Genomic DNA, 115343 nt, shown 5'->3' on the forward strand with positions numbered 1-115343 from the left:
TCCGACTGGGATCGGTACTTATGCAGCGAATGCCGCTGCTGGAGGTGTTCAGAAAACCACCGGATTTGCCGGATGATACAGGGCAGCTGGGTCTGGGATTTGGTTAACCGGACAGTAGTGACTTAGTATCGTTCACAACAGGAAGCAAAGGTGGATATTGGCCATTATCTGATGGGTTCTTACAACCAGCAGCGGCAACATACCGCGAATGGAGGGATTAGCCCTCACGCAGCGAAAGAAAAACTTAAAACCGTATCCGAAATGGGTTGACCACTACAAGCGTGGACGCGACTCAGCATTTTACATACTACGAACTCCTTTTTAAAGTCCAGCTTCATATCAATTGCAGTCTCAGATTATTGTAATAATTCATGCCGATATATTAAAAATAAACCAAGGTTTATTGGGAATACAGTGATTCTGGATCAAAGTTGCATGTCATGACATTATGGGTGTGGCTTGCTAAAGGGGACATCTATTTAATCCGGTGCTTACTCTGGGCTACTGGATGGTTTCGAATCACGAAGCCGACTTGCAGGCCTGACGGATCAAGTCAAACGTCGGCGACACAGAGTCGAGATCATCCGGCAGCCCCCGCAGGGCGCGGGTTGCCGCCGTCCAGTGCGGTGTTGACGAATGTGAAAAGGACGCGTCATTTTCACATTCGCCGCCTTGCCCTGAACAAGGGCAACACTCGCGCAGAGCCGTGCAGGATTAAATAGATGTTCCCTAAAGGAGACTGTTCTGAATATTGTTGATAATTACGCTCGTCTGGTGCTGGATAATATGTTCCATTTCGCCGGATTGCTGGATCTGGAAGGCAAGATTATTTATATCAATTTGCCTGCGTTAGAGGCTGTTGGTTGTCGTCTTGAAGATGTTCGGGGACAGTATTTCTGGGATTCTCCCTGGTTTCAGGTTAATGAGCTCAGTGGGCATCAGCAGCGTGAATTCGTACAGTCGGCATTGGCCGGGCAGTTTGTTCGTGAAGATTTGGAAGTTTTTGGTAAAAACCAGGGACGTGAAAAAATAATCACAGATTACAGCCTGAAACCAATGTTCGATGGTGAAGGTGACGTGGCGTTTATACTGGCCGAAGGGCGCGATATTACGGATAAAAAAAATCTTGAGAGAGAGGTCGATCAGAAAAACCAGCGGCTAATAAATTTGCTTGAAGAGTATGAGGAATTGTCGCGCAACCAGAAGAATTTTTTCTCTAACCTTAGCCACGAACTGAAAACGCCGCTTTCCCTAATTCTAGGTAATACCGATATCCTGATGTCTAGGCTCGGTGAAAATGATGACCCGATGGAATTGTCGTCAATCCGTACTAATGCCCTCAGTATGTTGTATCTGGTTGATGAAATGTTAGAACTCGCAAAAATCGATGCTGGTAAAGCCATGATGAATTTCGAACTCTGCGATCTTCGTGAGATTGTGCAGACGGTGCTATCCAATTTTTACAGTTATGCCAAATCGCGCTCTATTCAGATTACTCTGCATGCCGCTCCGACAGTCAGAGTCACTGTTGATGTATCCAAGGTGCGGCAGATCGTATTCAACCTTGTGGGTAATGCTATCCGGGTGGTTCCTGCCAATGGCCTGATCGAATGCGACGTTAGTCGCTCTCAGGATGTCGTTGTTGTCGCTATCTCTGATAATGGTCCCGGCATTCCAATACACCTCAAAAACACCCTGTTTGATCGTTTTCAGACCGGTAACCACCAGCGGTCTGGTTATCATGCTGGAAGCGGTCTGGGATTGGCTATCGTCAAAGAATATTGTGAGTTGCATGGTGGTTCCATCCGAGTTGAAGACGTCCAGCCGAGCGGCACTCGGTTTGAGATTCATCTGCCAGTTGGAGAGGATATCATTCACGGTGATGACCTGGTGTATACGGTTGAATCAATCATTCAGGGAGACCAGGTGATATTACCTCCGGATATTGCTGATCCGATAAAGGACAATAAGGTACTGGCTCCGCAACAGCTGACGACAGATGGGTCATATGTACTGCTTGCAGAAGACAACGATGGTGTTGCTGAAATGTTATTGCGGGTACTGTCTTCTTCTTATCAGGTTGTAGTTGTTAGTAATGGCCAAGCTGCTCTTACAACGCTTCGGCAGGCGCGCCCATTGCTTTTGATTACCGATTTAATGATGCCTGGCATGGACGGTTATGAGTTGATTCGAGAAATCAAGAAATCTTCTGAACTACAAGATGTTCCTATTCTGGCGCTGTCGGCCAATAAGAATGAACAAGCACGGATCGATTTGTTGTCGGGCTACGTGGATGATTATGTTACCAAACCATTTTTTATTCCTGAGCTTTTGTCGCGAGTGCGCAATATCATCGAATTACACAAGGCCAAGCTATCAATCCGGGAGGAACTCTCCACACACAACAACGATTTGATCAGCCTGATTCGAGAACTGATTGAAGCGCGTAGCAATCTGCAGAATGTGCTGGACGAGCAAAAGGAAATTCAGTACCGGATGAACGCGATTTTCAACAATTCTTGCGTTGGAATCGCTGTGATCGATAGCAATCTGGATGTGGTAGATGCCAATCCATTCTTCAGTCAGGTACTTGGTTACCAGGACGATGAGATGACGGGAATGTCTGTGTTCGATTTGTCCGCTACTGAAGATGTATCATCGCATTTGTTCCGGTTTGGTGAATTGTTGGAATTCGACAGTTCCAGTAATCACTATGAAATGCGCTTTATTTCCAAATCTGGTACGGAAGTATGGGTCAATTCGAGTATTTCTGTTGTGCCAGCGTCGGTGTCCGCTCCAGTGTTACTAGTGGGCATTTTCGAAGATATCACCGAGAAAAAGCACATCAGGGAAAGCCTGATGTTATCACGCAAGGAAATCGAACGTTTTTCCAGAATATCTATTGTCAATGAGCTCGCCAGCTCTATTGTTCACGAAATCAATCAGCCGCTGTCGGCGATTGTGTCGAATGTTCATGCTTGTGACCTTTGGCTAAATGGCGAACGAGCCAATCCTGAGCACGTGAATCGTTCGCTGGGGCTTATTCGGCGCGACGCAGATCGTGCAGTGGAATTGATTTCCTCTATTCGTAATTTTGTTAAAAGCTCCTCCCTGGAACTGCACTTTACTTTGGCCTCCGAGCTGCTAAAAGATGTTGCAAGGATCGTTTCCTATGAGGCTCAGGCTGCGGGTATCGAACTTGAGTTCGACATTGTGAAGGATCACCAAATTTACGCAGACCCCGTGTCTCTAAAACAGGTATTCGTAAATCTGATTCTGAACGCCATTCAGGCACTGGAAGGATGTTATGAATGCACTGCAGGAAAGATTCTGGTGCGATGTGATGCCAGTGATGGCTTTGTCAATATGTCGGTGGAAGACAATGGTCCTGGTCTGGCATTCCCTCTGATCGACAATTTATTCGAACCTTTCTATTCCAACAAAAAGGATGGGCTGGGATTTGGTTTATCCATTTGTCGCGGAATTCTTGAAAGTCACCGCAGTTCTCTTGACTACGAACCGCTAATGCCCAGAGGTGCAAGGTTCTTCTTTCGAGTGGTAGGTAAAATCACATGAAAATAAGAAAAAATATTCTGTTGGTTGACGATGACGCTTCGGTGCGCGAAAGCCTGGCCAATTTACTGCAAGCCCATGATATTAACCATCAAGAATTTTGTAGCGGCCGTGAGTTTCTGAATGCATTAGATACCCTTGCACTGAATGACGGAGGTTATTGCATTCTGATGGATGTACGAATGCCAAGAATGACTGGCCTGGAAGTGCAAGAACACCTGAAGCGTCGATCTTGCTTTGTCCCTATGGTGTTTATTACAGCGCATGGAGATATTCGAATGGCGGTAAATGCCATCAAAATGGGGGCTTTTGATTTCGTTACTAAGCCGTTCGATACCTGTTCGCTGCTGGGTGTTATTGAAGGTGCCATTGCTCAGGATCTCAAGGCTCGCAGAGAGCAAAGCCGAGAGCAGACGATTGTTAACGGCTATCAGTGTCTGACGCCAAGAGAGAAAGTGCTGCTAGAACTGGTTCTGGATGGCAAGCTTAACAAACAGATCAGTGCCGAACTGAATATATCTGAGGTGACTGTTAAGGTGCATCGCCACAATCTTATGAAGAAACTTGGTGAGCGTTCGTGGGCCAAAATTGCGGTCGCCATCAATGGGCTAAAAAAGGGGCTGCCGAGACAGTAGATAAATGCGCTGCTCTTGTTAGTTTTTTGGTGCCGTATCCTATTCACGCATTGTGCGCTGTAATCTGGCATCATTGCTGAAAAAAATATCACAATGACTTAAGGATCCTCTATTAGTCCCGATAGCTCTAAATTCACCAACCGCTCTGTTTGGCAGCGACCCGCGCCCTGAGGGTCTACTGAATGACAGCGACTTGTTTTAAATTGACACGTTGATCTGCAAACCGGCTTTTTGATATGAAACTACCGCAGGCACAAAATTTAATAGATGGGCACTCAATTCTTAGATAGTATTTGAACTATAAAAATTAAAAAATAGGAGCAGAATAACCTGCTCCCGAAAAGGCTTGCGGGTGAAAGGGAATCGAAAAGGAATGCAGTTACGAGTGGATCTTGTTGGAAATCAAATTGGAACCCATCATCAGTAAAGCAACGACTGCCAGTATACCAAACAGGTATGCTGGTGCCAGTGCTATGACGCTGTAAATGTCCCCTGGGCCATATATGTTGTTACCAAAGCTCAGCGCGCGATTTCCGGAGAAATTGGAGAAAAGATAGAAAATTATATTAGACCAACCATCCAGAATAACAAACCAGGCCAGCAGTCTGATTTTTGTTTCCGTAAATCTCAGGTAGGGTAGAGCAATGGCACAGGCAATGACCATCATTCCATTTAACGCAGGTCCTGTGTGTGCTCGAGCCCATCCCTCAGGCGTGCCCGGAATGTTAAATTCCAAAATGTAGCCTGGGTACAGTTCGAAACCTCCGACCAGATTAACCCAAAGACCAATACCGAATATCAGCGTTGAAAGGATCATCAATATGCCATGCCCTAGCATTTTTATTTTAAATTGATCTATTGTCATGTCGTCAGCCTCTCACATTGGTGTTGCAGGAAGGAAATGATAGCTGCTAGAAAAAAATATTAGAGGTGCCAGCTCAGTCTCCGCTTTTTTACAGAGACTAACTTTCCCAAGAATTAGTGTGTGATCATCTTGAATAATCTTTTTATCAACGGTGCATTCAAACCAGGCTAGACAATCTTTCAGTGTTGGAACATCATTACGAATCAGAAAATTCTGATCGTATTTTTCATCCTTTTCTTTGCGAGCGAAGTTAGATGAAATATTTTGTTGGTTGGCGCTCAAGATGCTGACACCAAATACACCGGTATCATCAATGAGATCGAGCATAGTGCCACTTTTAAGGGAAATCAGTAGGGTGGCGGGATCCAGACTGATGGATGTCAGACTGTTAATCGTCATGCCATATGGTTTGCCATTGGGCAGCATATTACTTACCAAGGCAATGCCAGTGGTAAATTTTGAAATTGCCTGGCGAAAATCCAGGCTGTCTACGACGGGTGCTACTTCAGTCATGATTGTTACCTTGAATATCTAAAATAGGCAGGCGCATAACGCCCGCTGTTAGTGTTTTAATAGTATCTTTGAGTCCCAAGCTAATGCCGATCAGCTGTATTTTGCGCACCATTTCTGGATGCGATCTGGATTGGAAAAATAATCCATCTGCTTTTCTGGGTAGTTGAAATTATCGGTAAACTCATTGGCCATCTCCCGGCTCTGGCTCATGGTCTGAATAAACTCCATGAAAGGGGTTGGCATTTTACGCAGTGCGTCCAAGCAAAAATTGGTCCATCGGGTAGCGCATTGAACGCGATCAGCACGGCGTGCTTCAATATGTTCGATAAAGCGGTCATCCAATACACTATTACGAACAATTTCTTCGCCGATAATCTGGGCAGAAAAAGTTGCCATATTGGCACCTTGTCCCAGTACCGGATCAACGGTGGCATGAATATCGCCTAAGGCAATCACCCTTTTTCCGTTAGGCAATGTTGCCGTGCCCTGTCGAAGGGTTGGTGTTACGGCGCCCTGAAGAATATCCCGAGAGCTACTGGCGAGACCGAAATTTTTGCGGTCGATACGCTCATAAACAAACGGGTGATGTTTCTTCAATTTTTCCAATAGTAGATCCAGGAAGGCCTGCGGATTGTCGTCATATTTAGTCTTCATTAGCACTTCCATGTCGCCACCGAAGTGATTTTCCATAACCAGTGCAGTACACATGCCATTGAAAGAAAGGGTTGGGATCTCTATCAACTCGCCTTCGCCTGGTGCGAATGACATAGTTACCGCACGGGTTTTATCTTCCCGAATGCCTTTGAACAGGCCAACGCAAAGAGCTCGCTGCGGTTTGATAAAGGGCGAGTAGGCCTCATTTGTCTCGAATAATCCCGCAAAAGCAAATTTACCGACACATACGGTGACCAGATCGAAGCGTTCGGACATGGGCTCCAGATCTTCCTTGGTCAGTTCTTCATAGCTGAACTCGCCGCCCAGTTCTTCGAAATCCTGCATTAGGGTCGGCAAATAAATACGGTAATCCACTGCGCGACTGGGGCGTTTAAGATCGCCGTAGAACTTGATAGGATGTTCTCCGCCTATGTTGTAGTAATGACCGTAATAGCCAGCGTTTGGCCAGTGGTTAATGCCCATGGAATTTTCCCGATCAATCGTGACCGAATGGTGTGCAACGGTGTTGAGCAGTTTTGACGATGCATATTCTTCAGGCTTTCTATCAGTAAAAATAGTGACGTCTATATCATTTTTTCGTAAGTAGATACCCAGGTGAAGACCCGCTGCTCCGGCACCTATAATTGCAATTTTCTTAGTCATCTTAAAGATCCTTTGTTATATTTTTATAGTCGTACTTCTACAGTAGTGTTTATTTTTAGAATACGCAATAAACCAAGGTTTAATAATTTATTATTTAAACTTTAGTTTATCCTCTATGATAAATAGAATTTTATTGTGATTAATTTTTTTATTTTTCAAGCTATTGAAGTAAAAGATTCGGTATGTTTTATTTTGATGGGGTTGGTATAAAAGCTGTGGCTCGCCCGCTGTGTGGTGATGTTGGATAATATTGAGAGCATTGGTTAAGGTTGTAAAATCATATGGTATCTCCTGCTCTTGTTAAATCCTGCACAACTCTAACCTCTGGCTTCTGCATCCATGCATTCGTGCGCGAGTGTTGCTGGATGTCAGAGCAAGGCGGCGAATGGAGCAAAATGACGAGTCCTTTTCAAATTCGCCAACACCGTTCTGGCTTGCAGTAACACTCGCCCAAAACTGGCACCAGATTAAGATGTCCTTTTAGCTGAAGACTACCTGGATATTGGTGTTGGCTAGCAAGCCTTCCTTGCCGAACTCTACACCTATGCCAGAGCTCTTTATACCGCCAAACGGAGCGTTCGGCTGGATCGCGCCGTGTTTGTTGATCCAGACTGAACCGCACTCCATTCGGAAAGCAATGTTTTTGGCGGCATTAATATCAGTACTCCAGACTGATCCACCCAAACCTGTCGGATTATCATTGGCAGCGGCAATAGCATCATTAATATCACTGTAAGGAATGATAGGTAAGGCTGGTCCAAATTGTTCTTCACGTACCAGCGGGTCATTCGGGTTGCTGGTGGCAATCAGGGTGACCGGGAAAAACAGCGTATTGTTATCACTCACCGGACCGCCGGTCAGCAGCTTTCCACCCTGATTGACGGAATCCTTTACCAGTTGATTCACCTTATTGAACTGCATCCGATTCTGGATGGGGCCAAGCTCGCTGTCCTGGTGGAAGCCGTCACCTACGGTAACGGTGCTGGCAAACTCTGCCAATGCCGTGCACACCTTGCTATAAATGGACTCGTGGACGTACAGACGTTTCAGTGCGGCACAGGTTTGGCCATTATTGAGAAAGGCCCCCCAGAACAGCCCTGGCGCAATCTCTGTAGGGTCGGAATCAGGCAACACGATACCTGCATCGTTACCTCCCAGTTCCAAGGTCAGTCGCTTCAGGGTTTCAGCTGACGATGACATGACTTTTTTGCCAGTTTCAATACTGCCAGTAAATACAATTTTACCTATCTGTTCATGAGCGGACATTGCGGCACCTAACTCATCACCGCCGGTAATACTATTTACGACACCGGCTGGCAGAACTTCGTTCATCAGCTCGATCATCCTTAGAGTCGATAAAGGTGTGAGTGGTGATGGCTTGCAAACTACGGTGTTACCTGAGCGAATGGCTGGAATAATGTGCCAGACGGCAATCATCAATGGCCAATTCCATGGGGTGATCGAACCGATAACGCCGATGGGTTTACGGTGCATTTCAACCTTGCCAGTTTCATCATCCTGCAGCACTTCTACAGGCATCTCCAACGATGCAGTGTACTGTGTCCAAGCGATGGCACCGCCCACTTCAAACATGGAGCCAGTGCCCTGCATTGGTTTGCCTTGTTCGGACGTTAGAATAGTTGCCAGCTCTTGATGGTGCTCTTCAAGCTTGGTTGCAATAGCTTGGCAATACTGTTGGCGTTGCTGGTCTTCAATAGCTGACCAGACAGGAAAGGCCGCATGAGCAGCGGCAACTGCTTGCTCTAGGATGGTTGTATCTGCCTTTGGGGCATGGCCCGCTATTTCTGTCGTGGATGGGTTAAAAACCTGGAAGCTTGCGCTGATGTCGGCAGGAATGCCGTTAATGTAGTTATCGAAACGATACATAAGCTTTCTCTTTTTATTGGGTTGTATATGTTCGATCGTTCGCTGTGGTTGTAAGCGACAGTGTCACCCTGTTTATAGCAAGAATACTGTGTGGCTAATACTAGTTTGGCAGTGGTGCGAAACCAACTGGCGAAAACAACCAATCAATTGCCGCCAAAGTATTAGTCGGGGCGGTAGCGCTTACGGTAGGCTGCTGGCGTCAGACCAAAACGGTGCTTGAATCGAGTGCAGAAATGGCTGCTATCTACAAAACCAAAGCTGTAACCAACGGCAGCGATTTTTTCAACATGAATGGCTGTTCTCAACTCTCGAGCACAAAAATCCAGTCGACGATTTCGAATATAAGTCTTTACACCTCCATGTTCTGTAAACAGCCGATACAGGGATCGCTGGGAGAGGCCTGCCTCGGTGGCGATACATGCCGGAGTCAGGGTCGCATCAGTAAGATGTGCGTCAATCAGACGCTGAAGTTTGTCAAATTGACGCGCCTGAACGTAATTGCCAGGGAATTTTTCTCTTTGTAGTGGGGTCAGCAAAGAACTGATTGCATCTAGAAAAGCGTCGCTTTCCAGCATGTTCAAAGAGGGGTTTTGTCCCAGCTCCTGCATTAGGCTATTGGCCAGCCGGGTCATGGGAAGCTGCGCATGCAGCCGTTTTGCTGTAGGCAGGGGGTGATTGTGTTGATTCTGATTGCTGATGTTGCGAGGCAAAATGAGCGAAATTTGCTGAGACTGATTCGTGAATACCAGTTCAAATGGCAGGCGACTGTCTAGCAGATAGATATCACCGCAAGCGAGTTCACTACGGTTGTCGGCCTGTTGTATCTGGGCGCAACCGTTCAGCTGGAACACCATAAAATAATGGTCGTTTAAGTCTTCCTGAATATCGGCGTCCGTTCGGAATAGGCGGCAGTGCTGGGTTTGCACATGACTGAATTTGAGGCTGCCACTGTAATACCCCTTGATGGTACCGCTGAATGGTTCGCCCGCAGGTTCGGCCTGAAAGCGACCGCAGATGTTGTTAATATCATTCAACCAATGGTCAAACTGTTCGGACGTGTGGGCTTGGGTGGTCATATTCATTTGCACACTCCTAAGTGGTGATTGTGCTGGGGCGTTGCAGGGGTTAATAAATCCCTCAAGCTGCGGAAATTGAATTTTCCGATACCTTAGGGGTGGATGTATTAACACCTTCAACTCCTAGTTCGTTCTTTGCGATTGATGAGCTAAAGGGGGCATCTATTTAATCCTGCACGGCTCTGCGCGAGTGTTGCCGTTGTTCAGGGCAAGGCGGCGAATGCAGCGAAAGGACACGTCCTTTTCACATTCGTCAACACCGCACTGGACGGCGGCAACCTGCGCCCTGCGGGGGCTGCCGGATGATCTCGACTCTGTGTCGCCGACGTTTGACTTGACCCGTCAGGCCTGCAAGTCGGCTTCGTGATTCGGAACCATCCGGTAGCCCAGAGTGAGCACCGGATTAAATAGATGTCCCCTAAAGATACTGGAGGTAGAGTTTTATTTTTTATCACATGGTTAAAATAGTTTTTTTCATTTCAAGTATCAAGGCTTGAAGGGACGAAAATCTCTTCAGGGCTGCTCTCGGTAATCCCTCATCTCTGATAGACGTTATTTTTGCATTTTAAATGGCCAGAATAAATGCCCTTTCGCCTGGTTTCGGTGTTTTTCATTAAGTGCTCGGTTGGTCTCTGTCTGTAGGTCATTAAAAATAGATACTAAAGTTTATTGTTTTTATGGTGTTTTGCGTTCTATTCTGTTGCAGCGAAGAAGCTAGGTGCAATTGCTAGCTGGATCGGATAATAATAACAGCAGCAGCGAGAGCAGAAAAATTATGTAGATACTTTCTGTACCAATGAAACGATGGTAGTGCATTTTCTCATCAAAGAAACATTGATGGTTGGATTTTACAGTTCAGTGGCGAAAAAGTTGATTTATAAATATGGAATTACGGTCGGTGCTGTAAATTGTCGAGAATGAATCATAGGGATCACTTAGAGGACGGATTTTTTTGATATTACGCCGGTCTATCTGGTTGTAACAATTCTAGGGTTTATGATTAATTCTTAAATCATATTTTTCAGTGGAGGTGGGTGATTAAGGTTGGCCTAATGAATAGGAGTTATGATGGTGCAATTTCAAATTATGAATACTATCGAGAGCGCCACATGTTACTGGTGAGATCATTAATGGGAAAAACACTGCTTAGACAAGAGATAGGTGTTGGAATTAGTGGATGCCCATCTGGTGATTTGGCACCTTGCCTTGTTATTGGTTGTATTTACTTTTTATCAATCGAAGATTTTCAGAAGGTTTTTTCTGGTTGTGGTGATAAAATATTTAATGATATTTCGAATTATACCAATATGAAGCCACTGATTCAGGTAAGTGATTTTGATCGTTTTCTGTGAGCGGTTGAGATTTTTGGTAATTTATAAGTAAAAATTTATTGAGTTTTCTGGAGGTGGTTGCGGCAATTGATCAATGTTATTCCTTTTTTATTTGGTGGGCTTGAGTTATGGAAATAATGCCTGGTGTGTCTTGATTTATCCAAATAATAATTAAATATTTACTAGAAATTACGATCAATTTAAAGACTGGTTGTCAACCGGCGGCCAATAAACTCTTGAATAAAAAAACCGGAGAACTGATATGAACAACACAAAACCTCTAGCAGGGCTCGTGATTATAGCTATCCTAGGTATATCCATGACTGCTAGGGCAGAGAATTCACGCTGGGGAGGCTATTTGGGTGCTGCCTACGTAAGTTTTGATACTGACGTCACTGCTTATGCCGGTGGAATAGAAGTGTCGGGGGGGAATGCTGACACAACCAATAACATCGGTTTGGCGTTTGGTGTCACTTACGACATATCGCCGCAATGGGTTGCCAAGCTGGCATTAGGCCTTCCTATGACGACCAAGTTGACCGGGGTGGGAGCGCTGGAATCTGCCGGCGAATTGGGCAAAGTCAGCTATGGTCCGGCCATTCTATCGGTAAGTCACTATTTTAATACTAATAGTATGGTAAAACCTTACCTTGGTGTTGGTTATAATTATACCCTGATTACAGATACTGAAGACGGTTTTATATCTGAGTTTGAGGTGAATGATGCGACTGGAGCAGTTTTAGTCGCTGGTTTGAAAGCGATGATTAGCAATAGGCTTGAGCTGATTATAGATATTAACAAGGTGTTTCTTAAAACCACTGCAACAGGTACTTTGCCTGCCATGGGGGGAGCAAGAGCCGATGCTGATATTCGTTTGAATCCGACAATTACGACTGTCGGGCTGAGAACTCATTTCTGAAATCTGGCTTCATTCCCTGAGGACGTCTCGGAGTGTAGGACTCATGCTCTTCCATTCAAGTGCGCTTCTCAGTCCCTTAATAATAAGCGGATGAAGGGGAACTGTTCTGATGACTTAATGATTCCGGACACTCTTCAGGGGCAAGCCTGCTACCTTGGGAGTGTCTTTTGATTGAATATACTCAAGTCATAAACTCTACTCCTTTGCCAATCCGACGACAGAATCTTTTCCTTGAGTTTGCAGCATGGCGGCAATAAACAGCGTTGCCGACCGTGCCAGGGCGTTGAGGTCGTAGCCACCTTCCAGAATGGCGAGCCATGGGATGTTGCGGCTCTGGCACTGGTTGCAGATCCATTGGCTGATCCAGGCGTAGTCTTGCTCTTCGAAATTGAGTTCGGCCATAGGGTCGTCCTTGTGGGCATCAAAGCCAGCCGATACCAGGATAAGCTCTGGCGCAAAGCGCTTCAGTGCCGGTGCCCAGTGCTCTTCGACGCCTTGGCGGAAGTCTGTGCCGGTGGCACCTTGAGCCAGGTGGACATTAATCAGGTTGGTATATTTGTTTTGCTCATAGTGGGTGTAAGGGTAGAAGGGGTGTTGAAAGCTGGATAGCAGTAAAAAACGCTGGTCATTCTGCAATATATCGATGGTGCCATTACCTTGGTGGGCATCAAAATCCAAGATTGCGATGCGTTGCAGGTGATGAACGTCGGCGGCTCTGAGTGCGGCGATGGCGGTGTTGTTAAAAAAACAGAAGCCCATGGACTTGCCCCGTTCGGCATGATGTCCGGGTGGGCGGATCGCGGCAAACGCATTGCGATGTACGTTTTTTATGACGTCATCGAGAGCCTGCGTGGTGGTGCCCACAGAATAAAGCGCGGCTTCCAGGCTGCCTGAAGACATCAGGGTGTCTTCATCGATCATGATATGACCCTGTTCCGGCTGGATCAGATGCAATTCATTAACATAGGCTTTGTTGTGTGCCCGAAGAATATCAGGCAGGTGTGCGGATCGACCTTCGTGAATGGTCAGTTGATCCCACAAGCCTGTTTTGTGAAGAATTTGCTCCAGTGCCAGAATTCGGCTGGCATGTTCAGGGTGGTCTTCGCCTGTGTCATGGCCAAAGTGCTGGTGAAACGCGTAGTATCCTGTGCTCATAAAGACATATTTCTGCTGTTTTTATCAGTGTATCTAGCCGTTACACTCAGGCCAACTCAACTAAAGGATCACAATACATGGGTACTCGTTCCCTCGAGTTGTTCTTTCGGCCCAAAGTGATTGCTGTGATTGGTGCTTCCGAGCGTCCCGGCAGTGTCGGAGGAGCGATTGTTCGTAACCTGCTTAATGGTGAGTTTCCTGGCACCATTATTCCGATCAATACCCGTGGTTATACTCAGGTTTACGGGGTGCCTGCCCTGAGTCGGATCAGTCAATTGCAGGAAACCCCGGATCTGGCGATTATTTGCACGCCCGCAGAAACAGTGCCCAAGGTGCTGAAGCAGCTGCATGGCAAGGGGGTGGGAGCGGCGTTGTTACTGACCGGCGGCATCGCCAGAACCCGATCCTGGCAGTATCGTCCGGCATCGGATCGTCTTGAGCAAGTCATTCAGCAAACCCGCATTCGTGTATTGGGGCCAGATTGTCTTGGATTGGTGGTGCCGTGGCGAAAACTTAATGCCAGTATGCTGCATGTTCCGGTGCGTGCCGGGAATATCGCCTATGTAGGTCAATCGGGAACCCTGGCCTCTGGCGTAATGGATTGGGCCTTTAGTCGTAACGTTGGATTCTCCCACGTCATGACCTTGGGGCGTAATCAGGATGTCAGTTTTTCGGATCTGATTGATTTTGTGGTGCAAGAACCTCACGTTAAAACGATTCTGGTACAGCTGGATGAAATCGGTTCTGGCAAGGCGCTGGTGCGCTCGCTACGTGCCGCATCACGTCACAAGCTGGTGTTGGCGGTAAAGAGTAACCGCTTTCAGGAAAATCCACTGAACCGGATCGGTACTCCCAAGGGATTACGTAGCCGGGATGCTCTGATCGATGAAACCTTGGCACGAGCCGGTGTGCTGCGGGTAAACGATACCGATGAAATGTTCCACTGCGTGGATGCGCTCCGGCGGCAGCGGGAATCTTTTGGGCCAAGGCTGGCGGTAGTTGCCAATGGTCGTGGCCCGGCCATTCTGGCGCTGGATCGGCTGTTGCAAGACGGTGGGACACTGGCCAGCCTGTCTGACGAAACCCGTACTCACCTGCGTGGTTTGTTGCCGGAGTACGTCAAAACCGATAACCCGCTGTTGCTGAATCCGGAGCTGCAACCGCAGCAGCTGGCGGCGGTTGCCAATACCCTGCTGGCAGACAAGCAGGTGGATGCCTTGCTGGTCATCTATATTCCCGGCCTCGGAACCGATGCGCTGGCCAATGCGCAAGCGTTGGTAAAAGTGGCCAAAAATTTCAACAAGAGTGTTATCACCAGCTGGATTGGTGAATTTTCGGTTGAAACATCACGGGATTTTTTTGACGAGCAAGGCTTGCCAACGTTCGATACCCCGGATAATGCCATTACGGCGTATATGTACATGGTGCGCCATCAGCTGACTCAGGAATTACTGAAAGAAACACCCGAAAGTCTGGAGATACCGATATCCAATGCTTATATGGATGTCGACAAGGAGATTCTCGATAATCATCGGCCTGGTGACTATTTATGGCCGAATTATGCCTGGAAGCTGCTCAAGGCTTACGGCTTTGCGTTTGCGGAAAACCGCTATCGAACGTCATTGTCGGAGCTGCTGGAGGCGGCACCGGATATACCTGATCCGTGGGTGTTGCGGGTACATCACCGTGATTACCTTTATCCCTTTGCTTATGGACGTAATCCGCGAGAGCGGATGCGCAGTGTGGTACGGAATATCCAGTCGCTGGATGAGTTGATGGAAGGTGCGGAAAAGCTGGAGACTGAAATCGCCGAGCGTTTTCCAAAAAGCCCGGTACTGGGGTATACCGTTCAGACCATGCACCGAGCCCTCGATAATCTGCAGTTTTCATTTGGTATTGGTCGTGATGTCGAAATCGGACCTTATCTGTTTTTTGGCGGCGGCGGTACAACGGTTGATACCCTGGTTGACCGGCAGGTGGCGCTGCCGCCGTTAAATGCCAATCTGGCGGAAAAACTGATCAAACGCAGTCATTTCTACGCCGTGTTACAAGAACGCTCCGATAATATTGAGCGGGAGCTGGTGACGCTGGAGCGCTGGCTAGTGGCGCTATCGCATATTGCGCTGAATCATCCATGGCTGGCCGCGTTGGAGGTGAATGCCATTCGGCAACGGGTCGGGCATTACATTGCCATTGGTATTGCGGGTGAAGTCGGCCATCCGGTCAAAAGTGCCATCATGCCTTATCCTAAAGAACTTGAGTCATCGTATCAGGGGCGCAGTGGTACGCATTATCAGGTGCGACCCATTCGGGCAGAGGATGAGCCGTTGCTGGAACGTTTTTATGGTGGTTTAAGCGCGGAATCATTACGACTGAGGTTTTTTGGCGCCCGTCGCCAGTTTGATCACAGCGAGTTGGCGCGTTTTACCCAAATTGACTACGACCGGGAAATGGCCTTCGTAGCCTGTATTGATGGCCGGTTAATGGGCGTGGTACGGGCCTGGATTGATCCGGATGATGTGGCGGGAGAGTATTCGGTTATTGTCGACGATCAATGCCGGGGCGAAGGTTTGGGTAAGCAACTTATGCAGATTATGATAAATTACCTGACTAATCGCGGTGTTCTGCAGATGTTCGGTACAGTGCTTCCACACAATCAGGGAATGTTGAATTTGAATCGACGTCTTGGCTTCACTCTTCGTCACAACCACGAAGAGGGCGTTGTCGAAGTGACCAAAAATCTGAATCCGCTAAAGTATGCCTGGCAACGAAATCGTATGTATCCGGCGTGAACAACTTGGTACTATTCGGCAAAAATGAATCATCATAAGTGTAGTTTGTTGCTTGTGAGTTAATAAATAGCGAGGTTAACCTTTGATTTCTGTGTTGGTAGTCGATGATCATGAGCTGGTGCGCTCAGGGATCTCAGCATTGCTGGCTGACGCAAAGGGAATTGAAGTCGCAGGACAGGCTGAAAGTGGTGAACAGGCAATCCAGTTTGCCAAAGACCATGAGCCGGACGTTATTCTGATGGATGTTCAGATGCCAGGTATCGGGGGGCTGGAAGCAACCCGAAAGATTACTCGCAGCTTTAAGGATATTCGTGTGATTGCGGTGACTGCCTGTGATGATAATCCTTTTGCCCAGCGTCTGTTACAGGCAGGGGCATCGGGCTATATTACCAAGGGTGCTGATGCTGACGAGATGATCAACGCCATTATGAAAGTGCATCGCGGGCAGAAATACATCAGTACCGAAATTGCCCAGCGTATGGCGTTGAAGCCATTTCAGGAGAGTTTTCATAATCCGTTTGATGATCTGTCCGAACGGGAAATGCAAATTGCCTTGATGATTGTTAACTGCCAGAAGCCGGCAGCGATTGGAGAAAAGTTGTTCCTCAGCCCCAAAACCGTGAACAGTTATCGTTACCGGGTGTTTGAGAAGCTAGGCATCGACGGCGATGTTGAACTGACCCGTCTGGCGATTCGTCACGGGGTGATTGACGCCAACAGCGGTAGCTGAATGTCCGGGTTTGATATTTCAGCGTTTCTTAAGACGCTGACCCAACGAGCGGGTGTTTATCGGATGTACAGTGCTGATCAACAGTTGCTGTACGTCGGCAAAGCCAAAAACCTCAAGAATCGGGTTTCCAGCTACTTTCGTTCGCGGGGACTGAATACCAAGACGGTAGCTTTGGTGTCCGGTATTGATTATATCGAAGTCACGGTCACCGCCAGTGAGGCCGAAGCGCTGCTACTGGAACAAACACTGATCAAGCAGCATCGTCCGCCGTATAACATCCTGCTGAAAGACGACAAATCCTATCCCTACCTGCACTTGTCAGATCATGCCTTTCCCTTGCTGGCTTATCGTCGCGGCAAGCGATCCAGTCGTGGTGGTCAATACTTTGGGCCTTATCCCAATTCGGCAGCCGTGCGTGAAGCGCTGAACTATTTGCAGCGTTTGTTTCTGTTGCGCTCGTGTGAAGACAGCTACTTCAATCATCGCAGTCGCCCCTGCTTGCAGTACGAAATAAAACGCTGTTCGGCACCCTGCGTCGGCCTTGTTTCTGAGGAGGATTATCGCCGGGATATTTATCACGCCTCGCTATTCCTTAACGGTCAAAACCAGCAGTTGATGCAAAATCTGCAACAGCAGATGCTCGATGCCTCAGGGGGGCTGAATTTTGAGCGCGCGGCGGAAATTCGTGATCGTATTGAATTGTTGCGCCAGGTGCAGGAGAAGCAGCGCGTCGATAGCGGCAACAAGGACGCCGATGTGTGGGCGCTGCTGGAATATGAAAATGTGATATGTATCCACCGTCTGGCTTTTCGTCAAGGACGCCTGGTGAGCAGTAAAAATTATTATCCCGATAATCCGGCCGGGGAAGAACATGCGGACTTGCTGCTTGGCTATATTGGCCAGTTCTATCTGTCCGACTTCGCTGCCGAAGGGATGCCTGCGGAATTGATTGTGGATGCCGCAGCCGATGAGATTGCTGTTGTGCAAGAAGCACTTCGGCTGCGGTTCGAACGTATTGTACGTCACAGTCGGGGAGTGCGTGGCGAACCGCGACAGTGGCGTGCGATGGCAGAAGATAATGCCCGCTCTGGAGCACAGGCTAAAATATCAGGCCATCAGGTGGCCCGGAAAAAACTGGCTCAGGTGGCTGAGTTGCTCCGACTGGTTCGCCCCCCTGCGCGAATAGAGTGTTTTGATATAAGTCATTCCAAAGGCGAGGCAACCTATGCATCGTGTGTGGTATACGATCATGAGGGGCTGGCGAAAAAACGGTATCGGCGTTTCAGTATTCGGGGGGTAACACCGGGTGATGACTATGCGGCGCTGGAGCAGGCCGTTACCCGTCATCTTACCCGTCTGAAGGAGCAGAACGATCTGCCGGATTTGTTAATGGTCGATGGTGGTAAGGGGCAGGTGGCACGTATACAACAGGTGTTACTTGAACTTGAAATATCGACCGTCGCGTTGTGGGGTATCTCTAAGGGAGAAACTCGCAAGTCCGGTTGGGAATTTCTGTGGGAAGCCGGGGCGCGACAACCTATAATCCCCGACGCTCACGATGACGGGTTTCGGTTGTTACAATTGGTGCGTGATGAGTCGCATCGCTTTGCCATTACCGGTCATCGCAAGCAGCGGGCAAAATCCCGTGGTCGATCTGAGCTGGAGGACTTGCAAGGTGTAGGTCCAAAACGCCGACGAGCTTTGCTGTTGCACTTTGGTAGCCTGAAAAACATGCGTGGTGCGCCACGAGAAGAAATCGCCAGGGTGCCGGGCGTTAGTCAGAAGCTTGCAGATCAGATTTTTGTACAGTTGCACGGTGAGTAGTGGCCTGATGGAGCAAACAGGTCGTTGGAGACGCAAGGTGGCGTATCAAGTTGAAACAGGTATGGTGTTATGAATGTGCCCAACATGTTAACTGTTGGCAGGATTGCGATGATTCCTCTGATGGTGGTCAGTTATTACTGGCTGGGCTGGGGAGGAAAAAGCTGGGCTGCCGTGTTATTTGCATTGGCGGCTATTACTGACTGGTTTGATGGCTATCTGGCTCGCAGGTTAAACCAGGCAACGCCTCTGGGTGCCTTTCTTGATCCGGTGGCGGATAAGCTGATTGTTGCTGCAGCACTGATGGTGCTGGTTGAGGATTACGCCGTTTCATGGATGACGATCCCGGCGATGATTATTGTTGGCCGGGAAATAGTGATCTCGGCCCTGCGTGAATGGATGGCAGAGCTGGGCAAGCGTGCCAATGTGGCAGTATCCATGTTGGGTAAAATCAAAACGGCGTTGCAGATGATCTCCATTATTTTACTGTTGGCATCTCGTGAGCATCCAGTGCTCGAGTGGGTGGGTGTTGTGTTGCTGTATGGTGCGGCGGCGCTGACATTATGGTCGATGTTGATCTATCTGAAAGCGGCATGGCCGCAACTACGAGGTGCGTGAAGCGGTGAGGATTTGGGTCTAAGTGGTTAAAATCTAAGAAAAAGATTGACAGTATTTTTGTTTGATATAAAATGCGCCCCATCTTTTGCGGGAATAGCTCAGTTGGTAGAGCACGACCTTGCCAAGGTCGGGGTCGCGAGTTCGAATCTCGTTTCCCGCTCCATTTTCTCTTCATGAGAATGTGGTCAAAAGAAAGGATCTCAACATCAGTCACCCAGGCACTGGATCTGAAGTTTGTTTTTCTTCGGTTTTCTTCGCTCTTGATGAGAACTCCCGGCGCGATAGCAAAGCGGTTATGCACTGGATTGCAAATCCACGTAGGCCGGTTCGACTCCGGCTCGCGCCTCCAAGTTTCTAACAGGCATCTGACATAAAAGCAGATACCTGTAATCGCCTGTTAGCCCGGGTGGTGAAATCGGTAGACACAGGAGACTTAAAATCTCCCGACCTTACGGTCGTGCCGGTTCGATTCCGGCTCCGGGCACCAATATTCATGCGCCTTTCAGCGAAAGTACCCACTAATATTGCTCAAAGATAAAAAAAGATAAAATATTTTTTTCACAAACGTAAAATATACAGTATGTGAATCCATACAGTATCGCCATCAACAGTTACAAAAATCCTTCACTCATGCGTCCCAACGACAGGCACTTTCCTGTCATAAATAGTCACCTGACTTTGTGTCTTGTGACCACTGAATTTCTGCTTGTCACCCTCCCAGTCAGAATTTCTTGCCAGTTGGCATTCGTCAATTGATCGAGCTTCCATCTCCAGTTGTAATGGTTCTTCTTTTCAACATTCAAACAGGTGATTTAAATGTCCTTGCAGGATTTGTCTGTGCTGGCCGGCATGGTTCCGAACGACTCCAGGCCACCCGTTGAACTATGGCATCCAGAACATTGCGGCGACATCGATATACGCATAGACAGACGTGGCGATTGGTACCATGACGGTGGGCTGATTGGACGCCCTGCGTTGGTCAGGTTGTTCGCCAGTATTCTGCGCAAGGATGGCGAGGACTATGTTTTGGTAACCCCTGCAGAAAAAATGCGCATCCAGGTCGAGGATTTGCCATTTCAGATTGTTTTGCTGGAGCGTGATGGTGACGCCATTCATGCGATTACCAATGTGGGGGATACGCTCACGCTGGGATTGAAGCACCCCTTACAGTTGTCCGAGGTCGACGGGCAGCCGCTGCCCTGTGTTGAGATCAGGGCGGGGTTAATGGCGCGCTTTGGTCGTAATGCCTATTATCAGCTGGTCGACTGGGCAGAAGAGCGAGCTGGACGCTATTGGGTGACGAGTGCAGGGCAGTCATTTGAAATTGGCTGAAACTGGCCCGACGGGTTTTATTGTTTGGCTCTTGGCGCGGTAAGCGTCACTGGTGAGCGTCTGGTTGGGCGTGAATTTTGTCGCTCTCGCGAGGGCAGTGGCTTTCAGCCGCTGATCGATCCAGAACAAGCCTCCGGTCACAGGATCGAACGGGTTGAACAGATCATTACTGTAGCGTGTTCCCAGCCAGGCAGGCAGCCTGGCCCATTGCCAGGCCAGATATTGGCTGACACCTTGCTGATTTTTATCCTGTTTCAATTCAATGTTACTTGCCCCTGTTGATTTCTCTGTTAGCCAGGCTATGTACTCCGCAACCGTCGTGTCATTCAGTCCATCCAGTGTGACCCAGGCGAGATCAAAGGTTCTGGTTTTCAGCTGTTCCAGCAATTCCCCCTGGCTCAGCGGCAGATCGTTGATCTGATATCCCTGGGTTTTGAATACATCCAGCTGTTGCTGTAAAAATGGGCTGCTGAGCGAGCCTGTATGGATCAGCGTCAGGATGGTTTTTTTAACGATGAGCTGCAGGTGTTGTTTATTGATCAGTAATGCAGACGTCGGCTGTGCACCCTGGAAATAGTGCTGATACCGGGTGATGGGGCGTTGGCTAAGCAATTGCGTGACCACTGGGCTATCCCAGTTCTGTTGGCTGTTGAGCGCCAGCGCATCCAGATCTCCGCGTTGCAGTAACTGGTAGCTGTCTTGCAGGCTTTTGGTGAAGCGAAGCTGGATTTGAGAGGCATTAAAACGGTTGGCGAATTGTGGCAGTTGGTCTCCCCACCATGGGGTGGTGCGGTTAATAATTAATCTCTCTGAGGGTATTACTTCGGTGATGCGATAAGGGCCAGAGGTTGGCTCAGGACGCCAGTCGTATTGCCTTGGCCATTGCAGGTTGGGTTGGTAGAAATGTTGGGCCGTGGCGCGCAAATCAGATATCTGAAGTAATGTCTGCTTGGTAACAGGCGCAGTAGTGATCAGACTGAATCGTTGCTGATCATGAATTTCAATGCCGCGAATACATGCTCGTAGCGAGTGCGCCTGCCAGGGGGTTTTGTTGGCGGGGTCAGAGAGGAATTGCAGCGTGAAGGCGATGTCACCGCTGGTAATCGGGGTGCCGTCAGACCAGAGTGCAGCGGGTGTCAGTTGGTAGGTGATTCGATGATCTGCTACTGCCCACTGGCTGGCCAGCATGGGAGTGGGCATGCCGGTTTGCGGATGGCGGGCCAGTAGCGGTAATTGCAGATCGGCAAGTAGTTGGCTCAATTCGCTTGGCGTTTCTGGGCCAAATCGGCGCAGAGTCGATGGTTTTCCCTGAATCGACAAGCGGAAAATGCCACCGGACGCTGCGGTCGGGTCACCCCAAGGGGTGGGCGTCGGTGTTTGCCACTCAAGCGTCTGCGGGGCTGGTGCGTACGTTACCGTAATAACCCCATCGGCGTCGGCAATTTGCGTTGCGTTTGTGGTCAGTGGGCCACACAGCAACCCGATACAACACAGGCTGACAAGGGTGTGCCAGATGATGAGGCCGCCAGTCCGCTGGGGGTTCTGGCTCTGGTGGGAAGTGTAGAAGCTGCCTGGCATATTCCCTCCCTGTTTGCTGAATGGATCCTTCAGCGCACCACGTTAACATGGAGTAATAATTTCTGCCCTGGGTACAGGTATTTATTCCGGGTGTCGTTTGGATTCCATTTGCGAATGTCGGCAATGGAAACCCGGAAACGCCCCGCGATACTCGCCAGTGAGTCGCCGCTGCGGACGCTGTAGGTTACCTTGCGGATTTCTTCGCGAGCTGAACGCGCAGCGGTATTTTTACCTTGAGGCACCCAAACGGTCAGTTTTTGACCCACACTGAGCGGGTCGCCAGGTGCCATGCCATTCCAATGGGCTATGTCGCGTGCGGTTACACCGTACTTGCGGCCTATTTCCCAGAAAGTGTCACCCGGGTGTACGGAGTAGGAAACCTTGCTGGTGTTGCCCGGCTGGCGTTGCGCCCTGGTTCGATCGAGGCGCTGTGAAAGGCTCTGGGAGTATGCCTCCTGGTTCTTGAGAGCGGCGGGAATCAACAAGATCTGCCCGACCCGAATGGTGCTGTTATGCAAGTTGTTGGCTTCTTTGATGACATCGGGTGTGGTGCGATAGGTACGACTGATCAGTTGCAGGTTATCACCGGACTTGACGGTGTAGCGATGCCATTGCAGGCGTTTGGATGGCGGTAAATCAGCCAGTGCCAGTTGCAGTTCCTGGCGTTTGTCGACGGGTACCAATACCTGGTGTGGGCCGTCGGGACGGGTTGCCCAACGATTAAAACCCGGATTCAAACGATAGATTGCTTCCAGATCGGTATCTGACATTTCGGCCACCTGGGCAAGATCAATCTGGCCACCAGTATCAACCACTGAAAAGAAGGGGGTGTTACTGACCGGGCTGAACGGGATATTGTACTTTTCCGGGTATTTGAGCAGCTGGGCCAGAGCTAATAATTTGGGCACATAAGCTTGTGTTTCTTGTGGCAGATCCAGTGACCAGAAGTCCGTAGGTTTGCCTGCTTGCTGGTTGCGACGAATGGCACGACGAACCGTGCCCGCTCCCGAGTTGTAGGATGCCAACGCCAGCTGCCAGTCGCCATCGAACTGGTTGGCCAGGTTGCTGAGGTAATCCAGAGCAGCATTCGTGGCCGCCCTGATGTCGCGCCGACCGTCGTACCACCAATCTTGCTGCAAACCGAAATACTTGCCGGTTGAGGGGATAAATTGCCATACCCCGGAAGCTCGGCCATGGCTATAGGCAAAGGGATCGAATGCGCTTTCAACGATTGGAAGCAATGCTACCTCGCCAGGCATCTGTCGTGCTTCGATTTGCTCGGCAATGTAATAAATGTAGGGCTCGGCGCGTTGAGTCACTCGCTCCATATAGGTTGGATGTTTGACAAACCAGTCGCGTTGTTCCTTGAGACGTGGGTTATCTAGCTCCAGCTGTAAACCGAAATTGTCCAGCAGGCGAGGCCAGACATCATCAAAGTCTGCAGTGGCGGGTTGCTCCTGCCAGTGCTCTGCAATAGGGATGGCCGTGGCGGTGGTTTGATAGCTCGTGTCTTCCGGGATAACAGGCTGGCTGACACAAGCACTGAGAAAAAAGGAAGCAAGCAGAACAGGTAGTGCAGGTAGAGAGAGAGGGCGCATGTGCATACAATGTCGATAGAGTCGCGGCACAGTCTAGAGATTGCCGCATACGCTGGCAACCCGATCGCAGACGTTGCCGGCAGTGATTTGTTTGCGCGGATTATTCCGGCGGGAGTGTTATGGGTATCCGGATCAAATCCGAGGTGTATCAACAGTGGGTCAATTCAGACTCTGCACGGCGGCTACTGGCGCTTGAAGCCGGCTGGCTGAGAGAGGTTGTCGCAGACTTTCATGGTCAGCATCTGCTGTATACCGGGGTGGACAATACGCCACGGTTTTTGAAGCGGGCACGACTGCGGCATTACTTCCGGATGGCACCGGTTTGGGCCAAGGGCATTGATTGTGACGCCCGCATGCAGGACGACGCCTGGCCTTTGGCTAACGAATCAGTGGATGTTGTAGTGTTGCAGCATGGCCTGGATCTGTCTGCCCGTCCGCATCAAATGATTCGGGAGGCGGCCAGAGTGCTGGTGCCGAGCGGTTATGTGGTCGTGGTCGGATTTTCACCGCTCAGTGTTTTTGGAGTGCTGCGGCGCTGTTTTACCCTGTCTACTCGCCTGCCGTGGGTGGTTAATAGCGTTGGTGCTTCACGCTTGAGTGATTGGCTGACGCTACTGGATTTCAAGGTGGAGTCGGTCACGCCGGTGGCGCACTTGTGGCCATTGCGGCTGCTGTCGGAAGGATCCAGTCGCCGCTTCGATCGGGTATTGGCTGGCAATCCCTGGTTGCCAGCCAATGCCTATATCATGGTGGCACGCAAGACGGTGGCCGGGATGACACCCATTCGGCCACGGCGCTGGCAATTGAACACGGACTTTGGCATGGCTGTCCCGGCAGTTCGGGTGGCAGGTGGTACACTGCCGCCAGCGAAGAGCAGTCAGTTATCATCAGATTAAATTGGAATACATGATATGAAAGTTGAAATCTTCACTGACGGCGCCTGCAAAGGTAATCCAGGTGCCGGGGGTTGGGGAGCGTTACTGCGTTTTGGTGAGGTAGAAAAGGAGTTGTTTGGTGGTGAGGCCAATACGACCAACAACCGGATGGAGTTGATGGCAGCGATTCGCAGCCTTGAAGCGTTAACTCGCCCTTGCGAGGTGGTGTTAACCACCGATTCACAGTACGTGAAACAGGGTATCAACCAATGGTTGGCCGGATGGAAAAAAAACGGCTGGAAGACAGCTGCCCGACAGCCGGTTAAAAATCAGGATTTGTGGCAGGCGCTCGACTCGGCTTGTCAGCAGCATCATATCGAGTGGCAGTGGGTCAAGGGACACGCGGGACACGAAGGTAATGAAAGGGCCGATCAGCTGGCTAATCGCGGTGTAGAGCAGGTGACGTCATGAGGCAGGTGGTACTTGATACGGAAACCACGGGTATCGGTGAGGGTCACCGTATTTTGGAGATTGGCTGCGTAGAGGTGATTGAACGGAAGCTGACGGGGCGTCATTTTCACCAATACATTAACCCCCAGCGAGACATTGACCCTGAGGCACAAGCCGTTCACGGCATTAGCATGGAGTGGCTAGTCGAACAAGGCTGTCCCGTGTTTGCTAATGTGGTGGATGAATTTCGTGAATTCATCGCGGGTGCTGAGCTGGTCATCCACAATGCTGCGTTTGATATCGGCATGATGGATCACGAATTCCGCTTGCTGGGTATGCCCCGTACGCTGGAATTTTGTACCTCACTCGATACTCTCAAACTGGCTCGCGAGATGTTTCCGGGCGCACGGGCATCCCTGGACGCCTTGTGCAAACGTTTTGATATCGACAATAGTCACCGGGAGTTACACGGTGCCTTGCTGGATGCGGAGATTCTCGCTGACGTCTATCTGATGATGACGGGGGGGCAGACGGATCTGATGTTGTCGGTAGACGATGACAATTCGGCTGATGGTGAAATGCTTGATCTCAGTCTGTTGCAGGCCCTGGCGGCAGAAGCTGAGCTGCCGGTGATCCTGGCCACCGCTGACGAAGTTGCGGTACATGGCAGGATGCTGGATATGATAGACAAAAAAAGTGAAGGATCCGTCTGGCGTCGTGGGGGACCTGGCTGACCAATGACATTGGTCAGCCAGGTCTGGGAAAATCCATCAGAGCCAGTAGGTGACCGCAATAAAGCCAACACCTGTCATCACAATGGTGTAAGGCAACGCCATGAGAACCATCTTGCCATAAGACAGGCGGATAAGTGGTGCCAGGGCAGAGGTTAGCAGGAACAAAAATGCCGCCTGGCCATTGGGTGTTGCCACGCTTGGGAGGTTGGTTCCGGTGTTGATGGCCGTTGCCAGCAGGTCAAACTGTTCGCGGCTGATATGGCCAGCGTCCAGTGCTGCCTTGACTTCGGAAATATAGACCGTAGCGACAAAGACATTGTCGCTGATCATCGACAAAACCCCATTGGCCAGAAAGAAAACGCCTGGCTGAGCTGATGGCGAGACGTTGTTGGTATCCAGAATCCAGCTAATGATGGGTGTAAACAGATGCTGGGTATGAATGACACCAACAATACTGAAAAACACCACCAGCAAAGCTGTGAATGGCAGGGCCTCTTCAAACGCTTTGCCAATCTGATGCTCTTCGATAATGCCATTAAACGTGGTCAGCAAGATAATAACAGCGAGACCAATCAGGCCGACTTCGGCCAGGTGGAATGCCAGTCCAAGCACAAGCAGCAGGGCGACGATCGCCTGGACGATCAGTTGTGCCGCATGTTTTGGCGTCATCTGGGCATTTTGTTCGTTATCAAAGTCTTGCAAAATGCCACGAACGTCATCGGGCAGCAGCGTGCCGTAACCGAATATCGCTGTTCTTTCCAATAATATGCAGGTGAGTAGACCGGCGACCAGTACGGGCATGGTCACCGGCGCCATGATAGTGAAAAAGTCAAAAAACTCCCATCCAGCCACTTTGGCAATCAGGAGATTCTGAGGCTCACCCACGAGGGTGCAGACACCGCCCAGTGCAGTACCAACCGCACCGTGCATGAGCAGACTGCGCAAAAAAGCACGAAACCTATCGAGATCCTGGCGGTGGTGTTCTTTCAGGTCTGAGTCCGAACCATGGTCGTGAGCTGTATTGGACAGTTTGCCGCTGGCGACCCGGTGGTAAACACTGTAGAAGCCGACGGCAACACTGATCAGAACGGCCGTTACCGTCAGCGCATCCAGAAATGCCGACAAGATTGCGGAGACTATACAGAACAGAAAAGACAGCGCTGTTTTTGATTTCACACCAAGCAGAATCTTGGTGAAGGCATACAGCAGCAGGTCTTTCATGAAATAAATACCTGCCACCATAAACATCAGCAACAGGATAACCGGGAAGTTATGAAGGGCTTCCTCGTAGACAACGTCAGCAGGGGCCATATTAAGCAAAATGGCTTCTATGGCCAGCAATCCACCGGGCTGGAGCGGGTAGCATTTTAATGCCATCGCCAGAGTAAAAATGAACTCCACGATCAGGAGCCAGCCGGTAATGTACGTGCCCAGCGTATAAACGCTGACAATATTAAATGCCAGAAAGGCAATAATCGTCTTCTTGTACCACTGGGGTGCGTTCCCCAGAAAGTTATTTATGAATGCAGAGGGTAGGTTCGCGGTCATGCTTCATTCCTTGGTCGTCTCCCTTTTGGGGGTCGAGGCAATGTAATGGGTTTTCAATTATTTGCAACTTGTGTCCAATACTTAGGGGACTATCCGTGTACTATCCGCAGTTGTAGGGGACATCTATTTAATCCTGCACGACTCTGCGCGAGTGTTGCCGGTGATCAGGGCAAGGCGGCGAATGCCGCGAAATGACGAGTCCTTTTCACATTCGTCAACACCGCACTGGACGGCGGCAACCCGCGCCCTTCGGGGGCTGCCGGATGATCTCGACTCGGTGTCGCCGACTTTTGACTTGACCCGTCAGGCCTGCAAGTCGGCTTCGTGATTCGACACCATCCGGTAGCCCAGAGTGAGCACCGGATTAAATAGATGTCCCCTGTAGCACAGTTGTGGGTATAAAGACCCTGTGCATGGCTCTGTCCTGCAAGCGGGCTGCTATTTCACTTCAATGTCGTAAAACTTTCGCGATTAATATATGAAGTGGATAGAATGGCGGTAACAAATGTTCACAGAATACGACAAACACTCATGGCAGAACTAATGATCGGAAGTGAAGAGTCAACGTTTGCAGTGTCGTTGAACCTGGTAAAAGCCGAGGTAGCCAACGCACTGGATCAGGCAGCAGCACAGCTGGATGTGTATTCAGAAACCGGTAGTCCGGATCAGTTGCGCGCATTTTTTGCCGAGGTTCAGCAGGTGCGTGGTACCTTTAAAATGCTGGATTTTCGTGCTGGCGAACGTATGTGTGAAGAGTTTGCAGAAACCGGCCGGTCAGCTCGTGGAGAGCGGCTGTCGGATCAGACCTTGACGATATTTACCCAGGCAATCGTATTCCTGAAACGATTTGTCGATTTATTGGGGGCGGGCTATCCGCTGTCCCCCAGTTTGCTGGTGCCATCAATTAACCAGATTCGGCGGGAGCGTAACGATGCGCCTCTACCGGAAGCCTATTTTTTTCTGGTGAATTTACGGCCGCGGGTGGTCATGCCGAAGCCGGAATCCGGCATGATGCGCTTCCCGTATCGTCGTGCTCGTCAGATGTACCAGCTCGGGTTGCTCGGCCTGATGCGTGGTCAGGGGCGACGCGGCCCGGTGTTGGTGATGTCACGCGCCATCCGTCGCTTTGAAAAAGCAAGCCGGGGCGGCGCATCCTGGCTGTTTTGGCATACCGTTATGGGCGCGCTGGATGCCTTGTCTCAGCCGTCATTTGAGATGACGCCAGCGCGGCTGATTCTGCTGGGGCAGCTTGATAAACAGGTGCGCCATATTCAAGACACCGAAGGCAAGGCGTTTGCCGAAAAACAGCCAGATTGGCTGCTAAAAGAATTTATTCATATCGTTTCTCTGGCCCAGCCAGATTCTGATTTGATTCGCGCTATTCAGGAAGAATTTCAACTTGGCCGTGGCGTCAGGGAATCCCAGTTGGTGGAGTTTCGCAGTCAATTGCGTGGCCCAGACAGTGCTGCGATGGAATCCCTGGCGACGGCACTTCAGGAAGAGCTGCAGATCATTAAGGATCAGATTGATCTGGTGGAACGAATTGATATTACGGAAGAAGATTTTGATGACCTGTTGTCATCATTGTCACGGATTGGTGACACACTGATGATCACCAATCAGACACCACCCGCCAGCCGCACTCTGGCTCTGGTGGAGCAGTTGCGGGCAGCAGGTTCCGATGGGCTGAAAGATAACGTGGCCAGTGTGGCAGACAGTATTATTCGTCTGGAGCAGGATTTACGTGCCATATCGCACAGTGGTCTGGATACCAAAGCACTGGTTGATCCGATCAGCCTGAGAGAGGCCCGAATTGCGGTGGTGTCAGAATCCATGACGGCACTGGCGATGATCAAACGGGCGATTGGCAGTTATCTGGAGTCGGATGGTGATCACCTCCACGTTAAAAATGTCGGTAAAAGCCTGCTCGACGTGGCCGGGGCCTTGTTGTTTCTGGATAAGCGGCCAGCACATGATGTCCTGTTGGCACTTAATACGTTTATTACCCAACAGGTACTGACTGCTCGGGAACCGATTGCAGAACATAAAATGGAAGCATTTGCCGATGCGATAACGGCAATTGAATATTTCCTCGATACTCTTAATGGTCAGTCTGCGGGTGCCGATGAGGCGATTCGACTGGCGCAAGAGAGTCTTGTGCATCTGCAGAGCTGATTAATATGTTGCACGATACCCTGATCAGTTCTCTCGGTTTGGTTATTTTTCTGATCCTCGTCATTGTGGCGTTTATGTGGTTGGGGAAATCCTGGTTTATTCAGTGGCTCAAAGGTACAGCCGGAATGCTGATGTTGTTCGGTGGCTTCTTGCTGGTTTATGTCATTCTGGATTTATGGAGTTACGATCAGGCGCATCCGGATGTTCCGGCGCTGACGGTCAGTGTTTATCAAACCGGCGAGCAGGTTTACGACATCAGCCTGGTTGATGAAGAAGGTCTAGAAGAACGTTATGTCCTGCATGGTGACCAGTGGCAGCTGGATGTGCGACTGCTGGCCTGGTATGGCCCGTTTGATGCTTTGAGTGCGGCGCCGATGTATCGGCTTGATCGCTTGTCTGGGCGGTTCTTATCACTTGAGCAGGAGCGAACGGCTGAACGAACGGTGTTTGAGTTGTCGACGCCGGGGGTTCTTGATGCGTGGAGCATGGTCAAAAAATTTGGGTTCTGGTTACAGGCAGAGATGGGGAGTGCCGTCTTTATGCCCCTGGCGAACGGAGCGGTGTATGCAGTTTATATTAACGATACTGGTGTTGCTGCCAAACCTTTGAATGATGTTGCAGAAAAAGCGCTAGGTGGCGACTGGTAAAGGCGGATAGAGTAACGGGTCAGGAAACGGGCGTTAGCCCGTTTTTTTGTTATGGTCGATCAGGCTGGAAACAGTTCGCCAATTTTGGTGGCCAGCATCATGTCGCCTTCAACACGTAATTGACCGGACATAAAGGCTTGCATGCCATCTGTTTCACCGCTGGCGATACCGGCAAAGGTTTCGGTGTTCATTACCAGGGTGACATCAGCATCATCATTCTCACCTTCGCCAACGGTGCAGGTTCCGTCTTTGATGGTGATGTAATAATCATCGCCATCTTCAATACTGAACTGGAAAGTGGCATTCAGATCGTCAGCGGCATCTGAATCAAAGCGGTTGTTCAGTGTGTTGATAATATCTGCGACGGAAGTCATTGGCTTGTTCCTTTATTGTTAGTGTCATGCACTGACTTTGGGGTATCTAAAACGAGTGGACAGTGGTTTGTTTAACCATGGCAACACTCTATGTGGCACTTGAACAAGTGTCAACTTGAATTCAAACGACCGTATGAATTCGGGCGATTATTCCCGGCTGGCAACTTGTTGCTTAACCGGGTTCAGGTAGACTAACTGTTTTGCATTTAAGGAATCGTGCGTGGAATTTCTTGCCGACTACGGGTTGTTTTTGTTGAAGACTGTGACCATTGCTGGAGCGATTATTTTGTTGCTCGGGGCGGTAGCCAGTATGGGTATGCGTCATAAGTCGCGTACCGAAGGGGAGTTGGTCGTCAAGCGGCTGAATGATGATATCGAAGAGTACAAGGAGGTGATTGAAGATGCGGTGCTGGAGAAAGATGAACTAAAAGCTTTGCACAAGCAGCGCGACAAGGAAGACAAGGCGGAGGAAAAAGCTGAGCGCAAGCGGGTCAAGGATGGGCTGGAGTCCAAGTCTATCAAAAAGAGAGTGTATGTTATTGATTTTAATGGTGATGTTCGAGCCAGTGAAGTCGATCTGTTGCGGCATGAAATTACCGCCATTCTAACCTCTATTCGACCTGATGATGAGGTAGTACTGCGCCTCGAAAGTGCCGGTGGTATGGTGCATACCTATGGTCTGGCTGCGTCCCAGCTGAAACGGATTCGCGACAAGGGGGTCACGCTGACCATTTGCGTGGATGAAGTTGCCGCAAGTGGCGGATATATGATGGCGTGTCTGGCCAATCGTATCGTGGCAGCGCCGTTTGCACTGGTCGGCTCCATTGGCGTAATGGCGCAATTGCCCAATTTCAATAAATTGCTGAAAAAACATGATGTCGACTTCGAGTTGTTTACCGCCGGAGAATACAAACGTACGGTGACCATGTTTGGCCAGAATACAGCCAAGGCTCGGGACAAATTCCAATCTGATCTTGAGGAGACGCACACTCTGTTCAAACAGCATATTCAACGTTATCGTCCAAGGCTGGATATGACCGCCGTTGCTAATGGCGATGTCTGGTACGGCCAGCAGGCGGTTGAGTTGAAACTCATTGATGAGCTGGGAACCAGTGATGACTATATCTTTGATGCCTGTGCGAATTCGGATGTGTTCAGTGTTCGTTATGAATACCGAAAGACACTGCAGGAACGGATCGGTTTTGCTGTTCAGGGGGGAATTGGCAAAGCAGTGACCACAGTGCTGAATCGGGTGCAGCAGCAGGCGGTCAGCAAAAGCTGATGATGGTGAGGGACGGGGTGTTAGCCCCGTCTGGCAGACTGTTGATGTTCTACCTGCGTTGCCACTGCGGTGTTAAAAACAGGCTCAAATCGGTCATTTATCAACCATAAGCTCCCTTTTCTCCTGTTTTTGCCTTGCATTGACTGCTTCGAAAACAAAAATCAACGCCCCCTAGTCCCTTCTCAGTTTGTCGCTGACAGCAATCGGATTGGGGTAGTTAAACACCACGATATAACTCGATACCACGAAGGTGATAATGGCCGTTGCTTGTATAAGTAGTGAGCCACGTTCGGTGAGCAAGCCACTTTCGACAGCTACAAACCCTATCAGTAAAGAGAACTCGCTGATTTGTCCGAGACGAAAGCCCACGTCCCAGGCCAGGCTGGTGCGTTCGCTGAAACGTCGGAGCAGTATTCTGAAGGCGACGGGTTTCAGTGTCAGCACGACGATGGCCAGGGCGATGGCGCTGAAGGCGACAGAAGACAACATGCCAAGGTTGAGGCCGGCTCCGAGGGCAAAGAAAAACATCACCAGGAAAAAATCGCGCAACGGCTTGAGGCTGATGGCAATAAACTGGGCAATGGGACTTGTGGCGAGTGTGATTCCAGCAATAAAAGCACCGATTTCATAAGTCAGCCCAACCAGTTGTGCGCCCTCCGCGAGTGCCAGACACCAACCAATCGCCAGAATAAACAAATACTCCTGATAACGATCAAAGCGGGTGATCAAGGGTAGCAAGATGCCTTTGACCGTCAGGTAGGCGACGCCGATCAGTAGCGGCAAGGCAAGAAATGGCTGCCAGACCGGCATGTCGCTCTCACCTTTCATGACGCCCAGAAGAATCAGGGTGAATATGGCAAGCATATCTTGCAACAGCAGTAATCCGACCATTAATTCGCCCATGTGCTTGTGGTGCAGAACGGTGGTTGGTAATAATTTCAGGCCGATAATAGTGCTGGAGAACATCAGTGCCAAGCCGATGATGATGCTGTCCATCTGGCTGTAGCCAAAAACCCAGGTAACGGCAAATCCGGCGATAAAGAAAAGCAGCGAGCTGACCAGCCCGACTGTGGAGGCCTGCCGCAAAACGGAAATGAGCGAACTGGGCTGCATGTCGAGTCCAAGCAAAAACAGCAGGAAAATAATGCCAATATGAGACATGTTTTCCAGTTGTTCCGGGTGTTCAATCCAACCCATGCCAAAGGGGCCAACCAATGCGCCAAGAGCAATGTAGGCAATTAACACTGGCTGGCGTGTGTACAAGGCGAAGGTAGCCAGTACAGAGGCACCTGCAAAAATCAAAAAAGTTGAAAAAACAATATCTTGCTGCATTTTTTGCCTCCTCTGCCAGATTACCAAGGTTACGTCAGCGGATCGGCAGCCGCCAGCCTGTTATGGCCCGATTTGTTGCCTATAGCGAGTTGTTGAGTATTCGCCGATAAGGGCGGCGGTAATGATCGGAGGTGAAAACAGCGCAGGCTCTCGAAGGAGCCTGCCGGCAGGGTGACTCAATCAGCGAATCAAATCAGCGAGTGATACGTGCAAACAAGGGTCGTTGTTCATCCATGGCGCCCTGATAAGGTTGGCTGAATGTCGAAAAAGCCGCCAGAGCGTACTTTTCTTTTTGGTCGTCGCGCAGAGCATAAGAGCTGAAGCCGACTCGCTTCATAAAAAACAGCTGATCAATCAGCACGTCACCGACAGCACGCAAGTCGCCGGCGTAGTGGTATTGATCGCGCAGCAGGCGGGCAATGGAATAGCCCCGACCATCGGTAAACTTGGGGAAGTCGACGGCAATGACGGCAAAGTTACGACACTGTTCTGCCACCATGTCAGCAGTCTGATCGCTGTTCAGAAACAAACCCAGCTTGCCGCGTGACGCCAGCGGTTGTAGCTCGGCTTGTTGGTGCGTCCAGCGTTCCAATGAAATCAGGCTGTATTCTTCCGCCATGGCGTTGTCTTCTATACGAGTCCAGGCATCGTTGGCTACAAACGCACCATCTTTAATCAGCTTTGCCATATACCGCCTCCTTGAATGTGTCATGACCAATACGTTTGTAGGCTTCCAGAAAGCTTTCGCCGGTGTGACGAGTCGCTACATACACGTCGAGCACTTTGGCGATAACGTCGGTCAGCTGTTCGCGTGAGAACGATGGGCCAAGAATCTTGCCCAGTGATGTCGGGCCACGATCACCGGAGTTGCCGCCCAGTGATACCTGGTAAAACTCCTGGCCTTTTTTATCCACCCCGAGGACACCAATGTTGCCAATGTGGTGGTGGCCACAGGCGTTCATGCAGCCAGAAATGTTCAGGTCGATCTCACCCAGGTCATGCTGGTAGTCCAGGTCTTCAAAGCGCACCTGCAAGTCTTCGGCGATCGGAATGGATTTGGCGTTGGCCAGGGCGCAGAAATCACCGCCTGGACAGCAAATCATATCCGTCAGCAGGCCCAGGGTGGGCGTCGCCAGTCCCAGCGTTTTGGCTTTTTGCCACAGGGTAAACAGTTGACGCTGTTCGACATTGGCCAGTACCAGATTTTGTTGGTGGGTAGAGCGTAGCTCACCGAAACTGAATACGTCAGCCAGGTCGGCAATCTGATCCATCTGTTCGGCCGTCACATCGCCGGGAGGGGTGCCTTTCTGCTTCAGGGTCAAGGTTACGACGGCGTAGCCTGACTGCTTGTGCTCGCGCACGTTACGGCCCAACCAGCGAACGAAAGCAGGATTTTCTGCTTTGGCAGTGACCAGTTCGGGCGGGTTGTTTTCCAGTGCAGCATAGGCTGGGTCTACAAAGTGTTTCTTGACGCGCTCCAGCTCGGCGGCTGTCAGTCGGGTGGCGGAATCCTTGATACGCTGCCACTCGGCCTCTACCAATTCGGACATGCGCTGAACGCCCAGTGCCTTGGTAAGGATCTTGATGCGTGCCTTGTACTTGTTGTCACGACGACCAAACTGGTTGTAAATCCGAATCACGGCTTCCAGATACGTCAGCAAATCTTGCTCTGGCAGAAATTCCCGTACCACTTCGCCAATGATTGGCGTACGGCCCAGGCCGCCACCGACCAGCACTCGATAGCCCAGCTCGCCCGCATCGTTACGAATGATATGTACACCAATGTCGTGAACTTCAGTGGCCGCACGGTCTTCGCCTGGGACGGCGTTGACGGCAATTTTGAATTTGCGTGGCAGAAAGGCAAATTCCGGGTGAAAGGTCGACCATTGACGGATGATTTCGCAGTATGGGCGCGGGTCGACAATTTCTTCGGCAACGACCCCAGCGTATTCGTCGGTGGTGGTGTTACGAATACAGTTACCGCTGGTTTGCACTGCGTGCATCTGTACTGCAGCCAAGTCGGCCAGGATTTGTGGGCAGTCTTCCAGTTTTGGCCAGTTAAACTGCAGATTCTGGCGGGTGCTGAAGTGGGCATAACCCTTATCATAGTCTCGGGCTACCTTGGCCAAGACACGCATCTGTTGGGTATTAAATGCACCATAAGGGATGGCAACCCGCAGCATGGGTGCATAGCGTTGCACGTAAATGCCATTTTGCAGGCGCAGCGGCAAGAACTCATCTTCAGCGATTTCCCCGGCCAGATAACGTTCAGTCTGACTTTTGAATTGGGCAACACGCTCGTTCAGGATCTGCTGATCGTACTCGTCGTATTGGTACATAGTATCTCGGTTGCTTTTTTACACTGGCGCACGGTCAGTGATGTTTATTAGTTGGGCGAACATTACCAAAGCCGCTTTATTCTTAAAACGACTATTTATCTATATCGTAATTACTTTTATGCCTTATATCGTTCGGCTAAACCGAACAAGTCAGCCTGGGGTGATGTGGGCCGATGTGATGGCTAAATCAGGGATGTCGCTGAAGATGGCGTTTACGCCCATTGCGATCAAGGCGTCTGCTGCTGCTGTATGGTTGACGGTGTAAGCGCGCACGCTGAAGCCGCTGTTGTTTAAGGCCAAGATTGCAGCTTGATCCACCAGTTCGGCGCAAAAATGTAATCCCTCGCAGTCAAGTTGTTGCAGCCGCAAAACGGCATCGGCAGGGATGGCTTCGGTCAGCAGTGCGCGTGGGATGGTGGGCAGAGCAGCCCGAACGTGGGCCAGGGCGAGTGGGTTGAAGGAGCTAAGCAGGAGCTGGCTGGCGATATGGTTGTGACGTGCCTGGGCTGCCTGTAGTGCAATCACCAGGGCATCGACAGTTTCCGCTTCACGACCAATAACCGGTTTGATTTCCAGATTCAGATTTATCGACTGTTCGGCGGCCCAGAGCAGCAAGGCTTCGAGCGTAGGAATCTGCTCATTATGAAACTCAGCGGCAAACCAGCTGCCAGCATCCAGTCGCTGCAGTTCGGCCAGTGTGTGATTGAGCAGCCAGCCATGACCATTACTGCAACGGTTCAGTTGTTCATCATGAAAGATCACGGCCTGACCATCGGCAGTCAAGGCCACATCCACTTCTATCCATGAAGCGCCGGCGTCGCGGGCCTTACGAAACGCCGCCAAGGTGTTTTCCGGTGCCAGGCGGCTGGCACCTCGATGTGCAATCACCTTGCTGGTTATCATACAGTGGTACTCCGAATCATCTTAGACGGATAAATGGGTCCATTGGCGTCGCTGCCAAATCATACTGTAAATCAGTGATAAGCCTGCACGCTGCAAGCCTTGCAGTGCCCATACCCCGATCAGCCCAAAGCCGAAGACTGGCCCGACCAGATACGCCAGTGGCAAAAATACACACCACTGCATGGTAAGATTGATTTTCATCACCTGACGGCTGGCACCCGCCCCCAATAATGCCTGGGTCAGCACCATGGCAGTGACTTCAAAGGCGATAAAAATACCGGTGATTTGCAATGGCACAATCCCCGCCTGAACCAGACCCGTCTCGTTGGTGAAAATTCTCAGTATCCATTCCGGAAATACCCATAACGGTAAACCAAGCAAGGCCAGCGTAAAACTGGCCACTCTGACGACTTCCCATCCCCAACGATGGGCGTCCTTGTGGTTGCCAGCACCGAGCGCATGACTGACCAGACTGGTCGCAGCGATGCCCATACCAACCGCAGGCAGAATCAGCACCAGCTGCAGGCTGATCAGTATGTGGCCAATGGCCTGTTCCTGTGTGCCGATCTGGCCGATGATCCAGAACAAGATACTGATACCAAGGGCAAACAAGGCTTGTTGGGCCGAGTTTGGCCAGGCCAGTCTGATCAGCTGCAGCAGTGTTTGCCGGGTGGGGAATTTGATCTGACCCAGACGCTGGCGCTGATTGGTAAAGGTCAGCCAGGAATACATGGCGCTGCCAAATACCAGCGCCATGGCAGTGCCAATACCGGAGCCTACAGCACCCATGCCTTGCCAGTTGCCGACCCCGAAAACCAGTACGTAGCTGAGCGAAATATTGACGGCGTGCATGATCAGCAGGATTTGCAGGTAACGGCGGGTTTCACTAATGCCGCTCCAGTAGCCCCGATAAACAAAGTTCATCGCTACTGCAATCAAGGCCGCAGTGCGCCACTGAAAATAAGGTGTGGCGATGGCGGCGACGTCGCTATTGGTGGTCAGTGCTGGCATCAATGTGGGAGCGAGGAAGATAAACAGCAATGACAGTGGTGCTGCCAGCAAGACGGCTGACAATAAACCGGCCATCAGCGGTTCGTGTAGTTTATCGGTTGCGCCAGCACCAATGCGGCGGGCAATCAGTGCTTGTACCGCTGCAGCTAGCCCCATGACGATAGAGACCATCATAAACGAGGCATAACCACCAACGCCGACGGCAGCCAGCGCCGCATCACCCAGGCGACCGACCATGGCAGCATCAATCAGGTTGATCAGGCTTTGTGACAGCATGGCGCCGATAATGGGCAGGCCGATACCAGATATACGACTCAGGCGCTGTGGCTCAATCTGTAACAGTCGCCCGAGCCAGCGTTCAGCGAGCATCAATCAGCGATCGTAGTTGAGGTTAGGGGCGAGCCAGCGCTCCATGGTCTCGAGATCCATCTGCTTGCGGGCCGCTATATCCTCAACCTGGTCTTTGCCGATTTTCCCCAGGCCAAAATATTTGGCGTCCGGGTGGCCCAAATACCATCCACTAACGGAAGCTGCCGGACTCATGGCAAAGCTTTCGGTCAAGAATACGCCGGTGTTGGCTTCTGCATCCAACAATTTGAACAGGGTGGCCTTTTCGGTGTGATCCGGGCAAGCCGGGTAGCCGGGAGCCGGGCGAATACCCTGATATTTTTCCTTGATGCGTTGCTCGTTATCTATTTGCTCATCCGGGGCGTAGCCCCAGATGTCCTGACGGACTTGTTCGTGCAGGTACTCGGCAAATGCTTCGGCCAAGCGATCGGCCAGTGCCTTGATCATGATGCTGTTGTAGTCGTCATGGCTGGCATTGTAATTTTGCGCCAGCTGTTCGGCCTCGATGCCGGCGGTGACCACAAATGCACCCATGTAATCCTGTTTGCCATCGGTCAGCCTGGCTTCCGGAGTGACAAAATCCGCCAGTGAATAATTGGGCTGATCGTTTGGCTTGTCGGCTTGCTGGCGCAGGTGATGCAGCACCGCCAACTCCTCCGCTGGATTGTCAGGGTTGAAAATCACGGTGTCGTCATTGCCGCGTTTGGCGGCAGGCCACAGGCCGATGACAGCGCGGGCGCGGAACAGTTTGTCATCCACGATACGTTGCAACATGGCCTGGGCATCCTTGAACAGATTGGTGGCGGCTTCACCAACCACTTCATCTTTCAGGATGCGGGGGAATTTACCGGCCAACTCCCAAGACATGAAGAAGGGTGTCCAGTCGATGTAATCGACCAGCTCGGCAACATCAAAATGATCGAATACGCTGATACCCAGCCGGTTGGGGGTGACAGGTTGGTAGCTGTCCCAATCACAGTTGAAGGCATTGGCCACGGCTTGTGAATAGGGTAATAGAGCTTTGGCCTTACGATTGGCATTACGCTGACGTACGTGAACGTATTCGTCGCGAGTGGCGGCAATAAATGCAGGCTTGGCTTCCGGGGTGACCAGTTTCTGGGCAACGCCGACAGCGCGGGAAGCATCTGCCACGTAGATGGTAAGGTCATTTTTGAACTGGGGTTCAATTTTTACCGCTGTGTGGGCTTTGGACGTCGTGGCGCCGCCAATCATCAAGGGGACATGGTAGTCCAGGCGCTGCATTTCACGGGCAACGTGAACCATTTCGTCCAGCGATGGCGTGATCAGGCCAGACAAGCCGATGATATCGACGTTCTCCTCTTTGGCGACCTTGAGGATTTTTTCGGCAGGCACCATCACGCCCAGGTCAATCACTTCAAAGTTGTTGCACTGCAGTACCACACCAACGATGTTTTTACCGATGTCGTGCACGTCGCCTTTAACGGTAGCCATCAGGATTTTGCCCTGGGTTTCAGACTTGCCGTTTTTTTCTTCTTCGATGTAGGGCAGCAAGTAAGCTACTGCCTGCTTCATGACGCGGGCACTTTTTACCACCTGCGGCAGGAACATTTTGCCGGAGCCAAACAGGTCGCCAACCACATTCATGCCATCCATCAGCGGGCCTTCGATCACTTCAATCGGCCGTGCAAACATTTGGCGGGCGGCCTCGGTATCTTCTTCAACGTAGGCGTTAATGCCTTTGACCAAGGCATGAGTCAGTCGCTCGGTGACTGGCAGGGTGCGCCATTCTTCGGTTTCTTTCTCCGCGACCGAGCCATCACCACGGTAGTTTTCGGCGACCGCCAGCAGGCGGTCGGTGGCATCGTCGCGGCGATTGAGGATGACGTCTTCAACCAGCTCTTTTAATTCGGCCGGAAGATCATCGTAAACCGCCAGCTGACCGGCGTTAACAATGCCCATGCTCAGGCCATTTTTTATGGCGTAATAAAGGAAGACAGAGTGGATGGCTTCGCGCACCGGGTTATTGCCCCGGAACGAGAAGGAAACATTGGAAACACCGCCAGAGATCTTGGCGTGGGGTAGGTTTTTGGTAATAAACTGGCAGCTGTTGATGAAATCAACGGCGTAATTGTTGTGCTCTTCAATGCCGGTGGCAACGGCAAATATATTCGGGTCGAAGATGATATCGGCTGGATCGAAGCCCACTTCATCGACCAGAATACGGTAGGATTTTTCACAAATATCGTTCTTGCGGGCTTCGGTATCTGCCTGACCTTGTTCGTCGAACGCCATGACCACCACCGCCGCGCCGTAACGCAGACAGCGTTTGGCTTTTTCGACGAACTCTTGCTTGCCTTCTTTTAGCGAGATGGAGTTGACCACCGCCTTGCCCTGAATGCACTTCAGACCAGCTTCGATGATTTCCCATTTGGAGGAGTCCACCATGATCGGTACGCGAGCAATATCCGGCTCGGCGGCAATCAGATTCAGGAAGCGCACCATGGCGGCCTGAGAATCCAGCATGCCCTCATCCATATTGATGTCGATGATCTGGGCGCCGTTTTCTACCTGTTCACGAGCTACCGTCAAGGCCTGGTCGTAATTCTCATCGACAATCAGGCGTTTGAATACCGCTGAGCCTGTGACGTTGGCACGCTCACCGACGTTAACAAACAGGCTGGTTTCGTCAAAGTTGAACGGCTCCAGCCCGGCCAGTCGGCAGGCCGGCTTTATCTCTGGAATAACCCGTGGCGGGTGTTTTGCCACCGCTGCGGCAATCGCCTTGATGTGTGCCGGTGTGGAGCCACAACAGCCGCCCAGGATGTTGAGGAAGCCGCTGGCGGCAAATTCTTCAACGATGGCAGCCATTTCTGCCGGAGTCTGGTCGTATTCGCCGAACTCGTTGGGCAGGCCGGCATTCGGGTGGGCGGAAATAAAACACTTGGCCTTGTTGCTCAGCTCTTCAATGTGAGGGCGAAGCTCTTCTGCTCCCAGAGCGCAGTTCAGCCCGATAGTCAACGGTCGGGCATGAATCAGCGAATTGTAGAAGGCTTCGGCGGTTTGGCCTGACAGGGTGCGACCGGATGCATCGGTAATCGTGCCGGAAATCATGATGGGTAATTCTTCGCCGCACGCTTCAAAGACTCCTTGCACCGCAAAAATGGCGGCCTTGGCATTGAGGGTGTCGAAAATGGTTTCAATCAGAATCAGGTCGGCACCACCAGCCATCAGCGCTTCGGTGGCTTCGGTATATTCGTCAACCAACTGATCAAAGGTGATCGCCCGGTAGCCGGGATCATTGACGTCCGGTGAAATTGAGCAGGTCTTGCTGGTCGGGCCAAGTACTCCGGCAACATAGCGCGGAATGCCCGTCGCAGCTTCCACTTCGTCACAGACGCTGCGGGCGAGGGCAGCCGCTTCGCGGTTTAATTCCGGTACCAGATCTTCAAGCCGGTAGTCCGCCTGCGAAACGCGGGTACTGTTGAAGGTGTTGGTTTCGAGTATGTCAGCACCGGCCTCCAGGTACTGGCGGTGGATGCCAGCGATAATGTCGGGCTGGGTCAATACCAGCAGATCGTTGTTACCCTTGATCTCCTGGCTCAGGTCGGCAAAGCGCTCGCCGCGGTAGTCTTTTTCTTCCAGCTGATGCGACTGAATCAGGGTGCCCATACCACCATCCAGGATGTGGATGCGCTGGGTAAGATTCTCTTTCAACTGCTGGATGCGACGTTGGCGACTGACGTTGGACATTGCTCTTTGACTCACTCGGATGAACTGCAGATCGACATTAAAAAAGGCGCAAGATTATATCAGAGGTGCATAAGATTGTCTTATCCAACTATTTTGGTGGGGTATTTCGCTACCTACGGGGTTTCGTTACAATGGCGGTCAGTTTTGAGGATACGTTTATGACCGAATACGTAAAGATTACCCCGGATGCTGAAGTTTACCTGGCTGATTTGCTGAGCAAGCAGCCCGCAGCAGATATGTCCGTCCGTGTGTTTATCACTCAGCCCGGCACCCGTTACGCTGAAACCTGTCTGGCTTACTGTCGCCCGGAAGAAGTGAATGAGAATGACAAGTTGCAGCAGATGGAGCTACTCAAGGTTTACGTTGAGGGGATGAGTATTCCGTATCTGGAGGAGTCGATTATCGACTTTGCCAAAGATCGCATGGGTGGGCAGCTGACCATCAAGGCCCCCAATGCCAAAATGCCCAAAGTGACAGCAGACAGCCCGGTTGAAGAGCGTATCAATTATTTGCTCTACACCGAAATCAACCCGGGACTGTCGTCTCATGGCGGCGAAGTCAGCTTGGTTGAATTCACTGAAGACGGTTTGGCTATTCTCAAGTTTGGCGGTGGTTGCCAGGGCTGCAGTGCCGTGGATATGACCTTGAAAGACGGCGTCGAGGCCAGTCTGATTGCCAAGATTCCTGAGGTTCAGGGCGTTCGCGATGTGACGGATCATACCGTAACGGATCAGGCTTACTTCAAATAGGGTGGTCAGTAAAAACGCTGGCGTTCTGCCAGGCTTCTCCAGACACTGACCCCGACAGCTTGGCAGCGCTTCGGCTGTCGGCTTTTCTGCTGACTGATGCTATCGCAGGTTTGTTAGGGTGATGGCAATATCCTCGCCGCCATTTTCTGTTCGGCTGACCCGTACGACGGAGGCATCAGCAACCAGTGGGAGCGTCGTTCCGCCGCCGCTGGATATTGTCACCACACCCTGCTGTCCAGCTTCCAGACCGCTGTCGGCATGACAGATCAGGCGGGCACCTGTGGTGCTCAAATCAACACAGGTCAAAGACAATGTGTGACTTTCCATCACCAGGCTGGCTTCGGTGTTAACCGACATCCGGATAAAATCGCGTTTTTCGGAATAGTGATTACGCCAGCTCATGGCTGCCTCCTTGATTGTTTGCCGGTATGCGGCTTCTTCTATGCCAATCAGTATAGTTCAATATTCCCTGGTTACAGAGCAAGTGGGGATTGCATGGCGATTCGCTTGGCGTTAGTGTTCGCACCCATGTTGCCTGCCCCGTAGGGGCAATGATGGGTTGGTCCAATGATACGGATATTTGTGTCTGGTAGTGGGCCTGCTTGTCGAGGTGTACCTCTTATTCTGAATGCTTTCCGGTGTTAGGAGATGCGAATGGCCGCAAATGTGCTGGTCATTGATGACGACCCCTCGGTGCTCGAGAGTATCGCCACGTTTTTAGTGGACTACGATTACCAGGTGGTAACTGCACCTTCCGCTGCAGCTGCCTGGCAAGAACTCGATCGTCATCATATTGATATTGCGATTTGTGATTTGCGAATGCCGGGTACCAGCGGTATCGAGTGGCTGGAGCAGCTAAAAAAATGCCGCCCCGAACTACCGGTGATCGTGGTGTCCGGTGCCGGGGTAATGGACGATGTGGTGCGAGCCTTGCGACTGGGGGCTGATGACTTTCTGGTGAAACCCATACTCGATCTGGAAGTGCTGCATCATGCGCTCAGGCGGGCGCTGGAGCGTGCCGATCTTGAGGCAGAAAACACCGCGTACCGTGAATATCTGGAAAAAACCAATACTGAGTTGAAGCGTGGTCTGGATGAGCTGAGAATCGATCAAATGGCCGGTCGTCAAATTCAGATGCGGATGTTGCCCGACCCCCTGAACTACAACGGTTTGCAGTGTGACCATCGGATTTTTCCTTCACTGATGTTGAGTGGTGATTTTCTCGATTATTTTGAGCTGGGAGAACATCGGCTGGTTTTCTATATCGCCGACGTGTCTGGCCATGGTTCGTCATCGGCATTTGTCACGGTACTGCTTAAAAATCTCACTTATCGCCTGCGGCGTAACTTTCGTCGAGGCTCCAGTGATGATCTGTTACATCCGGCCCAGGTGCTCGAGCGGATGAATTCCGAGATGCTGGCAACCGGGCTGGACAAGCATCTGACCATTTTCTACGGCATATTGGATACGCGGGAGTTGGTTCTGGAATACAGTGTCGGCGGCCATTTGCCGATGCCGGCGCTGCTGGATGCCTCAGGTTGTCATTATCTGGAAGGGCGAGGCATGCCGGTGGGCTTGTTCCGTGAAGCAGAATACAAAACCAGGCGGCTGGAACTTCCTGAGGTCTTCCGGCTTCTACTGTTTTCGGATGGTGTGTTGGAAATTATTCCCGCTGCCAGCCTGACAGAGAAAGAAGCAAGCCTGCTGGACATGGTTAAAGGCCAGCAGGGCGATCTGGACGGACTGACGTCTGTGCTGGAGCTGGAAACAGAACAAGCGTTGGAAGTTCCTGACGATATTGCGATGGTCTCTATTGGTCGAGGTGAACTATGACGTCGGGTCAGATCCAGGTAGCCCAGTATCACGGCGTCGAGATTGTGCGCCTGATAGGGGATGTGCGACTCAATCTGTGTACCGCCTTTGATCGATACATTCGGCAGGTGCTTTCCGATGGCATGTTTGCCAATGTGTTGATCGACTTGTCAGCGGCTGAGGGCGTCGACAGCACGACGCTGGGCCAGCTGGCAAAAATATCCATCGTAAGTCGGGACCGGTTTGATATCACCCCGACGGTGTTTTCCCCGGATCCCAGTATTACGCGAATTCTTATGAGCATGGGTTTCGACCATGTTTTTCATATTCTGGAAGAGCCATTTGCCAATGAAGCCGAGTTTCGGGACTGGGTAGATGATACGGTAGATGAAGAGGCCGCTCGCGAGCAGATTATTTCAGCTCACAAGGTATTGATGGATCTTAACGACAGCAATCGCGATACCTTCAGTGAGCTGGTTGAAACTCTGGAATGCAGTCGAACCCAATAACCCATCAGGAGATTTTTTGTGGGCATCCGTACAGCAGCCATCATAGGTGGAGGCAGTTTTGGCACGGTCACGGCCAATATTCTTGCAGATAATAATATTCAGGCCATTCAGTGGTTACGAAATCAGGATATTGCGGACAGCATCAATCAACAGCACGTCAATGAACAATATTTGCCCGGTATCGCCCTCAATCCGTCACTCAAGGCAACAACGGCTATTGAAGAAGCCGTCGTTGGTGCCGATGTGATTTTTGTTTCCGTACCCAGCAAGTCCGTCAGAGACGTTATTTCCGGATTTGCTCATCTGATCAGCCCGCAACAAGCGCTGGTCAGTACCACCAAGGGAATTGAACCAGACGGCTTTTTATTGATGAGCCAGGTCATTCGCGAGGTGTTTCCTGACAACCCGGTGGGTGTACTCAGCGGCCCCAATCTCGCCAAGGAAATTGCTCGCAAGGAGCTGGCAGGAACCGTCATTGCCAGTGAAAACAGTGACTTGCGTCGTGATATTCAAGAAGCTTTAAGTTGTGATTACTTTCGTGTTTACGCCTCCAATGATGTCTATGGCGTTGAACTGGGTGGGGCGTTAAAAAACATATACGCGATTGTTTCCGGCTTTGTGGCGGCACTGGGCATGGGGGAAAATACCAAGAGTATGATTATTACCCGCTCGCTGGCAGAAATGAGTCGCTTTGCCGATGCCATGGGAGCCAACCCGCTGACATTTCTTGGCCTGTCGGGCGTGGGGGATCTGGTGGTGACCTGCATGTCCCCCCTGAGCCGCAACTTTCGTGTCGGTTATGCCATCGGCCAGGGCAAAACCCTTGATCAGGCGATCGAAGAGTTGGGTGAAGTGGCTGAAGGTGTGAATACCTTGCGCTATGTCAGGGCCAAGGCAGAAGATTCAGGTATCTATATGCCTCTGGTGATGGGTGCTTACGAATGTTTGTTTCATGGCGCCGATCCCGGAATGGTCGCTCGAGGGCTGATGACCGGTGAGCATGCGTCAGATGTAGAATTTGCCTTACCCAAGCACGAAATCTAACAGGAGCGGGTTCAATGTCAGACGCGAATTTCAAAACCAATGTCACCTCAGATGCTTTTTGGCTTCGAACAATTTATACCGTTATCTTTATTGTTGTCATAAGACTCCTCGACCTGGTCTTGTTACTGTCAACACTGGTGCAATGGGTGTCACGATTACTGACCGGCCATCCGCACAAGGAGTTGGGTGGTTTCTGCCAGGCGCTGGGAATTTACTACCAGCAGGTGGTGCATTACCTGACCGGCTGCAGTGACGAAAAGCCATTTCCCTTCCGGGAGTGGCCTTCAACACTGACTGCGACTGCGGAAGAAAACGTTCCAACGTCGCCCGATCAGTAGTCAATGATGATCCAAAAATAAAGAAGCGCCTTGAACAAAAAGGCTGATATTTTGTGAAAATCTGTATAGTTCGCCACGGTTCTGCCGTCGTCGGGAGTCTTGATGATCAACATCGGGGTCTAACCGACAAGGGACGACATCAAGCTCAGGCCGCTGGAGGCTGGCTGGCGGAGCAGGAATGGCAGAATCCACAGATATGGGTCAGTCCTTATTATCGGGCCCAGCAAACGGCGGCGCTGATTTCGGAATCGATGCCATTAGATATGGAAAATCATGCTTCGCTGATACCGTCATCCGATGTTATTCCGATAGTGGATGAACTGATTGAACGGGACGGTGATGTGATTCTGGTGTCCCATTTGCCGCTGGTCGGACGCTTGGCAGCCTATCTGGTCGAAGGGCAGGTATTTGATCAACCCTGGTCACCGGCTGAATGCTGGGTGTTGAGTGGTGATATTGCCGGGCCTGGTTGCTTGTCCGTAGAGTCAGTCTGGTACCCGGTGCTGGAAGGGCTCTGATATTGCTCCCTCCGGGCTGTACTCAATCAAGTCAGTTGTCATAATAGCCGCTTGCAATGTTGCCAGTGGTGTTCCAGTTTGAAAGCGATACAGTTTGATTATCCAGGTGCTTCTATCGAAGGGCTGGCGTGGGGTGAACCCGGTCAGCCAACGGTAATTGCTGTTCATGGCTGGCTGGATAATGCCGCCAGCTTTGCGGCCTTGGCTGACCAGTTACCGGGTATTTATTTGATTGCGATTGATTTGCCGGGTCATGGTTTATCGGCCTGGCTACCAGGCGGCTATCCCATCTGGGCGCCTGCGGAAGCCATTGCCTGGGTCGCCGAACAGTTTTCTCAACCGGTTCACTGGCTGGGGCATTCGATGGGGGCTGCGGCGCTGGTGTTGGCGGCCGGGGCTTTCCCTGAACGTTTTGCCAGCACCGTTTTATTGGATGGTATTGGCCCTGTCACCCAAACCAACGAACAAGCTGTCGACACCTTTCGGCGTCATGTGGAGACATCGGTTCGCGCTGGTTTTGCGGGTTACCTCAATCCGGAACAAGCCATTGCGGCACGGATAAAGGCTACGCCGTTTGTTGGTGCGGAAGTTATTGCGCCCGTTATTCTGCGTAACCTGGAGCCGCGTAACCAACGCTGGTTCTGGCGTACCGATCCGGCTTTGCGTCGTCCTTCGGCTTTTCGTCTGACGGAGCCCATGGTGGAGGAATTTCTGCGAGCAATGACTTTGCCCACGTTAGTGGTTCGTGCCCATGAGGGCATCGTTCCCGAAGCTGTTTTTTGTCGTCGACTCGGATTGATGCCGATGGCAGAGCGCCTTGATGTTGAGGGGCATCATCATCTGCATCTGGAACCGGAAAAATCGGCATTGTTGGCCAAATCGTTACTTGCTTTCTGGGAGCGCGCAGGATGAAAAACGTACACCAGCTTGGCTGGTTTGTCGTGCTAATCGCGGCGTTGCTGCTGTCGCTGGCATTATCGTGGTTTGGTTTGGCGGCAGCTCATTACGGCTTTGAACGCTGGTACGATATTTATGATATTGGCGAGCATATCGATCGGTATGGCCCGCAAAATCGTTTTATTCGTGGGTTGGACAGCCTCGACAAGGCGGAACATGTCCGACTGTTTAATGCCATCAGTGAAGCAGTTCATCATCAGGGTGAGGGGCTAAAAGAAATAACGTTTGAGTATCGTGGCAGCACTCGCCCGCTGTTGAGACAACCGGAGGTGGTTCATTTGCAGGATGTTGCCAATTTAATCGATGTCTTGCGGCTGGTCAGCGTTTTTTTTGCCGTGGTCGTGGTTGGCGGAACCTTGTTGTTACGGCGACATAAACCCCGCTGGCGAATTCAGGGGGCGTTGCTGGGCGGGCTGATGAGTCTGTCGGTGTTGTCGATTATCCTGATTGGGCCGAAGCAGGTGTTCTATCACCTGCATGAAATGATTTTCCCAGCTGATCATGCCTGGTTTTTTTACTATCAGGACTCGTTGATGGCAACCTTGATGAAAGCGCCGGATCTGTTTGGTGGCATTGCCCTTGTCATTGTCATGGGCGGCGTCATTCTGTTTGGGTTTTACCTGCTGTTGCTGACCGGTTGGCAGCGGCGCCAGGGTAGCCAATAACGCCGAATCAGAACGGTGGTGGCGACACAATATCCATGCGCTCATCGGTAGTGGGGTGGCGAAAGGACAATTCTCGGGCATGCAGCTGCATGGTGGGTGTTGTCTGTTCCGAATAATTGGCGCTGTAAAAGGGATCGCCGATGATCGGGTGGCCAATTTGCTGCATGTGCAGGCGTAATTGATGGGAGCGGCCGGTCTTGGGGTACATCTCAATCCGGGTAGTACGTCGGCCTTCCGTGTCAGTGTCAACATCCAGCTTGTGCCAGCGGGTCAGGGCATAGCGTCCGTCCGTATGGCTGATTTTCTGTAATGGCCGGTTGGGCCAGTCGACAATGATCGGCAGATTGATACACCCGCCGCTACCTTTTGGTTCCCCGCTTACCAGCGCCTCATATACCTTGCGAGTGGTCTGCTTTTCAAACTGCTGCTGGATACAGGTCAGAGCCGGTTTGTTGCGGGCGTAAACAATAATGCCAGAGGTGTCGCGGTCAAGGCGATGCACAATATGCAACTCACCGAGCAACGCTTGCAGACGGCCAAAAGCCGAGTCTTTGTCATACAAGCCGGGCACGCTGAGTAACCCGCCCGGTTTATTAAGAATGACGATTTCGCTGTCTTGATAAAGAATACGTTGTTTAATCATGGTAGGGGTATTGGTGTTTTTCCAGTATCTGCTGATAACTCCCGTCCTGTTTCATCTGTTGCAACATGTGATTGAAGCCAGTAATGAGGGCGGAAGCGTTGCTGAGTTGGCGATTGATCGCCAGATGAATGCTGGTTCTGGCAATGTCGCCGGGGGCGAGCACCAGATGTTCGGCAATGGTCGGATTGCTGGCCAGTTCGGTGCTGGCTACCCATTCGTCAACCAGAGCCAGATCAAGATTGTTGTTGGCAACGTCACGGAATAGCTGGGAGCAGTAATCCCGTGGTTCAACCGCGAAGTAACGATCTATGTTGTCCAGCCAGGGGCCATAATTTATTTCTGAGTAGATGCCCAGGCGCAATGCTGGTGTGGTGATTTTCAGATGATTTTTGCCCTGATACTCAAAGTCACTGCTCTTGGATTTGATAAAGCGCAACTGACCATGAAGGTAGGCATCGGACAGCAGCCATTTATCATCTTGCTGACCTGGCCAGGTCGATAATACACCCTGGATTTCGCCACTGTTGGTGGATTCCAGTACGCGCATCCAGGGCATGAATTCAACTTCAACGCGATAGCCAAGACGGGAAAGTGCCGTTGTCACCAGTTCGGTTGCAATCCCGTCACCAAGTAATTGCTTGCCGGCGTACGGTGCCCAGCTATCGGATCCGAGTCGTACCACAGGCCGGTCATCTGGATATTCCTTGCTCAGTTTGACCATGGCCTGACTGAAGCCGTTTTCCTGGATCATTGCCTGAACCTGATCGCGAAAGCTTTTTACCAGGCTCATACCGGCGATGGTGACATCATCGACACGCCACTGAGCGCTGTGGTAAAGGCGATAGTCAACGGTCAACGGCGGCTTGCCATTCAATTCAATAAGGCTGGGAACCAGCGCCTTGTTGTGGCCGTTATATCGGGTGTCCAGGAAGTGAACCGGTTGGTCATCATAAGCCCGGAAGGCACCGGCATAGGTTTTCAGCAGTTTGCGGCGAAACGCTTCCAGAAACAGGCTTTGCTGCTCGGAAGAAGCTCTGCGCCAGTACTTGCCAAGCACTTTTTTCCCCATTTGCCGGGTGTCAATCAAGGGCAGGATGCTGGTCGACAGCAGTTGATCCAGATAGCCGGGATGTGTCTCGATCAGAGCCCTGTCATTGGTCAAGTGGCTGGTGACCAGGCTGACAGCTGATTTGACCAGCTCATCCGGTGCGGTTTCGGTAGCAGCACCTGCGCTAACGCCAAAGAAGGGCAGTGAAGCCAGCAGGACAAGTTGGATCAGATAGCGACGAAACGGCATGGCAAATCCTGTGGGTTAATCCTGTAAATTGAAAGGGACAGTCTGGCTTACAAGCAAATATCGGGCAAGTTTCGCACCAGCATGACCTTTTCCGCATTTGAGATCACACTATTTGCCGGGATATTGATATCAACAATAAAACCGGATCCTGGTGCATCGTGACGAGATTTGCCCTGACGATCCTGGATGTGCTCGAGAATAAACGAAATATTGCCCGTTGGGGTCATCAATTCCAGCCTGTCGCCCACTTCAAAGCGGTTACGCACATCAATACGCAAGCGACCGTCGGTCATTCCCATGCTTTCACCGACAAATTGCTGGCCGGTGCTGGTCGATGTACCACGTTCGTAATTTTGATATTCGTCGTGAACGTGGCGGCGAAAAAAGCCTTCGGTATAGCCACGATTAGACATGTTCTCCAAGGTATTCATCAGGTTTTTGTCAAAATCTCGTCCGTTGGCCGCGTCATCAATGGCTTTTCGGTAAGCTTGAGCAGTGCGGGCAACATAGTAGTGAGATTTGGTTCGGCCTTCGATTTTAAGCGAGTGAACGCCTAGTTTGACCAGTTGGTCAATATGCTGGATGGCACGAAGGTCACGCGAGTTCATGATGTAGGTGCCGTGTTCATCTTCGAACGCTGGCATGTATTCGTTGCTGCGACCCGCTTCCTGTAACAGGAAGATTTTGTCGGTGCTGCTGCCCATGCCGAGGGTCGGTGTTTTATCCGGGCGGAATACTGGCCCGGACGGGTCGAATTCTTGCGCTCCAGCAGGAATGACGTCGCCAGCGTCAGTTTCCCTGGCTTCATGAGCATCGTATTTCCAGCGGCAGGCATTGGTGCAGCTACCCTGGTTGGGGTCACGGTGGTTCATGTAGCCGGACAGCAAGCAGCGGCCTGAGTAAGCAATACACAAGGCGCCGTGAACAAAGACTTCGATTTCCATTTCCGGGCTGCGCTGGCGAATATCGGCGATCTCGTGCAACGACAACTCGCGGGAGAGAATAATCCGGCTCACACCCTGACGTCGCCAGAACTCTACGGCGGCATAGTTGACGACATTGGCTTGCACGGACAGGTGGATAACGGTATCTGGCCAGCGATCCTTGACCAGCATGATCAGGCCGGGATCAGACATAATCAGGGCGTCGGGTTGCATGGCAATCACCGGTGCAATATCCCCCATGTAGGTATCGACCTTACTGTTATGGGGCGCGATATTACTGGCTACATAGAACTTCTTGCCCAATTGATGGGCTTGAGAAATGCCCTGGTTCAGTTTCTCCAGGGTAAAGTCGTTGTTGCGCACTCGCAAGCTGTAGCGCGGCTGGCCGGCATAAACCGCGTCGGCACCATAAGCAAATGCGTATTCCATGTTTTTGATGGTGCCGGCGGGGGAGAGCAGTTCAGGGATCATGGTGTTGGTTCTGGGTACGGGTTGGATAGTGAATTGAGGGTGCGTCTTTAGATGCACCCTTGAATAAACGCACCAGTTTAGCGTCGTTTCACTTCGTTATATTGATCCAGCCCGGGTTCCGTCTATTCAGCGACTCCGAACAGACTGACGTCCATTTCAGCCATCCAGACAAAAAAATCCTTGCTCACAGGAATGTGTCGCAAACTGCTGAACTGGCTCTGGAATTCTTTTTGTATCGAGGCAAAGTAGTGTTTCAGTTCGGCGGTTTCTGCACCCAGTTCGGTCATTTGCGCATAAATATCGGTGACGTACTGGTTGAGTAGTTCGATATCATCACAGGCGTCATCAAAAATGCACTCGGTAGAGGCATACAAGGCGGCGTTACACAGATCGACGATTTGCCAGCCCAGGGTGTCGGACTCTGTCAGCTCTGAGCGCCATTCACTGAACTGGGCAAAAAAACGTTCCAGGTTGGCGCGGGAGGTCAGCTCACCCTTGAGAAAGGCGGTTTGCTTATTGAGCAGCTTGGTGTAGGGGCTAACATCAAGCTGTTGGTCATCTTGCCACATTTGTATATGCGGTAAATTGATGCGGGCTAACAGCAGGCAATAGGCGCTGCGGCTGGCGGCATGTTCAGGTGTCATAGGGAAGAAGGTCCTGTAATGGGTGTCAGGGGGTCATTATCTGGGCGACTGGCACCAGAATATAACGAAGCGCTGATCGGAGTTAATCCGTTGAACCCGTGCAAACAGGCGTTTGAGCAGGGGTGGGTAGTGCAGGTGGCGATTGGCAACCACCAGCAAATTGCCATGCGGTTTCAGTTGGCGGGCGGAGTCGTTGAACATGTCGCTGGCAATATTGTTTAGTTGTTTATGGCCGTCATGAAAAGGTGGATTGCATACGACCCAGTCCAGCGGCTCACTGACTGCACTCAGGCTGTGACCGTGACGACACGCAATATCCACGTTTGCATTCAGCGCATTCTGTTGTGCCGACTCAACGGCAGGAAGGTAGTCATCGGTCTGGATAACCTGAAGTTCCGGGTGGCGTTGCTTGAGCCATAAGCCAAGAATGCCGTTGCCGCAGCCAAGATCACACAGCCTCCCGGTAACGTCAGGTAGTTGTGCTTGCGTTATTGTGTCTGGGCTGGACAGAGTGTGCAGCAGAAACTCAGCGCCGGGATCCAGGCTGGCTCGGGAAAACACACCTGGAAGGGATTGGATGTTTAGCGGGCCAACCTGATATTCCTGCCACAAGCGTAAGCCCGGATCGTTGGCGGGGTGGCGAACCTGCACCAGTCTGGCTTTACGTTTGATAGGCAGTTGCTGGTAGTGGGCGCAATGCTGTTCCAGCCAGTTCAACCAGCGAACGGGAATGTGCTTGGCCATGCCCGCCAGATAAATAGTGGTCTGGCTGTCAAGGTGTTCCCGACAGAGTTGCAGCCAGTAACGCAGCTGTTCAAAGTTTTTGGGTAGCCGGATAATGACTTGGCTAATATCGCTGTCTTGCAGTTGTTGGGGGGTATTGATCCAGCGAGCGTCTGTTTGGTCGAGACCGTTGCGTTGACGGTTATTAATACTGGACTGGTGTGCGCAGGCGCTATCAAGCCAGCAAACAGGTTGCTGCAGCGCACAAGCCAGTGCGCCATAACGATCATTAAACAGCAAGGTGGGCGTGTCGCAATCAAGGTGATCCATCAGGTATTCGTCAGCGCTGTCCCAGGGGCGCGCGATCTGCTCGGGTACGGCAGGAAAACACTCAAGTTCCAGTGACGTGGCCGGCCACCAGCTCATCAGTAAATATCTTTGAAATCTTTGTCTTCCAGCTGATCGAGCAACGAGCGTTCTGGCAAGTCAGGCTTGGGCTGTCGGGCCGCAACCGCTGGCTCCACAATTTCTGCAGCAGGTTTGTTGCTGACGAGATTTTTTTGGTTGTCAGCTGTTTTTTCTGCTTGCTCTTTGTTTAATGCGGCTTTGGCTTCCGGGTTTTCGGCCAGAAATTTCTCAAAAACAGAGGGGACGCGATTTTTGACGCGTTTGCCGGTTTGGCGATCATTGCCAGCCTCACGCTTTAATTTGGCAGCGTTGCCGGTCTTTACCTTGTGGATGCGTTTGAGTGATCGGTTTTTTTTCAGGCGGGTCATGATTGGCTACATCAACAAGGGTAAGTGAACAAGCGCGGAATGATAACAAAGCGGGACTGTATTTACATCTGGTACTGGCGCGTTATTGTGTCCGGCTGATTGACTTAACCTTGACTTTATATACAGGAAACCACATTCAAATGTATTGGCAATCCCTTGTTTTTACAGGAGAAATAGTACTCCCCGTATTTCTTCTTGTGGTTCTGGGTGTTATCTTGCGCCAGCGTCGTCTTATCGATGATCATTTTGTTACGGTCAGTTCCCGACTGGTTTTTACACTGACTCTCCCCGTACTGGTGTTTCTGGCAATATCAAAAGTACATTTTGATTCCGGTGTTCATCTTGGCCTGGTGATTTTTGTCGCCCTGGCTATTTTATTCAGCTGCATCTTCAGTGGCATATGGGCGCGGATAGCCGGTGTGGATGAGGCCGATATCAGCGCGTTTGTGCAAGCCTCGTTTCGGGGTAATCTGGGTATTATCGGCATCTCTATGGTGGTGTACGCGTTTGGTGACCAGGGCACGCAGATCGGTGCTCTGGTACTTGCCATTGGTGTCCCTATGTACAATCTCTTGTCGGTCATGGTGCTGGCTAGAGGACAAGGTGTAAATTGGTCTGGCCAGCTCTTGCTGATTGCAAAAAACCCGCTGATCATCGCCATTGTGCTCGCATTGCCCTTCAGTCTGTTTGGATGGCAGTTACCCAAGCCACTGCACAGTGCTGCCAGTAGTCTGGGGCAGATGACATTACCCCTGGCGTTGATCAGTGTTGGCGGTACGCTGGACTTCCGAGCTCTCAGGGCGGCCAACTCAACGGCGCTGCAAATATCCCTGTTGAAGCTTGTTATCTTGCCGGTACTGATCGTGTTGTCAGCCATTACGGTGGGAATTCGCGGTGTTGAACTTGGGGTCGTTGCCTTGATGATGGCCAGCCCGACAGCCGCGGCTGCTTTTGTCATGGCTCGAGCGATGGGGGCGAACCATGTGCTGACTGCGAATGCCATTGCGGTCAGTACTTTGGGTTCAATGCTGACGATGGGTGGAATTTTCTATGTTTTACGTATTATGTCACTGCTATAGTGACAATCTTAGGCTGTTTTTGACAATTTTGGGATCGGTGGTGTAAATGCCAGATGGGAAACGCCAGTTGGTTTATTTGGCATCCAATCAACGAGGGCTTGAGTTAGAGCGTTATGAAATTGAACGCTTGCTAGCCCGGTTGAACATGACAAACGTCAGTTTTTCCTGTCGCGAGGATGGTGATGGCTACGATTGGGATCTGGCTCGCCAGCAAATCGAATTGGCAGATTTGTTTATTCTGCTGGTTGGTGATGAGTACGGCCCCATGGCGCCGACAGGGATCAGTTATCTGCACCGGGAATTTGTCCATGCCAGAACCATCGGCAAGCCGGTACTGGCATTTCTGAAAAACCTTCCTGTTGGTGGCTCCCTGACGCCAGAACAAGGGCGGCTGAAAGGGTTCTATCAGTTGGTGACGCAGCAAGTCAGTTACAAGTTGTGGCATTTACGCGATGAGTTATTGTCCTATGCCAGAACCGCTATCAACAATATCGAGCCGCGACTGGATTTTGGTTGGGTGCGCTGGACCGAAAAGATGGAAAAGCAGGAGCCAGTCACCGGTAGCCAGGATGCGGCCATGACCGGTGACGCAGCCGTGGTTGATCTTGGTGGTGGCTCACTGACGGTTCGAGAGCGTCTTGAAATGAGCCGCAAACCCGTCAACCTGATGGTTTCCGCCAAAGTGTACCAGGGCGGTAATCTTTCTCGCGAGGAGATGATACTGCCAGCCCGGCTGGATCAGCTGTATCGGGCCCTGCACAGTTCCTTTGCCGGTAATATAAGCGAGGATCGACTGAGGGGGTGCCTGGAAACTTTTATCGCCGACACTGTACGAAAGCAGCTCCTTGGTCGTCGCCCCAATGCCCATGCAGTGGATGATATCCGGGTCAGTAAATCCCAGTTTCGTTCGATTATGGAAACCTGGGAGCGCCTTGGGCTGGCAGCGCATACAGAAAAAGCCGGGCGCCACTACTGGATTGCCAATAGTGATCTGGCACAGGTGCGTACGGTCTGATAGGAGTAATGCCGGCTGTTACCCGTCGGTGTGGCAACATCCGGCTTGATTGCGATAGTGGCTCTTGGCGGATTGGCGGCAACTTAACGGCTGCTGCCAGAACTCCCCAGTAACGACTGCCGCTGCTCCCACTCCTCTCTCATGCTGTCACAGACTGAGTCACATAACTCAAAGATAAATGGCGCGCCAATGCTGAAGTAAGCCATGTTGCCTTCCTGGCGGCGGCGCACCAGGCCATGAGTTCTCAGTGTAGACAGATGCTTGGAGACATTGGGCTGGGATGCGCCCGTTGCTTCGACCAGTTGGCCAACCGATTTTTCTCCCGGTTGCAGCTGGTGCAAAATTCTCAGGCGCATTGGATCAGACAGCAAACGAAACCTCTGCGCGATCAGTTCCAGCATTTCTTCAGACAGATTTTCTTGCATGGATTATTCTCCTTCTTGGTGGAGAGTGTACGGCATGTCTGAAAATTCAAATATAGTCATGAAGATATATTTGCTGGAACTTTTTCTGTAGTCGTTATTCTTTTTTGTTATTAGTGATGACGAAATCTGCTTTCACCGGAAGGTGATCTGACAGTTGCTGCACCTCCAGCGACTGAATGACACTCGCATATTCGACAGATAACCGTTGACTATAAAACAAATAATCCAGGGTTCGATCTGGCCCGGTCACTTCTGGGTCGTTCGGGTAGTGCGTAAACCAGTCTGCGGCGGCATCGCGGATATTGTCTTGACCGGGTACAGATGGCCATCGAAGCAGTTGTTGTAGCTCAGTGGCTTCCTGGTAGAGATAATGCTGACTGGGTTGTAATTGCGCCAGTTGTCCCGGCATTAACAGATTCAGGTCGCCACCCAATATAAATGGTGATCCGCTCAGATCCTGTTCCTGCATCAGGCTGGCTGCCACTTCAACCTGCCTTTTCATGGTGTCGCTGCCCTGGGCGAATGCATCAAAGTGCGTATTGAACAGTCGCCATTCGGGACCATCGATAGTCGGCAAGCTGACGCCCAGAATCGCACGTTTGAGATAGAACTGTGCCGACACGAGATCCATAGGGGGTTGTGGCAGGCGATAACGCAAAGCGTCGCTGATCTTGTAACGTGAGAGGGTAATCAGTTTCATGCCGACGCTGCCCTTGATCCTCGGGTGTGGAATATAATCGGCTTTCCAGTAGTAGGTGCTGGCAATGCAGGGGTACATGTCGTCAGGAAGCTGCTTGAGCAGCTCTGCCAGCTGATCGGCATGGTCAGTTGCCGCCGCGTTGTGGTGGACTTCCTGGAGAAAAACAATGTCCGGCGCTTCTCGCTGTAATAACGCAGCAATCCCGGTCGTGGTTGTAGCGATATCCTGAGACGTTGGCCGATCATCCGGCCCGCGGTTATCCGGCAAATCAAAATAGAAAACATAGTGCTTGCCAGCAAAAAACTGCACATTGTAACTCATGACAGATAATGGCCCGTCCGAGATGGTATAGCTGGGCGTCGCGGTCGGGCAGGAGAGTTTGGCACTTTCCAGTTCGGCGGGATGATAGGTGCTGAAATAAATCCAAGCGACGAACAGCAGCAGGGTACCAACAGAAAAAAGCACCGCCGTATAGATCATCTTTTTCATCGATCAGGACTCCATGTCAGAATACTGGCGGGCGGTGGGCATCCGGGGCTAACTCGCTGTATACTGGCGCCGCCATTTCAGGGGTTGCCATGTTAAAGCATTTATTCATCGTTCTCTTGGTGATTTTCACCATAACGGGTTGCAGTCAGTCAGATTCGGTCGTCAAGATCGCTGGTCCGACGATGGGAACCCAATACCACATCAGCTGGATCGGCCAGAGTGAAGGAGCTGAAAACATTCAGCAGCTGGTTGATCAACGCCTGCTGGACATCAACCGAATCATGTCCACCTACGATCCAGAATCGGAGTTATCGCGGTTGAATCGGCGTAACCAGGCACTGAATGCTGAAGTCGTCTCCGCAGCATTGGCTGATGTACTGGCCCAGGCATTGGAAGTGTACATTCAGAGTGAAGGACGTTTTGATGTTACGGTTGGCCCCTTGGTGAATGCTTGGGGATTTGGTCCAGGAAAACATCGGGATCAAAAGTTGTCCAAGGAAGAAGTCGACGCATTACTCTCTGGCATAGGCTCCAGCGCTATCCATCTTGATGATCGTGTACTTTCAACTGACAAGCCGCTGTATATCGATTTGTCGGCCATTGCCAAGGGTTGGGCCGTTGACCAGATTGGCTATCTGCTCGAGCAGCAGGGCATTATTTCTTATCTCGTTGAAATTGGTGGCGAACTGCGCTCCCGTGGCACCAAGTCCGATGGCAATGGTTGGCGGGTGGCTGTTGAGCGACCGGTGCTGGATGCCATGGATCGACAGGTACAGCTGGTGCTGGAGCCAGGCGATTCTGCGCTGGCAACTTCCGGTGACTATCGCAATTATTTTGAAGAGCAGGGTGTGCGCTACTCCCACACGATCGACCCGCATACTGGCTATCCCATCACTCATCAGCTGGCCTCCGTCACCGTGCTGAATCCGAGTTGTGCCCTTGCGGATGCCTGGGCAACGGCGCTTAACGTCGCTGGGCCGGAGCAGGCGATTTTACTCGCCAATCGTTACAAGCTGACCGCCTACGCTATTGTGCGTACTGAGAATGGTTTTACCGAACTGGCCTCCGACGAATTTTTACATCGCTTCCCCGGTCTTATTCATGGAAGCGAGCAATGAGGATAATCCTATGACTATGATAATTGTGGCCTTTGCGGTCATGCTGATGATTGTTGCGGCAATGGCCGTTGGTGTTTTGTTTGGTCGTAAACCAATATCAGGTTCCTGCGGTGGCATGGCAGCGATTGGCATGGAGTCCGCCTGTGATGTCTGCGGTGGTGACAAGCAGAAATGCGAAAAAGAAAGCAAGGCTGCTGCGGCCCGGTCGGCCAGTGCCGAGTTTTACGACGCGACCAAACGCTAACAACGCGGTCGGGTCATTTCCACTAGACTATGGCCGGGCTGGGAATTGAATAATAACTGGAAGATGGGAGCACTGTTAGATGGCAGATTACCGTTATGATGTAGTCATTATTGGCGCCGGTCCTGCGGGAGAAGGGGCAGCCATGTACGCTGCCAAGCACGGCAAGAAGGTGGCCGTCATTGAAGACAAGAACATGGTCGGCGGTAATTGTACTCATTGGGGGACAATTCCCTCCAAGGCACTGCGTCACGCTGTTAAACAGATTATTCAGTTCAATACCAATAATATGTTTCGTGAAATTGGCGAACCTCGCTGGTTTTCGTTTCCCCAGGTACTAAAAAGTGCCGAAAAGGTCATTGGTAAACAGGTCAAGCTGCGAACCGGATTTTATGGGCGTAACCGGATTAATGTATACACCGGCAAAGCCAAGTTTGCTGATGCCAATACGGTGGACGTTTACCAAGGCAATATGAGTAATACCCGTCTGCATGCGGAGCATATTGTTATTGCAACAGGCTCCAGTCCATGGCGTCCAAGCAGTATTGATTTTAATCACCCACGTATTTATGACTCCGACACCATTCTCAAACTGGGCCATACTCCCCGCACTATTATTATTTATGGTGCCGGTGTTATTGGCTGTGAATACGCATCAATATTTTCTGGCCTGGGGGTCAAGGTTGACCTGATCCACCCTGGGGATCGATTACTGAATTTCCTTGATGATGAAATCTCGGATGCCCTGAGCTATCACCTGCGTGACAAGGGTGCGCTGATTCGACACAACGAGCAATTTGACTCGGTTGAAGGCAACGATCGTTATGTCACCATGACCATGGTGTCCGGTAAAAAAGTCAAGGCAGATGCCTTCTTGTGGGCAGCCGGTCGCAGTGGTAATACCAAAGACTTGGGATTGGAAAATCTCGGCCTGGAAACAAACTCCCGTGGCCAAATCGATGTCGACAAGGAATATCGCACGGCGGTACAGAATGTCTACGCCATTGGTGATGTGATCGGCTGGCCGGCACTGGCATCTGCAGCCTATGACCAGGGCCGTGCAGCCGGGTCGGTTATTGCCTGTCCGTCAGATTTTCATTACGTTGATTCGGTTCCTAATGGCATTTACACCATTCCCGAGATCAGCTCGGTTGGCAAAACCGAGCGTCAACTGACGGAAGAGAAGATACCCTATGAAGTAGGTCAGGCATTTTTCAAGAATATCGCCCGTGCACAAATTACGGGAGAGGGTGTCGGCATGCTGAAATTGTTATTTCATCGTCAGACGCTGGAAATTCTTGGTATTCACTGCTTTGGTGACCAGGCGGCAGAGATTATTCATATTGGTCAGGCAATCATGAACCAGAAGGGCGAAGGTAATACCATGAGCTACTTCGTTAATAATACATTTAACTATCCGACCATGGCAGAAGCGTATCGCGTGGCGGCATTAAACGGCTTGAACCGGCTGTAATTTGGGTTAGCAGATCGGTCGTGAGTTCGTAGCGTTACCAAAAAAACACCGCTTACTGAGCGGTGTTTTTTTGTCTGCTTACTGCTGACTCCAGGGTTCGGGACGCTCAGCTGCCTTCGGCAAAAACACCAAACAGTCCCTGATGTTGCTGGTTCAGGTGATGCGCGTGGATCTTGCTCATGGTGCCTTTTTGACAGTACAACAGATAACGTTGCTTGCCACTGGTGTCGAGATCCGCCAAGCGGCTTTCCAGCTCATAAAAGGGAATGAGTCTGACTGGATTGTTGGCAAGTTCCAGTGGCGCATCAGCGGCTTCAGCTGGGTGGCGGATATCGATGATTTCATCCGTCAGCGCCGGCGTGGTTAGCAACATGACATCTTCCAGTCCGCTACCGATCTCTTCCAGAACGTTATCGATACGTTGATAGGTGGAGCGCTGCAAGGCGTCTTCCAATACCGCAAAATCAAAGGCTTGTTCGGCGGCTTCGGTTTTGCTGCGTTCACCGTGGGTGAGTGGATTGACGGATATGACGCCGCAGTACTCCGGCATGTTGGCGGCAAACGTTTCTGTACCAATGCGGCGAGCAATAGCAATAATATCCTGTTTATCCATCGCTGCCAGAGGGCGCAACACCATATGCTCGGCAGCCCGATCAATAATCGCCAGATTGGAAATGGTCTGGCTGGCAACCTGGGCAACAGCCTCTCCAGTTGCCAGGGCGGGCAGTTTCAGATTGTCGGCCACCCGTGACGCTGCGCGCATCATCATGCGCTTGAGTACAACACCCATATGGCCATTGTCGACCTTGGCAAGAATTTCAGTAACAACTGCTTCAAATGGAATGGTAACAAACTTCACCCGATGGCTTTCGCCATAGCAGGACCAAAGATAGTGGGCGACTTGTTTGACGCCAATTTCATGGGCACTACCACCAAGATTAAAAAAACAAAAATGTGTTTTCAAACCGCGCCGGGTTAACAGGTAGCTGGCCACCGTGGAGTCAAACCCTCCAGAAATCAGTGACAAAATATCTCCCTGACTACCCAGTGGAAAACCACCCAATCCTGGTATGCGCTGCTTGACGACCTGAACCTTGTCATTACGCAACTCAGCATGAACCACCACATCCGGGTTTTTCAGCGATACACCCGTGGCGCCGGTTTCTTTCAGCAATCCACCGCCCATATAGACTTCCGCATCATGGGAGGTAAAGTCGTGATTGCCAGCCCTTTTGATCCTGACGCAAAACGTCTTGCCTTCGAGTTGCTCGCGATTGGCTTCGCGCACCAACTGGTAGGCTTGATCCAATGATTCGAACGGGTGTTCGTCAATTTCAAGCGCATAACCAATGCCCGGTGTGTGAGAAAGGATTTGCACCATACGGCGATGAACCGTAACAACGTCTTCGTTGTCTAATAGATTTACCTCAATCACCAAACTGTCCCAGCGATCCTGGACGTCGGCGGAAATGCCTCGTTTGCGCGTCAAAGTGCGTAAATTGGCACGAAGGATTTTTGTCATCTGCTTACGCACTGACTTGGATTTGATGGTGATTTCCGGGAAGAACTTGACGACAAACTTCATGAAAGGCGATGACTGGCAGAAAAAGGGCAGGGAGTATAACCCAGCTCAATGCGTCATTCATCCTAACTGGTGTAAGGTGTAGCCAAACGAGCCAGAGTCAATATTTGGCATGACTGCGAGGGGACAGTTGCCCCGATATGCCATAGTCTGGTCACCGGGTTGTCATAAGTTGGTACGAAGCTAGGAATTCTAGTGAACCGCAAAGCAAAAGGAGTGGATGAATGTCAAAACGTGTTGCATTAGTCACCGGTGGAACCGGCGGCATCGGTACTGCCATCTGTAAGCAATTGCACGATGATGGCTATCAGGTTGTGGCGGGCTACTATGCAGGAGGCAAGCACGAGAAAGCGCAGGCGTGGCAAGCAAAACTAAGCAGCGAGGGTTATGACATCGCTCTTGGCTTTGGCAATATTACCAGCTGGGAATCATGTGAAGCCTGTATCGACAATATTCGCAAGGACTTTGGAACCGTCGATATCCTGATTAATAATGGTGGTATCACACGTGATACAACCCTGAAGAAAATGACTCCAGATATGTGGCACGATGTGATTGCCACCAACCTGACGTCTGTCTTTTATATGACGCGTCTGGTAATCAACGATATGCTGGAGAAAAAGTGGGGTCGTATCATTAATATTTCTTCTGTTAATGCAGAGAAGGGGCAGTTTGGCCAGGCCAACTACTCAGCCGCAAAAGCGGGTATGCATGGCTTTACCAAGGCGGTGGCCCAAGAGGTTGCTGCCAAGGGCATTACCGTGAATACCGTATCGCCTGGCTATATTGCTACCAGTATGATTATGGACGTGCCTGAAGAAGTCCGTAATCAGATCCTGAAAGGCATTCCTGTGGGTCGTTTCGGCAAGCCTGAAGAAATTGCAAATGTAATCAGCTTCCTTGCTGGCGATAACTCCGGTTTTGTAACCGGTAGCAATATCTCCGCCAATGGCGGGCAGCATATGTCCTGATACCGGCCCGGGTTAATACTCGGGCTTCAGCTTTTTATTGCGGGCGCTGGCATGGCGCTCGCGCATTTGCGTATTAATGTAACGATCCGTCGTTGCCATACTGGCGTGCCCCGCATCTTCCTTGACATGCTCTTTCGGACGGGTTCGAACATCTTCTGAGATGCCGGTGTGCCTGAGCCAGTGAACCGTGGCGACCCGCAACTCCTGCGCTTCATCTTCCAGTCCCTCCTGCTTCATTCGCGCAAACGCCGTATCAAAGCAGAATTGCACCAGATAGCGAATTTGTCGTGTACTGGTGACCGCGCCGCGCCCCTTCAGTTTTGGCACCAGAGGTGTCTGCTCGCCCGGAAGTGGAAGGCGGCTCAAGCCAAGATGCTTTCTGTAACGAATCAGCGCATCCAGCATATCGTCCGATACAGTAACCATGCGGGCCTTGTTGCCCTTACCGACAACCCGCAACCACCAGTTGCCATCCGGATCGCACTGAAAGTCTCCCATCATCGGCGAGGAGCGTTCATCCGCAACCAGTTCTGAAATTCTCAGGTACATACCAAACAGGCAAAGCATGATAAATAGCGAGCGCTCGTGCTCTTTCGGGTTTTCTCGTGCCAGCAAATCAACGGTTTCCCGAATGTAGTCCCATTGTAAATTGGAGATTCGTCGAATGGGTTCAGCGTAGGCGTGGCGTTGAAGGTATTTGCTTTTTTGTCGTATCAGGGCAACCGGATTGGTTTGGAGATAATCTTCCTGAATCAGGTAATTGAAGTAACTGGACAGCACAGCAAACAGCGACTGGAGGCTTTTTTGTGATAACGCAAATACATCCGGGCGCTCTCCTGACAACGAAGACTTGTCTGGCTGAATCACAAAGGGACGCCATTTGTCATTAGGCATACGTCCTTCCTGACTGTTGCCAAAACGTGCCGCCTGACTGGTGCCGATCCAGCCAGGAGGGGGAGACTGACAGAAGCCGATGTAATCTTCTATATCTGCCCGTCTTAGCTCGCCGAGAGAACATTGGCGTACCATGAACGTCCATTGCAGCAAGCGCTCAATTTCACGGCGGTAGCTATTAAAGGTGGCTGTTGAGCCATTAAAGCTGACCAGGAATTCAAACGAATGCACCAGATCATCAAAACAGCCTTCAATCTCTCTTAGCTCTGGCTGGCGCAACATAACCTGCCGAGCGTCAGTCAGCGGGCTACTGAGATAATTCAGATTGTCGATGAAGGGGATTGGGGACGAAACAGTAGACATGAAATGCCAGTACCCTGAAATTATCGGAAATATAATAACCGTTATAGCAACTATCAGCGTCTCAGGCGAGGCGACTTGTTACCCGAGACCCGAGTAGTCGTTACTTGTTAGCCATGATGTCTGCCAGTCGAACCATTAACGAGCGGGCAGCATTATTATTAAACTGTTCACCGTGCTCAATGTAACCGCGCACCGTTGCATCGCTTTTCCAGCCACCCTGTTGCTTGATCAGCTCAAAATCTACATTGAGGTCCGGCCGGTAAAAGCGTTGGAATTAGCCACTTCGCATATAACATATTGATTAATAAAGCTTTTTAGACAAAAGTCTGACTAATGCCCTTATCGCGATAGTGACTCCTGAAGCTGCTTAAACTGCCCCTGAATCACCGCTTTTTCCTGAAGAATCAACTTGTACTCATCGGACAGAACTTCCACTCTATTCTGAGAGGCTATCAGATCGGCTTTAGTGGTCTCGAACGCTTGAGATAGTACGGCCACTTGCTTATCGACGTCTGCTTTCTGGCTGGTGAGTGCGGCAATATTATCCACCAATTGTTCGCTTTTATGCTGCTGCTCCCGGCTTTTTGCCGAGGCGTCGTTAAGTTGATGCTCTAATTTCTGGATATCGGCCACTTGTCTATCCAGAGTGCCTTTTTGTATCGCATTGGCTTGTTCGAGTTCATGGGTGTGTCGTTGTAACCACTCATTGGCGTCAACCAGCTCGGACGCTTTTGAATCAGCCTGTGATAGTCGCAGTTGCAGGTCTTGAATCTGGTCTTTCAGGCCGCGGCTTACCAAGTGGAACTGTTCGCGCTCCTGCTGGCGATCTTCGGCAGTGCGCTGCTGGTAATGTTCGAAATGATCTCGGATATCCCGGTTTTCTTGCTTGAGTTCACTGACACTCTCCTTCAAGTCGTTGGCTCGCGTAAGAGCTTCGTCCCGTTGGGACTCGGCATTTGCCAGGCTGACACGCACGTCTTCCAGGGACTGACTTTGCTCGCTTTTTTCTTTGCTCAGCCGTTCTGCCTGGTTCTCTAGGTCCTGTTGTCGGGCAGTAAGTTGCGCGATGGCATTGTTGGCTTGGGTCAACTCATTGCGGAGTTCTTCATTTAATGCCTCAAATTCCCGGCGGGCTTGTTCGATACGATGATCCGCCATCTGCTGTACCCGCTCATGCAGGGACTTTATCACTTCGACGAGGTCGTTCGGCAGTCCACTGACAGCGGCTGCTTCCCCGTTGTCCGACCGCCAACGCTTGAGCAGTGGTGCGATGGTGCTTTTGCTGCCGGTGCCCAGATGCTCCCGTACCCGATCTACCGTGGGCTCCTGGCCTTGCGTTTTAACGGCTTCAGCGGCTTTGGCGATATCGTGGTACGTGACTCCGGCGCGGGCCATGGCAGGTTCCTCTCAGATTATTTAGTAATGTATTCCATAACACGTAATATAACATTATATTTCCTCTTTTCAATGTTGCTTGAATTTCATTATCTAACCAATGATAATCAATGTTATCGTAGGTTAAAGACGTAAAAGCGCCTTAGGCTCTGTTGTCTAACCGCAGTGATGGCTGCGTTACACGGGCAGCAATACCACGCCAACTCAGACTTCGTTGCGGAGACGATAATTCATGAGCAAGCCCCCGATCAGTAGTCCAGCCCTGCCCACCTCTGGCCAGAAACTATTGGCGCTGACGAATCAAGAGACCTTGCAGCAATACCTGTCTCAGGCAACGTCTGACAACACACGAAAAGCTTACCGCTCCGCTGTTCGCCAATTTGAAAAATGGGGCGGCCGCTTGCCAGCCAGCAAGGATGCCGTTATTCAGTATCTGTTGGCACGAGCACAAACATTGAATCCACGAACGCTGAACTTACATTTAACCGCTATTAGCCAGTGGCATTTACATCAAGGCGTTGCCGATCCAACCCATGATCCACTGATTAGAAAAACAATGACTGGCATTCGCCGCACCCATGGCAAGCCACAACAGAAAGCCCATGCCTTGCGCCTGGAGCATATTGCCAAGATGATCCGATGGTTGGATCAACAGCCGGAGCCACTGACACCAGCCAGAGACGCTGCCTTGGTGCTGACCGGTTTTTTTGGTGCCTTCAGGCGCAGCGAGTTGGTCGCCATTCGGGTTGAAGATCTTCAATGGGAGCCGGAGGGGTTGGTTGTTGCGTTGCCCAGGTCAAAAACCGATCAGCAAGGTCGCGGCCTATACCGGGCAATCCCCTTCGGGCCTGACAGCTGCTGCCCGGTTCGATCACTACGCCGGTGGCTGGCTGTCAGTGGCATCCAGTCCGGCCCTGTGTTTCGGGCCATCAACCGCTGGGGGCAGTTGCAGCCAGGAGCACTTAATCCGGCATCGGTTAATGAGTTGCTTAAAAAGCTGGGGCAACGCTGTCAGTTTGATTTTGCCGCAGAGCTCAGTGGGCACAGTTTCCGGCGCGGGTTATCGACCTCTGCAGCCAGAGAGAATGTAGAGGTCCGGCCGGTAAAAGCGTTGAATTTAGCCACTTCTAGCCTAACCTATTGAATATTATGGATTAATCAACCAGCAGTTCAAAAGTCATGGGCTTAACCTGCTTGGTTAGATCCAGCTCAAAACTTCCTAGCCGCCCCAAATGCTCGGTATGATACGGTGAGAATTCGGCCATAATGTCGCGGGTAATATTGTACCCTTCCGACTTCAATTGATTGAACACTTCGGTCATCGCGTTTACGTTGTATAAGATCGCGAAGTTGGCCAGCAAATGATTGTATTTAACGATTTTGCTTTGTTCGTGTCTCAAGTTTGCAGGAATTTTCCCGCCATTAGCAAAAAACAACCACCGGGCAAACTCATTGAACTCTTCGCTCTTACAGGTCGCTGCCTGGATTGTTTTGCGCAGATCAACGTCGGTAATGTATTCCAGCAAAAACATGGTTCTGACCACGCGCCCGAGTTCACGGAACGCAAAGTACAGCTTGTTTTTCCGGTTCTTTGTGCCGAACCGACGCAGGATTGTCGATGCGGTGATTTTCCCGGCTTTGACCGACATGGCCGTTCGCATCATATCCGCATAGTGCTTTTCAATGAGATCCCACTTGATTGGCTCTTTGAATAAGGACTGAATATGATCGAGAGCCATAGCGCGGTCAGGCTTGTAGAAACTGAGATCTTTAATATTTCGGATGCGCGGCATAAGCTTGATGCCCAGCAGGTACGCCAGACCAAACACCGGTGTAGATTGCGCTTGTGTATCCCCGTGAACGGTGTCCGGATTAAAGTCAGATTCGTCGTTGAGTAGACCGTCCAGGATATAAATAGCCTCATAAACACCACAGGGAATAAACCGGCTGAACAACGCAATGTAGGTATCTGAGACGTGGTAATAGGCAATGCCGCCATAGCTGCCGTAACGAATATGGTATTCCGATAGCAAATTATCTTCGTAGAGATCCCAGAGCTTGCCATCAGCGGACACACTATTGCCTGATCCCCAACACTCAATGAGCCGGTATTTTTTGTACTCGTTATTGATCTTCGCAATCGCTTTATCGAGACGGGCTTCCGTGGTGCGCTTTAAGTTAAGCCAGGCGACTTGCTTGCGGGAAACACCCTGCACAGATCGCACGGTTTCTGTGGGACCAATGTTGGTACCGTAACAAAACACGGTCAGGACAAAACGTAACTCCGGGTCGCTGATACGTGATTCGAAGCCCGACAACGGGCCAAAATGTTTATTCAGGTTCAGCCACTTTTCGACGTTAATAATCACATCAAGCAGGTTGATTTTGTCCAACCGATCGCGCAAAAGCGCTCCAATTTCTTCGATTTCTGGTAAGGGTTGATCAGGCTTTGGTTTACCGATAATCAGAGTCCCGTTTTCAATACGAACCAGTTCGTCCTCCGGGAATTGGCTGTCAGCTTTCCGGCAGCTCGTTTCCATGGACTCCTTCAGCGTTGTTGTAAATTCAGTATCACCGGCGACGAGCCCTACCTCCTCGCAATAGGTAGGCAACTGCGCTTCGTATTCTTCCCAGGTGATCATCTGCTCCCGGTAATCATCGAAGGTTTCACTGTAGGGAATGAACAAGTCACCGGTACTCAGTTCTTCAGCGATCCGTTCAAACACACACAGCTCAAAACAGGTTTTATTAACCTCCGTCACCTGTGCTGATTTGGTTGATTTTCCCGTGACTAATTTCCACCAGCTTTCGCGAATCCAGCGAATATTAATGACATTTCTGGAAGATGGATCGCTCGGATCGCATTGAATTGACAGGAACTCCGTGCGACGCTTTTTGTGCTTCAAAATAAACTGGAACGCATTGAGCAAGTCCTTGTCTTCCGTGGCCGATGCCAGGTTGAGTATTTCAATCGTACGAAACAAGGTCGATCGTTGCTTTTTATAGAGTTGAACCATAAACGGCAAATAGTTGTTACCTGCGAATGCCATATATTGTTCGCACATTTGCATTAGCTGATCACTGTTCTTTCCCAGTATCGGATCAAAAGCTGCCACCGAATCGGGTTTATCCAGATACACCTTGACCGTCCCAGACAACACAGAAATCAAATGATCGGTTTGCTTTTGATGGTCTGCAAGGTACTTCTCCAACAGCTTCTGCGCCGAGCGATCCATTTTTAACAGCAACTTGATAAAAATATCGGCGGCGTTATCCAGTGTTTGTGCGTATTGGTGCCGGATTAAAACGATGACGAGTGCGAGTCGCTTGTTCAGCTTTAGTTTCATCAATTCGGCGTAATCCAGGGCCTTGGCCTCGTTGATAAACTGCTGGTGTTTAACTGGCGGCAATCCCAAATCCGTGGGCAAAAGTGTCTGCAAGGACGTCAACCATTCCAAGTATTGGATATACGAATGGATATTGCGAGGGGTCGGGCGTTTGGGTTCATTTTTCAGCGTGCTCCAACCAAAACCATTCAGTCCTGTGCTGGATCGAAGAATATCGTTGATGCATTGGCGACTTTCAGACTCTAAAAAGCCACACAATTGATCGTAATACCGGGTGTTGACTTCAGATCTAGCGGTTTGGCAAATCCGCTCAAGCACGCTAAACGCCGGCAGCTCGTATCGCTCTTTGACCAAATATTCCAGAGTGACATTGATGATGTCCGGTAATGCCTCCTTGGTGGTCGCTGCTTCCAGTGCCCAAGTCTGCGCCAGTGCAGAGGTCTTGGCCGCATCGTAGGCTTTGATATTGAGATGGCGTCGAATCAGTTTTACATGGCGATCCTTCGCGCCCGATGTGTAATAAGTTTGGAGATCCTTCAGTGTCACCCGCGAACGACACTGGTTTTTGATGTGCGCGATGATCGGCTTGGGAACTTCACCAAGACCAACGAATCGGCCCAAACGTTGTGTCGTCTTCAACTGAACCAGCAATCCCAAAAAAGAGGCACTTGACCGTCTACAGTGACGCAAAGCCCATTGCTGATCTTCCGTTGTGGGTGTGTAAATATCCCCCAACTCGTCTTCTGTGATATCTGATTTGATCCGTGGATAGGCTGTCTGATAGATGGCGACCATCGACTTAAATTTCCGCTGATAGTGGCATCAACGGATGACGCAGTCTGGCTAACAGGTTTTTAGCGGTCATTGGGATTCCTGGTGTTCAGTTTCGCCGACAATTTCTATAGCTCGTTTCTATTAGAATTTTCGATAAGCGCTAACCGCATGGCAGTCTTTTAGCAATTAGACGCTATTGTAATAACGAATGGACGATATTAAAATACCTAATAGACGTTTTTCAACCATCAATTAGGCGGAATCCCATTCATGTATCCTCGTTATTCTGAACACAATGTCAAAGAAGCGCTGAGTGATACGCCGGTGGTGTTCATCATGGGCCCTCGCCAAGCCGGTAAAACCACCCTGGTGAAAACACTGATCACGGAAACCGGTGCTGACAACTGGACCTTTATCACCCTGGATGATCAGGCCCAATTTGAGATCGCCCGGGCTGATCCCGTTGGATTTATCCGCAATCTGCCACCTACCAGGATTGCACTGGACGAAATACAACGTCTTCCCGAGCTGTTTGTCTCCATCAAGCAGGCCGTGGACGAACAGCGCACACCCGGCCGGTTTCTATTGACGGGCTCCGCCAATGCTTTGTTGTTGCCCCGGTTATCGGATTCCCTGGCAGGCCGGATGGAATCGATACGCCTGATGACGCTTTCGGAGTGCGAAATCCAGGGTCGGCAAGCGGGCTTTCTGGCCAAACTGCTGGATCAGAAGGCACCCACCACCCAGGACATCCGTGTGCGGGAGCATCTGCTCCATCGCTTGGTGACCGGTTGCTTTCCAGAGCCTTTACAACGGACCAGCGAGCGGCGTTGTCAAGCCTGGTATCAACAGTATCTGAGCACCTTGACCCAACGGGATATCCGCGATCTGACCCACATCGATCACCCGGATCTCATGGCCAAGTTGCTCAAGCTCACCGCGTTCTATGCCGGCAAGCTGGTTAATTTGACAGAGTTGGGTGGCAAACTGGGCTTGGATCGGCTGACCATCAAAAAGTACATGGCCTTACTGGAGCAGTTGTTTCTGGTGGAACAACTACCGGCCTGGCATTCCAACGAATACAAACGCCTGGTGAAGACACCCAAACTGCACTCGGTCGATACCGGCATGATGTGCGCCGTGCGGGGCCTCAATCGGGAGCGTCTGCTGAAACAGCCAGGTGATTTTGGGATGGTGCTGGAATCCTTCGTCTACAACGAATTGCGCAAACAAGCGGTGTGGATCGAGGAACCGTTGAACTTCTACCACTACCGCGACAAGGACAAGGTGGAGGTGGATGTGATCATTGAAAACGCCATGGGCGATTGTTTTGCCATTGAAGTCAAAGCGGCGGCAACCTTGAGCGCGAAGGATTTTACCGGTTTGAAACGTTTTCAAAGTGTGGCCGGTGGGCGCTTCAAAATCGGTGTCCTGCTCTACGATGGCGATCATACGACGGCCTTTGGTGACAATCTCTATGCTGTCCCGCTGGGAGCGCTCTGGTCATGAACGAGAACCACACCATTGGCCAGCTGGCCAAGACAGCAGGTGTCAACGTCGAAACCATCCGCTACTACGAACGCCGTGGTTTGATCCGTCAACCACCCAAACCCGCAGAGGGATACCGTACCTACCCAAACGCAACCTTGGCTCGGATTTTATTCATCAAACGCGCCCAGGAACTGGGTTTTACGCTGGAGGAGATCAACAACCTGCTGTCATTGGGCGAGTCGCATTGCTCGGAAATCCAGGAGCTGGCCGAAGCAAAGCTGGCCAGCGTGCGTGAAAAAATTAACGATCTACACCGCCTGGAACAGGTGTTGGAAGAACTCGTCACAAAGTGTCGGACCAATCCTGATAATGCGGCTTGTCCTATTGTTGAATCCCTCCAACCTGATCCTCGTCAATAAAAGGCATTGGGCTTGACTCCGTACTTTGGTACGGCATTTACACTGATTTCATCAGATCAATAAAGTGGAGTCGGCGATGCCGGGAAAAGAGAGATTCACCAACACAAGGCTGCCTATCATCGGTGGCATTACCGCTGCCATCGGCGCGAGCCTGTGTTGTATTGGGCCTTTCCTGCTCTTGTCACTAGGTATCAGCGGGGCCTGGATTGGTAATTTGACCCTGCTGGAGCCCTACCGTCCCGTATTCGTCATGCTGGTTATGCTGTTGTTCGGTTGGGCGGGCTGGCAGATACATCGACCGGTCGAGGCCTGTGAACCGGGAACCGCCTGCGCTGTGCCGCATACTCGGAAACGGCGGCAAATAGTTTTCTGGATCGCGGTAATCGTCGCGCTGGTTCTTGTTACCAGTACCCACTGGATTCCTCTGTTCGCATGAACACCCTGGAGCTAACCATGCAGAAAATCATTCTCGGTCTCGTATTCACCATCGCCAGCTTCTCGGCCTGGGCCAAGCCACAAACCATCACGCTGGATCTGCCAACCATGAATTGTGCCATGTGCCCGATCACGGCTAAAAAGGCGCTGACCAGGGTCCAAGGCGTGATAGAAGCCGAGGTCAGTTATGAGCATAAGCAAGCCGTAGTGACCTTTGAGGATTCTCTGACCAACGCTGACAGATTGGTCGAAGCGACCACCAATGCCGGTTATCCGTCAACTATTGTAAAAAAGGAAACACCATGATGTCAGAGGTGATTTTGCAGTCCGAGCTGACTTGTCCCGAATGCGGCCATAAAAAAACAGAATCCATGCCCACCGACGCGTGTCAGTGGTTCTACGAGTGTGAGCAGTGCCATGTTTTATTGAAGCCGAAGCTCGGTGACTGCTGTGTCTACTGTTCCTATGGCTCGGTACCATGCCCGCCGATACAGTTGTCACAGGGCAATAAAGACACAGGAACCTGTTGCGGCGGTTAAGTGGACCTCGCAAATCTGCATGTCACTCACCCGGTTAAGTCGATGATTTTCCAGTATCAATCCACCTTCAATGATCTCTGTAAGATAAAGGAGCGAGCCTTGGTAAGGCCTCTCTATCAAAACGGTTTCCAACCGACTGTAATTTTTACTTCTCTTGACTCTATAGCGGCTATAGGGTTTACAATTGCGATCAATAAACATTAGCGATTCATGAATAAGAGAACACCGAGATGTTTGATTGCAGATTGCAACGCCTGAAACGAGCCACCCTTCATGCCATCATATTTCTGATGCTGCCACTTTCTCTATCTGCCGGGGCGAATGAAGCTGAGATCCCAGACAACGTTACTCAACTCCGGCAACTGGCACAGCTCGCTGAATACATAGGCGTTGATTATGCCGAAGCGGTGAAAAACGGTCAGGTAATTAATGACAATGAATATCAGGAGATGGTGGAGTTTTCACAACTGATTGTTAGCAAGAGCTCGCTGGCCGCCACTGCTGATGCAGAGTCACTCGCAGTGCAAGCAATGGCATTGCAGAGGGCCATCCATGATAAGAAAGGTGTTGATGAGATCCGTCAAATGAGTGCCAGCCTACGCGGCACATTGTTGGGATTGATGCCACATTTATCCCTGCCGGAACGGATATTACCTCAAGAAAAAATCCGGCCGGTATTTGAGACTAACTGCGGATCTTGCCATGGAGTATCTGGTCAAGGTGACGGAGTGCTGGTAGCACAACTCGATCCCGCACCCACGGACTTTACCGATAAAGAGCGGGCATTAAATCGATCAATTTTGGGTTTATACGACGCCATTACCAATGGCATTGACGACACCGCCATGCCATCTTTTCAACAACTAACGGAGCAAGAGCGTTGGTCAATGGCATTCTATGTCGGTGGACTCGCTTTTCAATCCAGCGAACCTACTCACAATGATTTGAATATTACCAAACTACAGCTGATTAATCACAACCCACTGCAACTGGCAGCAGCACGCCCTGATATAACCCTACAAGCTTTGGAGAGTTTACGCGCTAACCCCTCTGCATTATTCAAGGCATCCCAAGATCCCTTGGCAATCACATGGAATCGACTTCAAGCCGCCCAAAAAGCGCATCAGAAGGGAGATTTTTCAACCGCAAGTGAACTCGCCGTCAGTGCTTATCTGGACGGTTTTGAACTGATTGAAAACAGCCTCGATGCGCATGACAAAGCACTGCGCCAATCCATCGAGTCCAACATGATGGCACTACGACAATTGACCAGCCGCCCCGACGTAAACGGAGAATTGGGTGCGCTAATGGCGGAGACGCGGCATTTGTTGGATGACGCACAACGTTTGTTATCAGAGTCCACCTTGTCCGAAGGAACCTTATTCACTGCTAGTCTGGTCATATTGTTGCGCGAAGGCCTGGAGGCATTGCTGGTTATCATTGCCTTAACGACGGTTTTGATAAGAACCGGGCGTCGGGATGCGCTTAAATATGTCCACATAGGCTGGATTGCGGCATTACTTGCCGGTGGTGCCACCTGGATCGCCGCTCAATCGTTGATCACGATCAGTGGCGCCAATCGTGAAATCATGGAGGGAATTGCCGCTTTATTGGCCGCGTTGGTACTGCTCTATGTTGGGATCTGGATGCATAGCAAAACCCAGGCTGCACAATGGCAAGCCTACATTCAGCAACATGTCGATACCCAACTTAAGTCTGGCACCTTGTGGGGACTGGTGGCGTTGGCCTTTGTGGCGGTTTACCGGGAGGTGTTTGAAACCGTATTATTTTATCAATCGCTGTTAACGCAGGCGGTATCAACCCAATATTCTTCTGTTGGTGGTGGCTTTGCGCTCGGTTTGTTGCTGTTAGCCATATTGGCGTGGGTGTTGATTCGCTTTTCCGTCAAGCTGCCGATCGCCAAATTCTTTTCAGCCACCACCTACTTGCTGCTAGCGCTGGCATTTGTCCTGATGGGCAAAGCTGTGTCGGCATTACAGGAGGCGGCCATCATCGGTATGACGTCATTACCTGTGAGTTTTGAGATTGACTGGATTGGCGTCAAATCCACCTGGCAAGGCGTGCTTGCGCAACTTTCGGTACTTCTGGTTTACCTGGTATTTTTAATACTATCCAAATCAAAACGCGCAACATCACAGCCGATAACACAGGCGTCCGATTTCAAGCGCGTAAGTGTTACCGCTTCTGATGCTGATTAGTGGTTAACGTTTGCAAGATGCCGCACTGTTCGATCGTCCTTTCACTGGAGCAGCTGCGGCGAAGTACTTTCAAATGCTCGCGCAGCTGAACCAGCTCCTGAATGCGCGTTTCCACTTGTTGAATGTGCGTATCCATCATGCGATTGACTTGATCACATTGCGCACCCGGTGAGCGTTTTAATGTGAGTAGCTGGCGGATCTCGGACAAACTGAGATCCAGGTTACGGCAGAGCTTGATAAATAGCAGCTGTTCGACAGCAGCTTCATCGTAAAGTCGAAAATTGCCGTCACTACGCTGTGTCGTGCACAGCAACTGTTCTTTTTCATAGTAACGGATAGTTTGCACCGAGCAATCCGTCTTTTTTGCCAGCTCGCCAATCTTCATTTATTCAATCTCTGTGCTTGACTCTATAGTAACTATAGAGTTTAAACTGCCCACCTTGGATAGAACAAGGGTTTTTTATGACGACCACATGCGGTGGCAATTGCCAAAATAACGCGACGGAGAACACTCCCCAAATTGCCGAAGTACACGACGCTTCTCATGGCGGCTTTGTTAGTGAGTATCATGTCCCCAAGATGGACTGTCCTTCAGAGGAAGGCATGATCCGTATGGCGTTGGACAGTGTGCATCCTAAAGTCACATTGGAATTCGATACCCCCAAGCGCAAGGTGAGTGTCTACCATGGTGATAACGCTGACCTTATTAAAAAAAGAATGCAATCAGTCGGTCTGGGCGCGAGACTTGTCAGTACAATGCCCGTCGCCAGCGAGTCCATCGCCCGTGCGCAGGCGTCTGCAAAACAGGAGGCAGAAAGAGAAGCTGGCATTCTCAAGTGGCTACTGGCAATCAATGGCATCATGTTTGTCATTGAAATTACTGTCGGCTGGTGGGCGCAATCCACTGGTTTGATTGCGGACTCCCTGGATATGTTCGCTGATGCCGCCGTCTACGGCGTGGCGCTGTATGCCGTAGGGCACAGTGTGCGGATGAAGTTGCGTGCAGCCCATTTTTCCGGTTGGCTTCAGATCATTCTCGCCTTGGGCGCTTTGGGCGAGGTGGTAAGGCGATTAGTATTGGGTAGTGAACCGGTTTCCACTTTGATGATGAGCTTCGGGCTTGTTGCCTTGGCGGCCAATGTGACCTGTCTGCTGTTGATTGCCAAAAGCCGGGATAGCGGCGCCCATATGAAAGCCAGCTGGATTTTCTCCGCCAATGACGTGATTGCCAATCTAGGGGTGATCCTTGCCGGTGGATTGGTGGCCTGGACGGGCTCACGTTATCCAGACTTGGTGATTGGCCTTATCATCGGTTTGATTGTGTTGAATGGCGCGCGCCGCATCTTGCAACTTAAGTCCTGAGACACCGCGCACAATATGAACAACAAGCAATCGTCTTATTGATACACCGCCAATAATAAAGATCCTCGACCTGGCTCGCTTTGACAGGCGGATAACAGGTAAACGAAAGGCGCCGGGACAATCTTTGATTGACTCCGCAATCAAAGGCGGTATGCTTTGCAGGTTATTCCATTTCATTGGGGTTATATTCGGTTTATGAGTCGAAAAGCACTGTCTTATCTGCTGTTAGTCTTGATTGCACTGCAATCAGTGACAGCTATGGCTGACGTGCATCCCCTTGATTATTCGGATACAGCCCCTTATTCCTCCGATGGCTCATCATCGGCAATGCTGGATAGCTCGACCGTTATTGATCCTGCAGATCAAAATACCGCGCCTGACGATCTGTTTCATTGCCATCACCATGGCTGCCATTGCCATGTCTATTTATCCGGTAACCTGACTCACTCAAACTTTTTGCATAAACATTCGTTGCATAACAACTATCAAGCCCTCATTCCCGAGGCCCCATCCTCGTCGCTGTACCGCCCTCCAATCGCCTGATTTTACCGATTAAGTTTTTTCTGTGTTGCCGTTATCGCTGCAACGCGCGGTTTGAATTATCTTAAATAAGTAGGATCTACCATATGCTATCAATACGTACTGCGCCGGGTTCTGGCGCTACGGGTCGGCGGAATATCAAAAGCCGCTGCATTCTGTTCAGTTTATTATTTTTTATTTCTTCGTCGGGGCTTAACGCCGCACCTGGGGACTCAACGATCACGCTGACCAATGCAGTGCAGCGCGCCTTGTCGCAAAACCCGTCTTTAAAAGTTTTTCCCTACCGCTATGCAGCCCTTCAAGGGCAGGCCGAAACAGCCGGGTTAAGACCGGCGTATGAGCTGGGATTTGACGCTGAAAATGTCGGGGGCACTGGGGACTTCAGCGGCGCAGGTGGTGCTGAACTCACCATTGCGCTGTCTTCGGTCATCGAAATGGGGGATAAGCGCGCGGCACGGCAAGGCGTGGTATCCCACAGTCGGTCGGTGCTCAATGCCAGCCGACAGGTGGAATCCCTGGCCTTATTGGGCGAAGTCACCCGTCGCTATGTCGATGTGCTGGCCGCACAGGAGCAGGTCACCCTGGCTGCTGAGGCCGCTCAATTGGCAGACGAGAGCTTACACATTGTGAAAAAGCGGGCTACGGCGGGGGCGACACCCGAGGCGGAGGTCAAACGGGCACAGGCTGCTGCCGAGCAAGCCAAGCTCGCTTTGCTTTCGGAGCAGCAACGGCTCGCTTATTTGAAAGTGTCGTTGTCTGCATTGTGGGGGGTAACCTCGCCGGACTTTAACAAGGTGGAAGGTGATCTATTCCAGTTTGGCGAGGACGTGGCATTCGACATGTTGTACGCCAAAGTTGAAAAAAATCCTGCGATAGAAATATTCGCAGCAGAGTCCCGCCTCAAAGAAGCGGAAATACGCCTTGCTCAAACCCAATCCAGTGCCGATATCAGCTGGTCGGTGGGTGTTCGTCGCTTGCAGGAAACCGATGATACCGCGTTGGTAGCGGGTTTCAGCATGCCGTTGTTTTCCGGTAAGCGAAATGCTGGCGCCGTTTCGATCGCGCTGGCCGAGAAAAATCAGGTGTTGGCAGAGCGCGACGTAATGCTGCTGGATTTACACACCCAGCTGTTCCGCGCCTATCACAACCGCAAACAAGCCATTGTCGCGGTAGAGACACTGCACACTGCCATCATTCCCGCCCTTGAGCAGGCCCTGATAGACACTCAGGCGGCCTATCAACGCGGTCGCTACGGGTATCTCGACTATGTCAGCGCGCGGCAGGAATTATTGAGCGCCAGGCGCACCCAGATCGAAGCGGCCGCAGCCGCCTTAACCTATGGCGCAGAAATTGAGCAGCTAACAGCAGAGCCCCTGGCCTTGACTCTGTATGGCGAAGACGACACATTTTCAGGATCAGAACAATGAAATCAAAAAACCACGTTAACAAATCTATCATCCATCTTCTGTTCAGTTGCTTCGCGATTGCGCTGCTATCCGGGCAAGCACTTGCCGAAACAGGTCATGGGGAGGAAGCAGAGCACGGCGAAGAAGGTCATATTGAACTGACCCAGGAGCAGATCCAACATTCAGGCATTACCCTGGTAACCGCGACTTCGGGCACCATCCGCGATGTTTTGCCAGTATATGGCGTCGTCGCCACCAACGCAGAGCGTGTACAGTCGGTAACGGCACGCTTCGACGGCGTTATTCGGGAAGTTAAAAAAAGTGTTGGTGATCCGGTTCGCAAAGGCGAAACCCTGGTGACTGTGGAAGCGAATGAAAGTCTGAAAACCTATTCGATAGTATCCGCACTCAATGGTGCCGTTACCCAGCGTAATGCAAACGCTGGCGAGCACACTACGGATATCCCGTTGTTGGTAGTACAGGATTTTTCAACGGTTTGGGTGGAGCTGTCGGTTTTTCCCAAGGATGTTGCTCAGGTTGAATTAGGCCAGCGGGTTCGCATTCTCAGTCTCGATTCGACCCAAATCGCAGAGGGAAAAATCATCTATATTGCGCCGCTTGGCCAAACTGGTAATCAGGCCATTATGGCGCGCGCTTTGATCGACAACCCGAATGGCATTTGGAAACCCGGTCTCTTTGTCAACGCGCAAATCACCCGCGCCGAAATAGCCGCTCCAATGGTGATCCGCAACGAAGCCTTGCAAATCGTCGAGGATAATCCTGTCGTTTTTGTTCGGGGTGAGGAAGGTTTTGAACCACGTACAGTGACTTTGGGGCGAACCGACGGTGAGCTAACCGAAGTGGTGGCAGGTCTGTCCGCAGATGAAGTGTATGTCAGCAAAAACAGCTTTATTCTGAAATCGGAGCTGGGTAAGGAGGATGCTGAACATGGACATTAATCAATGGCAATTAGCGGGGCTTACAGCGCCGAAATACCGTCAGAACTCTAGCCGGTCATACGAACCAAAATTAGGAGTTCAGCATGATCGATAAACTGATCCAATTTTCCATTGCACGCCGCTGGCTGGTGATGTTTCTGGTCTTGGTGGTTGGCGCCGTAGGTGTTTGGAATTATCAAAACTTGCCGATTGACGCGGTACCCGATATCACCAACGTCCAGGTGCAAATCAATACCGAAGCTCCCGGTTATTCACCGCTGGAAGTGGAGCAACGCATTACCTATCTGGTGGAACTGGCGATCACGGGGTTACCCTATGTGGAGAGCACCCGTTCGATATCACGTTATGCTCTGTCTCAAGTGACCGTAGTATTTGAAAAAGGCACTGACATCTATTTTGCTCGCAATCTCATCAATGAGCGTTTACAGCAGGCGAAAAGCGAGATGCCTTCCGGGATTGAGCCGGTAATGGGGCCTGTTGCCACAGGCCTTGGTGAAATCTTTCACTATGCGGTGCATGCAAAACCGGGCGCCTTGCAAGAAAACGGTGAGCTCTATGATGCAACGGCCTTACGCACCTTGCAGGATTGGGTGATCCGTCCCCAGTTGCGTCTGGTTCCTGGCGTCACCGAAGTCAATACCATTGGCGGTTTCGAAAAGCAGTTCCACATTACCCCTGAGCCTGCAAAGCTGCTGGCCTACCAGCTCAGCTTCGACGATCTGGTGGCGGCATTGGAGAAAAACAACGCCAACATCGGTGCCGGATATATCGAAAAAAATGGCGAACAATACCTGATTCGTGCCCCCGGACAGGTAGCTGACATCCCGGCGATCGAAAAAATCATCGTCGCCCGTCGTGACGGCCTACCCATAACCGTGGCTGACGTGGCCGAGGTTGGATTTGGTAAGGAACTTCGCACCGGTGCTGCGACACTCGACGGTGAGGAGACAGTACTGGGTACCGCCGTTATGCTGCTGGGCGGCAACAGCCGGACGGTTTCCCAGGCGGTGTCGGCCAAGTTACTGGAGATCAATAAAACGCTGCCTGAAGGCGTGATTGCCGAGCCGGTTTATAACCGTACGGTGCTGGTCGATAAAACCATTGCCACGGTACAAGCCAACCTGGCCGAAGGCGCGATATTGGTTGTTGTCGTGCTCCTGGTCATGCTGGGCAACGTCCGGGCGGCCTTGCTCACCGCAATGGTGATCCCTTTATCCATGTTAATGTTGATGACAGGCATGGTGCAAACCAAGGTCAGCGCCAATCTGATGAGTTTAGGTGCGCTCGATTTTGGCTTGATTGTGGATGGCGCGGTGATCATTGTCGAAAACTGCATTTTGCGCCTGGCCGGACGCCAGCACCATCTTGGGCGCACCTTAAAGCTGGACGAACGTTTTCAAACGGTGTTTGCGGCCACCCGCGAGGTATTTACACCGAGTTTGATCAGTGTATTGGTAGTGATTCTGGTGAACTTACCCATCCTGGCGTTAACCGGCGTGGAAGGCAAAATGTTTACGCCCATGGCCATGGCGGTAATCATGGCCTTGTTATCCGCATTGGTCTTGTCACTCACCTTCGTCCCAGCCGCTGTGGCTTTGTTTATGACGGGGCATATTGAGGAAAAAGACAATTTTATTGTTCGTCATTCCAAGCGGTTTTACGCTCCCGTATTGACCTGGGCGCTCAAGTTTCGCGTGCTCGTACTGACTGCGGCACTGATCTTTGTGGTTTTGGTCGGCGCACTGGCAACGCGGATGGGTACGGAATTTATCCCGAATCTGGATGAGGGGGATATTGCCATCCAGGCGCTACGGATACCGGGTACCAGTCTCACTCAATCCCTGGATATGCAATTTCGTCTGGAAAAGGCAGTTCTGGAAATCCCTGAAGTTAAAACCTACTTCGCGCGCGTCGGCACGGCCGAAGTCGCCAGCGATCCCATGGGGCCGAACATTTCCGATGGCTATGTGATGCTCAAGGATCACAGTGAATGGCCTGACCCTGACAAAACCAAAGCGCAGTTGCTGGAGGAAATCGGTGAGAAGTTATCATTATTGCCGGGTAATGCATTTGAAATCAGTCAGCCTATCCAACTTCGCTTCAATGAATTGATTTCGGGCGTGCGATCAGACCTCGGGATCAAAGTGTTTGGCGATAACCTGGAACAGTTGCTTAAATCGGGCGGCGAAATCGCGGCAGTTTTAAACGGTATCGAGGGTGCCGAAGGGGTTAAGGTCGAGCAGGTGTCCGGCTTGCCTATTCTGTCCATCAATGCGGATCGTTCAGCCATGTATCGCTATGGCCTGAACGTTGCCGATGTACAGGACGTGGTGGCCGCCGCCACCGGTGGTGAAGAAGCCGGCCTGATCTTTGAGGGCGATCAACGTTTCTCGATAGTGGTGCGGGTGGCCGAGCGCGTCAGGGGCGACTTGCGCGCGTTGGAGCGTTTGCCGATACCGCTGCCAGATGGCGGCTACGTGCCGCTGCGCGAAGTGGCTAGTCTCACGCTGGCCCCCGGACCGAATCAGATCTCTCGTGAAAACGGCAAGCGTCGACTGGTAGTCAGTGCCAATGTTCGCGGTCGTGATTTGGGTGGCTTTGTGGCCGAAGTTCAGGACAAAGTGGCGCAACAAGTGAAATTGCCACCTGGCTATTGGCTGGAGTACGGCGGCACCTTTGAGCAATTGCAATCGGCGTCCCAACGTCTCAGCCTGCTGGTGCCGGTGACACTGGTTATGATCTTTGCGCTATTGATGATGACCTTCGGTTCGGCAAAAGATGCGGCGTTGGTCTTTAGTGGTGTGCCGCTAGCGCTAACCGGTGGCGTTATCGCTTTGTGGTTACGGGATATTCCCCTCTCGATTACCGCAGGTGTTGGGTTTATTACCTTATGTGGTGTATCGGTACTGACCGGGGTCATGATGGTGTCGGCCTTTCGGGATGAACTCAATCGTGGTGAATCCGTCGAGCAGGCGATTCTGGGCGGCGCCATGTTGAGATTGCGGCCCATATTGATGGTCGCTCTGGTGGCCGCATTAGGCTTTCTGCCGATGGCACTTAATACCAGCACCGGAGCCGAAGTCCAGAGGCCACTGGCCACGGTGGTTATCGGCGGCATTATCTCTTCCACGTTACTTACGTTATTGGTGCTCCCCGGTCTGTATCGATTGGCTTGGCGAAGGCCAAAAGCGATTGATAACAATGGCGAACCGATCGCTGAGTAATACCCGCTGGATCGCGGCAAGTATCCTCTTGCCGCGATCCATCTAACAGTAATAGCGAATTTTTTTGGAGTATTTACATGAAACAAATTACCGCCTTTATCCACCACGTTCGATCCGCCGATGTCATCGACGCACTGCGTGACGCAGGTTACAAAAACCTATCAATACTCGATATCAAGGGGACTTTAAAGCCCTTAGGCGAGCAGGAGTTGGCCTATTCGTCAGAAGCTGGTGTGGTTATTTCAGAAGTCCAATTATCACTGGTCTGTGATGACAATCAGGTGGATGAGGTGACCGCCATCATACGCAAAGCCGGGAAAATCGAATCTAACATATCTGGTTGGGTCTACGTCAGTCCGGTTGAACAAGCTTTGCCGATCGGTGGTGCTGAGGACCATTAATCGTTTAGCGACCCAACGCCAGGCCAATCATCGACTGGAGAAATAACGTATGCATCAACATTCGCACGATGATAGCTCCAAGCGAATGGGCCTGGCTTTTTGGTTAAACCTGATTTTTACCGTTATCGAATTCGTTGGTGGCTGGTTGACCAATAGCACCGCCATCATGGCCGATGCGGTGCACGATCTGGGCGACAGCCTGTCCATTGGCAGCGCCTGGCTGCTGAACCGCCTGGGCCGGAAATCCGCCAATCCTGAGTACACCTACGGCTATCAGCGGTTGTCGCTGTTCGGTGCCCTGATTAATGGTCTAGTGTTAATCGCGGGATCGGTCTGGGTACTGGTCACGGCCATTCCCCGCTTGGCAGACCCCGTCATGCCACATACCGAAGGCATGTTGGCCCTTGCCGTGATGGGCGTGGCGGTGAATGGCTACGCCGCCTATCGCCTTAGCCAGGGAAAAACCTTGAACGAAAAAGTACTCAACTGGCATTTGCTGGAAGACGTGCTGGGTTGGGTGGCTGTGCTGATTGTGGCGATGGTCATGCAATTTATGGACTGGCCCATTCTCGATCCACTGCTGTCGATCGGCTTCACCTTGTTTATTCTGATCAATGTACTGCGTAATCTCTGGGCAACAGGGCGGTTGTTTTTTCAGGCAGTGCCGGAACCAGATTTGCTGGAGAGCGTTCGTGCGTCCCTGATGTCACTCAAGGAAATCGACGACGTACACCATTTGCACCTCTGGTCCCTCGATGGAGAGCACCACGTACTGACAGCTCATGTCAAAGCCGTGCTGACGCAAGATCTGGCGAGATACGCACAGCTCAAGGCCACCCTCCAGTCAGCCCTGGAAACCTACGATCTGGCTCACACCACCATTGAGATCGAGCTGGCAGAAGAAGCTTGCCGGGATCAACCCGTGTCCAGCCAAATGGACCCGCATTAACAAGAGAACTTCGTATGTCCATCCTCTACACGCTCGGTTTGTTCATCATCACCGCTATAGCGGAAATAGTCGGCTGTTATCTTCCATACCTCTGGCTGAAGAAATCGGCATCCGCATGGGTTCTGCTGCCGGCAGCGCTCAGCCTGGTGCTGTTTGTCTGGTTGCTGTCTCTTCATCCGATCGCCGCGGGGCGGGTTTATGCGGCCTATGGCGGCGTCTATGTGTCGGTGGCCATACTGTGGTTGTGGGGTGTGGATGGGATTCGCCCGCATCTGTGGGATTTTGTTGGCGTGACCGTCACCCTGGCAGGGATGGGCATTATCATGTTTGCACCAAAATGATGTCGATCCTGCGGATTTACTTTCCCTTTTTTAGGGATTCAGCGTTCAGCAGCAAACTCATTTTCTCCATGAGTACTACAGAAGCGTTATTGCTGAGTTGTTGTCCTTCCTCGATATATTCCCAGACGGTGGCATCGCTTTTCCACCCACCTTGTTTTTTGATCAGCTCAAAATCGACTCGCTCTCGGGCTGCCGATGTAGAGAGACCTCGCCGAAAGCTATGGCTGCTCAAATCCGGTACGAAATCGAACTGACAGGCGTTGCCCAGTGTCTTGAGTAATTCATTAATGCCACCGGGATTCAGTGCTTTGGGTTGAACCTCATCCCAACGGTTAATGGGGCGAAAAACCGGACCTTCATTGATATCAGCCAATTCTATCCAGTTCTTCATGGCCGTAGCAGGACAGCAGCCTGGCGCACCGAAAGGTAATGCTCGCACTAAGCCGGCCCCTTGTTGATCGGTCTTGGAACGGGGCAGCCGAATAATCAAGCCTTCCGGCTCCCACACCAAGTCATTGGCTTTTATTGCGACCAGTTCGCTGCGACGAAAGGCCCCGAAAAAGCCCGTTAGCACCAGTGCGACATCCCGATACTTCTTCTTGCTGTCTGGTAGTTGCTGTAGATGCTTCAACATCAGCGCAATGTGTTCCAGGCGCAGCGCCTTGGCTTTGCGTTTGGGCTTCCCGTGGGTGCGACGGATGCCATCCATGGTCTTACGCACCAGAGGATCGCGAACAGGATCACCCAGTCCCTGATAATGGTGCCACTGGCTGATCGCAGTGAGGTGCAGATCCAGGGTCCGCGGATTGAGTGATTCGGCTCGGGCCAGCAGGTAGCGCACCACGGTGTCCCGAACCGTCGGAAGGCGACCACCCCATTTTTCAAACTGCCGGATGGCCGACCGATAGGCTCTGCGGGTGTTGTCGGATGTGGCTGCCTGGAGGTATTGCTGCAATGACTCGGCTTCCTGGCGTGCAACCAGTCTCGAATGTTCATTACGTAATGACGGTTCAGTGACCATTTTTGGCGATTTGCTGTTCATGAATAGGTCTCCTCTCGGCGTCGCTGAAAAGGCAGCTATGTACCGGTGTTACAAGTCGAAAATTTAAGGCTCAATCCATTAACCAACGATAACATTGATTATCGTAGGTTAATTTTTTACCAATCAAAAAAGTATTTTTTAGAAAAATTATGTAATATTACATAATACGTAATATGTTTTTGAGGCGGAAAAATGGGACGAGCAGGCGTGGCATACAGCGACATACAACAGGCAGCCGATGCCATCAGCCAATCCGGTACAGAGCCCACCGTCGACAAGGTTCGGGAATACCTCGGCACTGGCAGCAAGAGCACCATTGCGCCTTTGCTGAAACGCTGGAGACAGCAGCGCGAAGAGAGCACAGCTAGTGACGGACTGCCGGTTGAGCTAGTGCAAGCACTCAAATCGGTGCATGCACACACCCAGGGACTGGCCGACAAAAAGGTGGCCCAAATCGAGGCCGATACCCAGCAACAACTGACAGCAATGCAACAGCAGTTGGCACAAGTCGTTGCTTTGCAGCAACAGACCGAGACTGAAAAAGCCCATACGGATGAGCGGGTCGAAAGACTCAAGACCGAACGCAAGCAGGTTTCACAGGCGCTGGAGCAGAAGAGTCTGAAATTGGTGAAAAGCGACGCGACACTGGATGAAGCCCGCCAGCAACTGGTCGAGTGCCGAGCAACCATTACCGAACTGCGCCAGGAAAGCCGCGACATCCGGGAGCACTTCGAGCATTACCAGCAGCAGATCGCCAGCGATCGCCAACAGGAACGCGACCAATTCCAGTTTTCCCGGCAGCAGTTGGAAAACAGACTGATGGATTTGCAGCAACAACTGGCCGCAGCACAAGCAAGTCATCACCAGCTGATCACGCTCAATACCAACCAGGCACAACAACTGGAACAGCAAACGCAGCAAGCTGATACCTTGAAGCAAGCCCTGAACAAAGAAATTCAGGCGCACAGAGAAACGGATATTCATCTGCAGCACAGCCGTACCGGATTGGCCCAGCTACAACAGCAGTACAAGGATATCCTTGAGTCCCTGGACGCCAGCCGCCAACAACTGACCGAACAGCAAAACGAACAGCAGCGGCTGAACGGGCTATTGGAAAGCGCCACGCAGGCAGTGGTCAACAGCAACGCCGAACAGGAAAGACTGGCAGCTGACAATCGCCAACTGGCGGAAGCTGGAGCAATAAGCCTGGGCCGGATCCGGCAATTGGAGATCCAGCTGGCAGGAATAGAACCTAAATAAATACGTTAATAGCCCGCCCAAACTGCTCAACCAAATATTTCCGATAATATCAATTATCGGAAGTATTGGAGTTTTTTTGCGCTGCCGACATTTACGGGTACTGGCATTGATTCATGCTGATACGCCAAAATATCTATCGCCCACAGAAACCCGCATCAAACAGCCGGTCTCCATGGCCTCACAAGCGAGCATGCGGTAGACTTCGCGCCGCTCGCGGGCGTTTGATCTGTTTTGCAACTCACACGCTCTGACGTCTGTTCTTGTTTAAAGCTCGGGATAAATATCACTATGTATGCAGTTGGCCAGCGTTGGATCAGCGAAGCTGAAACCGATCTCGGTTTGGGTCTTGTTCAAAGCGTCGATTTTCGGTCTGTCACTCTCTATTTTCCTACAATTGACGATGTTCGCACTTACGCAAGCCACAATGCGCCGCTGACCCGGGTAATTTTCAAAGTTGGTGATATCGTGCCGCTTCAGGATGGCTCAGTCATTGAGGTCGATGATGTTGAAGTGATGGACGACATCGCTTTCTATTTCACTAACGGCCGCTCGGTTTCTGAAATCCAGCTCAGCGGTGCCATCCAGCTTAATCAGCCGGCTGATCGCCTGTTTTCTGGCCAGATCGACAACAACAGTCTGTATGAACTACGCCAGCTGTGTTTTCAGCAAATCACCAAATTACGCCAGCGCCCTTTCTATGGCCTGCTGGGCGCTCGTACCAACTTGCTGCCACATCAATTGTATATTGCCCAGCAAGTTACTCAGGATGCTATTCCCCGAGTGCTGCTCGCCGATGAAGTTGGCCTGGGTAAAACCATTGAAGCCGGCTTGATCTTACACCGGCTGTTACTGCAACAACGTATCCAGCGGGTGTTGGTACTGGTGCCGGATCATCTGCTGCACCAGTGGCTGGTTGAAATGATTCGCCGCTTTAATCTGCGCTTCAGCATCTTGCAGCAAGCCGATATAGATGAAGCGATTGAAGACGGTAATACCGATCTGTTTGGCGGCTCCCAACTCCATCTGTGCCCCATGTCTCTGGCGGACGAACCCGACGTGGCGGTTGCCATGATCAACGCCGACTGGGACATGATTGTTGTGGATGAAGCCCACCATCTGACCTGGACGCCAGAACATCAGGATCCCGCCTATCAGCTGGTAGAGAATCTGGCTGAAGCCAGTGCTGGTATTCTGCTCCTGACCGCCACCCCGGAGCAGCTGGGCATTGAAGGTCACTTTGCCCGTTTACGGTTGCTGGATCCCGAACGCTACCCGTCACTGGAAGAATTCCTCACAGAGCAACAGGCCTACCAGCCGATTGCCGAACTGGCCGGTGCACTGGTCGAAAACGAGACACTGAACGCCGATCAACAGCTCCAATTACAGCAGCTGCTGCCAGACATGGCAGCAGAACTGGAGCAGGACAACGGTCGTAACCGTTTGCTTGATACCCTGATAGACCGACGTGGCCCTGGCCGGGCAATGTTCCGTAACACCCGCCATGGTGTCGCCGGCTTCCCTGCTCGCATCGCCAATTTGAGCCAACTTGCTGCTCCGGCCTACGAACCAACTCCAGACGATATCAATGCGGTCTTGTTTCCCGAGCGTGGCCAGGCGCAGTGGTGGCTGGACGATCCACGAGTCAGCAGCCTGATCTCGCTGTTAAAACAAACCGGTAAATCCAAACTGGTGCTGATCTGTCATCACGCCAGCACAGTGCTCGACCTGGAGGCCTATCTCTGGGAAAAACACGGCATGCAAGTGGCGGTGTTCCATGAGCAAATGGATCTGGTCGAGCGCGATCGTGCAGCCGCCTACTTTGCCGATACAGAGCAGGGAGCGCGACTGTTGCTCTGCTCTGAAATTGGCAGCGAAGGCCGTAACTTCCAGTTTGCTCATCACCTGGTGTTATTTGACTTGCCGTTTAACTGCGATCTGATCGAGCAGCGTATCGGCCGTCTTGACCGTATTGGCCAGGCCAGTGAGATCCAGATTCATAGTCTGGCATTTGAGGATCATGCGACCGGCCGTTGGCAGCAGCTGTTGCATCAGGGTCTGGATGTGTTTACTCAGCCCAATCCGGCCGCACAAACTCTGCTGGAGCGCCATCGTCAGCAGGTGCACGACGCGGTACTGACCGGTGGCAACCTTGACGATCTGATCAAGACGCTCAGCAACGAATGTATCGAACTGCAGCAACAACTTGAGCAAGGACGTGACCGCTTGCTGGAGTTGCACTCCTGTCACCCGAAACGCTCCCGCTCGCTGGCTCGGGATATGACCATTACCCATATCGAAGACGAAGCCGAACTCAATGATTTTATTGAACTGTTTGCGGACGCCTTTGGTGTTGAAGTCGCTGATCTTGGCAACGATTGCATCACTCTGGCACCCGGCGATCATATGTTGGTGCCGGATCTGCCATACTTGCCGGAAGACGGCTTTATGGCGACCACTCGCCGCGAAGTGGCACTGGCTCGCGATGATGTGCAGTTCCTCAGCTGGGAACATCCGTTTGTAGACCAGGCACTGGAGCTGATCACCAGCGGCCCTATTGGTAATGCTTCCGTCGGGTACGTCGAGCAGCACGATTACAAAACCGGTGATTGCTTCATTCAATTACAGTTTGTGGCCTCCTGCCCTGCCCCCAAGCATCTGCAGATTGAACGCTATTTGCCAGCAGACGCCATGCACCTCACCTTTACCCCAAAGGGTGAGCTGAAGGTGAACGAGCCAGACTTGGCTGGGTTTGTCTTGCCTCTGAAACGCGGTACTGCGAAGGGGCTGGCAGAACAGAAGATGAACGAGATCAAGCCGCTGATTCACAAGCTTGAGAAACTGGGTGGCGGCCAGCTAGGCAAAATGATTCAGCGAGCGACGAACAAGGCCAACGAAGCCTTTGACGATCGCCTTCAGCGTCTGCAAGCGCTGGCGCAGCACAACCCGAATATTCCAGCGCAACTGATTACTGATGTACAGCAGGAGCGCCTCTCGGTACTGACAGCCATTGAAACCGCCCAGCTGCAAATGGACAGCGTACGCTTGGTATTCTGCGGCTAACCGTGGCTGTCCGTGACGGCGGTGAATTTTGTGCACCGCCGACACGGACGGTGCCGGTTTACGGACACGGACGGTGCCGGTTTACGGACACGGACGGTGCCGGTTTACGGACACGGACGGTGCCGGTCCCTACGACAGGTTAACGTGCCCTCGACCGCATGGTAACAAACTCCTCCGCTGCCGTTGGATGGATGCCGATGGTGCTGTCAAACACGGCCTTGGTAGCACCGGCGTTGATGGCAACCGCCAGGCCCTGCATTATTTCACCCGCATCCGCACCTACCATATGCACACCCAGTACCTTGTCTGTGCTGGTTTGCACCAGCAACTTCATGTAAGAACGCTCCGGCATGCCGCTGATGGTATGTTTCATCGGACGAAAGCTGGATTCGTACACACTCAGATCACCGGCAAACTGCTCGGCAGCAGCGTCTTCGGTCAGACCTACCGTAGCAATATTGGGCTGACAAAAAACAGCGGTGGCGATGTTGTCGTACGACAGAGGCTGGGTATCATTGTCAAACTGTTGACCAACAAACTTCATCCCTTGAGCCAGTGCTACTGGCGTTAATGCGGGCGTTCCAATCACATCACCCAGTGCGTAAATACTTGGCACCGATGTACGGAAAAAATCATCCGCAACAATAGTACCGTCCTGGCGGGTTTCAACCCCCAGGGCTGCCAGGTTCAGGCCATCGGTCATCGGCCGCCGACCGGTTGCGTACATCACACAGTCAGTGATCAATGTGTCGCCATTGTTCAGTTTGCAGACAAGTTCTCCCTGCTCATTCTTGCTGATTGCCTCGATGTCGGCGTGGGTCTGAATACGAATCCCTTTATTGGCAATCTGCTCGGCGGCAAAGGCCTGTACGCCGGAATCAAAACCTCGCAAAATTTGTTCGCCGCGATACAGCAAATCTGTCTCAGCACCAAGGCCATTAAAAATACCGGCGAACTCCACGGCGATATAGCCCCCACCGACGACGACAACGCGTTGTGGGAAGGTTTCGAGAAAAAAGGCTTCGTTGGAAGTGATGGCCAGATCTGCTCCGGGAACATCCGGCTTGAAAGGCCAGCCACCAGTGGCGATCAGAATGCGCTCGGCGCTGTAATCCTTACCTTCGACGGTAACGGTGTGGACATCTTTGATGCTGGCGGTGCCGTTAATTGTGGTGACACCAGCGTTACCCAGCATCGTGCCGTAGATGCCGTTCAGACGTTCTATCTCACGGGTTTTGTTGTCACGCAGGGTCGGCCAGTCGAAACTTTTTAATTCTCCGTCAATACCGAACCCTTTTGCTTCGGCAAATTTTTCGGCGTATTCCGAGGCATAGACAAACAGCTTTTTGGGGACACAGCCGACGTTAACGCAGGTGCCACCTAGGTAACGGTTCTCCACCACGGCAGCTTTTGCTCCTTTGGCAGCGGCCATACGTGAGGCACGCACGCCACCGGAACCGGCACCTATCACCAGCAAATCAAAATCAAACGACATAAGGGTTCTCCGTGAGTGACCAGCCGCTTCGGGGAGCCAGTCAAATAACTGCAGTCGACACCCGAAGCAGTATAGTTCGGGCTGCCACTCTGCAATGGAATCTGGGCCACATGCTAGCTTGTTTCGGGTCAATTGCGAAATTGTTATAGCTATAAGCTATCAATTGGTAGCCATTCTTTGTCAAGCGATCCGGCAGCGTCGTCAGTCACTCGCCAACGTAGCCCGCACATCAACCCGACCAGGCATCTCGGCTGCATCGACGGTGATCTGGCTAACCCGGATACTGTGACGAATTTGCAAGGATTCAACCCAGGCGATAAATACATCAAATTCGATTTTGTCGATCCAGATACGCACGCCGTTGCCATCCTGCTCGTACCGATCCAGCTTGATATTGCCGCTGCGTGCGGCCTGTGTCACCAATGGCAGAATTGGCCCTGATGTTTTATCGAGCGATGCCCCGCCAAACTTGCCTGCGTTTTCCGCAATCAAATTGTAGACTTCCAGTTTTTTGGTCAGATCCCGCTGCACCATGTGGTTTTCCCGTATCAAGGGGGCAAGCACCAGTACATAGACCAGTGCGGCAGCCAACAGCCAGGCAAGAACGCGAACCACCAGACGGTCGCGCGGTGGTAATGCGCCATACCAGTTTGTTGCACTCTGAACCTGCGGAATGGCAGTCAGGCGCTGGCGCAGCTCAAGCAATGAACTCATGCCGACTCTCCTATTTTCAGGCGACCTTTAACCAGGTTGTTCTCGTTGCTGGCCGACGCCACTTCAGCACTCAGACCTCGCTCGGACAAGGCTTGTCGCAAGGTCTGTAAATCGTTGAGATTACTGGCCTGAACCTCGATAACCAGCTCTTGCTGCCGCTCGTTATAACGTGCTGAGTCCAGTTTGATGGTTTTGATATTGACTGCCTGAAAGGCACTGGCAGTGACATTAATCAGATAAGCGAAGCCATGACTGGAGTTACCATTCCCTTCCGCCAACTTGCCGCGAAACTCCCTCTCCAGCGCCCGCACCCGAACGCCGGGAAACAGTTGTTTATAGAGTGACAGGCTTTGTTGATAAACATACTGTCCCTGACTGCTCAGGTGTTGATTCTGAACAAACAGCGTCGCAGCTGCGATCACCAGGCAGGCTGCGGTCATGGCTGCCAATGGTCGCCACCAGGAGCGCGGATTGTCTTCCTGCGTCTGGCGAATCTGAAACGGGCCAACCAGCATATTAACCATGCGCGTATTGGCGGTTAACGACAGCGGTGATTCACTGGCGGCGGAGGAAATATCAATGCGCTCAAAGGCATCGGCAAACCCGGTTTCAATGGTGGTGCGCAGCAGATTGGCTTGATCAAGACCCGCCGCATGAATGGTCAGTATGCCCAGATCGTGCTGGTTTTCCAGTACCGATTCCAGCACCGGCATCATGGCAAATTCATTCACCCAACCTTCAAACACACCAGGCAACTTTACCAGCCAGCCCTGATCCTGCCAGACCGCCGTGGGTGCTTCCGGTAACAGCTGGGTTTCCGGTATCAGCTCGCGCACGCTGAGGTGTAAATGTTCGGCTTGCTCCAGCAAGCGTTCGACCAGATCGCAGGAGGCTACGTAGGCCCGTGCCCGGATTCCTATCTTGCCAGCTGGAACGATGAGGTATTCACTGATGTCGTTGATCAGGTTTTCTTCCAACGCAAAAGGTAAGGCCCGCGCCAGATGTCGGCCAGATACACCTGGCAGCTCGATCCAGTGACAGCTGTAATTGGCGGCCGACAGCACCATGCGTATCTGGGTCAGCTCGGGCTGTTCTGCAGCCCAGCTTTCAAGGCTGCGAGCCGGGCCGGCATTGCTGCTGATATCCGTCACCAGCCACTGGGCGTCACGCCCGTGCCAGCTCACTTTGATTGTGTTCATGCTGTTTCTCGCTGCATATCACTTACGCTTAGGTTTAATTGGTCAATACGTTCTGGTTGGGCAACTCTGGTAAACGTCTTGCCTCCCGACGGGAATAGTCGCGATACAGGGTGCTGAAGTTGCCATTACCGGCATCCCGTTTCAGCAGGAATTCACAGGTGCCAGACCAGTCGCCGGAGGTGCCTATATCTACCCGACCAAACACTTCAAAATATTCTGTCTTGATGGTGAAATCATCCGCTGACCATTTGTTTTTGGCGGTGCTGGATGAGCTTGTACTGCTGTTTTGATTGTCAGAGTCGTCAGTATTGTCTGTTGTGCTGTTGTCTTCACCTGAAGCAAAACCTTTGACGGCATCCAGCGCCATAAAATCACTGACACTGGCCAGGCCGCTATCACCACGAGCGGTAACAACCGCTTGTGCATCGGCAATGGAGAAGTTCGCATCCAGTGCGGACATCACCAGCTCCGACGCGGTATTGATATTGAGCTGGGTGGTCACCGGCAGGCACACCACATAGGGTTCCAGGGCAGTATAGGTATCGAGATCGACGCCTTCGAGCAACATCAGATCCGAGGTATGTTTGCACGTATGGTAGGCTGGCCGATAGGACGGCTCCAGGCTGAGATAATCGTTCTCGACCTGGCTGTCGGCGTCCATCCAGTTAGCCAGTCGCCCGGCGATATCAACATCCAGCCCCAGTTCATTCAGCAGATTATAAAAGCGCTGTTGCCACACGGTATGATTGTTAGCAGCCGGTGCCAACCAGTTGAGATTGAATTTACCCTGGGCATCGGCAATACGAACAAACACCAGACCGTTATCCATCGGGAAGGTACGATCAATAGCCCAATCTTCCAGCCCATGGTCGATATCCGGGTCATTCTCCCAATCCAGATACAGGCCACTACGGACAACGCTGTCGACGCCTTGCAACAGCACCCGCGCTTGCTGTCGTGCCAGTTGCGCCGTGGCACGCTGTATATCCCGCGACTGGCGCTCAATCAGCACCGTTGCCAAAACGCTGACTACGGCAAAAATCAGCAGCACAATCAGCAAGGCTATTCCGGTTTGTTGGCGGCGCATCAGAGATCCTCGCCATCATGGGGAAGGACCCAGAGTCGCGTTGCATCACCAATCACCGGCAAGGTCATTTCCCAGCGCAGACCTTGTGGGATGACGGATTCATTACTGCTCTGCAATACCGGCCAGCTGCTGTACCACTCCGAGCCAGTGCGTTCGCCATCACTACTGATGGTATCGGCCAGCAAGGATATTTGCAGTCCATCTATCTGATCCAGTACCACCATACTTCTTGGCTCGCTGTCGTAACCACGATCCAGTACCGGCCAGACATAACGCACCAGACAATCACCCTCAGGTTCTTCTATTCCCCAACCAGCGAGTCGACGCCTGGCCGCCTCACAGGTATCGCTGTCGATGCTTTCCAGCCGGTAGGCAATACGCTGTAATTCCGAGCGAGGATTTTCTATCCCGGGCCGATTGCGCCAGCCGGTGCGGGTCAGCTCCAGCAGGTAATCGCCATCTTCGAGCCGCAGCGATGATTGCTCATCGCCGTACTCATCAAGAATAGGCCGATTGATGAATTGCTCGACATCACGACTGACAACGGCATTCAGGCGTTGCAACGCGACCAGCTGTTCCGACCGTGCTTCCGTCGAATCCCGTGCCACAATGATGGTATTCAGCAGTTGCACCGAGCCGACGCTGATTGAGGCCGTGATGGCCACGGCGACAATCACTTCCAGCAAGGTAAAACCCAGAGGACGATGCATCATCCGTGCTCACCCATCACCGTAGTGAGGTTAACAAGCGAATAATCAGGGTCATTGTCCAGTGACACCGATACAGTCACGCGCACGACAGCGGGAAAATCGGTTTTTTCCACCTTGGTCAGAGTAATCCACTCACGGTTGACCATTTTGACGGAATCCCGGGTGGAGCCTGTTTTTGGCAGGCTATGACTAAGACGCATCTCGGTGAGGCGATTTTCGGCGACCCAGGACGCCATCGTTTTGTTTTCCAGCGTCAGCAGCGTATTGGCGGCCTGGCTGGTGGTGCCACTGATCACAATGGCGATGGAGGCAAAAATGGTCAGTGCAATCATTACTTCCAGCAGCGTAAAACCACCCGCTCCTGATCTGGAGTTAATGCTCATAACGCACCAGCTCCTTCCAGACCGGATTAAATCCATCACCATGAATGACAAAGGCAAAGCGACTGTCAGCGTCATGACCGATGGTCAGGTCAAACGCGGTATATTCTTCGGATGATAGAAACTGCAAGGCGGGTAATGGACCGTTGTCGTTGTCCAGCAACGCTTCAAAGTCGACTTCGGCATCGTCAACCTCCAGTGTCATCGTCATACCTTCAGGCACTTCGGGTGCCCCCAGGGAAGCACTGGAGTAAGCCTGCCAGGGATTTTTGGCGATCTCGCTGAGTTCTTCAACTGACAGAGTGCCCTTGTTGGCCTGCTGGCGAACATCTTGCCACGACAGCAATATCAACTCGTCCCGATCCATTGCCAGACCAAGGTCAAGATTGCGATAGGCCGCTTCTTCCCGGTAAAGATTCATCTCAATCACCAGCGTGGTGGCAAAGCGCCCGGTTTCATCCTGGATCTGGGTGTCGCTGGCATTCAGATTCACCAACGATAACAGGCCACCGATGATCACCAGCACAACCATCAATTCAAGCAGGGTAAATCCGCTCGACTGACGCCGCAACCTGAGTGGATACACGATCTGACGGGGAGATGTCACAACAAGGAACCATTTGCCGGGCAAGGCCCGGCACCAGGTAAGACATTATTCCGGATAAGAAATATCGGCGTATTCTGCTTCACCGCCTTCTTGTCCATCCGCGCCCAGAGAGACAATTTCGTATTGACCTTTCTCTAGGTAATACAAAAATTCATTACCCCAGGCATCGGTCGGCACCTTGCTGCCTTTCAGGTAACCACTGCTCCGGTAGTTTTTTGGTTCCGGCGAAGAGGATGGTTTCTTGACCAATGCCTCCAGGCCTTGTTCGGTGGTTGGGTAGGTGAAGTTGTCCAGCTTGTACATATCCAGAGCGCCCTCAATCAGCTTCATCTGGCTCTTGGTGGTTTTAACCTGGGCATCCGTTGCGGAACCGATAATGTTGGTGGCGACCAGTGCCATGATGCTGCCAATGATAGCCAGTACCACCATCACTTCGAGCAGGGTAAAACCTTGTACGCGCTTGCGGGTTTGCATGTATTTCTCCTAACGAACCATATTTTGCAATTCAAGAATGGGCATCATGATAGCGGCAACAATCAGGGCAACAATCGCCCCCATGGTCAGCAGCATCATGGGCTCAAAAATTTTGACCATCGCTGAGACTGTATTTTCCAGCGTAGTTTCCTGCTGCTGGGCGGTTTTTGCCAACATGGCATCAAGCTCACCACTGTTTTCACCGCTGGCAATCATGTGCAGCATGATCGGGGCAAAGTAGCCGGTGTGATCCAGCGACTTGTGCAGACTGCCACCTTCGCTGACTTCTACCGTAGCTTCTGCCAATGCTTTCTGGATTGGTATGTTTTCAACCACCTGACTGGCGATACGCATGGCTTCAACCAGCGGCACACCGGAACTGGTCAGAATCGCCAACGTACTGCCAAAACGTGCGGTATTGGCATCCTTGGCAAAACCACCTATGCCAGGTATTGCCAACATAAACGCATGAAATTTCCCCCGAAATACCGGACTTCGCATGGCCTGGCCAAACAAGAGCACGGCGGCGGCAACGGCAATCAGAATATACAGGCCGTAATCGGTAATCAGATGACTGAGGTCGAGCATAAATTGCGTTAGTGCTGGTAGTTCCTGACCATTTTTCACAAACACATCAACAATGTCGGGGACAACGTACGTCAGCAGGCCAACAACGATGCCAATCGCCACAATACTGAGAATAAGAGGATACATCGCCGCCAGCTTGATCTTCTGATCGGCAGCCTGCCGTGCTTCGGTGTAATCGGCCAGACGATTCAAGACGCCATCCAGATGCCCGGCGTGCTCGCCGGCACTGACCGTTGATCGATACAGATGCGGAAAGGCCTTGGGATATTCCGCCAATGCCTTGGCCAGGGTGTAGCCTTCCAGCACCTTGGCTCTGATCGCCAGGATCATCGCCTTTATCTTGGCTTTGCCGGTTTGTTCGGACAGTGCTCTCAGCGCTTCATCAATGGGTAATCCGGCACCGATCAAGGTTGCCAGCTGCCGCGTCAATAATGCCAGATCCGGCACCGACATACCGGGGCCTCGTCCGCCGGCACTGCTCTTCTGCTTGACACTGGTTGATTCCACCGATAGTGGCATCCAACCCTTGTCACGCAGCTTCTGACGCACCTGCCGAGCGCTGTCGGCCTCAATCACGCCTTTGAGCTGCTTGCCCTTTGCATCGAGCGCCTGATAAAGAAATGCAGCCATAATTATCCCTTGGCAACCCGCAGCAGCTCTTCGATGGTGGTGCTGCCAGCCAACACTTTGCGAATGCCATCCTGATTAATACTGGGGCCAAGGTTACGGGCATGTAACGTCATCGCCTGCTCCCCTGCCCGATCATGAATCAGGGTTTTCAAGCCTTCATCTACCTCAATGATTTCGTAAATCCCCTGGCGTCCGCGATACCCCAATTGATTGCATTTGTCACAGCCTTTGGCGTGGAAAATTTCCGGGGCCTGATCCTGGGGAATGCCCAGCAATTCGCATTCGCTGGCATCTGCGATGGCTGCCACCTTGCAGTCACTGCAGAGCACGCGCACCAGTCGCTGGGCAAGAACCCCCACCAGGCTGGATGACAACAAGAATGGCTCAACGCCCATGTCTTGCAAGCGGGTTACCGCACCCACGGCGGTATTGGTGTGTAGCGTCGACAATACCAGGTGGCCGGTCAAGGATGCCTGAATAGCAATTTCGACCGTTTCAAGGTCACGAATCTCACCAATCATGACGACGTCTGGATCCTGCCGCAAAATAGCCCGCAAGCCCTTGGCGAAGGTCATTTCGACCTTGGTGTTGACCTGGGTCTGACCAATCCCCGGCAGGCTGTATTCAATCGGGTCTTCAACCGTCAGAATGTTACGGCTGGTATCGTTCAGATCACTCAGTGCGCCGTACAGTGTGGTGGTTTTACCCGACCCGGTAGGGCCGGTCACCAGAATGATGCCGTGAGGCCGACTGATGATATTGCGCATGGTACGCAGATCGCGTTCTGACATGCCGAGCTGGGAGAGACTGAGGCGACCGGCCTTTTTGTCGAGCAATCGCATGACGACCCGCTCGCCATGACTGGACGGCATGGTCGACACCCGGACATCGACCTCTCGGCCACCAATGCGCAAGGCGATACGACCATCCTGCGGCACCCGTTTTTCAGCGATATCCAGTTTGGCCATGACCTTGATACGGGAGACCAGCAAGGCTGCCAGGGCGCGCTTAGGCTGCACAACTTCACGTAATACGCCATCAACCCGAAAACGCACAACCAGACGCTTTTCATAGGTTTCAACGTGAATATCCGACGCATTTTCCTTGATGGCCTCGGTCAGCAAGGCATTGATCAGCCGAATAATGGGTGCGTCGCCGTCCTGCTCCAGCAAATCTTCCGTTTCAGGAACGGAATCAGCCAGACTGGCAAGATCCATTTCATCACCCAACCCCTCGACCATCTCCATGGCTTCGGACGAGTCGGTTTGATAGGAAAGCCCCAGGCGACGGTCAAATTCATCATCGGCAACGCCTTCGAGCCTGAATGGCAGCGACAGAAAACGCTGCACCTCCATGATGGCCTCGGCACTGACCGGCACCCGATGAACCACTTTGAGGCCATCTGCAGCCCCTTCAACCAGCACCCCAAAGCGTTTGGCGAAGCCAAAGGGCACACGGGTAGCCAGACTGGTAGATGGTGTGTTCTGGCCGCTTTCAAGGAGTGACGACTGGTCGACCAATGATGTTACTGCACTGCTGTCCAGGGGGCCTGCGGGTTGATCTTGTACAAGGGTAGAGCTCATGAATTATCCAACGTTGCGGCCAACACCTGAGTAATCAAACCCCTGAGCCAGAAGCACCTGGGGATCATACTGATTGCGACCGTCGATAATAACCGGCTGCCGGAGCAGCTTCTTGATAACGATGAAGTCTGGTTGTCGAAAAGGTTTCCATTCGGTGACCAGCACCAATGCATCAGCATCGACCACTGCATCATACTGATGGTTCGCCAGCTCTAACACTCCATCGGTAAAATATTGCGATGGAAAGTGCTGTCGAGCCAGTTCATTACACATTGGATCATAGGCGCGCACCCGCGCACCGGCAGTCACCAGCTGATTAATCAGGGCAATGGCACTGGATTCATGCATGTCGGCCGTTCCGGGCTTGAAGGCCAACCCCCAGACAGCAATTGTTTTACCCTGCATGTCCTCGTTAAACCGCTCAACCAGCTTTTCGAACAGACGTCGCTTTTGCGCCTGGTTACGGGCTTCTACCGCGTCCAATAGGGTCGCTTCAAAGCCGTTTTCCCGAGCCATACCAATCAGCGTGCGAACATCGCGAGGGAAACAGGAACCACCATAGCCACAGCCAGGATAGATAAACGAGTACCCTATCCGGCTGTCCGAGCCGATCCCCTTGCGAACCTGCTCGATATCCACACCGAGATACTCGGAAAGCGTCGCCATTTCATTCATAAAGGAAATCCGGGTGGCCAACATTGCCGTAGCAGCAAACTTGGTCATTTCGGCATCGCGAATACCCATGTAGAGCATTTTGTCACGGTTGCGAGAGAACCCCTGGTACAGCTCTTCCATCAAGGTACGGGCGCGATCACAATCAAGACCCACAATGATACGATCCGGACTCATAAAGTCGTCGATGGCACTGCCTTCTTTCATAAATTCAGGATTGGCGACCATGTCAAACGATACGCCGTCCCTATCGGCAAGACGGGCTGTCATGACATCGCGTATCTTTTCAGTGGTACCAACAGGGACGGTGGATTTTGTGGCAATCAGCGTATAACCCTGCAGCCAATCAGCCAGCTGTGCCGCTTGCGCAATAATCTCGGCAGCATCGGCAACGCCTTCACTCTCACCCGGATTACCAATGGCCAGAAAACACACGGCAGCATTTGCTACAGCCGGGCCGAGGTTGGTACCAAACAACAGTCGGCCAGCCCGGTAATTATCGAGAACGATACGTTCCAGGCCTGGTTCAGCAACAGTCACCAGACCATTATTCAGCTGCTGGATGACCTCTGATCTCGGATCGACACAATGCACCCGGTTACCCATCTCGGCAAAACAGGCAGCAGTGACCAATCCAATATAGCCAGCACCAATAACGACAATTTCCACAAAACAATCCTTTTTCAACAAGGCGGCACGTCGGCGCAGCTTATGTCCATTTAATGACAAATCGGTGACACAAAAAAGCCCGGACTCAGCCGGGCTCCTTCAACACTTTGATGTTAAACGAGTTTTTCTAACTCGGGAACCGCATCAAAGAGGTCTGCAACCAGGCCGTAATCCGCAACCTGAAAGATAGGTGCTTCTTCGTCCTTGTTGATTGCCACAATCACTTTGGAATCCTTCATACCAGCCAGATGCTGGATCGCACCCGAGATGCCCACCGCAATATACAAGCCTGGCGCAACAATCTTGCCGGTCTGGCCGACCTGGAGATCGTTGGGTACAAAGCCGGCGTCTACTGCTGCGCGGGATGCACCCACTGCCGCGCCCAGCTTGTCAGCCAGGCTGTACAACATGGCAAAGTTATCGCCATTTTGCATGCCACGTCCGCCAGAAACGACGACTTTGGCTGCGGTCAATTCCGGACGATCCGACTTGGCCAGCTCTTCACCAACAAAGACGGCCTTGGCGTAATCGCTAATATAAGCAACCGTTTCAATGGCAGCCGCCCCACCTGATGTATCAACGGCATCGAAGCCCGTAGTACGCACAGTCAGTACCTTGATGGCGTCGCTGCTTTGGTAGGTTGCGATAGCGTTACCCGCATACACCGGACGAGAGAAGGTATCGTCAGATACCACCTCAATCACATCAGACAGCATGTTAACGCCCAGCAGTGCCGCAGCACGGGGAAGGAAATCTTTGCCTGTCGTGGTGGCTGCCGCCAAAATATGCGAGTAGTTGGTGCCGATGTTGGCAACCAGATCCCCCATTACTTCACCCAGCTGATGTTCATAAACAGCATTGTCCGCCAGCAACACCTTGCCAACACCAGCTACTGCCGCTGCTGCATCTGCAACGGCTTGGCAACCAGCGCCTGCAACCAGTACTTCTACGTCACCACCAATCGCGGCAGCCGCTGCCAGAACGTTCAGCGTGGCGCCTTTCAGAGTAGCGTTATCATGTTCCGCTATTACCAGAATACTCATTTCATCTACTCCTGTTTACAGCACTTTCGCTTCGTTCTTCAGTTTTTCGACCAGCTCTGCAACATCGGCCACCTTGATACCCGCCTGGCGTTCTGCCGGTGGAACGACTTTCAGCAGCGCCAGGGTTGAACCCATGGTCACACCCAAATCTGCTGGCGTAGTCAGCTCCAGAGGTTTGCGCTTGGCCTTCATGATATTAGGCAAAGACGCGTAGCGAGGTTCGTTCAAACGCAGATCTGTTGTAACAATCGCAGGCAGATCCAGTGCAACGGTACGCAAGCCACCATCCACTTCGCGAGTCACCTTGACCTTGTCGCCATCAATCAGCACTTCAGAGGCAAAGGTGCCTTGTGCCATGCCGGTCAGGGCACCCAGCATCTGGCCGGTCTGATTGTTGTCACTATCAATGGTCTGTTTACCCATCAGCACCAACTGCGGGGCTTCTTTCTCGACCACTGCCTGCAGCAAGCGAGCAACGGTCAACGATTCCAGCTTGTCTTCGGTTTCAATCAGGATGCCACGGTCAGCACCCAGCGCCAAAGAGGTGCGAATCTGTTCCTGTGCCACCTTGGGACCGATGGAAACAACGACGATTTCTGTGGCAATACCCTTTTCCTTCAGGCGCACCGCTTCTTCAACAGCGATTTCGCAGAATGGGTTCATGGCCATCTTGACGTTATTCAGATCAACATCCGAATTATCCGGCTTGACGCGCACCTTGACGTTGTAGTCGATGACGCGTTTTACAGCGACGAGAACCTTCATAGATTCCTCTTATCTTCAAATGATTGGATTTCCAACCCCAATTTGCACAATAACGCGATGATACGGCGCTACTCAGGGGACTTTCGACCAGCAGAATTATTCTGGTCTTTTACCTTTACGTCAATAGTGAGGTCTGTTTGTTTCCAAAACGGCAGCATTCCCAAGCGATTCAGTTGCCTGAAACAGGGACGAACGTATAATGCTGCACCTTTAAACAATTAAACAATATGTGTTTTCTCGATGATTTGCTAATCGTCAACAAGAAATCAAATCTGAATAGCACCGCTTTAGCCAATAATTCTAACTGTTAACAGGAGAGATCCGAATGGACCGTGATGTGATGGAGTATGACGTTGTAATCGTCGGCGCAGGCCCTTCTGGTCTGGCAGCCGCTTGCCGCATCAAGCAGGCTGCCAACGAGGCAGGCAATGATATTTCGGTCTGCCTGGTCGAAAAGGGCTCCGAAATTGGCGCCCACATCTTGTCGGGTGCCGTCATTGAAGACCGCGCCCTGACGGAACTGTTCCCGAACTGGAAAGAATCCGGTGCGCCACTCACAACGGCTGTCAGCAAAGATGAAGTTTACTTCCTGCTCAGTGACCGCCACTCTGTGCAAGCACCCGGCTGGGCGGTGCCCAAACCAATGCACAACCACGGCAACTATGTCGTCAGTGTCGGTAACCTCTGTCGCTGGCTGGGCCAGCAAGCCGAAGAGCTTGGCGTTGAGATTTACCCGGGCTTTGCGGCCGCAGACCTGATTGTTGAAGACGGTGTGGTAAAAGGGGTCGTCACTGGCGATATGGGTGTCGACGCTGCCGGCAACCCGAAAGACAGCTACATGCCCGGCATGGAACTGCGCGCACGTTACACTCTGTTTGCAGAAGGCTGTCGTGGTCATCTGGGTAAGCGCCTGATCAGCGAATATCAACTGGATTCAGGCAAGGATCCCCAGCACTATGGCATAGGCATCAAGGAGCTGTGGGATATCGACCCCGCCAAACATCAACCAGGGCTGGTCATGCACGGTACCGGCTGGCCACTCAATGAATCCTCATCATCCGGTGGCTTTTTCCTCTACCACAGCGATGACGGTCAGGTCGTGGTCGGCTTGATCACAGATCTGTCGTATTCCAATCCACACGTCAGCCCCTATGATGAATTTCAGCGCCTGAAGCACCATCCGGTGATTGCGCAATATCTGGAGGGTGGCAAACGCGTTTCCTATGGTGCCCGAGCCATTACCAAAGGAGGCCTGAACTGCCTGCCTAAAATGACCTTCCCTGGCGGCCTGCTGATTGGCTGTGACGCTGGCACGCTCAACTTTGCCAAAATCAAGGGCGTTCACACTGCAATGAAAAGTGGCATGGTGGCTGCCGATGCGGTTATCGCTGCGATTGCCACCGATCGCCGTCATGATGAACTGACTGAATTTACGACGGCATTTGAGAGCAGCTGGGCCTGGCAAGAGCTGCAGCGCAGCCGTAACTTTGGCCCGGCACTCCACAAGCTGGGTACTTTGGGTGGTGCTGCGTTCAACTTTATTGATCAGAACATCATGGCCTTGCCGCTGACGTTGCATGACACCCGAGCGGATCATGACACCCTGCGTCCAGCATCAGAATGCAAACCCATCGACTATCCCAAGCCGGATGGCAAATTAAGCTTCAGCAAACTGGACTCGGTTTTTATCGGCAATGTTAACCACGCCGAAGACCAACCCTGTCACCTTAAATTAGCCGACGAAGACATTCCCCTGGAGGTAAACCTGATTCAGTGGGATGAGCCAGCCCAACGCTACTGCCCGGCCGGTGTTTACGAAATCATTGAAGATGAAGCCGGCAAGCGCTTTCAGATCAATTCGCAAAATTGCGTCCATTGCAAAACCTGCGACATCAAGGATCCATCCCAGAACATTACCTGGGTGACACCAGAAGGCAGCGGCGGACCGAACTACCCGAATATGTAATCCCCCGCCAGATCGGTAAAAACAAAAAAGCCCGCAATCAACGCGGGCTTTTTTGTTTTCTTGACGTACCGGTTCGAATCAGGCGCCTGGACGTTTGATCTCGACATTTTCCTGCGACCACTTGCGGTAACTGGTCATGCTGTTACGAGCCGAACGATTTTCGATCTGGGTTCGCTCTTCATCACTGGCAACCAGGTCAGCCAATTCGGGAATCTGAATAGCATCAACCCGGACAACGGTAGCGCCACCCTGAACATCAACTACGTCCAACTCTCCCTGCTGTAGTGCGAAGGCCCGCGACTGCGCAGCGCGCGGAATTTCGGCAGATTGCGAGTAGTTCACCGCGACCGATACCCATGCTGCCGACGTTTCTTCACCCGCTGCAATTTTGTCAGCCATCGCACGCGCCAGTTCTCCAGCCTTGTCGCGCTTAATCAGGTTTTCAACCTGATTACGAACAACGGTTAATGGCAGGGTTTTCGGCTCATCATGTTCGGAGACGGCAAAAACATAGACTCCCTCTTCCGTTTCAACCAGATCGCTCAACTCCCGATCCAGCAACATGTTTTCCGCAAATGCCTGCTGGCGCACCGCATCACTCGCCACAAAGCCCTCACCAAAATCACGGGTAAAAAGACCAGACTCCTGAACCTTCAGCCCCAAGGCATCAGCAACTTCATCAACAGAACCCGATGAAAATGCCAGATTACTCAATTCCTGGGTTTGCTCGGCAATCTGCTGACCGGCTTTTTCATTACGAATCCATTCCGCCAACTCGTCATGACGCTTCTCCAAGCTGTCTGCTTCAGGCGCTTTGATGTCGAGCAACTGAATTATGTGGTAACCAAACTCGGTTTTGACCGGCTGGGAAACTTCGCCCTTTTGCAATGCAAACAATGCGGCTTCAAATTCCGGTACAAACGCCCCATGGCTAACATAACCAAGGTCGCCACCGTTACTGCCACTGGCGATATCATCAGAATCCGATTTTGCCAACTCGGCGAAATCTGCTCCGGCATCCAGCTTGGACTTCAGTTCATTCGCTTTGGCCAGTGCCTCTTCGCTGGAGCGGTCAGCACCCGCCTCAATCAGAATATGACGAGAACTGCGCTGCTCTTTTTCAGAAAGATCGCTCAGATAGTCTTCATACGCCTTGCTGATCTCATCTTCAGAAACACTCTCATCAGCTGCCATGGCGGCACGATCAAAGCCAACGTATCGGACTTTGGCCTGTTCCGGCGTCTGAAAGCGGGAGCTGTTAGCATCGTAGTAAGACTGCACATCGTCGTCGGTGAGCTGAATATCATCCATCAGGTCGCGAGCACGGATTTCAATGTAGGAAATGGTTCGCAACTCGTTATTCAGCATGGCGCCAAAGCGGGCCTGGAACGGCGTCGGAATGGAGGTCATGGTGAGCGCCTGTCGGGCTTGATTTACCTTGATGTCTTCGGCCAGATTGGCGCGAAAGGTCAAAGGTGTCCAGCCATTCAGACGCAGAACACTAAGGAACTGTTCCTTGTTGAAACGACCATCCAGCTGAAAGGCCGGAATATTGACAATGGCTTCATCGACAACAGCAGAGGCTGCATACAAGCCCAGACGATCGGCCTGAACGGCATCCACATTCTGCTGAATCAGCTGTTCAATAGCCGATTGGCGCAACAGTTGGTCGTTAAACAGGTTTTCATCAAACTGCTCGCCAAACTGACGACGCAGGTTGGCTTTTTGCTGTTCGATCACCCGTTGAACTTCAGGTTCTGACACCTTGATATCACCAACTTCAGCAACCGGCGTATCGCCAGACCCGATATTGACAATGCTCTCGACCCCCCAAAGGGCGAAAACGAAGATAATAAAAAACACGATGACCTTGGCAATAATGCCCTGAGCATTATCACGCATTGTTTGTAGCATGGTTCCTCCAGGTATTCGCTACAGCAACATAAAAAAAAGCGCATCCAGGATGCGCTCTTTTTCTGGGTGGATAAAAACAGCTAAACATCAACGTCTTCTGTTATTACCCCGTCCGGCATGCCAGACCGCCTATCAACCAACCAACCTACCAGATCAAACCAGATAAATCAGTTGACTGCATCTTTAAGCGCTTTTCCTGGCTTGAAACCAGGAACCTTGGCTGCCTTGATTTGAATGGGCTCACCTGTTTGAGGGTTACGGCCAGTACGCTCTGCACGCTCTTTCACCATAAATGTACCAAAACCAACCAGGGCAACCTGATCACCCTCTTTTAACGCAGTACCAACACTTTCGATCATGGCATCCAGTGCGCGACCAGCAGCTGCCTTTGGAATATCAGCTGATGCGGCAATGGCGTCGATTAACTCGGACTTATTCACACTTATCCCCTCACTCTGTGTGCAGTATTAGATTCTTGTTATGCGACTGGGCGATCGCTACAGGAAATTCAAGAGCGTCGATTTATACCAACTGGGTTATGTACCGTCAAGCAGACTCAATGCGTCTTTGGGCGAGAACCCTCGTCCTTACTGACGCTTGCATCTTCTGTCGGAACAATTGGCGCAGAAACACCATCCGGGCTTGACTCAAGCGCCAAATCCAGAACCTCGTCGATCCAGTCTACAGCAATGACCTTCAGGTCTTGCTTGATGTTTTCCGGTATATCCCTAAGGTCTTTTTCGTTTTCCTTGGGGATAATAACCGTCTTGATGCCACCGCGATGTGCGGCGAGCAACTTTTCTTTTAATCCTCCAATCGCCAGCACTTTGCCCCTCAGGGTAATCTCACCCGTCATGGCTACTTCGGCCTTAACCGGAATACCCGTCAGGACAGATGCCAGCGCTGTTGCCATCCCAATGCCAGCACTTGGGCCGTCCTTGGGTGTAGCACCTTCCGGCACATGCACATGAATGTCATTCTTTTCAAAAAATTCCGCATTAATCCCCAAGCTTTCAGCACGGCTTCTAACGACCGTCAGAGCTGCCTGAATGGACTCCTGCATTACATCACCCAACGAGCCTGTCTTGATAATACGACCCTTGCCAGCGGTTGCTGCAGCTTCAAGCGTCAACAATTCGCCACCTACGGAGGTCCAGGCAAGTCCTGTTACCTGTCCCACCTGATTACTGACACCCGCAAGGCCGTAGCGATACTTGGTGACACCAAGATATTCTTCCAGCAGTTCTTCGGTAATCACGCGTGTTGTCGTGGTCTGATCAAGCATGTTTGCCTTGACGACACGGCGACACAACTTGGCCAGTTCTCTTTCAAGACCACGAACACCCGCTTCACGTGTGTAGTGGCGAATAATGCTGCGTAATTGAGTTTCCGGAAGCTCAATTTCATCCGTTTTCAAACCATTTTGCTTAATCTGTTTAGGTAACAAATAGCGCTGGGCAATATGAACCTTCTCCGCTTCGGTATAGCCGGGAATGCGGATGACTTCCATACGATCCAGTAACGGGCCAGGAATATTCATGCTGTTCGAGGTACAGACAAACATCACATCGGAGAGGTCATAATCAACCTCAAGGTAATGATCGGCAAAGGTGTTGTTTTGCTCAGGATCAAGCACTTCCAGCAGCGCAGAAGCCGGATCACCGCGATGATCCATCCCCATTTTGTCGATTTCATCCAGCAAGAACAAAGGGTTACGTACGCCGACCTTGGTCATGCGTTGTACCAGCTTGCCCGGCATTGAGCCAATATAAGTACGACGATGGCCACGAATTTCGGCTTCATCCCGAACTCCGCCCAGCGACATACGCGTAAACTGCCGGTTAGTTGCCCGCGCAATCGATTTGCCAAGAGAAGTCTTGCCGACACCTGGAGGCCCGACCAGGCACAGAACTGCACCCTTTACTTTCTTGACACGATTCTGCACCGCCAAATACTCAAGGATCCGCTCCTTGACCTCTTCCAGACCATAGTGATCGGAATCAAGTATCTCTTTGGCACGTATCAGATCGTGATTGAGGCGTGAGCGTTTTTTCCAGGGGAGGTTCAATACCCAGTCAAGATAGCCTCGAACGACTGAGGCCTCAGCCGACATCGGTGACATCATGCGCAACTTGCGTAATTCTGCTTCAGCCTTTTCCTTTGCTTCGCGAGTCAGGCCGACGGTTTCAATTTTCTCAGCCAGCTCATCAAACTCGTTGCCGCCATCTTCAAGGTCGCCCAGTTCTTTCTGAATGGCTTTCATTTGCTCATTCAGATAGTACTCACGTTGACTTTTTTCCATCTGCTTTTTGACCCGGCCGCGAATACGCTTTTCGACCTTGAGCAAATCAATTTCAGATTCCATCAGCTCCATCAAGTGCTCAACCCGCTCTTTCGGATCAAACATCTCAAGCACTTCCTGCTTTTCTTCCAGCTTGAGAGAGATATGTGCGGCAATGGTGTCACTCAGGCGACTGACATCTTCGACGCCGGAAATAGTGGAAAGCACTTCACTGGGGACTTTTTTCGACAGCTGTACGTACTGTTCAAAATGGCCGGTCAGTGAGCGAGTCAGAATCTCGTTCTCACGCTCATCGGGTATTCGCGTCCCGGCTGGCAGCACCTGACCACGAAACAGATCGCTTTCATCGATCAGGCGCTCCAGCGTGGCCCGCTCTTCACCTTCGACCAGCACCTTGACCGTTCCATCAGGAAGGCGCAGCAACTGCAAAATGGTCGCCACTGTACCGACGGAATGCAGCCCATCAATACCAGGCGCGTCATCGGCCGCGTCCTTCTGGGCAACAAGCATGATGCGTTTATCACCCGCCATCGCTTCTTCCAGAGCATTGATTGATTTTTCCCGCCCCACAAACAGGGGAATAACCATAGCGGGAAAGACCACTACGTCACGTAGTGGCAGGAGAGGTAACACTTCTTGATTCATCAGATTAGGTCTCTGCTACAAAGCAATATTCTGAGAGTGGGGGCTTCGACTACCAAAAACAAGCGACAAATAAATAAAAAGGAGCCATTGGCTCCTTTTTATTTATTTTTGGGTAGGCATCAATCGTTTTCTGAAGAAGCCCGAGCAACATCACCACCCTCATAAATCATGATCGGCTCGGCAATACCATTAATGACAGTATCTTCGATGACGACCTTGGCAATATCAGGCTCAGAAGGAACGCGGTACATGGTCTGTAGCAACGCTCCCTCTAGTATTGACCGCAAGCCCCGTGCGCCGGTCTTTCGCTCCATCGCACAATTGGCAATGGCATCCAGAGCAGAGTCACGAATCTCAAGCTCTACCGATTCCATTTCGAACAGTTTCTGGAATTGGCGAACAAGAGAGTTTTTCGGCTCGGTAAGAATTCGAATCAGGGCGTCCTTGTCGAGTTCATCCAGTGTTGCCACCACTGGCAAACGGCCAATAAATTCAGGAATCAGACCGAACTTGACCAGATCGACCGGTTCTACTTCACGCAAGGCAGCACCAATCGATTTTTGGTCTTCCTTGCCTTTTACGGTTGCGACAAAACCAATCGAACTACGCTCCGATCGATCACGAATGATCTGATCCAACCCGGCAAATGCCCCGCCACAAATAAACAGGATATTGGAGGTGTCGACCTGCAGGAATTCTTGCTGCGGGTGTTTTCGACCACCTTGTGGCGGCACGGATGCAACGGTCCCCTCGACAAGCTTCAGCAACGCTTGCTGAACCCCTTCGCCCGAAACATCACGAGTAATTGACGGGTTGTCAGACTTGCGTGAAATTTTGTCAATTTCATCAATATAGACAATTCCGCGCTGAGCACGCTCAACGTCGTAATCACACTTCTGCAACAGTTTCTGAATGATATTTTCCACATCTTCACCAACGTAACCGGCTTCTGTCAGCGTGGTTGCATCAGCAATTGTGAACGGCACATTCAGCAGACGTGCCAGCGTCTCTGCCAGTAAAGTCTTGCCGCTACCCGTTGGGCCAATCAGCAGGATATTACTTTTAGACAGTTCGACATCGCCTTTTCCCTTGCCCTCGCCAAAGCGCAGGCGTTTGTAGTGGTTATAAACCGCTACCGCCAGAACTACCTTGGCTTTATCCTGACCGATAACGTATTCATCCAGAGTCAGACGAATTTCCTGTGGCGTAGGTAGTTTGTCAGAACTGCCCTTGTTATCGGCTTCCTGGACTTCTTCGCGAATAATGTCATTACAAAGATCAACACACTCATCGCAAATAAACACCGAAGGCCCGGCAATCAGCTTGCGCACTTCATGCTGACTCTTACCGCAAAACGAACAGTAGAGCAGCTTGCCGCCGTCTTCGCCCTTGCCTTTAGTATCGTCGGTCATTCGACTGCCTCATTCTGGTACATAGCATTCATATATAGGTGCACACTGGCCAGGTTTCAAGCCTCCCACCCCATGTCCGGCAAAATTTATTGACCTCGATGGGTCAAAACCTTATCAATCAGACCATATTCGAGTGCCTGATCCGCTGTCATGAAGTTGTCTCGCTCGGTATCGGCAGCAATTGTGTCGTAACTCTGGCCGGTATGATGAGCCAGAATTCGGTTCAAGCGCTCCTTGGTATGCTGAATATTACGGGCATGAATCTGGATATCCGTTGCCTGCCCCTGAGCACCACCGCTTGGCTGGTGAATCATTACTCGTGAGTTTGGTACACTGTAGCGTTTACCCGTCGCGCCAGCAGCCAGCAAAAAAGCCCCCATACTGCATGCCTGTCCAATCACCATAGTGCTGACGTCCGGCTTGATAAACTGCATGGTGTCATAAATCGACAAACCTGCTGATACCGAACCACCTGGCGAGTTGATATACAGATGAATATCCTTATCCGGATTTTCAGATTCAAGAAACAGCAGCTGGGCAACCACCAGGTTGGCCATGTGATCTTCAACAGGCCCCACCAAAAAAATCACCCGTTCCTTCAGCAGGCGGGAATAAATGTCGTAAGAACGCTCGCCGCGAGCAGACTGCTCTACCACCATAGGAACCAGGGCATTCTGAATCACTTCTGATCCCTGAGTGAATTGATCATTCATAAAGCATTACTCCCATACAAAACCAGTATCGAACCAGTATTACAAAAACAGCCGCTATTTAGCGGCTGTTTTCGAGTTTAGCCATTGGAGACGAGTATGTCAGTCCCCAAAATACCAACTATTACATTGCTTGGTTGGCATTGGCAGAACGAATCACGTCTTCGTATGAGGTTTCAACCACAGAAACAGTCGCTGCAGCCAGGACTTTTTCAATCAGCTGATCTTCCAGCGCCAGAGATTCTACCTGGGCTTTTTGCTCTGCATTAGTTGAATAATACTCACGTACCTGTTCAGGCTCCTGATACGTTGAAGCGATCTCTTCAATCAGCTCTGCCACTTTCTCTTCGGAAGGCTTCATGTCTGCCGCTTCAATCGCAGCACTCATCAATAAGCCAACTTTGACGCGTTGCTCAGCCTGGCCCTTGAAAATCTCTGCAGGCAGCTGTGAAGCATCCATTTGGCCGCCAAACTGCTTGACAGCCTGCTGTCGCAGGCGATCGATTTCCTGATCAACCAGAGGCGTAGGCGCATCAATCTCATTACCAGCAACCAGAGCATCAATCACCTGTTGCTTGGTCAGAGTACGCAAAGCGCGCTTTAGTTCGCGTTCCATATTGGTGCGAATCTCAACGCGAAATTCAGCCTCATCCGCAGTTTCAACACCGAATGACTTAAAGAACGTTTCATCCATCTCGGGCAGCTCACCCTTTTCGACTTTTTGCACGGTAATTTTGAATTGTGCAGGCTTACCTTTCAGCTCTTCCTTGTGGTAATCCTCAGGGAAGCTCACATCAATAGTTTTCTCATCGCCAGCGACAAAGCCGACAATTGCCTCTTCAAAACCAGGAATCATTGAGCCGGAACCCAATGTCAGCGTATGGCCACTGGCCTTGCCGCCATCAAAGGCTTCACCATCAACAAAACCTTCAAAGTCGATGACTACGCGATCACCATCTGCAGCGGCCGCATCAGTTTCTGACCAGGTGGTGTTCTGCTGACGCAGGGTATCCACCATCTTTTCCATGTCTTCGTCAGTGACGGCAGCGGTTTTTTGCTCAACGGAGATGGTTGAGAAGTCACCCAGAACCACCTCAGGATACACTTCGAACGTAGCCTTGAATTCCAAATCCTTGCCATCTTCGTTGACGACAGGCTCAAAACTTGGCATTCCTGCCAGCTTGACTCCTTGCTCTTGCACCGTCTGGAAAAAAGACTGCTGCATTTGCTGGTAGATGGCTTCGTAACGGGCTTGCTGACCGAACATGCGCTTGATCACTGCAGGAGGAACCTTGCCTGGGCGAAAACCATCAATACGACGACCTTTGGCCAGTTTCTTCAGTTCTGCTGTTACTTTTTGTTCTACTTCCGCAGCAGGAACGCCAATAGTCATACAACGCTGAAGACCACTGGTTGTCTCGATGGACACTTGCATAGATGCCTCTCAGATAAAGTGTTTTTTACGATCACTACCGGACAAACGCCGGTCATCAATTCAGAAAGCCGCGAAGTATAGCGCAAGCCAGAGGACGAATAAACGAGAGAAAACAAACCGCTGCAAATTGCCATCACAGACAAAACACAAAACGAAAAAACAAGACGAATGACCGGGTGCGGAACATGGCAAAAAAACAGCATCCCGTTGGACTGGTCAAGACGAGCCATAAAGTAATGACCGTCAATACCGACCACAGAAAACCTGGACAAAAAATGATGAGAAAAACTGAAGATTAAAACAGAGGAGTAACCATCGAACAGCTACACCCAAGCCTGGGCGGCCAAGTCGGTAGATACTGCTGAACATGCTTGATAAGTGGGGTGGCCGACGGGGATCGAACCCGCGACAACAGGAATCACAATCCTGGACTCTACCGACTGAGCTACGGCCACCATATCAATGCTCGGGGTGCCTTGATGGCGCACCCGGCAGGGCTTGAACCTGCAACCCCCGGCTTAGAAGGCCGGTGCTCTATCCAATTGAGCTACGGGCGCATGTCCATCTAACCATTTAGATTAAATGGTCGGGGTAGAGAGATTCGAACTCCCGACATCCTGGTCCCAAACCAGGCGCGCTACCAGACTGCGCTATACCCCGTCACACAACCTGAAAGTAGTCAGTGTTTCGACCAACCCCCTCAAGTGGCTGCGCATATTATAGATCACCCCTTTACAGGTCAACTGAAATTTAAAAATAATTCGATAAAACAAATACTTCACACTACTTGCAGAGAAAAAGCCTGATGACAGGCACGACACTTGCGTGCCGCTTTGTTTTCCTTCGCCAGCATGAGAAAATCGCCACAGATGCACTTATACAACAGGTTTTTCATTTCATGACAGCACAACTGATTGACGGCAAAGCCAGGGCGGAAGCTATCCGTAACCATATTCACCTGCAGGTATCCGAGCGCCTGAAGCAGGGAAAACGCCCGCCGGGACTGGCCGTCATTCTGGTAGGTGAGGATCCTGCCTCCCAGGTGTACGTTTCTCACAAGCGTCGTGATTGTGAGCAGGTGGGTATTGTCAGCAAGGCCTATGATCTGCCAGCCACAACCTCTCAGCAGGTATTGCTGGATCTGATCGAACAACTGAACCAGGACGCCACCGTAGATGGCATTCTGGTTCAGTTGCCACTGCCTGCCGGCTTGCGGGCTGATGAAATCCTTGAACAAATAGACCCCACCAAAGATGTCGATGGCTTTCACCCATTTAATATGGGCCGCCTTGCCCAGCGCATCCCCCTGCTTCGCCCCTGCACACCGGCAGGCATCATTGATCTGCTAGACACCACCGACAAGGATATTACCGGCATGCACGCTGTTGTGGTTGGCGCGTCCAATATTGTTGGTCGGCCAATGGGGCTGGAACTGTTATTACGTGGCTGCACAGTCACCACCTGCCACCGCTTCACCAAAAACCTGGAGCAGCATGTCCGTCAGGCCGACTTGCTGATAGTTGCCGTCGGCAAGCCCGGCATCGTGAATAGCGAATGGATCAAGCCAGGAACCATTGTTATTGATGTGGGCATTAATCGCACCCCGGAAGGCCGTCTGATTGGCGATGTGGAATTTACTGGCGCAGCCGCCAGAGCCTCCCACATCACACCAGTACCGGGTGGTGTTGGCCCGATGACCCGAGCCAAACTACTTGAAAACACCCTGTTTGCCTGCGAAAGCCTTCATAGCTGATTTTTCCGCGACAAAACAAAGCAGCCCGGCTATTTTGCCGGGCTGCTTTGTTTTCAAACAACCAGAAGCGACGACAAGCGCTACTGCTTGATCCAGCTAGTGCCTTCAGGGCCATCTTTCAAAACAACCCCCCTTGCCACTAACTCATCGCGCACCGTATCTGCCGTCACAAAATCCCTGGCTTTTTTGGCGTCCAGACGTTTCTGGATCATCTCCTCGATCCAGCTCGCATCATCACCAGCACCCGCTTGAAAGAAGGCCTGCGGATCAGACTGTAAACAACCCAGAACTCCCCCCAGATAACGTAACTGCCCAGCCAAAGCTGCCTGTTCTTCACCTTCAGACTTATTGATGGCGCGAGCCAACTCAAACAGCACTGCAATGGCTTCCGGTGTATTAAAGTCATCATCCATAGATGCATGAAACCGTAGCGAAAAATCGTTTTCTACATCGGCGACCGCTCCCACTCCAATACCATCCAGGGCGTTGTAGAAACGCTCCAAGCGGGTCTGGGATTCTTTCAAGCTGTCTTCGCTGTAGTTGATGGCGCTGCGATACTGGCTCGATAGCAGCAGAAAACGCACCACTTCAGCGGGATACTTGTCGAGAATTTCCCGAATGGTAAAAAAGTTGCCTAATGACTTGGACATTTTTTCGCCGTCAACACGCACTGCCCCGGCATGCATCCAAGTATTCACAAAGTGCTTGCCATTGGCTGCCTCAGACTGGGCAATTTCATTCTCGTGATGTGGAAATTTCAAGTCCGGACCGCCGCCGTGGATATCAAAGGTATCTCCGAGACAGCATTTGGACATGGCAGAACATTCAATGTGCCAACCCGGGCGACCAATACCCCAAGGAGATTCCCAGTGCGGCTCATCCGGCTTGGCGGCTTTCCAGAGTACAAAATCCAGTGGATCCCGCTTGTGCTCATCCACCCCGACACGGGCACCGGCTTCCAACTCATCCAGTACCTTGCCGGATAATTTGCCGTAACCCTCAAACTTGCGCACCGAATAGTAGACGTCGCCATTTTCGGCTGGATAGGCAAACCCCTTTTCGATCAGGGTGACAACCAATGCAATAATATCGTCGATATGGGCCGTCGCACGCGGCTCGGCATCAGGCATTTCGACACCCAGCAGCTCAGAATCCTTGTGCATCTCGGTAATAAAACGTTCGGTCAGCGCATCAAACGCCTCGTCGTTTTCATTGGCACGAGTGATGATCTTGTCGTCGATGTCAGTGATATTACGAATGTAATTCACCTCAAAACCGCGATGACGCAAATATCGCGCGATCACATCAAACGCCACCATCACACGGGCGTGGCCCAGATGACAGAAGTCATAAACCGTCATGCCGCAAACGTACATGCCCACCTTGCCGGGCACCAGAGGCTTGAATGCCTCTTTCTGACGGGTCAGGGTATTGTAAATAGACAGTGTCATAACGGGGATTAATCCTTTTTCAGTTCTTTATCTTCGCGCAGGCCG

The 115343-nt window shown here is 51.5% G+C and carries 102 protein-coding genes and 6 tRNA genes (1 of these 108 running past the window's edge); 53 read left to right on the plus strand and 55 right to left on the minus strand.

Annotated elements, in window-relative coordinates:
- Window positions 1-774 precede the first annotated feature (774 nt).
- The gene (locus WG929_RS08560; RefSeq protein ID WP_416205726.1) at window positions 775-3576 is read left to right on the plus strand and encodes an ATP-binding protein; all 2802 of its coding nucleotides are present in this window, start codon (window positions 775-777) and stop codon (window positions 3574-3576) included.
- Window positions 3573-4208, plus strand: a complete 636-nt coding sequence (locus WG929_RS08565) for a response regulator transcription factor (protein WP_369857934.1) — start codon at window positions 3573-3575, stop codon at window positions 4206-4208. Before WG929_RS08560 ends, WG929_RS08565 begins: the two co-directional genes overlap by 4 nt.
- Window positions 4209-4587: 379 nt before the next feature.
- Here the strand turns inward: WG929_RS08565 and styC are convergent, their stop codons facing one another.
- From styC to feaR, 5 genes are all read right to left on the minus strand, one after another.
- Complete coding sequence (gene styC / locus WG929_RS08570; protein WP_369857935.1) at window positions 4588-5073, minus strand: styrene-oxide isomerase StyC; 486 nt, start codon at window positions 5071-5073, stop codon at window positions 4588-4590.
- A 12-nt stretch (window positions 5074-5085) separates the two neighbouring features.
- Window positions 5086-5586 carry a flavin reductase family protein gene (locus WG929_RS08575; protein WP_369857936.1) on the minus strand — a complete coding sequence of 167 codons (501 nt, stop codon included), beginning with the start codon at window positions 5584-5586 and terminating at the stop codon, window positions 5086-5088.
- A 90-nt stretch (window positions 5587-5676) separates the two neighbouring features.
- Window positions 5677-6903 (minus strand): styrene monooxygenase subunit StyA, encoded by a 1227-nt coding sequence (styA, locus tag WG929_RS08580; RefSeq protein ID WP_369857937.1) that lies wholly within the window; start codon window positions 6901-6903, stop codon window positions 5677-5679.
- Between the two features lie 480 nt (window positions 6904-7383).
- A complete protein-coding gene (locus WG929_RS08585) occupies window positions 7384-8790 on the minus strand; it encodes an aldehyde dehydrogenase family protein (RefSeq protein WP_369857938.1) in 1407 nt (468 codons plus the stop codon).
- A 161-nt stretch (window positions 8791-8951) separates the two neighbouring features.
- On the minus strand, window positions 8952-9980 hold the full coding sequence (gene feaR, locus WG929_RS08590) for a transcriptional regulator FeaR (RefSeq protein WP_369857939.1): 1029 nt from the start codon (window positions 9978-9980) through the stop codon (window positions 8952-8954).
- A 106-nt stretch (window positions 9981-10086) separates the two neighbouring features.
- Between feaR and WG929_RS08595 the strand changes: the two genes are divergently transcribed.
- The 3 genes from WG929_RS08595 (at window position 10087) to WG929_RS08605 (ending at window position 12116) form a co-directional block, all read left to right on the plus strand.
- Window positions 10087-10233 (plus strand): hypothetical protein, encoded by a 147-nt coding sequence (locus WG929_RS08595; protein ID WP_369857940.1) that lies wholly within the window; start codon window positions 10087-10089, stop codon window positions 10231-10233.
- A gap of 685 nt (window positions 10234-10918) precedes the next feature.
- Window positions 10919-11218: an EthD family reductase gene (locus tag WG929_RS08600; RefSeq protein ID WP_369857941.1), complete on the plus strand. Its 300-nt coding sequence runs from the start codon at window positions 10919-10921 to the stop codon at window positions 11216-11218.
- Between the two features lie 241 nt (window positions 11219-11459).
- Window positions 11460-12116 carry an OmpW/AlkL family protein gene (locus tag WG929_RS08605; RefSeq protein ID WP_369857942.1) on the plus strand — a complete coding sequence of 219 codons (657 nt, stop codon included), beginning with the start codon at window positions 11460-11462 and terminating at the stop codon, window positions 12114-12116.
- Between the two features lie 195 nt (window positions 12117-12311).
- Here WG929_RS08605 and WG929_RS08610 read toward each other — a convergent pair whose 3' ends face one another.
- Window positions 12312-13271, minus strand: coding sequence for a histone deacetylase family protein (locus tag WG929_RS08610; RefSeq protein ID WP_369857943.1), 960 nt, complete (start codon window positions 13269-13271; stop codon window positions 12312-12314).
- 77 nt (window positions 13272-13348) lie between these two features.
- On the opposite strand from WG929_RS08610, the gene WG929_RS08615 reads away from it, so the two are divergent.
- The 8 genes from WG929_RS08615 to WG929_RS08650 all read left to right on the plus strand — a co-directional run bounded on the left by WG929_RS08615 (window position 13349) and on the right by WG929_RS08650 (window position 20564).
- A complete protein-coding gene (locus WG929_RS08615; RefSeq protein WP_416205727.1) occupies window positions 13349-16063 on the plus strand; it encodes a bifunctional acetate--CoA ligase family protein/GNAT family N-acetyltransferase in 2715 nt (904 codons plus the stop codon).
- 82 nt (window positions 16064-16145) lie between these two features.
- The gene (gene uvrY / locus WG929_RS08620; RefSeq protein ID WP_369857945.1) at window positions 16146-16793 is read left to right on the plus strand and encodes a UvrY/SirA/GacA family response regulator transcription factor; all 648 of its coding nucleotides are present in this window, start codon (window positions 16146-16148) and stop codon (window positions 16791-16793) included.
- A complete protein-coding gene (uvrC, locus tag WG929_RS08625; RefSeq protein WP_416205728.1) occupies window positions 16794-18617 on the plus strand; it encodes an excinuclease ABC subunit UvrC in 1824 nt (607 codons plus the stop codon). It begins immediately after the preceding gene.
- A gap of 69 nt (window positions 18618-18686) precedes the next feature.
- Window positions 18687-19232 carry a CDP-diacylglycerol--glycerol-3-phosphate 3-phosphatidyltransferase gene (pgsA, locus tag WG929_RS08630; RefSeq protein WP_369857947.1) on the plus strand — a complete coding sequence of 182 codons (546 nt, stop codon included), beginning with the start codon at window positions 18687-18689 and terminating at the stop codon, window positions 19230-19232.
- Window positions 19233-19319: 87 nt separating this feature from the next.
- Window positions 19320-19395 (plus strand) — tRNA-Gly (locus WG929_RS08635).
- A 112-nt stretch (window positions 19396-19507) separates the two neighbouring features.
- Window positions 19508-19581 (plus strand) — tRNA-Cys (locus WG929_RS08640).
- 51 nt (window positions 19582-19632) lie between these two features.
- Window positions 19633-19719: transfer RNA gene (locus WG929_RS08645), tRNA-Leu, on the plus strand.
- 329 nt (window positions 19720-20048) lie between these two features.
- Window positions 20049-20564, plus strand: a complete 516-nt coding sequence (locus tag WG929_RS08650; protein ID WP_416205729.1) for a DUF1285 domain-containing protein — start codon at window positions 20049-20051, stop codon at window positions 20562-20564.
- Here the strand turns inward: WG929_RS08650 and WG929_RS08655 are convergent.
- On the minus strand, window positions 20547-22142 hold the full coding sequence (locus WG929_RS08655) for an ABC transporter substrate-binding protein (protein WP_416205730.1): 1596 nt from the start codon (window positions 22140-22142) through the stop codon (window positions 20547-20549). The genes WG929_RS08650 and WG929_RS08655 overlap by 18 nt on opposite strands.
- A gap of 29 nt (window positions 22143-22171) precedes the next feature.
- Complete coding sequence (locus tag WG929_RS08660) at window positions 22172-23740, minus strand: lytic transglycosylase (RefSeq protein ID WP_369857950.1); 1569 nt, start codon at window positions 23738-23740, stop codon at window positions 22172-22174.
- A 119-nt stretch (window positions 23741-23859) separates the two neighbouring features.
- Between WG929_RS08660 and WG929_RS08665 the strand changes: the two genes are divergently transcribed.
- The 3 genes from WG929_RS08665 to dnaQ are packed head-to-tail and all read left to right on the plus strand — an operon-like array spanning window position 23860 to window position 25799.
- A complete protein-coding gene (locus tag WG929_RS08665; protein ID WP_416205731.1) occupies window positions 23860-24636 on the plus strand; it encodes a class I SAM-dependent methyltransferase in 777 nt (258 codons plus the stop codon).
- A gap of 15 nt (window positions 24637-24651) precedes the next feature.
- Complete coding sequence (rnhA, locus tag WG929_RS08670) at window positions 24652-25086, plus strand: ribonuclease HI (RefSeq protein WP_416205732.1); 435 nt, start codon at window positions 24652-24654, stop codon at window positions 25084-25086.
- Window positions 25083-25799 carry a DNA polymerase III subunit epsilon gene (gene dnaQ, locus WG929_RS08675; RefSeq protein WP_416205733.1) on the plus strand — a complete coding sequence of 239 codons (717 nt, stop codon included), beginning with the start codon at window positions 25083-25085 and terminating at the stop codon, window positions 25797-25799. Before rnhA ends, dnaQ begins: the two co-directional genes overlap by 4 nt.
- A 36-nt stretch (window positions 25800-25835) precedes the next feature.
- On the opposite strand, the gene nhaB is transcribed toward dnaQ, so the two are convergent.
- A complete protein-coding gene (gene nhaB / locus WG929_RS08680; protein WP_416205734.1) occupies window positions 25836-27347 on the minus strand; it encodes a sodium/proton antiporter NhaB in 1512 nt (503 codons plus the stop codon).
- 181 nt (window positions 27348-27528) lie between these two features.
- Between nhaB and WG929_RS08685 the strand changes: the two genes are divergently transcribed.
- The 3 genes from WG929_RS08685 (at window position 27529) to WG929_RS08695 (ending at window position 30169) form a co-directional block, all read left to right on the plus strand.
- On the plus strand, window positions 27529-27675 hold the full coding sequence (locus tag WG929_RS08685) for a hypothetical protein (protein WP_416205735.1): 147 nt from the start codon (window positions 27529-27531) through the stop codon (window positions 27673-27675).
- Window positions 27676-27878: 203 nt separating this feature from the next.
- Entirely contained in the window at window positions 27879-29522 is a 1644-nt protein-coding gene (locus WG929_RS08690) for a FimL-related protein (protein ID WP_416205736.1), read from the plus strand.
- Between the two features lie 5 nt (window positions 29523-29527).
- The gene (locus tag WG929_RS08695; protein ID WP_416205737.1) at window positions 29528-30169 is read left to right on the plus strand and encodes a hypothetical protein; all 642 of its coding nucleotides are present in this window, start codon (window positions 29528-29530) and stop codon (window positions 30167-30169) included.
- Between the two features lie 59 nt (window positions 30170-30228).
- Here the strand turns inward: WG929_RS08695 and WG929_RS08700 are convergent, their stop codons facing one another.
- Window positions 30229-30543, minus strand: a complete 315-nt coding sequence (locus tag WG929_RS08700) for an SCP2 sterol-binding domain-containing protein (protein WP_369857958.1) — start codon at window positions 30541-30543, stop codon at window positions 30229-30231.
- A 220-nt stretch (window positions 30544-30763) separates the two neighbouring features.
- Here WG929_RS08700 and sohB point away from each other — a divergent pair, with 220 nt between their 5' ends.
- Window positions 30764-31825 (plus strand): protease SohB, encoded by a 1062-nt coding sequence (gene sohB / locus WG929_RS08705; RefSeq protein WP_416205738.1) that lies wholly within the window; start codon window positions 30764-30766, stop codon window positions 31823-31825.
- A 171-nt stretch (window positions 31826-31996) separates the two neighbouring features.
- Here the strand turns inward: sohB and WG929_RS08710 are convergent, their stop codons facing one another.
- From WG929_RS08710 to metH, 6 genes are all read right to left on the minus strand, one after another.
- Window positions 31997-33157, minus strand: a complete 1161-nt coding sequence (locus WG929_RS08710; protein ID WP_416205739.1) for a cation:proton antiporter — start codon at window positions 33155-33157, stop codon at window positions 31997-31999.
- 193 nt (window positions 33158-33350) lie between these two features.
- Window positions 33351-33845, minus strand: coding sequence for a DUF934 domain-containing protein (locus tag WG929_RS08715; protein ID WP_416205740.1), 495 nt, complete (start codon window positions 33843-33845; stop codon window positions 33351-33353).
- On the minus strand, window positions 33829-35496 hold the full coding sequence (locus tag WG929_RS08720; RefSeq protein WP_416205741.1) for a nitrite/sulfite reductase: 1668 nt from the start codon (window positions 35494-35496) through the stop codon (window positions 33829-33831). Before WG929_RS08720 ends, WG929_RS08715 begins: the two co-directional genes overlap by 17 nt.
- A gap of 150 nt (window positions 35497-35646) precedes the next feature.
- Window positions 35647-36399: a glycerophosphodiester phosphodiesterase family protein gene (locus WG929_RS08725; RefSeq protein WP_416205742.1), complete on the minus strand. Its 753-nt coding sequence runs from the start codon at window positions 36397-36399 to the stop codon at window positions 35647-35649.
- 21 nt (window positions 36400-36420) lie between these two features.
- Complete coding sequence (locus WG929_RS08730; RefSeq protein ID WP_416205743.1) at window positions 36421-37779, minus strand: MATE family efflux transporter; 1359 nt, start codon at window positions 37777-37779, stop codon at window positions 36421-36423.
- 3 nt (window positions 37780-37782) lie between these two features.
- Window positions 37783-41490 carry a methionine synthase gene (gene metH, locus WG929_RS08735; RefSeq protein ID WP_416205744.1) on the minus strand — a complete coding sequence of 1236 codons (3708 nt, stop codon included), beginning with the start codon at window positions 41488-41490 and terminating at the stop codon, window positions 37783-37785.
- A 158-nt stretch (window positions 41491-41648) separates the two neighbouring features.
- Between metH and nfuA the strand changes: the two genes are divergently transcribed.
- Window positions 41649-42239 carry a Fe-S biogenesis protein NfuA gene (nfuA, locus tag WG929_RS08740; protein WP_416205745.1) on the plus strand — a complete coding sequence of 197 codons (591 nt, stop codon included), beginning with the start codon at window positions 41649-41651 and terminating at the stop codon, window positions 42237-42239.
- A 99-nt stretch (window positions 42240-42338) separates the two neighbouring features.
- Here the strand turns inward: nfuA and WG929_RS08745 are convergent, their stop codons facing one another.
- Window positions 42339-42641, minus strand: coding sequence for a PilZ domain-containing protein (locus WG929_RS08745; RefSeq protein ID WP_416205746.1), 303 nt, complete (start codon window positions 42639-42641; stop codon window positions 42339-42341).
- Window positions 42642-42893: 252 nt separating this feature from the next.
- Between WG929_RS08745 and WG929_RS08750 the strand changes: the two genes are divergently transcribed.
- The 7 genes from WG929_RS08750 to WG929_RS08780 all read left to right on the plus strand — a co-directional run bounded on the left by WG929_RS08750 (window position 42894) and on the right by WG929_RS08780 (window position 48082).
- Complete coding sequence (locus WG929_RS08750) at window positions 42894-44072, plus strand: SpoIIE family protein phosphatase (protein ID WP_416205747.1); 1179 nt, start codon at window positions 42894-42896, stop codon at window positions 44070-44072.
- The gene (locus tag WG929_RS08755; protein WP_416205748.1) at window positions 44069-44560 is read left to right on the plus strand and encodes an STAS domain-containing protein; all 492 of its coding nucleotides are present in this window, start codon (window positions 44069-44071) and stop codon (window positions 44558-44560) included. Before WG929_RS08750 ends, WG929_RS08755 begins: the two co-directional genes overlap by 4 nt.
- 18 nt (window positions 44561-44578) lie before the next feature.
- Entirely contained in the window at window positions 44579-45604 is a 1026-nt protein-coding gene (locus WG929_RS08760) for an NAD(P)H-dependent glycerol-3-phosphate dehydrogenase (protein WP_416205749.1), read from the plus strand.
- A 14-nt stretch (window positions 45605-45618) separates the two neighbouring features.
- Window positions 45619-45942 (plus strand): DUF4389 domain-containing protein, encoded by a 324-nt coding sequence (locus WG929_RS08765; protein ID WP_369857971.1) that lies wholly within the window; start codon window positions 45619-45621, stop codon window positions 45940-45942.
- Window positions 45943-45995: 53 nt separating this feature from the next.
- Window positions 45996-46460 (plus strand): phosphohistidine phosphatase SixA, encoded by a 465-nt coding sequence (gene sixA / locus WG929_RS08770; protein ID WP_416205750.1) that lies wholly within the window; start codon window positions 45996-45998, stop codon window positions 46458-46460.
- A gap of 78 nt (window positions 46461-46538) precedes the next feature.
- Window positions 46539-47372: an alpha/beta fold hydrolase gene (locus WG929_RS08775; RefSeq protein ID WP_416205751.1), complete on the plus strand. Its 834-nt coding sequence runs from the start codon at window positions 46539-46541 to the stop codon at window positions 47370-47372.
- On the plus strand, window positions 47369-48082 hold the full coding sequence (locus WG929_RS08780) for a lipoprotein intramolecular transacylase Lit (RefSeq protein WP_369857974.1): 714 nt from the start codon (window positions 47369-47371) through the stop codon (window positions 48080-48082). The genes WG929_RS08775 and WG929_RS08780 overlap by 4 nt, the downstream gene beginning before the upstream one ends.
- 7 nt (window positions 48083-48089) lie before the next feature.
- On the opposite strand, the gene WG929_RS08785 is transcribed toward WG929_RS08780, so the two are convergent.
- The 6 genes from WG929_RS08785 to WG929_RS08810 all read right to left on the minus strand — a co-directional run bounded on the left by WG929_RS08785 (window position 48090) and on the right by WG929_RS08810 (window position 53580).
- Window positions 48090-48725, minus strand: coding sequence for an RluA family pseudouridine synthase (locus WG929_RS08785; RefSeq protein WP_369857975.1), 636 nt, complete (start codon window positions 48723-48725; stop codon window positions 48090-48092).
- Window positions 48718-50022: an ABC transporter substrate-binding protein gene (locus WG929_RS08790; protein ID WP_369857976.1), complete on the minus strand. Its 1305-nt coding sequence runs from the start codon at window positions 50020-50022 to the stop codon at window positions 48718-48720. The genes WG929_RS08785 and WG929_RS08790 overlap by 8 nt, the downstream gene beginning before the upstream one ends.
- A gap of 47 nt (window positions 50023-50069) precedes the next feature.
- Window positions 50070-51437: a prephenate-dependent tRNA uridine(34) hydroxylase TrhP gene (gene trhP, locus WG929_RS08795; RefSeq protein WP_369857977.1), complete on the minus strand. Its 1368-nt coding sequence runs from the start codon at window positions 51435-51437 to the stop codon at window positions 50070-50072.
- A gap of 122 nt (window positions 51438-51559) precedes the next feature.
- Window positions 51560-52081, minus strand: coding sequence for a hypothetical protein (locus tag WG929_RS08800; RefSeq protein ID WP_369857978.1), 522 nt, complete (start codon window positions 52079-52081; stop codon window positions 51560-51562).
- 36 nt (window positions 52082-52117) lie between these two features.
- Entirely contained in the window at window positions 52118-53230 is a 1113-nt protein-coding gene (locus WG929_RS08805) for a class I SAM-dependent methyltransferase (RefSeq protein ID WP_416205752.1), read from the minus strand.
- Complete coding sequence (locus WG929_RS08810) at window positions 53230-53580, minus strand: hypothetical protein (protein ID WP_416205753.1); 351 nt, start codon at window positions 53578-53580, stop codon at window positions 53230-53232. Before WG929_RS08810 ends, WG929_RS08805 begins: the two co-directional genes overlap by 1 nt.
- A gap of 140 nt (window positions 53581-53720) precedes the next feature.
- Between WG929_RS08810 and WG929_RS08815 the strand changes: the two genes are divergently transcribed.
- Complete coding sequence (locus WG929_RS08815; RefSeq protein WP_416205754.1) at window positions 53721-54659, plus strand: AEC family transporter; 939 nt, start codon at window positions 53721-53723, stop codon at window positions 54657-54659.
- 46 nt (window positions 54660-54705) lie between these two features.
- Window positions 54706-55674 carry a DUF4062 domain-containing protein gene (locus WG929_RS08820; RefSeq protein WP_369857982.1) on the plus strand — a complete coding sequence of 323 codons (969 nt, stop codon included), beginning with the start codon at window positions 54706-54708 and terminating at the stop codon, window positions 55672-55674.
- 83 nt (window positions 55675-55757) lie between these two features.
- On the opposite strand, the gene WG929_RS08825 is transcribed toward WG929_RS08820, so the two are convergent.
- Together WG929_RS08825 and WG929_RS08830 are read right to left on the minus strand one after the other, a co-directional pair.
- On the minus strand, window positions 55758-56099 hold the full coding sequence (locus tag WG929_RS08825; RefSeq protein ID WP_369857983.1) for an ArsR/SmtB family transcription factor: 342 nt from the start codon (window positions 56097-56099) through the stop codon (window positions 55758-55760).
- 94 nt (window positions 56100-56193) lie between these two features.
- A complete protein-coding gene (locus WG929_RS08830; RefSeq protein WP_416205755.1) occupies window positions 56194-57288 on the minus strand; it encodes an endonuclease/exonuclease/phosphatase family protein in 1095 nt (364 codons plus the stop codon).
- A gap of 89 nt (window positions 57289-57377) precedes the next feature.
- Here WG929_RS08830 and WG929_RS08835 point away from each other — a divergent pair, with 89 nt between their 5' ends.
- The 3 genes from WG929_RS08835 to sthA all read left to right on the plus strand — a co-directional run bounded on the left by WG929_RS08835 (window position 57378) and on the right by sthA (window position 60121).
- On the plus strand, window positions 57378-58406 hold the full coding sequence (locus tag WG929_RS08835) for an FAD:protein FMN transferase (protein ID WP_369857985.1): 1029 nt from the start codon (window positions 57378-57380) through the stop codon (window positions 58404-58406).
- Between the two features lie 10 nt (window positions 58407-58416).
- Window positions 58417-58650: a (Na+)-NQR maturation NqrM gene (gene nqrM / locus WG929_RS08840; protein ID WP_369857986.1), complete on the plus strand. Its 234-nt coding sequence runs from the start codon at window positions 58417-58419 to the stop codon at window positions 58648-58650.
- A 79-nt stretch (window positions 58651-58729) separates the two neighbouring features.
- Window positions 58730-60121, plus strand: coding sequence for a Si-specific NAD(P)(+) transhydrogenase (gene sthA / locus WG929_RS08845; RefSeq protein ID WP_369857987.1), 1392 nt, complete (start codon window positions 58730-58732; stop codon window positions 60119-60121).
- Window positions 60122-60227: 106 nt separating this feature from the next.
- Here the strand turns inward: sthA and thiI are convergent, their stop codons facing one another.
- On the minus strand, window positions 60228-61706 hold the full coding sequence (gene thiI, locus WG929_RS08850) for a tRNA uracil 4-sulfurtransferase ThiI (RefSeq protein WP_369857988.1): 1479 nt from the start codon (window positions 61704-61706) through the stop codon (window positions 60228-60230).
- 221 nt (window positions 61707-61927) lie between these two features.
- Here thiI and phbB point away from each other — a divergent pair, with 221 nt between their 5' ends.
- Window positions 61928-62674 (plus strand): acetoacetyl-CoA reductase, encoded by a 747-nt coding sequence (gene phbB / locus WG929_RS08855; RefSeq protein ID WP_416205756.1) that lies wholly within the window; start codon window positions 61928-61930, stop codon window positions 62672-62674.
- Between the two features lie 12 nt (window positions 62675-62686).
- Here the strand turns inward: phbB and WG929_RS08860 are convergent, their stop codons facing one another.
- Together WG929_RS08860 and WG929_RS08865 are read right to left on the minus strand one after the other, a co-directional pair.
- Window positions 62687-63931: a tyrosine-type recombinase/integrase gene (locus tag WG929_RS08860; protein WP_369857990.1), complete on the minus strand. Its 1245-nt coding sequence runs from the start codon at window positions 63929-63931 to the stop codon at window positions 62687-62689.
- A 339-nt stretch (window positions 63932-64270) separates the two neighbouring features.
- Window positions 64271-65326, minus strand: coding sequence for a DNA-binding protein (locus WG929_RS08865; RefSeq protein ID WP_416205757.1), 1056 nt, complete (start codon window positions 65324-65326; stop codon window positions 64271-64273).
- A 232-nt stretch (window positions 65327-65558) separates the two neighbouring features.
- On the opposite strand from WG929_RS08865, the gene WG929_RS08870 reads away from it, so the two are divergent.
- Window positions 65559-66470: a tyrosine-type recombinase/integrase gene (locus WG929_RS08870; RefSeq protein ID WP_369858002.1), complete on the plus strand. Its 912-nt coding sequence runs from the start codon at window positions 65559-65561 to the stop codon at window positions 66468-66470.
- 10 nt (window positions 66471-66480) lie between these two features.
- On the opposite strand, the gene WG929_RS08875 is transcribed toward WG929_RS08870, so the two are convergent.
- A complete protein-coding gene (locus tag WG929_RS08875; protein WP_369858001.1) occupies window positions 66481-69468 on the minus strand; it encodes a Tn3 family transposase in 2988 nt (995 codons plus the stop codon).
- A gap of 249 nt (window positions 69469-69717) precedes the next feature.
- Here WG929_RS08875 and WG929_RS08880 point away from each other — a divergent pair, with 249 nt between their 5' ends.
- The 6 genes from WG929_RS08880 (at window position 69718) to WG929_RS08905 (ending at window position 74550) form a co-directional block, all read left to right on the plus strand.
- Window positions 69718-70956, plus strand: coding sequence for an ATP-binding protein (locus tag WG929_RS08880; RefSeq protein WP_416205758.1), 1239 nt, complete (start codon window positions 69718-69720; stop codon window positions 70954-70956).
- Window positions 70953-71357: a mercury resistance transcriptional regulator MerR gene (merR, locus tag WG929_RS08885; protein ID WP_408033940.1), complete on the plus strand. Its 405-nt coding sequence runs from the start codon at window positions 70953-70955 to the stop codon at window positions 71355-71357. The genes WG929_RS08880 and merR overlap by 4 nt, the downstream gene beginning before the upstream one ends.
- A gap of 76 nt (window positions 71358-71433) precedes the next feature.
- Window positions 71434-71793 (plus strand): mercuric transporter MerT family protein, encoded by a 360-nt coding sequence (locus WG929_RS08890; RefSeq protein ID WP_140907625.1) that lies wholly within the window; start codon window positions 71434-71436, stop codon window positions 71791-71793.
- A gap of 17 nt (window positions 71794-71810) precedes the next feature.
- The gene (merP, locus tag WG929_RS08895; protein WP_188740393.1) at window positions 71811-72098 is read left to right on the plus strand and encodes a mercury resistance system periplasmic binding protein MerP; all 288 of its coding nucleotides are present in this window, start codon (window positions 71811-71813) and stop codon (window positions 72096-72098) included.
- Complete coding sequence (locus tag WG929_RS08900; protein ID WP_081758368.1) at window positions 72098-72331, plus strand: GDCCVxC domain-containing (seleno)protein; 234 nt, start codon at window positions 72098-72100, stop codon at window positions 72329-72331. Before merP ends, WG929_RS08900 begins: the two co-directional genes overlap by 1 nt.
- A gap of 230 nt (window positions 72332-72561) precedes the next feature.
- Window positions 72562-74550, plus strand: a complete 1989-nt coding sequence (locus WG929_RS08905) for a cytochrome c/FTR1 family iron permease (protein WP_416205759.1) — start codon at window positions 72562-72564, stop codon at window positions 74548-74550.
- On the opposite strand, the gene cadR is transcribed toward WG929_RS08905, so the two are convergent.
- Window positions 74528-74935, minus strand: a complete 408-nt coding sequence (gene cadR, locus WG929_RS08910) for a Cd(II)/Pb(II)-responsive transcriptional regulator (RefSeq protein WP_025265560.1) — start codon at window positions 74933-74935, stop codon at window positions 74528-74530. The two genes, WG929_RS08905 and cadR, sit on opposite strands and share 23 nt — an antisense overlap.
- 77 nt (window positions 74936-75012) lie before the next feature.
- On the opposite strand from cadR, the gene WG929_RS08915 reads away from it, so the two are divergent.
- The 8 genes from WG929_RS08915 (at window position 75013) to WG929_RS08950 (ending at window position 83732) form a co-directional block, all read left to right on the plus strand.
- Window positions 75013-75912: a cation efflux transmembrane domain-containing protein gene (locus WG929_RS08915; protein ID WP_011711494.1), complete on the plus strand. Its 900-nt coding sequence runs from the start codon at window positions 75013-75015 to the stop codon at window positions 75910-75912.
- Window positions 75913-76107: 195 nt separating this feature from the next.
- Window positions 76108-76455 (plus strand): hypothetical protein, encoded by a 348-nt coding sequence (locus WG929_RS08920; protein WP_188740396.1) that lies wholly within the window; start codon window positions 76108-76110, stop codon window positions 76453-76455.
- 83 nt (window positions 76456-76538) lie between these two features.
- On the plus strand, window positions 76539-77879 hold the full coding sequence (locus WG929_RS08925) for a TolC family protein (RefSeq protein WP_416205760.1): 1341 nt from the start codon (window positions 76539-76541) through the stop codon (window positions 77877-77879).
- The gene (locus WG929_RS08930) at window positions 77876-78817 is read left to right on the plus strand and encodes an efflux RND transporter periplasmic adaptor subunit (RefSeq protein ID WP_369857997.1); all 942 of its coding nucleotides are present in this window, start codon (window positions 77876-77878) and stop codon (window positions 78815-78817) included. Before WG929_RS08925 ends, WG929_RS08930 begins: the two co-directional genes overlap by 4 nt.
- 83 nt (window positions 78818-78900) lie before the next feature.
- The gene (locus tag WG929_RS08935; RefSeq protein WP_369857996.1) at window positions 78901-82041 is read left to right on the plus strand and encodes an efflux RND transporter permease subunit; all 3141 of its coding nucleotides are present in this window, start codon (window positions 78901-78903) and stop codon (window positions 82039-82041) included.
- Window positions 82042-82118: 77 nt separating this feature from the next.
- On the plus strand, window positions 82119-82442 hold the full coding sequence (locus WG929_RS08940) for a P-II family nitrogen regulator (RefSeq protein ID WP_416205761.1): 324 nt from the start codon (window positions 82119-82121) through the stop codon (window positions 82440-82442).
- Between the two features lie 49 nt (window positions 82443-82491).
- Window positions 82492-83391, plus strand: a complete 900-nt coding sequence (locus tag WG929_RS08945) for a cation diffusion facilitator family transporter (RefSeq protein WP_416205762.1) — start codon at window positions 82492-82494, stop codon at window positions 83389-83391.
- Window positions 83392-83405: 14 nt separating this feature from the next.
- Window positions 83406-83732 (plus strand): YnfA family protein, encoded by a 327-nt coding sequence (locus WG929_RS08950; RefSeq protein WP_369857993.1) that lies wholly within the window; start codon window positions 83406-83408, stop codon window positions 83730-83732.
- A gap of 16 nt (window positions 83733-83748) precedes the next feature.
- Here the strand turns inward: WG929_RS08950 and WG929_RS08955 are convergent, their stop codons facing one another.
- Entirely contained in the window at window positions 83749-84774 is a 1026-nt protein-coding gene (locus WG929_RS08955) for a site-specific integrase (RefSeq protein WP_369857992.1), read from the minus strand.
- Window positions 84775-84981: 207 nt separating this feature from the next.
- Here WG929_RS08955 and WG929_RS08960 point away from each other — a divergent pair, with 207 nt between their 5' ends.
- Both WG929_RS08960 and rapA read left to right on the plus strand, forming a co-directional pair.
- Window positions 84982-86034 (plus strand): DNA-binding protein, encoded by a 1053-nt coding sequence (locus tag WG929_RS08960; RefSeq protein WP_369858003.1) that lies wholly within the window; start codon window positions 84982-84984, stop codon window positions 86032-86034.
- A 288-nt stretch (window positions 86035-86322) separates the two neighbouring features.
- Window positions 86323-89094 carry an RNA polymerase-associated protein RapA gene (gene rapA / locus WG929_RS08965; RefSeq protein WP_416205763.1) on the plus strand — a complete coding sequence of 924 codons (2772 nt, stop codon included), beginning with the start codon at window positions 86323-86325 and terminating at the stop codon, window positions 89092-89094.
- 139 nt (window positions 89095-89233) lie between these two features.
- Here rapA and gorA read toward each other — a convergent pair whose 3' ends face one another.
- From gorA to WG929_RS09030, 13 genes are all read right to left on the minus strand, one after another.
- Window positions 89234-90589 (minus strand): glutathione-disulfide reductase, encoded by a 1356-nt coding sequence (gorA, locus tag WG929_RS08970; RefSeq protein WP_369854376.1) that lies wholly within the window; start codon window positions 90587-90589, stop codon window positions 89234-89236.
- Window positions 90590-90790: 201 nt separating this feature from the next.
- Entirely contained in the window at window positions 90791-91303 is a 513-nt protein-coding gene (locus WG929_RS08975) for a type II secretion system protein M (protein WP_416205764.1), read from the minus strand.
- Window positions 91300-92502, minus strand: a complete 1203-nt coding sequence (gene gspL, locus WG929_RS08980; RefSeq protein WP_416205765.1) for a type II secretion system protein GspL — start codon at window positions 92500-92502, stop codon at window positions 91300-91302. Before gspL ends, WG929_RS08975 begins: the two co-directional genes overlap by 4 nt.
- A 34-nt stretch (window positions 92503-92536) precedes the next feature.
- Window positions 92537-93589, minus strand: a complete 1053-nt coding sequence (gene gspK / locus WG929_RS08985) for a type II secretion system minor pseudopilin GspK (RefSeq protein ID WP_369854379.1) — start codon at window positions 93587-93589, stop codon at window positions 92537-92539.
- The gene (gene gspJ / locus WG929_RS08990; protein WP_369854380.1) at window positions 93589-94302 is read right to left on the minus strand and encodes a type II secretion system minor pseudopilin GspJ; all 714 of its coding nucleotides are present in this window, start codon (window positions 94300-94302) and stop codon (window positions 93589-93591) included. The genes gspK and gspJ overlap by 1 nt, the downstream gene beginning before the upstream one ends.
- Window positions 94299-94682, minus strand: coding sequence for a type II secretion system minor pseudopilin GspI (gene gspI, locus WG929_RS08995; protein WP_369854381.1), 384 nt, complete (start codon window positions 94680-94682; stop codon window positions 94299-94301). The genes gspJ and gspI overlap by 4 nt, the downstream gene beginning before the upstream one ends.
- Window positions 94672-95286, minus strand: a complete 615-nt coding sequence (gspH, locus tag WG929_RS09000; RefSeq protein ID WP_369854382.1) for a type II secretion system minor pseudopilin GspH — start codon at window positions 95284-95286, stop codon at window positions 94672-94674. Before gspH ends, gspI begins: the two co-directional genes overlap by 11 nt.
- Before the next feature lie 45 nt (window positions 95287-95331).
- On the minus strand, window positions 95332-95760 hold the full coding sequence (gene gspG / locus WG929_RS09005) for a type II secretion system major pseudopilin GspG (RefSeq protein WP_369854383.1): 429 nt from the start codon (window positions 95758-95760) through the stop codon (window positions 95332-95334).
- A 9-nt stretch (window positions 95761-95769) separates the two neighbouring features.
- A complete protein-coding gene (gene gspF, locus WG929_RS09010) occupies window positions 95770-96978 on the minus strand; it encodes a type II secretion system inner membrane protein GspF (RefSeq protein ID WP_416205766.1) in 1209 nt (402 codons plus the stop codon).
- Between the two features lie 2 nt (window positions 96979-96980).
- Complete coding sequence (gene gspE / locus WG929_RS09015; RefSeq protein ID WP_416205767.1) at window positions 96981-98561, minus strand: type II secretion system ATPase GspE; 1581 nt, start codon at window positions 98559-98561, stop codon at window positions 96981-96983.
- Window positions 98562-98564: 3 nt separating this feature from the next.
- Window positions 98565-99902, minus strand: a complete 1338-nt coding sequence (locus WG929_RS09020; protein WP_416205768.1) for a UDP-glucose dehydrogenase family protein — start codon at window positions 99900-99902, stop codon at window positions 98565-98567.
- A gap of 113 nt (window positions 99903-100015) precedes the next feature.
- On the minus strand, window positions 100016-100945 hold the full coding sequence (locus WG929_RS09025; protein ID WP_369854387.1) for an electron transfer flavoprotein subunit alpha/FixB family protein: 930 nt from the start codon (window positions 100943-100945) through the stop codon (window positions 100016-100018).
- Window positions 100946-100960: 15 nt separating this feature from the next.
- Window positions 100961-101710, minus strand: coding sequence for an electron transfer flavoprotein subunit beta/FixA family protein (locus WG929_RS09030; protein ID WP_369854388.1), 750 nt, complete (start codon window positions 101708-101710; stop codon window positions 100961-100963).
- A 325-nt stretch (window positions 101711-102035) separates the two neighbouring features.
- Between WG929_RS09030 and WG929_RS09035 the strand changes: the two genes are divergently transcribed.
- Window positions 102036-103676 (plus strand): electron transfer flavoprotein-ubiquinone oxidoreductase, encoded by a 1641-nt coding sequence (locus WG929_RS09035; protein ID WP_369854389.1) that lies wholly within the window; start codon window positions 102036-102038, stop codon window positions 103674-103676.
- A gap of 78 nt (window positions 103677-103754) precedes the next feature.
- On the opposite strand, the gene WG929_RS09040 is transcribed toward WG929_RS09035, so the two are convergent.
- The 9 genes from WG929_RS09040 to WG929_RS09080 form a co-directional block, all read right to left on the minus strand.
- Complete coding sequence (locus WG929_RS09040) at window positions 103755-105590, minus strand: SurA N-terminal domain-containing protein (RefSeq protein ID WP_369854390.1); 1836 nt, start codon at window positions 105588-105590, stop codon at window positions 103755-103757.
- 167 nt (window positions 105591-105757) lie between these two features.
- Window positions 105758-106030, minus strand: a complete 273-nt coding sequence (locus WG929_RS09045; RefSeq protein WP_369854391.1) for an HU family DNA-binding protein — start codon at window positions 106028-106030, stop codon at window positions 105758-105760.
- A 116-nt stretch (window positions 106031-106146) separates the two neighbouring features.
- On the minus strand, window positions 106147-108537 hold the full coding sequence (lon, locus tag WG929_RS09050) for an endopeptidase La (protein ID WP_369854392.1): 2391 nt from the start codon (window positions 108535-108537) through the stop codon (window positions 106147-106149).
- 119 nt (window positions 108538-108656) lie between these two features.
- Window positions 108657-109949: an ATP-dependent Clp protease ATP-binding subunit ClpX gene (clpX, locus tag WG929_RS09055; protein ID WP_416205769.1), complete on the minus strand. Its 1293-nt coding sequence runs from the start codon at window positions 109947-109949 to the stop codon at window positions 108657-108659.
- An 86-nt stretch (window positions 109950-110035) separates the two neighbouring features.
- The gene (clpP, locus tag WG929_RS09060; RefSeq protein WP_416205770.1) at window positions 110036-110662 is read right to left on the minus strand and encodes an ATP-dependent Clp endopeptidase proteolytic subunit ClpP; all 627 of its coding nucleotides are present in this window, start codon (window positions 110660-110662) and stop codon (window positions 110036-110038) included.
- A gap of 121 nt (window positions 110663-110783) precedes the next feature.
- Complete coding sequence (gene tig / locus WG929_RS09065; protein WP_416205771.1) at window positions 110784-112094, minus strand: trigger factor; 1311 nt, start codon at window positions 112092-112094, stop codon at window positions 110784-110786.
- A gap of 379 nt (window positions 112095-112473) precedes the next feature.
- Window positions 112474-112549, minus strand: a tRNA-His gene (locus tag WG929_RS09070).
- A 25-nt stretch (window positions 112550-112574) separates the two neighbouring features.
- Window positions 112575-112651, minus strand: a tRNA-Arg gene (locus WG929_RS09075).
- Between the two features lie 26 nt (window positions 112652-112677).
- Window positions 112678-112754 (minus strand) — tRNA-Pro (locus WG929_RS09080).
- A 238-nt stretch (window positions 112755-112992) separates the two neighbouring features.
- Here WG929_RS09080 and folD point away from each other — a divergent pair.
- Window positions 112993-113847 carry a bifunctional methylenetetrahydrofolate dehydrogenase/methenyltetrahydrofolate cyclohydrolase FolD gene (gene folD / locus WG929_RS09085; protein ID WP_416205772.1) on the plus strand — a complete coding sequence of 285 codons (855 nt, stop codon included), beginning with the start codon at window positions 112993-112995 and terminating at the stop codon, window positions 113845-113847.
- 80 nt (window positions 113848-113927) lie between these two features.
- On the opposite strand, the gene cysS is transcribed toward folD, so the two are convergent.
- The gene (gene cysS, locus WG929_RS09090; protein ID WP_416205773.1) at window positions 113928-115298 is read right to left on the minus strand and encodes a cysteine--tRNA ligase; all 1371 of its coding nucleotides are present in this window, start codon (window positions 115296-115298) and stop codon (window positions 113928-113930) included.
- A gap of 8 nt (window positions 115299-115306) precedes the next feature.
- A protein-coding gene (locus WG929_RS09095) for a glutamine--tRNA ligase/YqeY domain fusion protein (protein ID WP_416205774.1) crosses the window boundary here: on the minus strand, window positions 115307-115343 show its final stretch. 1634 nt of this gene lie beyond the right edge of the window; only the last 37 of its 1671 coding nucleotides appear in the window; its start codon lies off the right edge, out of view; its stop codon occupies window positions 115307-115309.

The sequence above is a fragment of the Oceanobacter antarcticus genome, from assembly GCF_044962685.1.
GTDB classification, from domain to species: domain Bacteria; phylum Pseudomonadota; class Gammaproteobacteria; order Pseudomonadales; family Oceanobacteraceae; genus Oceanobacter; species Oceanobacter antarcticus.

Excerpts from the sequence above, each read along its gene's own strand:
- WG929_RS08565 (WP_369857934.1), top strand. The coding sequence starts at position 3,573 with ATGAAAATAAGAAAAAATATTCTGTTGGTTGACGATGACGCTTCGGTG.
- styC (WP_369857935.1), bottom strand. The coding sequence starts at position 5,073 with ATGACAATAGATCAATTTAAAATAAAAATGCTAGGGCATGGCATATTG.
- WG929_RS08575 (WP_369857936.1), bottom strand. The coding sequence starts at position 5,586 with ATGACTGAAGTAGCACCCGTCGTAGACAGCCTGGATTTTCGCCAGGCA.
- styA (WP_369857937.1), bottom strand. The coding sequence starts at position 6,903 with ATGACTAAGAAAATTGCAATTATAGGTGCCGGAGCAGCGGGTCTTCAC.
- WG929_RS08585 (WP_369857938.1), bottom strand. The coding sequence starts at position 8,790 with ATGTATCGTTTCGATAACTACATTAACGGCATTCCTGCCGACATCAGC.
- WG929_RS08595 (WP_369857940.1), top strand. The coding sequence starts at position 10,087 with ATGCAGCGAAAGGACACGTCCTTTTCACATTCGTCAACACCGCACTGG.
- WG929_RS08600 (WP_369857941.1), top strand. The coding sequence starts at position 10,919 with ATGAATAGGAGTTATGATGGTGCAATTTCAAATTATGAATACTATCGA.
- WG929_RS08605 (WP_369857942.1), top strand. The coding sequence starts at position 11,460 with ATGAACAACACAAAACCTCTAGCAGGGCTCGTGATTATAGCTATCCTA.
- WG929_RS08610 (WP_369857943.1), bottom strand. The coding sequence starts at position 13,271 with ATGAGCACAGGATACTACGCGTTTCACCAGCACTTTGGCCATGACACA.
- WG929_RS08615 (WP_416205727.1), top strand. The coding sequence starts at position 13,349 with ATGGGTACTCGTTCCCTCGAGTTGTTCTTTCGGCCCAAAGTGATTGCT.
- uvrC (WP_416205728.1), top strand. The coding sequence starts at position 16,794 with ATGTCCGGGTTTGATATTTCAGCGTTTCTTAAGACGCTGACCCAACGA.
- pgsA (WP_369857947.1), top strand. The coding sequence starts at position 18,687 with ATGAATGTGCCCAACATGTTAACTGTTGGCAGGATTGCGATGATTCCT.
- WG929_RS08650 (WP_416205729.1), top strand. The coding sequence starts at position 20,049 with ATGTCCTTGCAGGATTTGTCTGTGCTGGCCGGCATGGTTCCGAACGAC.
- WG929_RS08655 (WP_416205730.1), bottom strand. The coding sequence starts at position 22,142 with ATGCCAGGCAGCTTCTACACTTCCCACCAGAGCCAGAACCCCCAGCGG.
- WG929_RS08660 (WP_369857950.1), bottom strand. The coding sequence starts at position 23,740 with ATGCGCCCTCTCTCTCTACCTGCACTACCTGTTCTGCTTGCTTCCTTT.
- WG929_RS08665 (WP_416205731.1), top strand. The coding sequence starts at position 23,860 with ATGGGTATCCGGATCAAATCCGAGGTGTATCAACAGTGGGTCAATTCA.
- rnhA (WP_416205732.1), top strand. The coding sequence starts at position 24,652 with ATGAAAGTTGAAATCTTCACTGACGGCGCCTGCAAAGGTAATCCAGGT.
- dnaQ (WP_416205733.1), top strand. The coding sequence starts at position 25,083 with ATGAGGCAGGTGGTACTTGATACGGAAACCACGGGTATCGGTGAGGGT.
- nhaB (WP_416205734.1), bottom strand. The coding sequence starts at position 27,347 with ATGACCGCGAACCTACCCTCTGCATTCATAAATAACTTTCTGGGGAAC.
- WG929_RS08685 (WP_416205735.1), top strand. The coding sequence starts at position 27,529 with ATGCCGCGAAATGACGAGTCCTTTTCACATTCGTCAACACCGCACTGG.
- WG929_RS08690 (WP_416205736.1), top strand. The coding sequence starts at position 27,879 with ATGGCAGAACTAATGATCGGAAGTGAAGAGTCAACGTTTGCAGTGTCG.
- WG929_RS08695 (WP_416205737.1), top strand. The coding sequence starts at position 29,528 with ATGTTGCACGATACCCTGATCAGTTCTCTCGGTTTGGTTATTTTTCTG.
- WG929_RS08700 (WP_369857958.1), bottom strand. The coding sequence starts at position 30,543 with ATGACTTCCGTCGCAGATATTATCAACACACTGAACAACCGCTTTGAT.
- WG929_RS08710 (WP_416205739.1), bottom strand. The coding sequence starts at position 33,157 with ATGCAGCAAGATATTGTTTTTTCAACTTTTTTGATTTTTGCAGGTGCC.
- WG929_RS08715 (WP_416205740.1), bottom strand. The coding sequence starts at position 33,845 with ATGGCAAAGCTGATTAAAGATGGTGCGTTTGTAGCCAACGATGCCTGG.
- WG929_RS08720 (WP_416205741.1), bottom strand. The coding sequence starts at position 35,496 with ATGTACCAATACGACGAGTACGATCAGCAGATCCTGAACGAGCGTGTT.
- WG929_RS08725 (WP_416205742.1), bottom strand. The coding sequence starts at position 36,399 with ATGATAACCAGCAAGGTGATTGCACATCGAGGTGCCAGCCGCCTGGCA.
- WG929_RS08730 (WP_416205743.1), bottom strand. The coding sequence starts at position 37,779 with ATGCTCGCTGAACGCTGGCTCGGGCGACTGTTACAGATTGAGCCACAG.
- metH (WP_416205744.1), bottom strand. The coding sequence starts at position 41,490 with ATGTCCAACGTCAGTCGCCAACGTCGCATCCAGCAGTTGAAAGAGAAT.
- nfuA (WP_416205745.1), top strand. The coding sequence starts at position 41,649 with ATGACCGAATACGTAAAGATTACCCCGGATGCTGAAGTTTACCTGGCT.
- WG929_RS08745 (WP_416205746.1), bottom strand. The coding sequence starts at position 42,641 with ATGAGCTGGCGTAATCACTATTCCGAAAAACGCGATTTTATCCGGATG.
- WG929_RS08750 (WP_416205747.1), top strand. The coding sequence starts at position 42,894 with ATGGCCGCAAATGTGCTGGTCATTGATGACGACCCCTCGGTGCTCGAG.
- WG929_RS08755 (WP_416205748.1), top strand. The coding sequence starts at position 44,069 with ATGACGTCGGGTCAGATCCAGGTAGCCCAGTATCACGGCGTCGAGATT.
- WG929_RS08765 (WP_369857971.1), top strand. The coding sequence starts at position 45,619 with ATGTCAGACGCGAATTTCAAAACCAATGTCACCTCAGATGCTTTTTGG.
- WG929_RS08780 (WP_369857974.1), top strand. The coding sequence starts at position 47,369 with ATGAAAAACGTACACCAGCTTGGCTGGTTTGTCGTGCTAATCGCGGCG.
- WG929_RS08785 (WP_369857975.1), bottom strand. The coding sequence starts at position 48,725 with ATGATTAAACAACGTATTCTTTATCAAGACAGCGAAATCGTCATTCTT.
- WG929_RS08790 (WP_369857976.1), bottom strand. The coding sequence starts at position 50,022 with ATGCCGTTTCGTCGCTATCTGATCCAACTTGTCCTGCTGGCTTCACTG.
- trhP (WP_369857977.1), bottom strand. The coding sequence starts at position 51,437 with ATGATCCCTGAACTGCTCTCCCCCGCCGGCACCATCAAAAACATGGAA.
- WG929_RS08800 (WP_369857978.1), bottom strand. The coding sequence starts at position 52,081 with ATGACACCTGAACATGCCGCCAGCCGCAGCGCCTATTGCCTGCTGTTA.
- WG929_RS08805 (WP_416205752.1), bottom strand. The coding sequence starts at position 53,230 with ATGAGCTGGTGGCCGGCCACGTCACTGGAACTTGAGTGTTTTCCTGCC.
- WG929_RS08810 (WP_416205753.1), bottom strand. The coding sequence starts at position 53,580 with ATGACCCGCCTGAAAAAAAACCGATCACTCAAACGCATCCACAAGGTA.
- WG929_RS08815 (WP_416205754.1), top strand. The coding sequence starts at position 53,721 with ATGTATTGGCAATCCCTTGTTTTTACAGGAGAAATAGTACTCCCCGTA.
- WG929_RS08820 (WP_369857982.1), top strand. The coding sequence starts at position 54,706 with ATGCCAGATGGGAAACGCCAGTTGGTTTATTTGGCATCCAATCAACGA.
- WG929_RS08825 (WP_369857983.1), bottom strand. The coding sequence starts at position 56,099 with ATGCAAGAAAATCTGTCTGAAGAAATGCTGGAACTGATCGCGCAGAGG.
- WG929_RS08830 (WP_416205755.1), bottom strand. The coding sequence starts at position 57,288 with ATGAAAAAGATGATCTATACGGCGGTGCTTTTTTCTGTTGGTACCCTG.
- WG929_RS08835 (WP_369857985.1), top strand. The coding sequence starts at position 57,378 with ATGTTAAAGCATTTATTCATCGTTCTCTTGGTGATTTTCACCATAACG.
- nqrM (WP_369857986.1), top strand. The coding sequence starts at position 58,417 with ATGACTATGATAATTGTGGCCTTTGCGGTCATGCTGATGATTGTTGCG.
- sthA (WP_369857987.1), top strand. The coding sequence starts at position 58,730 with ATGGCAGATTACCGTTATGATGTAGTCATTATTGGCGCCGGTCCTGCG.
- thiI (WP_369857988.1), bottom strand. The coding sequence starts at position 61,706 with ATGAAGTTTGTCGTCAAGTTCTTCCCGGAAATCACCATCAAATCCAAG.
- phbB (WP_416205756.1), top strand. The coding sequence starts at position 61,928 with ATGTCAAAACGTGTTGCATTAGTCACCGGTGGAACCGGCGGCATCGGT.
- WG929_RS08860 (WP_369857990.1), bottom strand. The coding sequence starts at position 63,931 with ATGTCTACTGTTTCGTCCCCAATCCCCTTCATCGACAATCTGAATTAT.
- WG929_RS08865 (WP_416205757.1), bottom strand. The coding sequence starts at position 65,326 with ATGGCCCGCGCCGGAGTCACGTACCACGATATCGCCAAAGCCGCTGAA.
- WG929_RS08870 (WP_369858002.1), top strand. The coding sequence starts at position 65,559 with ATGAGCAAGCCCCCGATCAGTAGTCCAGCCCTGCCCACCTCTGGCCAG.
- WG929_RS08875 (WP_369858001.1), bottom strand. The coding sequence starts at position 69,468 with ATGGTCGCCATCTATCAGACAGCCTATCCACGGATCAAATCAGATATC.
- WG929_RS08880 (WP_416205758.1), top strand. The coding sequence starts at position 69,718 with ATGTATCCTCGTTATTCTGAACACAATGTCAAAGAAGCGCTGAGTGAT.
- merR (WP_408033940.1), top strand. The coding sequence starts at position 70,953 with ATGAACGAGAACCACACCATTGGCCAGCTGGCCAAGACAGCAGGTGTC.
- WG929_RS08890 (WP_140907625.1), top strand. The coding sequence starts at position 71,434 with ATGCCGGGAAAAGAGAGATTCACCAACACAAGGCTGCCTATCATCGGT.
- merP (WP_188740393.1), top strand. The coding sequence starts at position 71,811 with ATGCAGAAAATCATTCTCGGTCTCGTATTCACCATCGCCAGCTTCTCG.
- WG929_RS08900 (WP_081758368.1), top strand. The coding sequence starts at position 72,098 with ATGTCAGAGGTGATTTTGCAGTCCGAGCTGACTTGTCCCGAATGCGGC.
- WG929_RS08905 (WP_416205759.1), top strand. The coding sequence starts at position 72,562 with ATGTTTGATTGCAGATTGCAACGCCTGAAACGAGCCACCCTTCATGCC.
- cadR (WP_025265560.1), bottom strand. The coding sequence starts at position 74,935 with ATGAAGATTGGCGAGCTGGCAAAAAAGACGGATTGCTCGGTGCAAACT.
- WG929_RS08915 (WP_011711494.1), top strand. The coding sequence starts at position 75,013 with ATGACGACCACATGCGGTGGCAATTGCCAAAATAACGCGACGGAGAAC.
- WG929_RS08920 (WP_188740396.1), top strand. The coding sequence starts at position 76,108 with ATGAGTCGAAAAGCACTGTCTTATCTGCTGTTAGTCTTGATTGCACTG.
- WG929_RS08925 (WP_416205760.1), top strand. The coding sequence starts at position 76,539 with ATGCTATCAATACGTACTGCGCCGGGTTCTGGCGCTACGGGTCGGCGG.
- WG929_RS08930 (WP_369857997.1), top strand. The coding sequence starts at position 77,876 with ATGAAATCAAAAAACCACGTTAACAAATCTATCATCCATCTTCTGTTC.
- WG929_RS08935 (WP_369857996.1), top strand. The coding sequence starts at position 78,901 with ATGATCGATAAACTGATCCAATTTTCCATTGCACGCCGCTGGCTGGTG.
- WG929_RS08940 (WP_416205761.1), top strand. The coding sequence starts at position 82,119 with ATGAAACAAATTACCGCCTTTATCCACCACGTTCGATCCGCCGATGTC.
- WG929_RS08945 (WP_416205762.1), top strand. The coding sequence starts at position 82,492 with ATGCATCAACATTCGCACGATGATAGCTCCAAGCGAATGGGCCTGGCT.
- WG929_RS08950 (WP_369857993.1), top strand. The coding sequence starts at position 83,406 with ATGTCCATCCTCTACACGCTCGGTTTGTTCATCATCACCGCTATAGCG.
- WG929_RS08955 (WP_369857992.1), bottom strand. The coding sequence starts at position 84,774 with ATGAACAGCAAATCGCCAAAAATGGTCACTGAACCGTCATTACGTAAT.
- rapA (WP_416205763.1), top strand. The coding sequence starts at position 86,323 with ATGTATGCAGTTGGCCAGCGTTGGATCAGCGAAGCTGAAACCGATCTC.
- gorA (WP_369854376.1), bottom strand. The coding sequence starts at position 90,589 with ATGTCGTTTGATTTTGATTTGCTGGTGATAGGTGCCGGTTCCGGTGGC.
- WG929_RS08975 (WP_416205764.1), bottom strand. The coding sequence starts at position 91,303 with ATGAGTTCATTGCTTGAGCTGCGCCAGCGCCTGACTGCCATTCCGCAG.
- gspL (WP_416205765.1), bottom strand. The coding sequence starts at position 92,502 with ATGAACACAATCAAAGTGAGCTGGCACGGGCGTGACGCCCAGTGGCTG.
- gspK (WP_369854379.1), bottom strand. The coding sequence starts at position 93,589 with ATGCGCCGCCAACAAACCGGAATAGCCTTGCTGATTGTGCTGCTGATT.
- gspJ (WP_369854380.1), bottom strand. The coding sequence starts at position 94,302 with ATGATGCATCGTCCTCTGGGTTTTACCTTGCTGGAAGTGATTGTCGCC.
- gspI (WP_369854381.1), bottom strand. The coding sequence starts at position 94,682 with ATGAGCATTAACTCCAGATCAGGAGCGGGTGGTTTTACGCTGCTGGAA.
- gspG (WP_369854383.1), bottom strand. The coding sequence starts at position 95,760 with ATGCAAACCCGCAAGCGCGTACAAGGTTTTACCCTGCTCGAAGTGATG.
- gspF (WP_416205766.1), bottom strand. The coding sequence starts at position 96,978 with ATGGCTGCATTTCTTTATCAGGCGCTCGATGCAAAGGGCAAGCAGCTC.
- gspE (WP_416205767.1), bottom strand. The coding sequence starts at position 98,561 with ATGAGCTCTACCCTTGTACAAGATCAACCCGCAGGCCCCCTGGACAGC.
- WG929_RS09025 (WP_369854387.1), bottom strand. The coding sequence starts at position 100,945 with ATGAGTATTCTGGTAATAGCGGAACATGATAACGCTACTCTGAAAGGC.
- WG929_RS09030 (WP_369854388.1), bottom strand. The coding sequence starts at position 101,710 with ATGAAGGTTCTCGTCGCTGTAAAACGCGTCATCGACTACAACGTCAAG.
- WG929_RS09035 (WP_369854389.1), top strand. The coding sequence starts at position 102,036 with ATGGACCGTGATGTGATGGAGTATGACGTTGTAATCGTCGGCGCAGGC.
- WG929_RS09040 (WP_369854390.1), bottom strand. The coding sequence starts at position 105,590 with ATGCTACAAACAATGCGTGATAATGCTCAGGGCATTATTGCCAAGGTC.
- lon (WP_369854392.1), bottom strand. The coding sequence starts at position 108,537 with ATGAATCAAGAAGTGTTACCTCTCCTGCCACTACGTGACGTAGTGGTC.
- clpX (WP_416205769.1), bottom strand. The coding sequence starts at position 109,949 with ATGACCGACGATACTAAAGGCAAGGGCGAAGACGGCGGCAAGCTGCTC.
- clpP (WP_416205770.1), bottom strand. The coding sequence starts at position 110,662 with ATGAATGATCAATTCACTCAGGGATCAGAAGTGATTCAGAATGCCCTG.
- tig (WP_416205771.1), bottom strand. The coding sequence starts at position 112,094 with ATGCAAGTGTCCATCGAGACAACCAGTGGTCTTCAGCGTTGTATGACT.
- folD (WP_416205772.1), top strand. The coding sequence starts at position 112,993 with ATGACAGCACAACTGATTGACGGCAAAGCCAGGGCGGAAGCTATCCGT.
- cysS (WP_416205773.1), bottom strand. The coding sequence starts at position 115,298 with ATGACACTGTCTATTTACAATACCCTGACCCGTCAGAAAGAGGCATTC.